The organism is Arthrobacter sp. 05L428 (assembly GCF_056397665.1).
The window spans coordinates 115,344-222,691 of sequence record NZ_JBFTNW010000007.1; the positions used below are offsets into that span (position 1 = coordinate 115,344).

Here is a 107,348-nt window from a genome sequence, read left to right on the forward strand (position 1 = left end):
TCCAGCAGCGGCTCGTCCACTTCGACAGTGTCACCGATGCTCTTGAGCCATCGGGTGACGGTGCCTTCGGTGACGCTCTCGCCCAGGGCGGGGAGCGTGACTTCGTGGCCTTCGCCGGCCGGCGCGGCCTCCGCGGCGGGTGCCGGAGCGGCAGCCTCGGCGGCCGGGGCGGGGGTTTCGGCTTCGGGGGCCGGGGCCTCGGCAGCGGACGGCGATTCGGCCGGCGCTTCCTCGGCGGCCGGGGCGGCAGCCTCGCCGGAGCCGGAGCCGGAGCCGTCGCCGATGCGGACGAGCGGAGCTCCGACTTCAGCGGTCTCGTCTTCGGCGACGAGGATTTCCTCGATCACGCCGGCGATCGGAGAGGGGATCTCGGTGTCTACTTTGTCGGTGGAAACTTCGAGCAGGGGCTCGTCCACCTCTACCCGGTCACCGACCTGCTTGAGCCAGCGGGTGACGGTTCCTTCGGTGACGCTCTCACCGAGGGCGGGCAAGTTAACGGATTCAGACATGTCGTCCCCGTTCTCCTTATTGATCTTTAGTGCGGATGGTTGCTGCCTTGTTCGAGCTTAGTGCACCCGGTTTTTCGGGCCGGGTGCACTAAACACGGAGTTCTTGCGGTGCTGCGGGCGGAACTGCTAGCCGTGCAGGGGCTTGCCGGCGAGGGCGAGGTGGGCTTCGCCCAGGGACTCGTTCTGCGTCGGGTGGGCGTGGACCAGCTGGGCCACGTCCTCCGGGTAGGCTTCCCAGTTCACGATCAGCTGGGCCTCGCCGATCTGCTCGCCCATACGGGCGCCGATCATGTGGACGCCGACGACGGGGCCGTCCTTCTGGCGGACCAGCTTGACCAGGCCGGACGTGCCCAGGATGGAGCTCTTGCCGTTGCCGGCGAGGTTGTATTCCTGGGTTTCGACCTGGTCGTCGCCGAACTTGGCCTTGGCGGCCTTCTCGGTGTAGCCGACGGTGGCGATCTCCGGCTCGGAGTAGGTGACCTTGGGGATGTTGACGTCCTCAACGACAACCGGCTTGAGGCCGGCGATTTCCTCGGCCACAAAGATGCCCTGCTGGTAGCCGCGGTGCGCGAGCTGGACGCCCGGGACGATGTCGCCCACGGCGTAGATGTTGCCGACGCCGGTGTGCAGGCGCTCGTTGGTGATGACGAAGCCGCGGTCGATCGTCAGACCGGCTTCTTCGTAACCAAGGTTGGCGGTGACCGGGCCGCGGCCGACGGCGACCAGCATGAGGTCCGCTTCGAAGGTCTTGCCGTCGACGAGGGTGACCTTGACGCCGTCGTCGTTCTGCTCGACGCCCTGGAAGAAGGTGCCGGTGGAGAACTTGATGCCGCGCTTCTTGAACGCACGCTCGAACGCCTTGACGATGGTCGCGTCCTCGTTCGGGACGAGGGAGGGCAGGCCTTCGATGATGGTGACGTCGACCCCGAAGGACTTCCAGACGGAAGCGAACTCGACGCCGATCACGCCGCCGCCGAGGATGATGGCGCTCTTGGGGATGAAGTCCATGGTGAGGGCTTCGTCGGAGGTGATGACCTTGCCGCCGATTTCGAGGCCGGGCAGCGTGCGGGAGTAGGAGCCGGTCGCGAGGACGATGTTCTTGCCCTTGTACGCGGTGCCGTTCACGACGACGGTGTCGGAGCCCTGGAGCTTGCCCTCACCCTCGATGACCGTGATGCCCTTCTTGCCCTTGATGAGGCCCTGGAGACCCTTGAACTTGCCGGCAATGATGCCGTCCTTGTAGGCGTTGACGGCGTTGATGTCGATGCCGTCCAGGGTCACGTTGACACCGTACTTGGCGGAGTCACGGGCGTGGTCGGCCAGTTCCGCGGAGTGCAGCAGGGCCTTGGTTGGGATGCAGCCGTTGTGCAGGCAGGTGCCGCCGAGCTTTCCCTTTTCGATGAGTCCGACGGTAAGGCCGAGCTGGACGGCGCGGAGCGCAGTTGCGTAGCCGCCGCTGCCGCCGCCGAGTACCAGGATGTCGAATTCTTGCGCAGTTGCCTGATCGGCCACTAAAACGCTCCCTCGCGTGAACGATGACACGAGAGTACGCATCATCTGGTCTTGGAACTGTCTGCCGTGATTATGCCAGCAGGCCGGTTCCCTTTCGTTTGGAATTGCTTCTATGAAGCTAATTGCTGTGAAACTACGGTTCACCTTAGCGAACCACTAATACATGCTCCACCTTGCCATGGCGTTTGTGGAGCGCTTGTGTCCAGTGTCACGCGGCCCTGTGGCCGGGGTATCAGCCCCGTGGCCGCAAGGCCGCGTGAACGGACAGTGCTTCAGGACCGGCGGTTCCGGACGCCCGCCGGCGGCCCCGCTCAGACGGCTTGGGCGAGGATGTCCTCGACGTAGGCCACCAGGGTACGCACGGTACTGCCGGTGCCCTGCTTGTGGTTGTAGCCGTAGGGGCTGCCGTTGTTGAAGGACGGTCCGGCGATGTCGATGTGGGCCCACGGGATCTGCTCGCCGTCCTTGCCCTTGCCGACGAACTCGCGCAGGAACACCGCGGCCGTCATCATGCCGCCGTGGCGTTCGCCGATGTTGGCGATGTCCGCGACCTGCGAGTCCAGGCTGGGACGCAGCTCTTCGGGCAGCGGCATCGGCCAGACCAGTTCGCCGGCGCGGTCCGCCGCGGCCTTGAGCGCGCCGGTGACGGAGTCCGAGCCCATAACGCCGGCGGTGCGGTCGCCGAGGGCGATCAGCTGGGCGCCGGTGAGGGTCGCGACGTCGATGATCGCGTCCGGGTACTCCTGGCTGGCGGCGACGATGCCGTCGGCCATGACCAGGCGGCCCTCGGCGTCGGTGTTCAGGACCTCGACGGTCTTGCCGCCGAAGATGGTCAGCACGTCGGCGGGACGCTGCGCGGCGCCGGAAGGCATGTTCTCCGCGATGCACAGCCAGGCGGTCGCCTTGACCGGCAGGCCCAGTTCCGCGAGGGCCAGAACGGTGTTCAGCACGACGGCGGCGCCGGCCATGTCGGACTTCATGTCGCCCATGCCGAGGTGCGGCTTGAGCGAGATTCCGCCGGTGTCGAAGGTGATGCCCTTGCCCACCAGCGCGATCTTGGCGGTGGCCTTGGCGGGGGCGTATTCGACCTTGACCAGGCGCGGCTGGCGGGTGGAACCCTTGCCGACGCCGAGGATGCCGCCGAATCCGTCCTTCTCCAGGCGCTTCTCGTCCCAGACGGTCACCTTGACCGGCAGGCCCTTGGCCAGTTCCTTGGCGGCGTCGGCAAACGTTTCGGGGTAGAGGTGGCTCGGCGGCTGGTTGACCAGCGAGCGGGTGGCGTTGACGGCCTTGCCGATCAGGGCGGCGCGCTCCAGCACCGGTGCCAGCGCCTTGTCCGCGGCGAAGTCGGTGAGGATGCGGACACTCTTGACCGGATCCTTGAGGCCGTCCTTGGTGGAGCGGTACTCGTTGAAGGAGTAGGCGCCCATCGCGGCACCTTCGGCGACAGCCGCGACGGCGGCAAGGTCCGGCGTCGGGAGCGCGAGGGTCACAGTGGCGACGCCGGCGAGCTGGCGGACGGCCGAGCCGGCCGCGCGGCGCAGTGCCTCCTCGGAGAGCGGGGTGCCCGCGGAAACCTTGCCGACGCCCGCGAGGACCAGGACGGAAGCTCCAGCTTCCGGCAGGCCGGGGAGGCGGTGCGCCTGGTCGGCGGCACCGGTAAGGCCAAGAACGCCCAGTGACTCGGCCAGCGCCTCGGCCGCCTTGGCCGTTAGCGGGTTGTCCAGCAGCACGGGGCCGTCGGTGCCCTGTCCCACGCCCACGACTAGGGCGTCGGACGGGGACTTCTTCAAGTCTCCGGCGATCGCACTGAGTTTGACTTCGGTATTCTTGACCACGAGGACAGTCCTCAATTCTCTGTGATTTTTCGGCAGGAACTGCATGTTCGGCGCCCTGCCATGGGTACCTGAGCCACCGTCGGCACTGCACGTAACCGGGTGTCTGCAAGGCCGTCTATAAGGCCAGTTCCGATCGTAGTCTCTCCCCGGCGCCGGAGTTCAATTTAATGAGAGCTGGCACACAGTCAGGGCAGGAATTCCCCCGGCCGACGGCGCGTTGTAGCTGGTATCGGCACTTCGGGAACCGTCTGCGCGCGGGTCTTGTCTGCGCATCGACCCGACGGTCCGCCACGGCGGCTGCTGCCGCCCACCTGCTACTGCGAAAGGAACATGTCGTGATGGAACGGATTTCCGGCTCCTTGCTGGACCCTGAAACGCTCTACGTCCGTGATGACGCGCTGTTCCGCAGCCCCGAACTGCACGGGCTGAACCTGCTTATGGGCTTCACCGGTTTCGCCGACGCCGGGCACGTGGTGAGCCAGATCACCACGGAACTGCTCGACACCCTCGACTCCGAACTCGTCGCCGAGTTCGACGCCGACCAGCTGATCGACTACCGCTCCCGGCGCCCGCAGGTGAGCTTCGTCGAGGACCACCTGCAGGACTACCAGGCGCCGCGCCTGGCCCTGTACCGGCTGATCGACGGGCTGGGGAACCCCTTCCTGCTGCTGGCCGGGTTCGAGCCGGACCTGCAGTGGGAACGGTTCGCCCGCGCCGTCGTGGGGATCGTGGAGGAACTGGACGTCAACCTGGCGGCCTGGATCCACTCCATCCCGATGCCGGTGCCGCACACCCGGCCGGTCGGTGTCACCGTGCACGGCAACCGGCCGGAGCTGATCGAGGGGATCTCGGTCTGGAAGCCCACCGTCGAGGTTCCTGCCGCCGTCGGCCACATCCTTGAACTGCGCCTCGTCGAGGCAGGCCGGAACATCGCCGGCTACGTGATCCATGTCCCGCACTACCTGGCCGAGGCCGAATACCCGACGGCCGCCGTCGCGGGACTGGAGTACCTGGGTGCGGCCACCTCGCTGATGCTTCCCACGGACCGCCTCCGCGAGGCGGGCCGGGAAGTCGGCCGGCAGATTGCCGAACAAATCAATGCCTCCGAAGAAGTCCAGCAGGTCGTCTCCCGGCTGGAGACACGGTACGACGAGAAGGCGGAGGGAACCGTGCGCCGGTCGCTGCTCGCCGACGAGAACGACCAGATCCCGAACGCCGACGCGCTGGGCGCCGCCGTCGAGGCTTACCTGGCCCGTAAAGAACCCGGCGAATAAATACTATTTATGACGTCCGGGGCATAATGGGGGAGTGACCTCCCCCCGCGCCTGGCTGATCTGGATTATCGGGATCTTCGCATACCTGGTGGCGGTCAGCCAGCGCACCTCCTTCGGTGTCGTCGGGCTGGAAGCCACGGCCCGTTTCCATGCCAGCGCCGCCGAAATCTCCTTCTTCACCGTGCTGCAGCTGCTGGTCTACGCGGGCCTGCAGATCCCGGTCGGCGTCCTGGTGGACCGCTTTGGCTCCCGGGCCATGATCGCCGGCGGCGCCCTGCTGATGGGCCTGGGCCAGCTCCAGCTCGCGTTCGCCGACAGCATCCCGGGCGGCGTCCTGGGCCGCGTGCTCGTGGGCGCGGGCGATGCCATGACCTTTATCTCCGTGATCCGGCTGATCCCGCTGTGGTTTGCCCCGTCCCGGGTGCCGCTGCTGACCCAGCTGACCGGCATGTCCGGCCAGCTCGGCCAGCTCTTTTCCGTGGTGCCGTTCGCGATGATCCTGCACTCGGCCGGCTGGACCCCGGCGTTCCTGACCCTGGCCGGCATGTCCGGGCTCGCCGTCGTGCTGACGGTGCTGCTGCTGCAGGACCTGCCGCCCGGACACCCCGCGCCGGAGCCGTCGCAGGGCCTGCGCGCCACCGGCGTTTCACTCTCCCGGGCGTGGAAGCAGCCGGGCACCCGGCTGGGGCTGTGGAGCCACTTCACCGTGCAGTTCAGCGGCACCGTTTTCGCCATGACCTGGGGCTACCCGTTCCTGATCTCGGCCCAGGGGCTGGAGGCCGGCACCGTATCAGCGCTGATGGCCCTCTACGTGGCAGCCGCGATCGCCGCCGGGCCGCTGATGGGCAGCTTCGTGGCCCGCCACCCGCTGCGCCGGTCCACCATGGTGCTGCTGATCTCCGGGGCCACGGCGGCAGCCTGGGCCGCGGTGCTGCTCCAGCCTGGCCGTTCGCCGCTGTGGCTGCTGGCCGGCCTGGTGGTGGTCCTGGCGATCGGCGGGCCCGGTTCGATGATCGGTTTCGACTTTGCCCGGACCTTCAACCCGGCGCACCGGATCGGGACGGCCACCGGAATTGTCAATGTCGGCGGCTTCATCGCCGCTCTGCTGTCCATCTACCTGATCGGGCTGGCCCTGGACGCGCTGCACCTGGCCGGCGCCTCACCGGGCGGGCTGTACAGCCTCGGCGCCTTCCGGATCGCGCTGAGCGTGCAGTTCCTGCTGCTGGCGGTGGGCGCCGCAGCCATCCTCATCACCCGGCGGAAGGTGCGCCGTCAGATGGCCGCGCAGGGCGTCATCGTGCCTCCGCTGCTCAAGGCCCTGGCCCAGCAGCGCCGGCTCGTCGCGGAACGCCGCCGTACGCCCTGACGGACTTGTCCACATAAGGAAACTCCCCGGCTGACGCCCGCCGCGGGCGCGGGCGAAGCTGGACTTATGACAGCTCCCGACCACCTGAAAATCACCGGCCCCGAGGACATCCTCGGGTTCATTCCGCATTCGCTGGGCTATTGGCCAGCCAACAGCCTCGTTGCCATGACCATGCAGGGAAAACGGCTTGGGGCGACGCTGCGAGTCGACCTCCCGGACGCTTCGCGCTGCCGCGGCCCCGGGCTGGCGGCCTTCGCCCGGACCGTCCGCGACTACCTGGAGTCCGACGACGCGGCCGACGGCACGCTGCTTGCCTTTTTCACCGGCGCGCCGGCGGACGCCGAGGCCGGCGATCCAGTCGACGATGCGACCGACGATGCGACCGACGATGCGACCGACAGCGCTGCGGGGGAGCCCGGTGCGGATCCCGCTGTTGATCCCGCCCCGGATCTTGCCTTGGATCCCGCCGTGCTGGCCCGGCTGCTGCGCGAACTGGAGCGCACCCTCGGCAGAGCCGGGCTGCCGGTGCGCGACGCGTGGCTGGTCGGGGAGCGGTACTGGCGCAACGCCTTCTGCGCAGACCCCTCGTGCTGCGCCCCGCCCGGCCGGCCGATCGAGGAGATCCGGAACAGCCGGCTCAATGCGGAGCTGGTCTTCCGCGGCAGCAGCGTCGGCGCGGCCCCGGGGAGGTCCGCGCCCGCCGCGCTGCCCGAGCTGGGCGAACCGGCCGTGCTGGAAGCCGAGGAGGGCTGGGCGCGGGAGTTCTCGGGCCGGTGGCGGGACCGGGCGCAGTTCGGTGCAGTGCTGGACGTGTGGCAGCGCGTGTTCGACGCCGGCGGTAGCCAGTCAGCAAGGGCGGCCAAGGCCCGCGAGGCCGTCCTGCCGGCCGGGCTCGCCGGCTACCTGCGCGCCTCGCTGCGCGTCGCGGCGTGGCGCGACGCGGTCCTCGTCATGGCCGCCGCCGGGCGCGACGCCGCCGAGGCCGGTGCCGAGGAGTTCGGCATGTTCGACGGCGGCCCGGGCAACCCGGCCGCGCTTCCCGGGCTCGACGGCCTCCCGGTTGCCGAGAGTGCCGGGAATCCAGAGGAAGCCGGTCCGGCCGGGGCAGCAGCCGCCGAGACCCCGGGCTACGGGGACGTCCTCCTTGGCCTCGCGCCGCCGGCGCCCGACTGGGGCCGGCTGGCCGAACTCGACCGGGTCCTCCGTCAGCTCGGCAACTGCGGCGGCGGCGAAGCGCGGGCTGCGGCCCTTACAGCGCGGGGCTGGATCGAATGGTGCCGGGGCCGGGGATCGTTCGCCGATGCGCTCTTCACCGCGGCCGGAGCGGAGCAGCCGGGCTACCGGCTGGCGGAGCTGCTGGCCGAGCTGGGCCGCCGCGGCACGCTGTGCGGCTGGGCCCGCCGGCGGGAGGCGGCCTGGCAGAAGTTCGATCCGGATGCGGCCTGAGCCTCGGCGCCCGGGCCGCAACATTGTGTCGACGCGTGCGCTCCGAGGTCCCGTTCCGGAAAATCGTGAGACAATGGTTGGCGAGACCCGGTTGGGTCCGTGTATCGAGTGCGTGTAGCGAACCTTGGAAACAGGGAACATTACGGTCGCCCCGGCAGTTCTACTAAGTGGCTCTGCTGGACGTGATTGCGCCTGATGTGAAACACGGACTTGACAGGGTCATAGTGGTGTTGCCCGTATGGTGATTCCACAGACCGCCGCTAGAAAGGTTTTCTGTGACCCCGTCTTCCGCGAAGAAGGAACCCGCCGACCAGGCCGTATTGTCCCCCGAGGAGAAGAAGGCGGCGGCAAACGCAAAGCGTGCCGCCACGCGTGCAGCCAACAAGGCCGCAAAAGACGCCGCCTCCGCAGCGGGTGATGACACCGCCTCGGCTGTCGCCAAGCCTGAGCCCAAGAAGCGCGGGCCCAAGCCCGGCGCCAAAGCCGCGGCCGAAGCCGCCAGTAAGTCCCGGGACGAGGACTCCGACGACGTCGAGGTCGAAGAGGACCTGGATGAAGTGACCCCGGATGCCGTCGAGCTCGGTGAAGACGGCGAAGAGGTAGCCGGCAAGGCAGCGGTAGCCGCCACCGGCTCAGGCTTCGTCTACTCCGACGCCGACGACGATGACGCCCCCGTGCAGCAGGTCATGTCAGCGGGCGCCACCGCCGACCCCGTCAAGGACTACCTGAAGCAGATCGGCAAGGTTGCCCTGCTGAACGCCGAGCAGGAAGTCGACCTGGCCCTGCGGATCGAGGCCGGGCTGTTCGCCGAGGAGAAGATCGCGGCGGACGACGGCTCCATGGACCCCAAGCTCAAGCGCGAGCTCGAGTACGTGATCCACGACGGCAAGCGCGCCAAGAACCACCTGTTGGAGGCCAACCTCCGCCTCGTGGTCTCGCTGGCTAAGCGCTACACCGGCCGCGGCATGCTGTTCCTGGACCTGATCCAGGAAGGAAACCTGGGCCTGATCCGTGCGGTCGAGAAGTTCGACTACACCAAGGGCTTCAAGTTCTCCACCTACGCCACCTGGTGGATCCGCCAGGCGATCACCCGCGCCATGGCCGACCAGGCCCGCACCATCCGTATTCCGGTGCACATGGTGGAAGTCATCAACAAGCTGGCCCGCGTCCAGCGCCAGATGCTGCAGGACCTCGGCCGCGAACCCACCCCGGAAGAGCTGGCCCTCGAGCTGGACATGACCCCCGAAAAGGTCGTCGAAGTCCAGAAGTACGGCCGCGAACCGATCTCGCTGCACACCCCGCTTGGCGAGGACGGCGACTCCGAATTCGGCGACCTGATCGAGGACTCCGAAGCCGTGGTTCCGGCCGACGCCGTCAGCTTCACCCTGCTGCAGGAACAGCTGCACTCGGTTCTGGATACCCTCTCCGAGCGTGAGGCCGGGGTCGTGGCGATGCGCTTCGGGCTGACCGACGGACAGCCGAAGACTTTAGACGAAATCGGAAAGGTCTACGGCGTGACGCGCGAACGCATCCGCCAGATCGAATCGAAGACGATGTCCAAGCTGCGCCATCCCTCCCGCTCGCAGGTCCTGCGCGACTATCTGGACTAAGCGGCTCGGAGCAAACGCCGGTTCCGGCAACGCGGGGCCACGTCCCGCCCGTGATCTACGAATCACGGGCGGGACGTGGCCCCGCGTTTCCTGCTTAAACAGCGGCTTGGGCCGTTGTCCCAGTCCAGGAAGTTAAAGCAGAAGGACCCCTCCGCGTGGGAGGGGTCCTTCGGGCGGATCCCAATCGGGATCACTGTGGGACGTCTAGTCGACCGGAACCGGTGCCTTCTCGTGGAGGCGGCCCGTCTCGTCGTGCCAGTCGGAGCTGAGCGGACGAAGGTTCGCTTCCACGGCACGGGCGTGGTGACCGCAGAAGAGCAGTTCACCGCCGGAGGCGCCGAGAACAACCCGGACGTATGCCTGAGCTCCGCAACGGTCACACCGGTCAACGGTGGTGAGTGTGCGGTCCGCTACTGCTGTTGTCATGTTCGGCCTCCTTGGTAGATCGATACATCTATATAACCAGCATTCGCTGCCGTTCCATGGCAAGGATGGGGCACTTTCGCTGTCCGCGTATCACGGCTCAGTAACAGCGGCAGGATCTTGACGGCCGTGTTGTCTCTTCGGGGAGTGGCAACCCTGAGTCCGGCGCCGGGCCGACTAACCTAGGAAGAGCGTCTCTGCGTTCCATCCCTGAAGGAGTTTCCGACCCGTGGCACCAAGTTCTGACTACACCGCCCGGCATCTGTCCGTGCTGGAAGGCCTCGAGGCCGTCCGCAAGCGCCCGGGTATGTACATCGGCTCCACGGACTCCCGCGGCCTCATGCACTGCCTCTGGGAGATCATTGACAACTCCGTCGACGAAGCCCTCGCCGGCTTCGGCCACGACATCAAGATCATCCTGCACGCCGACAACTCGGTGGAGATCCATGACGACGGCCGCGGCATCCCGATCGACGTCGAGCCCAAGACCGGGCTCACCGGCGTCGAGGTGGTCTTCACCAAGCTGCACGCCGGTGGCAAGTTCGGCGGCGGTTCCTACACGGCCTCAGGCGGCCTGCACGGCGTCGGCGCCTCGGTCGTGAACGCCCTGTCCTCCCGCCTGGACGTCGAAGTGGACCGCGGCGGCAAAACCTACAAGATGTCCTTCCGCCGCGGCGAGCCGGGCCGGTTCAAGGACCCGGGCACCAAGCCGGATCCGGCCGCCGTGTTCGAGCCCTTCGTCGATGGCTCCGTGCTCGACGTCGTTGGCAAGGCCAAACGCGGTGTCACCGGCACCCGGATCCGCTACTGGGCCGACCGCCAGATCTTCACCCCGGACGCGAAGTTCTCCTACGACGAGCTCGCCGCCCGCGCCCGGCAAACGTCCTTCCTGGTGCCCGGGCTGAAGCTCACCGTCCGGGACGAACGCAAGGTCGCCGGCACCCCCGGGGAGTTCGGCCCGCACGAGGAGATCTTCCACCACGACGGCGGCCTCTCCGAGTTCGTCGAATTCCTCGCCGCGGATCCGGCCGTCACCGACGTCTGGCGCCTGCACGGCGCCGGCAAGTTCAAGGAAACAGTCCCCGTCTTGGACGAGCGCGGCCACAGCCAGCTCGCCGAAGTGGAGCGCGACTGTGAGGTTGACGTCGCCCTGCGCTGGGGCATCGGCTACGACAGTACCGTGCGCAGCTTCGTGAACATCATCTCCACCCCCAAGGGCGGAACGCACCAGTCCGGCTTCGAACAGGCCCTGCTCAAGACGTTCCGCAAGGCCGTGGAAAGCAATGCCCGCAAGCTCAAGGCCGGCAACGACAAGATCGAAAAGGACGACATCTTCGCCGGGCTCACGGCCGTGCTGACGGTCCGCCTCGCCGAGCCTCAGTTCGAGGGCCAGACCAAGGAGATCCTCGGCACCTCGGCGGTCCGCGCCATCGTGGCCAAGGTGGTGGAGCAGGAGATCAACGCCAAGCTCACCTCGTCCAACCGCAACGACAAGGCCCAGTCGGCGCTGCTGCTGGAAAAGGTCGTCAGCGAGATGAAGTCGCGCATCTCGGCCCGCGTCCACAAGGAGACGCAGCGGCGCAAGAACGCGCTCGAGACCTCCTCGATGCCCACCAAGCTGGCGGACTGCCGGACGGACGACGTCGGACGCTCCGAACTGTTCATCGTCGAAGGTGACTCCGCCCTTGGCACCGCCAAGTTGGCGCGTTCGTCGGACTTCCAGGCGCTGCTGCCGATCCGCGGCAAGATCCTGAACGTGCAGAAGGCCTCGGTGGGGGACATGCTCTCCAACGCCGAATGCGCCGCCCTGATCCAGGTCGTCGGCGCCGGTTCCGGCCGCAGCTTCGATATCGGCGCCGCGCGTTACGGCAAGGTCATCCTGATGACCGATGCCGACGTCGACGGCGCCCACATCCGGACCCTGCTGCTGACGCTGTTCTTCCGCTACATGCGCCCGATGATCGATGAAGGCCGCGTCTTCGCCGCTGTCCCGCCGCTGCACCGGGTGGAAGTCATCAACGCCGGCCAGAAGGCCAACGAGATGATCTACACGTACTCGGAGACGGAGCTGCACGTGCTGCTCGCCCGCCTGGCCAAGGAAGGCAAGCGCTACAAGGAACCGATCCAGCGCTACAAGGGCCTGGGCGAAATGGACGCCGAGCAGCTCGCGGAGACCACGATGGACCCGCGGCACCGCACCCTGCGCAAGGTCGGGATCGAAAACGCGAAGCAGGCCGAGGAGACCTTCGACCTGCTGATGGGCTCCGACGTGGCGCCGCGCAAGGACTTCATCATCGCCGGGGCGGCGAGCCTGGACCGCGAACGCATCGACGCCTGAGCGGGCGCAACCCGTCCCGCGCGCCGGGCAACCCCGCGCCGCCAGGGAATCCGGTTCAGCCGAGCAAGCCCGGCACGATCAGCAGCGCCGTGGGCACCGCCAGCAGCAGCAGGCAGGCGCCCAGCACGGCGTAGCGAAGGACCTCCGGCAGCGGCGGCTGCGGGGAGAGCAGCCGGCTGACCCGCGAGGCCGTGGTCACCGCCGAACCGGCACCTCCGGTGGCTCCGGGCTGGCCGGCGTCGGCCTCGGTGCCGGCGTCGCCGAACGCCATCCGGGCCGCCGGCACCGCCGTCGCAGCGCCAGGGCCGGCGGAACCGCTCGCCACGATCGCGATCGCCTTGATCAGGGTGGCCTTGCTTTCGGTCTTCAGGGCAACGTCGTCGGCGAGCATCTCGATCAGCGAGTTGACGGCCTCCTGCGCGAGCCGGGTGGTCGGCAGCCAGGGCAGCGCCTGCCGCCAGGCCGCGAACGCCCACAGCAGCAGATGGTGTCGTTGGCTCAGGTGGGCGTTCTCGTGGATCAGGACCGCACGCAATTCGTCCGGCTCCAGTGCCGCCATCAGTCCATCGGAGAGCACCGTGACGGAGCGGGCGCCGCCCGGCAGGCAGTAGGCCACGGGGGAGTCATGGCTGATCACCATGGTCCGGGCGCCGTCGGCCGAGGGGGAGGCGAGCAGCGCGAGCAGCTCGCGGTGCCGCCGCCGCTGGCGCTGGATCTTGTAATAGGTGAGCAGCAGGGTGAAGACCAGGTGGGCGCTCAACAGGGCCGCTGCCGAGAGGGCGAAGATATGCCAGAAGCCCAGCGCCGTGGTCGGCTCGTTGCGCAGGACCATGCCGGCCAGCGAGCGGAGGCCGGCCAGCAGGTTGTCCCCGACCGGCTCCAGGCCGTAGACAAGCATGGCCCCGATCATCGACAGGCCGCCGGCGAGGGCGATTGCCTGCCAGAGCAGCATGGCCGTAAAAGGGGAGCGGGCCGGCCATTGGGCACGCGAAAGCAGGATAGGTACCGGCCACGCCAGAACTATCGCCAGGACCGCCAGAAAGTATGAGGTCCAGAACACCGGTGTTAGCTGTGGTCCAGCAGTTTGCGCAGCGTTTCAGCTTCGGTCGCGGACACGGAACCAATGAAGCGGGCCAGCACGGCCTCCCGGTCGGGGGCGGAGCCGAGCACCTCGTGCATCAGTTCCGCGGTGTGGTCCGCGCGGCTGGAGACGGCCTGGTAACGGTGCGGGCGGGTGCCGCGTTCCCGCTCCACCAGGCCCTTGCGCTCAAGCCGGGACAGGACGGTCAACACGGTGGTGACGGCCAGGTCCTTGCCCTCGTGACCGGCAGAGCCGCCCGCCGCCTGCGTGCTCTGCGCGAGCAGGTCCCGCAGGGTGTTCGCGGTCGCAGCCTCCTGGCCTGCCCAGAGCAGGTCCATCACTGCCCGTTCCAGTTCGCCGAGACTTGCCATTCCGTACGTCCTTCTTGAGTGCCGCCTTGGGCGGTGGTCCCGCCCGGGTGGTTTGCCGGATACTTCAGCTTTAAATTTACCGCGTTTTCCGCCCAGTTTCTACATGAGGTAGAACAGGGCCGCCGCGGCGTGTCGCCTGCGGCGCCGGGGCGGGGCGGCCCGGCGCCGGCTGCCCGCGCCGATCCATTGCGGGGCAGGGCACGCCGTGCCACGCTGGGGTGCGGGAGGGTGTGAACTTGTTCTACACTCTGTAGAAGTATCAGTTCTACACAACGTAGAAATCTCTCGGGAACCTAGCCAAAGGGACTGCCTTGGACGCCTTGGAAATCGCACGCTGGCAATTCGGCATCACCACCGTCTACCACTTCATGATGGTGCCGCTCACGATCGGCCTGGGGCTGGTGGTGGCGGTGATCCAGACCCTCTGGTACCGCACCGGCCGGCCCGAGTACCTCCGGATGACCAAGTTCTGGGGCAAGCTCTTCCTGATCAACTTCATCATGGGCGTGGCCACCGGCATCGTGCAGGAGTTCCAGTTCGGCATGGCGTGGAGCGAGTACAGCCGCTTCGTCGGGGACGTCTTCGGGGCGCCGCTCGCCATGGAGGCGCTGCTGGCCTTCTTCGTGGAATCCACTTTCCTGGGCCTCTGGATCTTCGGCTGGAAGCAGCTCAAGCGCGGCGTCCACCTGGCCTGCCTCTGGATCGCCGTCATCGGCTCGGTCTTCTCCGCCTACTTCATCATTGTGGCCAACAGCTGGATGCAGCACCCGGTGGGCGTCGAGATGATTGACGGGCGTCCGGTAATGACCGACGCCTGGGCCGTCTTCACCAACAACACGGCGCTCGTGGCCGTGCCGCACACCCTTTTCGGCGCCCTCGCCGTCGCCGGGGCCTTCCTCCTCGGCATCGCGTGGTACCACCTGTGGCGCCGCCGCCACGACGGCATCGACACCGTGGGAGCCAACGGCAAGGTGATCCCCGGGGAGTCGGCAATCCCGGGCCGGGACCGCGCGGACCACGCCGTCTGGATCCGCTCGCTGCGGATCGGCGCCGTCGTCGCGATGATCTCCTTCGCGGGCACCGCCATCACGGGCGACCTGCAGGGCAAGCTCATGTTTGAGCAGCAGCCCATGAAGATGGCCGCTGCCGAGGCCGCCTGCCACGACGGCACCGGCTTCTCCATCCTGAGCGTCGGCAATGTCGGCTCCAAGAACTGCGACGACGTCGTCGCCGTGATCGAGGTCCCCGGCATCCTGTCCTTCCTGGCCAAGGGCGACTTCATCACCGAGGTGAAGGGCGTCAACAGCCTGCTGGAGCAGTACAAGGCCGACTACGGCACACACCTGCCGGACAACCCGATCTACGGTGACCGCGCCGGCCAGGAAATCCAGTACGTCCCGGTCATGGAAGTCACCTACTGGGGGTTCCGGATGATGATCGGCTTCGGCGGCGTCGCAGCCCTCGCAGCCCTCGTGGCACTCTGGATCACCCGCAAGGGCACCGTCCCGGCCTCCCGCGGCCTGATGCGGCTCGCCGTGTTCGGCATCCTGGCCCCCTTCGGCGCCAACGCCGCCGGCTGGATCTTCACCGAAATGGGCCGCCAGCCCTTCGTGGTTGCCCCCAACCCGGATCCCAGCGGGATCGACCAGGTCTTCATGTTCACCGCCGCGGCGGTGTCCCCGGGCGTCTCCGCCGGCGAGCTGCTGACCTCCCTGGTGGTGCTGACGGCCGTGTACGCGGTGCTGCTGGTGGTGGAGGTGAAGCTATTGGTGAAGTACATCCGCGGCGGTGTGGTCTCCGCGATGCCCGAGCTGGCCCACGCCCTGGCGGATGAAAACGAGGACAAGACCCAGCCCGGCGGCACGCCCGGCAAACCCGGGGCCGACGACGTCCTGGCCTTCGCCTACTAACGCCCCCCGAACAAGAAGCAGAGGAAATTCAGCATGGAACTGCTACCCACCATCTGGTTCATTGCCATCGCGCTGCTGTGGACGGGCTATCTATTCCTGGAGGGCTTCGACCTCGGAGTCGGCATGCTCATGAAGGGCTTCGCCCGGAACAACACCGAACGCCGGGTGCTGCTCAACACCATCGGCCCGGTCTGGGACGGCAACGAGGTGTGGCTGCTCACCGCCGGCGGCGCCACCTTCGCGGCCTTTCCGCTTTGGTACGCCTCCCTCTTCTCCGCCCTGTACCTGCCGCTGCTGCTGGTCCTGGTAGCGCTGATCTTCCGCGCCGTGGCCTTCGAATACCGCGGCAAGGTGGACACCCCGCAGTGGCGTGCCCGCTGGGACTGGGCCATAGCGCTGGGTTCCCTGGTCGCCGCCTTCGGGGTCGGCGCAGCTCTGGCGCTGACCACCACAGGACTGCCGCTGAACGCCAACGGTGACCGCGAGGGCGGCCCGTTCGCCTGGTTCAGCGCTTACGCCGTGCTGGGCGGACTCGCCGTCGTCGGCTTCTCCCTGCTGCACGCGCTGGCGTTCCTGGCGTTGAAGACCGACGGCGACGTCCGGCACCGCGCACGGCAATGGTTCGTCCGGCTGCTGCCGGTGCTGCTCCTGCCGATCGCCGGCTGGGCGATCGTGCTGCAGTTCCAAAGCGGCAAGGCCTGGACCGTGGCCGCCGTCGTCGCCGCCGTCGTGGCGGCCGCCCTGGCCTGGAACTTCGCCCGTGGCGGCGCCGAAGGCAGGGCCTTCCTGTCGCTGGGCGTCTTCCTGCTGCTCGGCAGCGCCTCGATTTTCGGCGCTGCCTTCCCGGTGGTGCTGCCCTCGACCCTCAACCCGGACTTCAGCCTGACGGTCGCCAACGCCTCCTCCTCGGACTACACCCTGGGCCTGATGACCATCGTGGCCTGCATCGGGCTGCCGCTCGTCCTCGCCTACCAGGCCTGGACCTACTGGGTGTTCCGGCGCCGGGTGAGCGCCGCCCACATCCCGGAAGCGCACAGTTTCCTGCCCGCGATTGCCGCCAAGGCCCTGGCGCCGAAGGACTAGCCGCCGATGAGACCGCAGTTCCCCGCGGGCCCTGCCACTCGCTCCGCGCTCTACCTGCTGGGGCTGCTGGCTGCCCTCAAAGCGCTGTCGCTGGTGCTGGTGGGCCAGGCGGTCGCCGGCATGCTGTCCGGCCTGATGGCGCACAACCCCGCCTGGGCCGAGCAGCTCGGCTGGGGAATGGCCGGGGTAGTGCTGCGCTCGCTCACCGTTTGGGCGCAGGCGGTGGCAGCCCGCCGCGCCGCACTGGGGGTCAAAGAGGAGCTGCGCTCAGAGCTCCTGGACCGGGCCCTGCATACCGGCATCCGCAGCGCCGGGCCGGCCGACGGCGGACTCGCGGTCCTGGCGACGCGCGGACTGGACGCCCTGGACAACTACTACACCCAGTTCCTGCCCGCACTGGTGAACTGCGCCGCCATCCCGCTGCTGCTTGGGGCCAGGATCCTCTTCGCGGACTGGATCAGCGCCGTGGTGATCGTCCTGACCGTTCCGCTCGTGCCGCTGTTCATGGTCCTGATCGGCCGCTACACCGAGGACCGGGTGCGGGAAGCCCAGTCGGCCCTGTCCCGGCTCTCCGGCCACATGCTGGAACTCGCCAAGGGCCTGCCCGTGCTGGTGGGCCTGGGCCGCGCGGCCGCCCAGCGCAAGGCCCTCGAGGACATTTCGGAGGACTACCGCTCCAAGACCATGGGGACCTTGCGCACCGCCTTCCTCTCCGCCCTGGCGCTGGAGCTCATCGCCACGATCTCCGTCGCCGTGGTGGCCGTTTTCATCGGTGTCCGGCTGGTGCACGGGGACATGGCGCTCGAGGCCGGGCTGCTGGCCCTGATCCTGGCCCCCGACTGCTACCTTCCGCTGCGCGAACTCGGCACCGCCCACCACGCCAGCGACGAAGGACGCGCCGCGCTCGCCGACACCACGGAGGTCCTCGACGCCGTCCAGGCCGCACCGCTCGTCCCCGCCGCGGTCCGCCGGGACGGAGTCGCTCCCGTTCCGCCGGCCGTCACGGTCCGCGGGCTGACCGTGCGCTACGCCGGCCGCGCGGAGGCCGCCGTCGGACCGCTGAGCTTCACCGCCGCCCCCGGCGGGATCACGGCCCTCGACGGCCGCAGCGGCGCCGGAAAGAGCACCGTCCTGGGCGTCCTGGCCGGCACCATCGGCTCCGGCACCGGGTCTGAGGTCACCGGACGGCTGGAGGGGTTCGCGACGGCGGACCTCGCCTGGGTGCCGCAGCACCCCGTGATGGTGGAACCCACAGTCCTTGCGGAGGTCCTGCTATACCTCGGTGCCGGCCCGGACCGGTCCCCGGCGCAGGCCAGCACCGAAGACACTGCCGAAGCCAGGCGCTGCCTCGCCGCCTGCGCCGCCGAACACCTCGCCGCGAAGCATCCCGCCGAGCTCAGCCCGGGGGAGTTGCGCCGGGTGGCCGTGGCCCGCGGGCTGGCCCGGATCGCGGCCGGCGCCACGGTGCTGCTGCTGGACGAGCCCACCGCGCACCTGGACCGGGCGTCCGCCGATGCGGTCAGCCGCACCATTTCCGGACTGCGCGGGAAGGCCACGGTGCTGCTGGTGGCCCACGACCGGCAGACCCGCGAACTCGCGGACCGGCTGGTGGGCGTTGGGGGACCTGCCGGCGGCACCGGGACGGTCGCCGCGGCCGTCGCGCCGTCTTCCTCCAGCCGAGACCGCGCCCCGGACGGGCAAGACCTCCCGCCGGCATTAGCCGACGCGGCCGCCTTCGACGCCGGCAATCCCGGCGACGCCGGCACTCCTGCCGAGGCCGCAACGTCGGCCGCCGGAGCTGCGCGCTTTGGAACTGCTGCCGCCCAGCTGCGCCGGCTGCTTGCGCCGGTGGCCGGGAAGTTTACCGCCGCCGGCGCGGTCGGGGTCCTGGCCGCGCTGTTCGCCGTCGCCCTGTCCGGGCTCTCCGGCTGGCTCATCATCCGCGCCAGCGAGCAGCCGCCCATCCTGTACCTGCTCACCGCAATCGTGGGGGTGCGCTTCTTCGGCGTCGGCCGAGCCGCCCTGCGGTACACCGAACGGCTGCTCCTGCACGACGCGATCTTCAGGGCGCTGACGCGGCTCCGCGGCCGGCTGTGGGAGTCTCTGAGCCGTCGGGCGCTGTCGCTGCGGCGACTTCTGCAGGGCGGCAACGTCCTGGGGGCCGTGGTGGACGACGTCGACACCGTCCGCGAGCTGCTGCCGCGCGTCGTGCTGCCGCCGCTGACCGCCGTGGCCGTGGGCGCGGCCGCGGTCACGGGCGTCGGGCTGCTGCTCCCGGCAGCGCTCCCGGCCGTGGTTGCCGCCGCCGTCGTCAGTCTCGCGGCCTCGCCGGCCTTGGCACTGCTCGCGGACCGGATGTCCGCCGGAACCGAGCAGCAGCTGCGGTCCGGGGTGCTGCGGCGGGTTGCCGCGGCGCTGGATGCCCGCGCCGAACTCCATGCCAACGGTGTGGGCGCCCCGGTCCTTGCCGATATCCACCGTGCCGACCGGGAGGCGACTGCCGCGTCGCAGCGTTCGGCCCTGGCCGAGGGACTCGGGCAGGCGCTGACGGTGCTGGCCTGCGGGGCCGCCGCGCTGGCCAGCGCGGTGCTGGCCGCCCCGCTTGCCCTCAGCGGCGCCGCCGAGCCGGCGACCGTCGCCGTCGTCGTGCTGCTGCAGCTGGCCCTCGTGGAACCGTATTCGGCGATCACGACGGCGGTGCGGCAGTATCCTGCGCTGCGCTCGGTGCTGCAGCGCATCGCAGCGTCCGGAGTCCTGGCTGCGGAGACGCCCGAAGGATCCGGCGGACCAGTGCCGGTACCGGCGCGGCCCGGCGGACGTCCCGGCCTGGAACTGGACCACCTGGCGGCGGCGTGGCCGGGCGGCACGGAGGTCTTCACCGGGCTGACCGCCAGCGCCGAACCGGGCCGCTGGCTCGCCGTGACCGGCGCCTCCGGTTCCGGAAAGTCCACCCTGCTGGCCGTCATGCTCGGCTTCCTCCCGGCCGCGGACGGCCAGCTCTTCCTGACCGGACGCGCGGCCTGGTGCCCGCAGGAGGCGCACCTCTTCGACTCGACCATCCGCGGCAACCTGATGCTGGGGCTGCCCGAGGGCGATCGTCCCACGGACGGAGCAACAGGCGCGGCCACCGGGCTCGACCTGCAACTTTCCGCTGCGCTGTCCGCCGTCGGCCTGGAACCGCTGCTGCAGCGGCTCGACCGGGGTCTGGACGCGCCCATCGGGCCCGGCGGGGCGTTCCTCAGCGGCGGGGAGCGCCAACGCCTGGCGGTGGCCCGCACACTGCTGACCGGAGCCGATGTGATCCTGCTCGACGAACCCACGGCCCACCTGGACGCGGAAGCCGGCCGCGAAATGCTGGCCGAGCTGCGCCGCGGGCTGGCCGGCCGCACGGTTGTCCTGGTGACGCACAACCCGGAGGACATCAGCCCGGAGGACAACCGGCTGGACCTGGACGTGGCCGGGCTCCGGCAGAGCACGCCGGTGCTGGCGCGGGGGTAGGGCAGCCACTCGGGGACCTTGCTAACCATCAAGGCATCGGGGATCTGAGTGAATCTGCAACATCCGCGCGGTCGCCATCACTGTAGGGCAACTGGCCCTGAATGGCGCAGGCGCTGAGGTCTAGGATGCCCGTAAGGCGAGGGAAGGAAAGTCCAATGACCAATAACAGTTCATTCGTCATCGTGGTGGGTTTTGACGGTTCCGAGCATTCCCAGTGGGCGCTGGACTGGGCCGTCGACGAGGCCCGCATGCGCGACGGACAGCTCAGGCTGGTGACGGCCTGGAGCAAGCCGCTGATGGCCTGGTTCCCGGCTGTGCTGGAAACGGCGGCGGGTGAAATTGCCACCGAGGAGTCTCCGGAACAAATCGCGGCGGCGGTCCAGGCCCAGGCGTTGAAGTCCGTCTCCGGGGAGGGGATTGCCTCTAGCGGGAAGGTTGTGCACAGCGATTCGCCGGCATCAGCGATACTCGACGCTGCCTCGGAAGCCGATCTCGTCGTCGTTGGGTCCCGGGGGCACGGCGGATTCGCGGGTTTGAGTCTCGGCTCCGTCTCTACCCAGATCGTTAACCATGCACCATGTCCCGTCTTGGTCGTCAATTCCGCCGCGGGCCCGGGCGCCCGGCACGGGTCATAGGGCCTCGTCGGCAGCAGCCGAAGCCCGCGGCCCGGCGCGCGGCACGTTCCCGAACTGCCTGGCCACCAGGACGTCGGTCGACGAGTGGGCCAGGATGGACAGCAATATGACCAGCGCCACGAGGTGAAAGAGCTCATCTGAGCCCTGCACCCCCGATTCAAGGACAAGAAGCCCGTAGACCACGGAGGCAAACCCCTTCGGGCCGAACCACATGGCCGCCAGTTGTTCCTTGGCTGACAACCCCGTGCCGAGGAAAGAGATGAGCAAAGCCAACGGGCGGGCTGCCACGATGGCGAGGACAGCGAAGACCCAGCCCGTCCAGGCGATCTCTCCAAAGAGGAATGTCGGCGTGATCAAGGCCCCGAAGACCAGTATGGCCGCCAGCTTGAGCAGCTCGGAGACCAGTTCGCCGAATTGTTCGAACTCTTCCCGGAAGCCAGGTCCCGCGGTAGCGACTGTGATGCCGGCAGAAAACGCGGCGAGGAAGAGGTTGGCGCCCGTGACCAGGCAGATCGAAAGTACGAGCAGGCCAATGGAAACCGCAACCAGGGGCTGCAGGCCCTTTGTCGCCTTCAGGAACGGCAGGCGTTCCAGCCAGATGACCAGCAGCGGCACGAACACGCCGACGAGCAGGCCCAGGACGATTTCTTCGGCAAGAACCGTGACTCCAAGGTCCGTTTCGCCGCCAACTGCCAGCAACACGAGAACCAGGGGGAGCGCCAGCCCGTCATTGAGTCCTGATTCCACATTCAGCAGGTGACGCAGGCGCCCGGGGACTTCCTTACGCCCCACAATGGCTGCCGCGAACACCGGATCGGTCGGTGCAAGTACGGCTCCGATCAAGAAGCAGCCAGGGGAGCCCGGCAATATAGCGGGCCAGGAGGGCCGTGACGATGAGTGTCAGCGGCAGCCCGAGCACGAGCGCCCGGCCGGGTAGCCGCCAGGCGCTTCGCAGGTCGGACCAGCCCACTTTCATGCCGTCCGTGAACAGGACGGAGAACAGCGCCAGCTGCGCCAACACGGCAACGACCTGATCACGGGGGTGTAGGGGAACGAGACCGGTCACGCCTTGGCCGATGACAAATCCGCCGAGGAGAAACAGCACCGCCGTGGAGAGCACTGTCCGGCTGGCACGTTCGGAAATGAGCACACCCGCAAGCAGGAGCAGGCAAAAACGAGCGTCAGCATCGGGACCATCGCCATCACCCCATCGGTACGCGGGAGCCTGGCCGCAGTAGCGGAGCCGCGCAGGCCCAGTCTGGTCCCGTCCCTGGCGAGCGGTCAAGAACGGCTCACTTGGCGATCCGGCCCACGATCTGGCGGGCCACCAGCCGGTCGATACCGGGCAGATGGCTGGCTCGGATGATCCAGCGGCGCAGCAGGCGCTGGGTCCGGTTCGCGGGCAGGAACGAGGCGGCCGCACGCCTGCCAGCGGCCTGGCCCTCCTCGACTACCGGCCTCCAGCGTCGCTCGAAGCCGGCAAGGGCGGGGCTGATTCCCTCGGGTGCGGCCACAGGCCCCAGGACGTCCGCCAGCAACGCCGATCCGGCGATGGCGAGCGAACCGCCCTGGCCGGCCAGCAGCGACACCGCCCCGCAGGCATCTCCCACCAGGACGGTCCGCCCACGCGTCCAGCCCGGCATCACAATCTGTGCCACCACATCGTCGTACGGGTGTTCGGGGCAAAGTTCCAGCAGCCTCTCGACCGCTGTACCGAGTCCGACGAACTCACGGCGCAGCCGTTCCCTCGGCGCCTCGGATGGCAGCTGCCCCGCCGCCCCCGGGGCGTGCAGATAAACCAGGAATGCTGCCACCTCGTCCGAGCGAAGACTGTAGAGCCCGGCGAGCCGGCCGATGCTGTCGGTGAGGACGAACCGGTTCCGGAACCGGGCATTCAGGGCCGGGTCGGTCACGATGAAGGCGGCGGCGCGCATGCCTAGCGGGTGCAGGTACTCGTCTTCCGGCCCGAACATCAGGGCCCGGATGCTGGAGTGGATGCCGTCCGCCCCGATGAGGACGTCCGCGGTGAGGGTCTGCTCCGGCTGGCCCCCGACGACGACGCGCACGCCGCCGTCGTCGTCCTCCCACGCCCGGGAAACCGGCACCCCGTACCGCACCAGCACCCGGCCGGCGGGCACGTCGGCGAGCGCGGCGAGTGCAGCGCGCTCCATGTCGGGGCGCAGCAGGCTGAGGACTTTGCCGCCGGCAAGCCGGGCAAACTGGTCGAAGTCGAGGCTGGCCGCGGGGCGTCCCGCCACATCGACATACTCGGCCGCCTCGACGTGGTAGGCCACGGCGGCGAGGCGCGGGTAGAGGCCGATCCTCTCCGCGGCCTCCACGCCCGGACCGAAGAAGTCCATCATGTAGCCGTCGAGACGCGGAGCGGCCGATTTTTCGAGGATCTCGACGTGCCAGCCGGCCATACCCAGTTGGCGCGCCACGACGAGCCCCGCAATGCCAGCCCCTACAACCACAGCCTTCATGGCGCGCCTCCACCGCGGACCGGATCGGCCGGGCCCAGGAAGCGCCGTCGATTTCTGGAACCCGCTGGTTCATTCTTTGCTCCAAGGACCTCGCCTGGCAACCATCCGGGTCAAGCCGGGGCCGGGCAGGGGTTCCACCGCCGGGGCTAGACTCGGACGTCATGGCTGATGATTCCAAGAAGCTGTCCCTGGCCGGTTCCGTCTCCCTCGGGACGGGGGTGATGGTGGGCGCAGGGATTTTCGCCCTGGTCGGCCAGGTCGCCGGCCTTGCGGGCGGGCTGGTGCCGGCGGCGTTTCTTGCCGGAGCGGTTGTCGTCGCCTTCAGTTCCTACTCCTACGTGAAATACTCCGGAGCCAACCCGTCTTCCGGCGGCATCGCCATGCTGCTCAAGGCTGCGTACGGTCCCGGGGTCATTGCAGGGGCGTTCTCGCTGTTTATGTACGTGTCCATGGTGGTTGCGGAGAGTCTTCTGGCCCGGACCTTTGGCACCTACCTGCTCCGGCCCTTCGGCTTGCAGGGTTCCGCGCTGCTGGTGCCGGCCCTGGGTGTGGCGGCGATTGCCGCCGCCGCCCTGGTCAACATGTTCGGCAATACCTTGGTGGAGAGGTCGGCGACCGTCACGGCCGCGGGCAAGATCATCGGAATCGCGGCGCTGGCGATCGCGGGCCTGCTGGCCTCGGGCTGGTCCTCGCTGGGGACTGCGCTTACCGGCGGATCGGGTGAACCTCCGCAGCAGGGCATCCTCGGCTTCCTGGCCGGCACAACGCTCTGCATCCTGGCGTACAAGGGGTTCACCACCATCACCAATCAGGGCGGTGACATCAAAGAGCCCAAAAAGAACATCGGCCGGTCCATCATCATTTCCCTGGCGCTGTGCACCGTCATTTACCTGCTGCTCACGGTGTCGGTTACCGGCAGCCTGAGCGTCCCGGAAATCATGAAGGCCCGGGATTACGCCCTGGCACGGGCCGCGGAGCCGCTCTTCGGCACCTGGGGGGTTGGCCTGACCATCGCCCTGGCCGTTGTCGCCACGCTCTCCGGCCTGCTCGCCAGCCTCTATTCAGTGTCCAGGCTCTACGCGATGCTCCAGGAGATGAAGCAGGCTCCGGCGCTTCCGGGAAAGGTCAAACACCAGCCCCTGCTCATCACCGCCGGCCTGGCGATCCTGGTCACCGTCTTTTTCGACCTGAGCAAGATAGCCTCCCTCGGCGCCCTGCTGTATATCAGCATGGACATCGCCGTGCACCTGGGAGTTATCCGTCACCTGCACCGGGACATCGGGGCCGCGAGGTGGGTTCCCGCCGTCGCGATCATGCTGGACCTCGCCGTCCTGGGGGCGTTCGTTTTCGTCAAGGCGGGGCAGGACCTGCTCACCCTGGGTGTGGGCGCCGCCCTGGCCCTGGCCATCTTCCTGGCCCAGTGGTGGGCCGTCAAACGCCGCGACAACAGTGGCGACGCCGCCGACCGCCAGCAGTCAACAGTATGATCCGGCGAATCCGGGCCGCCTTCCGCGCCCGCCTGTGGCCGATCCCGGTCCTCGCCGTGGCCCTGGCCGTGGCGCTGGGCGTCGGGCTGCCGGCGCTCGACAACCTGCTGGACGAGCGCATGCCGGGGGCGCTGGAGAACTACCTCTTCAGCGGCGGACCCGAAGCCGCCCGCGCGGTACTGCAGGCCATCTCCGGATCCCTCATCACCGTCACCTCCCTGACGTTCTCCCTCACCGTCGTGACCCTCCAGTTGGCCAGCAGCCAGTTCTCCCCGCGGCTGCTCCGCACGTTCACCAGCGACAGCTTCGTGCATTGGACCCTGGCGCTGTTCCTGGGGACCTTCTCCTATTCGTTGACGGTTCTCCGCAGTGTTCGAAGCGCCGCTGAGAGCCGGGATGAGTTCGTCCCCGACATCGCGGTCACGGTGGCCTTCCTCCTGGCCCTGGCCAGCGTCATAGGCCTGGTCCTTTTCCTGGCACACCTGACCCGGGAGATCCGGGTCGAGACCATGATGAAGAACGTCCATGCCGAAACCGCCGCCACCATCGAGCGGGTGATTCCCAAGGACCCGGCCCCCGGATCAAACCAGCCCGCCGGGCCCGGAGCGGCACGCCTGGCGGCCGGTTCGTCCGGCTTCCTCAACTCGGTTGACGCAGCAGCAGTGGTCGACGTCGCCCGGGCTGCCGGCGCCATCATCCGGATCGACGCGTGGCCCGGGGAATCCCTGATTGCCGGCGTTCCCTTTGCCACCGTCTGGGCGGCAGGGGAGCGCAAAGAGTTCACCGCTGCCGAGCTCGAGGACCTCACCCGGCGTCTTGGCGACGCGGTGACCATAGGCTTTGAGCGCACGAACGATCAGGATCCCGCCTTCGGCTTCCGTCAGTTGGCCGACGTCGGGGCCCGTGCCCTGTCGCCCGGGACGAACGACCCCACGACGGCGGTGCACGTCATAGGCCACCTCTCCAGCCTGCTGTGCGTGCTGGCGGGCCGGGACCTGCGCGACGAGGCAGCCAAAGACGGCGACGGCGTAGTCCGTGCCATCTTCGCCAGGCCCGGCTTCGACCATTACCTCTCCCTTGCCGTCTCGCAGATCCGGCACTACGGCATGCAGGACGCCGACGTTGGAAACCGACTGCTGGCGCTCTTCGAAGAAGTCAGCTGGTGCGACCGCCTGGGTGCCCGGCGCGCAGCCCTCGAAACCCGGCTCTCGGAACTGCGGGAGAGCATCGAACACCACGAATACAGCAGCGCCGAAAAGCGGACGCTGGCCGAAAAGTATGAGCACGTCCGTTTAGCGGTCACGTCGGCGCCGCACTTTTCCTAATCCGCGTCACCATGTCCGCCGTCCGCGAATTATTCAGCCGGGCCGCGCCGGTGCTGGCGCGGAAGTAGTGCCGGCACTAGCCTGTAAGCCATGAACGGACGCACCGACCCGCAGGCCGGCCTGGACCGCCGCCTGACGTGGAGGCCCGCCGGCGCCGCCGAGCTTGACGACTGGGCCGCCCTGATTGCCCGGACGGCCGCCGTCGAGCGGCCCGTCTGGTTCGAGCGGCGCGCGGACCTGACCCAGATCCTGGACTCCCGGACGAACCCGGCGGCCACGAACAGCATCCTCGGCTTCGACGGCCAGGGGGTCGCACGGGCCTACGCCAGGCTCACGAAAAACGCCGACGGGGACAAGGCCGTCGGCTACGGCTGCGTGGAGCCCGGGTGGCAGGGCAGCGGCGTCGGAACCGGGCTGCTGGCCTGGCTGGAAGCGCGGACCCGGCAGCGGTTCGCCGAAGTTTCGAAAGAGATTGCGGACTCCGTGGACCCGGCGGCACGGCCGGCCGTGCCAAAACTGCGCCTCTACATGGAAGAACAGCATGCTCATCAGGCGGCGCTCTTCGGCAATCGCGGCTACCGGGTTGTCCGCTACTACAACGAAATGCACCGGCCGCTGGACCAGGCCATTCCCGAGGCTGTCCTGGACGGCGGCCTGGAACTGGTGGGTTTTGGGCCGGGGCTGCACGAGGCCGTGCGTCAGGCCCATAATGACGCCTTCAGGGACCACTGGGGCAGCGAACCCCGCGACGAAGAGGCTTGGGGTTTTGTGGTGAACGATCCGCAGGCCCGGCCGGACCTCAGCGCCGTCGTCGTGGAGACTTCCAGCGGGAGGGTGGCTGGCTACCAGCTCGCCAGCCACGATGCCGAGGGCGCGGCGGACCGCGGCTTCAAGGAGGGCTACACCGACCTGCTCGGAGTGCGCCGCGAGTTCCGCGGCCGGGGCGTCGCCCAGGCGCTGCTGGCCGACGCCATGCGCCGCTTTGCCGCGGCGGGAATGGACAAGGCCTCGCTCGATGTCGACTCGGAGAACCCCACGGGAGCCCTGGCGCTCTACACCAAGATGGGATACCGCACGGTCAACCGCAGCATGGCCTGGGACAAGGAACTCTAGACAGTCCCCGGCACGTCAGCCATCCACACGCTATCCATCCACATCGTGGAGGTGGTGCACGACGTCGTGCAGGAAATACTGCGCGAAGCTCAGCACCGTGAATTCCGAGCCGTTGCTGCGGGTGCCCTTGCGGCCCCAGTCCTGCTCCGGGACGCGGCCGAAGGACGCGGCGATTTGCTCGCCTTCGGCCGTCAGCTCGGCGCTCACCTCGGCGGGGTCGGCTCCCGCGTAGTCCTGCTCCACCGCGGTCCGGTCCTGGTCCCAGTCCTCGAAGCGGGCGTCGTCCTGGGTCAGCATCAGGTCGAGGCGGTGGTCGAAAAGGGTAAAGACGTCCCGGACGTGGCAGGCGTACTCCAGCGCCGACCAGGTGTTCCCGTATGGGCGGACGGCGGCATCCGGGCGCCGCAGCACGGCGCGCCAGCGCGGCAGCATGCTGGCGACCCGTCCCGGCGCCGTGGCGGGGGTGCAGGCGGAGATGTCGAAACCGCACTCGGGGCACGGCCGTGACAGCACCCAGGTCCAGTCTTTTTGATCGGGCACGATAGGCATGTCTGCAGTCTAGGCGAAGGAGTAGGATGCGTTCCGGGGGAAGGGCCTGGAAAGGAACATAGCCATGCTCAAAGACCACCCGGTCGGCGCCGTCCTGCCGGCCGCGGACCTCGCCCGTGCGCGGGGTTTCTACCGCGACAAACTCGGACTCGAACCGGATAACCCGGATGCCGAGGACAACCTGATGTACACGTGCGGCGCCGGCAGCAGATTCCTGGTGTACCAGACGCAAAACGCCGGTTCGGCCAAGAATACCCAGATGGGATGGATGGTCCCCGATGTGCCGGCCACCGTCGCCGAGCTCCGCGCGGCGGGGGTCGTCTTCGAGGACTACGACTTCCCGGGCCTGAAGACCGAAGACGGCATCGCCACGCTGCCGGACGGCAGCACCGCTGCATGGTTCCTGGACAGCGAAGGCAACATTCTAAACATCAACTCGGGGATGTAGGACCCGCCAGATGACCCCGGTTGGCCGCTCATGGCGGCGGCCCGGGGTCAGTCGCGGGGATCAGTCACCCGAACAGGGACACCCTGAGCAGCACAGCTAGCGTCCATCCATGCTCGGAGTTTTTTGTCGATGGAGCATCATGCACTTCACTGTGCCTAGGTCCGAGCTATGTCTGACTGCCGACCTGTGCTCTGCGTGGGTGGAGGTGAATCCAGGCGATTCGAGCGCCCCAAATCAAGGTTGCGGTCCCAGGGATGACCGCAAGAACCATCGGGTAGTACCTGACGTAAAAGGAGTCAGCTATCGTTCCATCGACCATGACGAAAGTGCACTCCACTCCGAGCGGGACGAACTCGTAAGTTCCTCCGGGCGCAGACGGGAATCCCTCGGGGTTGTGCACCGTGTCGGCAGGCAGATGCTCGGAATAGCAGTACTGCGAGAATGTCTGATGATCGTGAGACATGATAAGTCGGTCAAACGCGCCTACAGCTAAGTACCAAGCAACGGAAAGAATCACGCAGGTCAGAAACAAGATCATTTTCCGTGCCATTCGCCCCCCGGAATGTTGTTTTAGGGGAACACTATTGCACACTGCCCACAACTTGCCTCACGGGGTGGACTTGCCACACGCAATCGCCCGCGGGCCCCACGGTCCAGTACGGAATGCAGGGCGCAGCGTTCAATAGGGACATACTGACAAGTTGTCCCGTTGCCTCATCCAGTGTGTCCTTACGGTCGAATCCAGGCGGGGGTAGGATTCACGCAAGTGGAACCTGAAGGATATTAGCCTTCTGTTCCAGCCGTGGGCCAAACATCGATAGGGGTGTGCACCCTCGAACCGGGCACGACATAGAGCGTGCCGAGTTCGCCGCAATTCAGGACCTACACCAATGTCCGTTTGCTCGAAAATTCCCTATCCAACACTCGGGTCTGCGGAGCTGGCCCTTCGTGCCATCCAAAGAATCGCTTCGACGCGGGGACGAAAGTCGCCAACCGGTGCCTACTTTTGCAGCCACTGCCGGCAGTGGCACCTCACCTCGAAGTCGAGAACTCGGGTGCCACCATGGTCCCCGCGGGCTGGCTCCGCCACAATGCGGGTTCGCAACTGATTGCGCCCGGCCGTTTGCCAGAAATGGCCGCTAAGCCGGGCAAGTTAGCGGCCATTCGTGGCGAAAGAGTGGACCTGGAAGCTTGCGCCGGCCCGCACGGCACCGGACGCCCGGTCTGACGGCCCGCCTAGGCCTCCGGCGCCGCTTCTTCCTCGGCCCAGGCCATGCTCGGACCGATCGCGTCTATGGCCTGGGACAGCGGAATGCCGGAGCCGTCGCGGCGGCCGTGCTCGCCCGGAAGCGAGCGGGCCACCCCGGCCAGCGAGGATGCCTTCGCCGGGCCGTGACCGGCCCAGGCGAGGAGCAGGGTGTCCTCGCCCTTGAGGAAGCGGTGCGCGCGGACACCGGCCGTGCCGCGGCCCTTGGCCGGGTACTCCGCCAGCGCCGTGACCTTGGCGGCGCCCGGGGCGGTGCCCGGCAGCGCGCCCTCGGTGCCGGCGATGGTGACCACCACGGCGGCGTCGTCGTCTGGGCGCGCCGTGCCGAAGTGCAGCACCCGGTCACCGGCAGCCAGCTTGATCCCGGCCATACCGCCGGCGGTGCGGCCCTGCGGCCGGACCGCGGAGGCGCTGAAGTGCAACAGCTGGGCCTGGCGCGTCACGAAGACCAGCTCGACGTCGTCGGCGGCGGCGGGCTCGACGCCCACCACGGTGTCCTTGTCCTTGAGCGCGATCACTTCCCAGTCCTCGCGGTTCAACGGGTAGTCCGGCTGGACGCGTTTGACCACGCCCTGCGCGGTTCCGATCGCAAGGACCTGATCCAGCGGCGCGAAGGCCACGAGGGTTTCGCCCTTGAGCAGCGTGATGAAGTCCTTGGCGGGGACGCCGCCGGCCATGTTGGGGGTGCCCGAGGTGGGCGGCAGCACCGGCATGTCCATCACCTGGAGCCGCAGCATCCGGCCCTGCGACGTGACCGCGGCAATCTCGCCGCGAGCGGAGGTCCTGACCACGGAGCGGAACACGTCGTGCTTGGCCCGCGGGCCCGACTCGGCGAGGCTGTCCTGGTTGGCCGTGCGGGCGATCTGGCCGGAGGCCGTGAGGATGGCCCAGCAGGGGTCGTCCGCGATCTCCAGGGCCAGCGGCGCGGCCTTGCCCTTGGCGCCGGGTGCGGCGGCGACGGCGGCGGCCACCGTGGGGGAGACGGCCTCGGATTCGAGCAGCACGGTCCGTCGCGGCGTGCCGTACTTGTCGGCGAGTTCGCCGAGCTCGTCGGAAACCAGCCCGCGCAGCAGCTCGGGGGAGTCCAGAATGGCCTGGAGTTCCGCGATCTCGCGGCGCAGCTCCTCCTGTTCCTTCTCCAGCTCGATCCGGGAGTACTTGGTCAGCTGACGGAGCCGCAGCTCCAGGATGTAGTTGGCCTGGATCTCGGAGAGATCGTAGATGGACATCAGCCGGGTGCGGGCCGCGGCGGCCTCGTCCGAGGAGCGGATGATCTGGATGACCTCGTCGATGTCCACGATCGCGATGAGCATGCCCTCGACCAGGTGCAGGCGGTCCTTCTTCTTGCCCAAGCGGAAGGAGGTGCGGCGGCGGACCACGTTGATGCGGTGGTTCACGTAGACGGAGAGCAGCTCCAGCAGGCCCAGGGTCTGCGGCTGGCCGTCGACGAGCGTGACGTTGTTGATGCCGAAGGAATCCTCCATCGGCGTGAAGCGGTAAAGCTGCTGGAGCACCGCGTTCGGGTTGAAGCCGTTCTTCAGCTCGATCACGAGCCGCAGCCCGTGCTTGCGGTCGGTGAGGTCCACGATGTCGCTGATGCCGGTCAGCTTCTTGCCGTTGACCGCGTCCTTGATCTTCTCGATCACCTTCTCCGGGCCCACCATGTACGGCAGCTCCGTGACCACGAGGCCGGTGCGGCGCGCCGAGAGCTGTTCGACGTCGACCTTGGCCCGGGTCTTGAAGGAGCCGCGGCCGGTGGCGTAGGCGTCGCGGATGCCGTCCAGGCCTACGATCCGGCCGCCGGTGGGCAGGTCGGGGCCCGGGACGAACTTCATGATGTCCTCGAGCGAGGCGTCCGGATGCGCGATCAGGTGCCGCGCCGCCGCCACCACTTCACCCAGGTTGTGCGGGGCCATGTTGGTGGCCATGCCGACGGCGATGCCGGTGGCGCCGTTGACCAGAAGGTTCGGGAACGCGGCCGGGAGCACGTCGGGCTGGGTGAGCTGGTTGTCGTAGTTCGGGACGAAGTCCACCACGTCTTCGTCGAGGTGGTCCGTCATGGTCAGCGCCGCCGCCGCCAGCCGGGCCTCGGTGTAGCGCGGGGCGGCCGGGCCGTCGTCGAGCGAGCCGAAGTTGCCGTGGCCGTCGATCAGGGGCAGCCGCAGGGAGAAGTCCTGCGCCATCCGAACCATGGCGTCGTAGATCGCGGTGTCGCCGTGCGGGTGCAGCTTGCCCATCACTTCGCCTACCACGCGGGCGCTCTTGACGTGTCCGCGGTCGGGGCGCAGACCCATCTCGCTCATCATGTACAGGATGCGCCGCTGCACGGGTTTGAGGCCGTCGCGGGCGTCGGGCAGGGCCCGGGAGTAGATGACCGAATAGGCGTACTCCAGGAACGAGCCTTCCATTTCGGAAGTGACGTCGATGTCGACGATGTTCTCGATGAAGTCCGGGGATTCCCCTGCCGGGGGCGTGGTTTGGCGGCGTGCCATGAGGCTGGTGGGTCCTTCTACGGGTTACTCAGTTGATGGTGCGTTGGACTTGCGTGGCTGTTGAGGCGCGATGACGGCGGGCAGCTCAAGTTTATGGCTAGGCTAAGCCTATGGTGGATCAGCCCGCGGACGGCGTATATCCGGAACATTGGGAAGCCGATGTCGTGCTGCGCGACGGCGGGACAGCGCACCTGCGCCCCATCCACCCCGCCGACTCCGACGCGGTGCAGGCCTTCCATGTGGGCCAGTCGCAGAAGTCGATCTACATGCGCTTCTTCGCCTTCAAGTCCAAGCTGTCCGCCAAGGAACTCAAGCGCTTCACCGAGGTCGACTACAAGGACCGGGTGGCCCTGGTGATCACCATCGGCGGCGAAATCATGGGCATCGGCCGCTACGACCGGCTCGACGACCCGGAAGAGGCGGAGGTGGCGTTCAACATCGCCGACGCGCACCAGGGCCGCGGGATCGGCTCCATCCTGCTCGAACACCTCGCCGCCGCGGCCCGCGAAAACGGCATCCGCAAGTTCAGCGCCGAGGTGCTGCCGGAGAACCGCAAGATGCTGATGGTCTTCTCCGACGCCGGTTACGACGTCAAACGGCACTTCGACGACGGCGTCGTGAGCCTCGAGTTCAACATCGACCCCACGGACAAGTCCCGGGCCGTGATGGAGTCCCGCGAACACCGCGCCGAGGCCCGCAGCATCCAGGAACTGCTCGCCCCGTCCTCGGTGGCCGTCATCGGTGCCAGCCGCAAATGGGGCACCGTCGGCTACCAGCTGCTGGAACACATCATCGAGGGCGGCTTCACCGGCCCGGTCTACGCGATCAACCCCGAGGCCCTGGAACTGGCCGGCATGCTCTCCTTCGCCAAGCTCTCCGAGGTCCCCGGACCGGTCAAGCTCGCCATCATCGCGGTCCCGTATGACGAGGTGCCCAAGGTGGTCCAGGAGTGCGGGGAAGCCGGGGTCAAGGGGATCGTGGTGGCCACCGCCGGCTACGCGGACGACGGCGAACGCGGCCTCGCCCGGCAGCGCGACCTGGTCCGCCAGGCCCGCGCCAACGGCATGCGCGTGATCGGCCCGGCCTCGCTGGGCATCGTCAACACCAACCCCGCCGTGTCCCTCAACGCTTCGATGGCTCCCTCGCTGGCGCGCCGCGGCGGCCTCGGCCTGTTCAGCCAGTCCGCGGCGATCGGCGTCTCGCTCTACGCCGCCTCCAGCCGCCGCCGGGTGGGCATCTCCACCTTCCTCTCCGCCGGGAACCGCGCCGACGTGTCCGGCAACGACATGATGCAGTTCTGGGAGGACGACGCCGACACCACCGCCGTCGGGCTCTACCTCGAATCGATCGGCAACCCGCGCAAGTTCTCCCGGCTGGCCCGGCGGCTCGCGCGGACCAAGCCGGTGATCGTGGCCAAGTCCGATGCGATGGGCCTGAACCTGCCTCCCGGCCACGCCGTGCGCACCACGCAGGCGCCGCCCGAGGCCCTGGACGCCATGATGCGGCAGGCCGGCGTGATCCGGGTGGAGACCATTGAAGAGCTGATGGACGTCGCCCAGATCGTCTCCAGCCAGCCGCTGCCGAAGGGGCCCGGCGTGGCCGTGTTCAGCAACTCAAGCGCGCTCGGCAAGGTGGTGGCCGACCGGGCCACCGCGGCCGGTCTCGGCGTGGAGCGCATCGTGGCCGACGTCGACCTGGACGCCGGCATGTCCAAGTCGCTGCCGGCACTACGCCGCAGCCTGCAGGAGACCCTGACCGTCGACTCGGTGCACGCCGTCGTGGTCGCGCTGTTGCCGGCCCGGGGGCTGACCGTCGAAAAGATCGGCGCGGTGCTGGCCGAGTGCTCGGCGGCCGCCGGGAAGCCTGTGGTTGCCGCGTTCACCGGCCTTCTTGACCCGTCCATCTACGTCGAGGGCATGGTCGGCGCTCCCGCCGAAGCCGGCGCGGGATCCGCGGCCGCGGGAGCCGCCGCGGAAGCCACAGCTGCGGAACCGGCCGCCGGGGTGCCCTGCTACTCCAACCCCGGGGCCGCCGTCGCCGCCCTCGCCGCGGTGGTGCGCTACGCCCACTGGGTGGTCCGCGACCAAGGGCTGTTTGTGGAGCCCGAAGGCTGCGACCCGGAGGGCGCCCACGAGGACCTGGAGGAGCTGCTCCGGCCCGTGAGTGGCGAGCAGCTGGTCCGGTTGGACCCTCCGTCCGCCGCGAAGCTGCTGGGCCGCTACGGCATCCGGGTGCTGCCCTCGGAGGGCTTCGAGTCGGAAGACGACGCCGTCGCCGCGGCGGAGCGGCTCGGCTGGCCGGTGGCGCTGAAGACCACGGACCCGGCGCTGCGGCACCGCCTCGACCTTGGCGGGGTACGCCTGGACATCCAGGACGCCGACTCGCTGCGCCGCAACATCGCCCAGATGCGCAAATCACTGCAGCGCTACGGCTCACCGTCCCTCGAGGTCCAGTCGATGGCCCCGGTGGGGCAGGCCTGCACCTTCCGCGCCATCGAGGACCCGCTGCTGGGCCCGGTGGTGTCCTTCGGGCTGGCCGGCGACGCCGTGAACCTCCTCGATGACTGGGCCCACCGTGTGCCGCCGCTCTCCGGCTCCGACGTGCACGACTTCATCCGCGCGCCCCGCGCGTCGCGCAAACTCTTCGGCTACCAGGGCCTGCCCGCCGTCGACGCTGCCGCGCTCGAGGACCTGGCGGCCCGGCTGACCCGGCTCAAGGACAACCACCCCGAGATCGCCCTGGTGGAGTTCAACCCGGTGCTGGCCGGACCAGACGGCGCCGTGATCCTGGCCGCCGACGTCCGGATTGCCAACGCCGCCCAGCGCACGGACACGGCCAGGCGGGCCATGCGCAGTTAGCATGTCCCCAGCCGATCTGTGAAAATGGGAGTCATGAGTTCCCAGCCTCCAGCATCCCAGCCCCAGGCGTCCGTCTCCGGCCGCCACGGCTCCCCGCACCATGGCCTGCACGACCACAGCGCGCAGGGCCAAAGCCTGGACGGCGCCCTCCAGCAGGCAGGCTTCTACCCCCGCCTGGTCGCCGACGTCGTCGCCGACGCCCTGGACGGCCGCGACTGCGTGGCCCACCTGGTCCACCTCGAGACCCACTTTGACCGTGCCGAAGTGCGCCGGCACATCACCGTGCTCGTGCTGACCGAGGACATGCTGGTGATCACCCATGTGGACGACCAGCAGCTCGACGAGGCCGGCGAGCAGATCGTCGCCCAGGTTTCCACCGAGTCCGTCCCCGTCACGCAGATCCGCTCGGTGGTGCTCAGCTACGTCTACGCCCAGCCGCAGGACTACAAGCCCTCGGACCCGGTCCGTGAGCTGACCCTCTCGATCGCCTGGTCCGGCGGCCAGCGCCTCGACATGGGCCCCGCCAGCTGCGGTGACCCGCAGTGCGAAGCCGACCACGGCTACAGCGGCACCATCGCGCAGGAGGACATCGTGCTGCGGATCAGCGCCGAAGCCGACGGCCTGCAGGCTGTCCAGGACGCGAAGCTCTTCGCCCGCGCACTCCGGGCCGTGAACACCGGCTCCACGGCCCCCGCGCCGCACGGTGTCCCCACGCTTCCGCCGCGCCCCCGTACCGGCGTCTTCGGAAACCGCCTTAGCCGCGGCCACCAACGCTGAGATGGTGCCGGTCCGCGCCTCCGGGTCCCCGCTGCCTTCGCCGCAGGCGTCCGTCCGTGCTCCCGGCGGCCCCGCCGGGATGCCCGCGTCCCCGGCCTATGGGGAACGTTCCATCGCGGAGGTGCTCAGCAGCGCCGCGGCCAGCCTCGGCGTCCCCGGTTTCCAGAACCGGCTGAACCTCCCTTCGGCAAAGCACGTCTGCGTCGTCCTGGCCGATGGCCTCGGCCGGCAGCTGCTCAAGCAGAAGATCGCCCACACCCCGTTCCTGCGCTCGGTGCTGCAGGCCGGCCAGGGAGCCGTGCCGGTGTGGCTCGATGCGGCCTTCCCCTCCACCACGGCCGCGTCGCTGGCCAGTTTCGGGACCGGGCTGCCCGCCGGGCAGCATGGGATGGTCGGCTACGACGTGCTGGACCCGGACCAGGACCGGGTGGTCAACATGCTGGGCAACTGGGACGACGGCGTCGACCCTCAGCTATGGCAGCCCCTGCCCACTGTGTTCGAGCGGGCCGCCGGGCATGTCGACGTGAGCACTGTCGCCCTGCCGCGGTTCAGCGACTCTGCCATGACCCAGGCCGCGCTGCGGGGCGGGCGCTTCCTGGCCGGGACCACCTCGCACGCCCGGACCGCGGCCGCGGCGGAAGCCATGGCCGGGGCGAACAGCTCGCTGATGTACTTCTACGTCCACGAACTGGACAAGGCAGGGCACCGTTACGGCTGCCAGTCGCCGCAGTGGGAACACCAGCTCGAAGAGCTCGACGCGACCGTCCGCCGGCTCAATGCCACCCTCCCCGCCGGCACCACCGTACTGGTCACCGGTGACCACGGGATGCTCGACGTGCCGGAATCGCAGCGGATCGACTACTCCGCCGAGCCGGACCTCATCGCAGGCGTCCGGCACACGGCTGGGGAGCCGCGCATGGTCCACCTCTACCTGGAGGATGGAGCCGGCGACGCCGGCCGGCTGCGGCTACTGGAGGCCTGGCAGGCCCGTTTCGGTGACCGGATCTGGGCCTTCACCCGGGAAGAGGCCGTGGCTGCAGGACTCTTCGGCGAGGTCCGGGGCCCGGTCGGGCCGCGGATCGGCGACATCATGATCGCTGCCCGCGACGCGCTGGCGTTCTACGACACCCGCAGGGTCCAGGCCAGGGCGCTGGAGGTGGTGGGGCAGCACGGCTCGCTGACCAAAGCGGAGCGCGAAATACCGCTGCTGTGCTTCGCCGCGGAAGGAAAGCCGGGTGGGCCCAAGGCCGCCGGGAAGGCCGCCAACAAAGCTCCGCGCCGCTGATTTGGTCCCTGGCGGGGCGGAGACCCTAGTCGCTGCGGGTGCCGAAGACGATTTCGTCCCAGCTGGGCACACTGGAGCGCTTGGGCTTGGAGGGCTGGCGCTCCGGCGTTTCGGGCTCACGTTCGTTCCGGGAGGCTTCGTTCCGGGAGGCTTCGTTCCGGGAGGCTTCGGTCCGGGAGGCGTCGCTGCGGGATACCGCTGATGACTCGTTCTGCGCCCGCCGGGACGGTCCGCCGCCCAGGAGCTCATCCAGCCCGGGGCTGGACGTGGGGCCGGTGCGTACCGGGCGCAGCTGCGAGGCCGCGATGGTGATCTCGCGGGTCTCGGTGCTGACCCCGTCGTGAAGCTTCAGCGCGTCGTCTTCGCTATTGTCCTGGTGCCGTGGCGCCAGGCTCAAGCGGGAGAGCATGGACGGCCGGGCGTCCCGGCGTCGGGTCAGGGCGTCGGGGTTGGGAATCGAATGCGGTTCGGCTGACGCCGCGGGCGGGGTTGCTTCCTCTGCCGGCTCGTCCTCCCGGGGCGCCTCAACCTCCACCACGTCGTCTTCGGTCTCGTTCAGCGACGGAACCTCGGACGGCCGCGGGTGGGCGGCGGGAACACCGTTTGTCAGCAGCAGCGCCAGGGCGTCGTCGGCGTCTTCATCCAGGCCGAGACGCTGCCCGCGGCGGGAACGGAGCATGTCCAGCAGCCCGTCGGCGTCCTTCTCCTGCTGAACTCCGTGCTGCTGAACGATGCTGAGCTGCGCCGTGGCACTGCGTGCCGCGGCTTCCGCATCGGTCTCGAAATCAAAGGGCCGGTCCGAAACCGCCGAGAGGCGGCGGGCCGGGACAGGGCCGTCCATCGGCTCGAGTTCGCTGAGCTGCTGGGCCCAGCGGTTGGCGTTCTGCAACGACTTGCGCGCCGGGCTGAACGTCCACATGGCCGGCGGCTCTTCACCGATCGCGGCGTGGGCGCCGGGCTGTGCATCGAAACGGGCCACCACGTTCCAGCTGCCGTCCGGGCGTCGCCAGGAGTCCCATTCCACCGTTGAAGGCTCGATTCCATGGGCCCGCAGCCGGTGCATGACCATGTCGTCCAAGGTCGCTGGCTGGTCGCCGAAGAAGGAACGGTAGCTGTCGTGACCCGCGGAAGGGGAGGCCACTTCGATTTTGCGTGCCTGCTGGGCGACGTACTCGCGTTCGGCCAGCACGGGGCCCTCGTACCGCTGCACCTTGGCCAGCGGAATGCCGGAAAGAGCGGCCACCTCCGCGGCGGTCGCACCGCTGCGGATCCTGGCCTGGATATCGCGGGGGGACATGGCAATGGGCTCCGCGCCCCCGCCGGAAGCAGCCCTCGCCGGCGTCCGGCTCGCAGCCGCCCGAAGAGCCTCATCGATCGGCAGCTGGAACATCTCGCCGCCGGTGCCACTCAACAGGAGATGCTCCCCGTCGTCGTGGACGCCTACAAGCCGTAGATCCTGCATACAAATCCTCCACCCTGGCATTACTAACATTCGAAACTCTGCCACCGTTGGGTCCCAATTCGGGTTAGGAGGGAGGGCGCGCCGTGATTTTCCGCGACTTTCCGCCGGATGGGGGCCGTCCGGAGCGGACGGCGCCGCCGCCGGACCACTGGCCTCTGGCGCTCGGCAGGGGTTTGGGCAAAAATGACCCGACATCGGGCACAAAAAGCGATTGTCCGGCGTTGACATCGGTGAACCGAACCCGGACCGGGGCGGGGGCTACCAGCCCCGCCGGTGCGGCGGAGGCGGACCAACCCAACGAATGCGGAGTGTGAGCAACAACTAATGGCGACAGACTACGATGCGCCGCGCAAGACTGAGGAAGACCTCAACGAGGACTCCATCGAGGAACTGAAGTCGCGGCGTACGGACAAGCCTTCCGCGGTGGTCGATGAAGACGAAACCGACCTCGCCGAAGGCTACGAACTCCCGGGCGCCGACCTGTCCGGCGAGGAGCTGCTGGTCCGGGTGCTGCCCGCCCAGGCAGACGAATTCACCTGTGCCTCCTGCTTCCTGGTCCGCCACCGTTCGCAGATCGCCCGCGAAAAGGACGGCCTGAAGTACTGCAAGGACTGCGAGGGCTAAGGGCCGCCGCCCTCCTGCCGGCCTGGGACCGGCCCGGGCTGTTGTTAGCCGGGGTTGTTAGCGCGACAGCGCCGTGACGAGCTCGTCGGGGTGCCGCGTGGACGCCAGCCAATACGGGGTGCGGTCCGAGGGGTCGGTGATCTCGATGCGGACCACCGGGTCGATCCAGCCGCGGATGCACATGAAGGCGAGGCCGTTGAGCCGGGTGCCGCGCTCCGCCGTCGCCTCCGCGCCGCGGAAGGCCGTGGCCTCGCCGACGAAACGGCGTTCAATCGTCGCCCGGCCCACGCGCAGCGTTGCGGCCGTCACCGTGATGGACGGCGTGGACACGATCAGCAACACCGCCAGGATCGTGAAGAGCACGACGGCGGCGGTGATGCCGGCGGCCATACTGATCGGCGCGAACACCAGGATGCCGGCCGCGGCCAGCCCGGCAGCCACCAGCCAGATCCAGAAATTCGGCCAAAGCTTTTCGCTGAACAGGACGGTGGCGTCGTTGGGGGTGCTGTTGGAGGCCGGCATGGCTGCGCTGGATTCGGGCATGAGCCCAGCTTTCCACTTTTCCCGGGCCATTTCACCTTGGCCGCCAGGCCGCCGCCCGCGGACACCGGGGGCGGCGGCGCGGTAGGTCTATCCTCCCCGCGGGCGTTACAGTGGGGAACTGTGACTGAAGAAACCACTGCCGTGAATACCCCGGCGGCAGACCCCTCGGCCAGCGGCCTTCCGGCCTACGGAGCCCCCACCCTGACGGTGCAGCTGAAGATGCTCGACGACGGCCTGCAGCCGCCGTCGTACGCCCACCCGGGCGACGCCGGCGCGGACCTGCGTGCCCGCGAGGACGTCGTGCTCGGGCCGGGGGAGCGGCGGCTGGTGCCCACCGGGGTGTCCATCGCGCTTCCTGACGGCTTTGTCGCCTTGATCCACCCCCGTTCCGGCCTGGCCACCAAGCACGGCCTGACCGTGGTGAACGCACCCGGCACGGTGGACGCGGGCTACCGCGGGGAGATTGCCGTGACTCTGCTGAATACTGACCGCGACGAGGCGATTGAACTGCGCCGCGGCGATAGAATTGCACAAATGGTCATCCAGCGCGTGGAGTACGCGGAGTTCGTGCCCGTCCAGGAGCTCAGCGATTCGGTCCGCGGCGCCGGCGGCTTCGGCTCCACCGGCGGTTTCGGCGCCCCCGGGGCCTGAGCCCCGCCCGTTTGACGCATCTGTTCCCTGTCCCGAGGCCGAGCGCCTGGCACAGGATCACAACTAAGGAGACAACACCATGGTTTTTGGGCGTGGCAGGAAAGCCAAGCAGGAGCAGTTGACGGACACCGGCGACACCCGGGAGGACGCAGCTGTTGACGCCGGCGCGCCCGCCGAGGGCACGGCTGGCGCCCTGCGGAGCGCCGGTCCCCATGACGTCGCGGACATCGACAACCAGGACGGCTACGTCGACCTCGGCGCCCTGTTGATTGCCCCGCGCGAAGGGCTGCAGCTCCGCCTTGAGGTCGAGGAAGCCACCCAGCGCGTCGTGGCCGTCACCATGGACCTGGAAGGTTCGAGCCTGCAGCTGCAGGCCTTCGCCGCGCCCCGCTCCGAAGGCCTCTGGGACGAAATCCGTGAGCAGATCGGCCAGTCCGTGGGCAGCCAGGGCGGCCAGGTTGAGGAGATTGAGGGCCACTTCGGCATCGAGCTCGTCGCCAAGCTGCCTGCCGGCGACGGCAGCGAGGGCTATCGGGTGGCTCGGTTCATCGGCGTCGACGGCCCCCGCTGGTTCCTCCGCGGTGTCCTCGGCGGAGACGCCGCACTGGACCGCGACGCCGCCGCCGGACTCGAGGAACTGTTCCGCCAGATCGTCGTGGTGCGGGGCGAGAGCCCCATGCCGCCGCGCGAGCTGCTTCAGCTCCGCCTTCCCCGGGACTCCGGCGTCGCGGCACCGCAGGGTGCCCCGGAGTTCGAGCAACCCGAGCGCGGACCGGAGATTACCCAGATTGGTTGATGCCGCCGGCAAGAAAGCTGCCGCAGCTGTCCCCGTGCGGGGGCTGCCCGAGCGCGGACGTGTGCTGTGCCGCGGCTTCATTGAATCTGTGACCTATGCCCCGGCCAGCGAGGTGGCAGCTTTCACAGCCATCGTCACCGACCATGACGCCCCGCCGGCCAAGGCGCGGCCGGCCGCTTCTGGGGTCCAGGCCGCCCAAGCCGGCCAGCCCGGCGTCCGGCGCAAGCGGCCTGCCGCGGCCGCCGACCGGCTCCGCGTGATCTGGCTGGGACGGCGCCGCATCCCCGGCGTGAAGGCCGGCCTGGAGCTACGGCTCGAGGGCATGGTCACTGTCCGGGACGGGCTGCCCACCATGTTTAATCCGCGCTACGAAATACTTTCCCGCCTGGAGGAACAATGAGCACGCCCGAAGACCAGCAGCCCTCGGTGGCCCAGCTCGCCGAAGGCTACGCGGCGAAGGCGGGACTGCACCGCACCAGCAACGGCAACATCGACGTGCTCAAGAGCGCCGGCGGTGTCCAGGGCATCGCCGAAAGCATCCTTCCGGGGCTGGTGTTCCTGATCGCCTTCACCGTGACCCGTGAACTTCCGCTGGCCCTGATCGCCGCGCTGGCGGTGGCCGCGGCGTTTACCGTCGCCCGGCTGATCCAGCGCAAGCCGCTGACGCAGGCGCTGGCCGGCATTGTCGGCGTCGGGCTATCAGCCTGGCTGGCGAACTCGACGGGCAAGGCCGAGGACTTCTACGTCCTGGGCTTCTTCACCAACCTCGGCTACATCCTTGCGATGTCGATCTCCATCGCGGTGCGCTGGCCCTTCGCCGGGCTGCTGTTCGGTTTCATCCGGAACGAGGGCCTGGACTGGCGCAAGCATCCGGCCCGGGTGAAGGCCTACCGGATCGGCACCTGGGTGATCATTTCGGTCCTGGCCCTGCGCCTGATCGTGCAGGTCCCGCTGTACCTAATGGGGGAGCAGGGCCTCGCAGGCCTCGCCACCACCAGGCTCATCATGGGCGCGCCGCTGTACATCCTGGGCATGTGGGTCGCCTGGCTGCTCACCCGTCCCGCGCCGGCCCCGGCTGACCAGCCGAGCGAAGCCGACTAACCCGCAGTTGTTGTCGTTTTGAGCGGTCAAAACGACAACAACTGCGAGCCAGTTGGGCGGTTCAGCCGTCGAAGCCGTCGTCGCCGGCGGGCTGGGTCTCGCGGCCATGCAGGTCCGCGTTGACCGGGTGCTGGCCGGCGCTCGAAGGTTCACCGGCTGACTCGACCTCGGACTCCGGGGCCGAGAGCAGGGCCCGCAGCCCGTCCTCGGCAACGATGGTGGTGACGAAGAACAGCTCGTCGCCGCCGTCGATCACGTCGTCCCGGCTCGGCGTGATGGGCGCCTGGTCGCGCAGGATCGCCACCAGGGTCGCATCCTCCGGCCAGTCGATGTCGCCCACGGTCAGGCCAATCACGTGCGAATCATGCGGCACCGTGAACTCCACCAGCGAGGACACCCCGGTCTGCAGGGTGAGCAGGCGGACCAGGTCGCCGATCTCCACGGCCTCTTCCACGAGGGCTGTCATCAGCTGCGGGGTGTTCACCGCGACGTCGACGCCCCAGGAATCATCGAACATCCAGTCGTTCTTCGGGTTGTTCACCCGGCCGACGGTCCGTCCCACACCGAACTCCGTCTTGGCCAGCAGCGAGACCACAAGGTTCACCTTGTCGTCGCCCGTCGCGGAGACCACGACGTCGGCGTCCTCCAGCCGGGCGTCCTTGAGGGTGCTGAGCTCGCAGGCATCGCCGACCAGCCAGTGCGCGCCGCGCAGCCCGCTGCGGCCGATCACCTCGGGCTTGAGGTCGATCAGCAGGATCTCGTGCTTGTGGGCCAGCAATTCACGGGCGATCGAGGAACCGACGCTGCCCGCCCCGACGATGACAACTTTCACTTAGGACTCCTTGGCGGGGGACTTGGCAAGAATGTGGGCGACCTCGGAGGTGCGGTCCACGCTGAGCATGGCGTGGACGGTGTCGCCGTCCTGGTACGAGGTTCCGGGCCCGGGGAGGATGCCCTCGCCGAAGCGCGTGAGGTAGGCGACGCGGATGTCGGCGGCCTTCTCAAGCGCTGACACCGGGTGGCCGATCCAGCCGGAGTCCACGTCCACCTCGGCCAGCACCAGCCGGCCGGAGGGGTCGCGGAAATCACCGGCGAGGTGCTGTTCCGGAAGGATCCGCCGGAGCACCTGGTCCGCGCTCCAGCGCACCGCCGCGACCGTGGGGATGCCGAGGCGCTGGTAGATCTCCGCGCGGCCCGGATCGTAGATCCGCGCCACGACGTGCGGAACGTGGAACGTCTCGCGGGCCACCCGGGTGGCCAGGATGTTGGAGTTGTCGCCGCTGGACACGGCAGCGAAGGCGTAGGCCTCCTCGACCCCGGCCTGCTTGAGGGTTTCCCGGTCAAAGCCGACGCCGGTGACCTTGCGGCCGGAGAAACCGGTCCGGAGCCGGCGGAACGCACGGTCGTCCTGGTCGATGATCGCGACCGAATGGCCGGCGTCCTCCAGTGTGTGCGCCAGGGTTGCCCCGACACGGCCACAACCCATGATCACGAAGTGCGCCACACGTGCCTCCTCAAGCTTCTGTGTCTGTTGCTGCGTAAAACTCTACCGGCCACCGGGGCCCCGGAGCCGGTCCGACGGCGGTGCGGCCGGGCGCCTGCCCGCAGGCAGGCTTCGCCGTCATGACATCGCGTCCGAATCAGACTAGCTTTGTCTGGTGCTGACAATTTTCAATGCCGTGAAGCGGGTGCTGGTAGGCAGGCCCTTCCGGAACGACCGTCTGGCCCACACCCTGCTGCCGAAGCGGATCGCGCTCCCCATTTTCGCCTCCGACGCGCTGTCCTCGGTGGCCTACGCGCCGGACGAAATCCTGTTGACCCTGGCGTTGGCCGGCGTCAGCGCGGTGGCGTTTTCCCCCTGGGTGGGGCTCGCCGTCATGGTGGTGCTGCTCACAGTGGTGGCCTCCTACCGCCAGAACGTGCACGCTTACCCCTCCGGCGGCGGCGACTACGAGATCGCAAACGAAAACCTGGGCAAGTACGCCGGCCTCACCGTCGCCTCGGCCCTGCTGGTGGACTACGTGCTCACCGTCGCGGTGTCGATGTCCTCGGCCGCCGCCTACCTGACCACCGCCGTCCCCTCGCTGCACGGCCAGCAGGCAGCGATCGCCACGATCGGCGTCGTAATCCTGGCCCTCGTGAACCTGCGCGGCATCCGCGAAGCCGGCAGTGTCTTCGCGGTGCCCACCTACATCTTTATGTTCTCAATCCTCGGCATGACCGCCGTCGGCGTCTTCCAGGCCGCCACCGGCCAGCTCGGCCAGGCGCCGTCGGCCGAGTTCCAGATCGTCCCGGCCCCCGGCTTCGACGAGGGACTGGTCGGGCTCACCGGGGCGTTCCTGCTGCTCCGTGCGTTCTCCTCCGGCGCCGCGGCCCTCACCGGCGTGGAGGCCATCAGCAACGGCGTGCCGAACTTCCGGAAGCCCAAGAGCAAGAACGCAGCCACCACGCTGCTGCTGCTCGGCGTGATAGCGGCCTCCATGCTGGCCGGCATCATCTATCTGGCCAACGCCACCAAGGTCCACATCGTGCTGGACCCGGCGAAGGAGTTTTTGCTCAACGGCAAGCCGGTGGACGAGGACTACATCCAGAACCCGGCCATCAGCCAGATCGCTCAGACCGTCTTCGGCGCCGGTTCCATCCCCTTCTACATCGTGGTCGCCGCCACCGGCGTGATCCTGGTGTTCGCCTCCAATACCGCCTTCAATGGCTTCCCGGTCCTTGGCTCGATCCTTGCCCAGGACGGCTACCTGCCCCGCCAGCTCCGCACCCGCGGGGACCGGCTCGCGTTCAGCAACGGTGTGCTGGCGCTGGCCGCCGGCGCGCTGGTGCTGATCATCGCGTTCAACGCCGACGTCACCAAGCTGATCCAGCTCTACATCGTGGGCGTTTTCATCTCCTTCACGCTGAGCCAGCTCGGCATGATCCGGCACTGGGGACGCGAGCTGAAGCTCGCCAAGGACCCGGCCACCAAGCTGCGGATGGTCAAGTCCCGCACCATCAACACGATCGGCTTCGGCATGACCGGCCTGGTCCTGGTGATCGTGCTGATCACCAAGTTCGAGCAGGGCGCCTGGATAGCGCTGCTGGCCATGTTCATCCTGTTCCTGATCATGTGGAGCATCCGGGCCCACTACGACAACGTGGCCAAGGAACTCGCCGTGGACGAGGATTCCTCGCCCCGGGCGCTGCCCACCCGGGTGCATGCCGTGCTGCTCGTCTCGCACGTCCGCAAGCCCGTGCTCCGGGCGCTGGCCTACGCCCGTGCCTCGCGGCCCTCCCGGCTGGACGCCATCACGGTGGACATCAGCCCGGAGGAGACCGAACAGACCCTGGCGGATTGGGAGAAACTGGAAATCCCGGTGCCGCTGACGGTGCTGGCCAGCCCGTTCCGCGAAACGGTCACGCCGATCATGGAGTACATCAAGAACATGCGGCGCGACTCGCCGCGCGACCTGATCGTCGTCTACATCCCCGAATACGTCGTCGGCAAGTGGTGGGAGCAGCTGGTCCACAACCAGACGGCGCTGCGGATCAAGACGCGGCTGCACTTCGAGCCCGGCGTCATGGTTGCGAGCGTGCCGTGGCAGCTGAAATCGTCCGAGGAAGCCAAGAGACTGCAGGATATCCAATGAGCACCGACACCACGACGCCCGCCCGCACCGAGCTCGTCGTCGACGTCGGCCCCGTCGCGCACGGCGGCCACTGCGTGGCCCGGCACGAGGGCCGCGTGATCTTTGTCCGTCACGGCATCCCCGGCGAGAAAGTCCGGATCCGGCTCACCGACGAGGGCGAGTCCGCCAAGTTCTGGCGCGCCGACGTCGTTGAGGTGCTGGAGGCCTCCCCGGACCGGGTGGAGCACTTCTGGCACGCGGCCGACGCGCAGCGGTCCTGGTCCCACGGCCACCCTCCCGTCGGCGGCGCCGAGCTGGGCCACATCTCGCTGGACCGCCAGCGCAGCCTCAAATCCGAGGTGCTGGCCGAGCAGCTGCACCGCCTGGCCGGCGTCGACGTGCCCGTCACGGTCGAGGCTGTGGGGGAGGCGGCCACCGGCGCGGCGACCGGCCTGGCCTGGCGCACCCGCGCAGGTTTCGCCGTGACGCCGGGAGGCAAGCTCGGCATGCATGCGCACCGCTCCGACGCCGTGTTCCCGGTCCGTGAGATGCCGCTGGCCGTCGAGGGCATCAACGCCCTGAAACTCTGGGACATCGACCTGCAGGGGATTGAACGGATTGACGTCGCAGCTCCTGCCAACGGGTCGCGGCCGCTGGTGCTCCTGGTGCCCTCGGCCGGAACCCGGGCCAAGCGGCTCAGCGCCGTCCTGGCCCAACTGCCGGACGACGTCTCGGTGGCGCGGGTGGACCCGGGCACGGGCGAGGTGACGCAGTTGCGGGGCCGCACCTGGGTGCAGGAAACGGCGGCCGGCCACGAGTACCGGGTCACCGGCGACGGCTTCTGGCAGATCCACCGCGACGCCCCGGACACCCTGGTGGGGGCCGTCACCGGCTTCCTGCACGACGGCGGCTACCTGGCCGCCGGGGCAGTCGTGGCGGACCTTTACGCCGGCGCGGGGCTCTTCACCGCACCCCTCGCCGACGCCGTCGGCGTCACCGGCTCCGTGCTGTCCGTGGAAGGGGCGCCCGGCACCAGCCGGGATGCCCGCAAGAACCTGCACGGCGCATCCCAGGTCGAAATCGTGCAGGGGAAAGTGGAGCGCGTGCTGCGGCAGAAGCCGCGCAACTTCGACGCCCTGGTACTTGACCCGCCCCGGGCCGGCGCCGGCAAGGCCGTGGTCAACCAGCTGGTCGCGGCCGGCCCCCGGGCGATCGCCTACGTCTCCTGCGATCCGGCGTCATTTGCCCGCGACGTGGGCTACTTCCAGCAGGCCGGCTGGGCACTCGGGGAGCTGCGTGCCTTCGACCTGTACCCGCACACCCACCACATGGAGACTGTGGCGTTACTGACTCCCCGGGGCTAAGGCCACTAGGATGGGCGAAGTAGTCCGACCTCGCGCACTGCAGTCCCTGAAATGAGTTTCACTACACATGTCCTAGTTAGGCTGCCCTAACTAGCAAGGGGTCTGCGGCGCGACAAAGATGAAACTGTTGCGAGAGGAGTCCTGCGATGAGCATTGTGGACAGCTTCGGTTCAAAAGGCAAACTTAATGTAGCCGGTACCGAATACGAAATTTTCCGGTTGAACTCCGTTGAAGGTGCAGAAAACCTTCCGTTCAGCCTCAAGGTATTGCTTGAAAACCTGTTGAGGACCGAGGACGGCGCCAACATCACGGCCGATCACGTCCGAGCACTGGCCGGTTGGGACCCCAACGCCGAGCCCGACACTGAAATCCAGTTCACGCCGGCGCGCGTGATCATGCAGGACTTCACTGGCGTGCCCTGCGTTGTCGACCTCGCCACCATGCGCGAGGCTGTGAAGGAACTCGGCGGCGACCCCAAGCGGGTCAACCCGCTGGCGCCGGCGGAAATGGTCATCGACCACTCCGTCCAGATCGACGCCTTCGGCAACTCCGGCGCACTGGAGCGCAATATGGAGATCGAGTACCAGCGCAACGGTGAGCGGTACCAGTTCCTGCGTTGGGGCCAGACCGCGTTCGACGACTTCAAGGTCGTCCCGCCGGGAACCGGCATCGTGCACCAGGTCAACATCGAATACCTGGCCCGCACCGTCATGACCCGCGAAATCGACGGCGTCGTCCGTGCCTACCCGGACACCTGCGTCGGCACCGACTCGCACACCACCATGGTCAACGGCCTGGGCGTGCTCGGCTGGGGCGTCGGCGGCATCGAGGCCGAGGCTGCCATGCTCGGCCAGCCCGTCTCCATGCTGATTCCCCGCGTCGTCGGCTTCAAGCTGACCGGGTCCATCCCGGCCGGCGCCACCGCCACCGACGTCGTGCTCACCATCACCGAGCAGCTGCGCCAGCACGGCGTGGTCGGCAAGTTCGTGGAGTTCTACGGCGAAGGCGTCGCGGCTGTGCCGCTGGCCAACCGCGCCACCATCGGCAACATGAGCCCCGAGTTCGGCTCCACCGCCGCAATGTTCCCGATCGACGACGTCACGCTCGACTACCTGCGCCTCACCGGCCGCTCGGACGAGAACGTGGCCCTCGTGGAGTCCTACGCGAAGGAACAGGGCCTCTGGCACGATCCCTCCCGCGAGATCAAGTTCTCCGAGTACCTTGAGCTGGACCTGTCGACGGTTGTCCCGTCGATCTCCGGCCCGAAGCGCCCGCAGGACCGCATCATCCTCACCGAGTCCAAGGCACAGTTCCGCGAGGACCTGCGCAACTACGTGAAGGAAGAGCTCGCGGACGGCAGCCTGGACGAAGCGATCGACGAAAGCTTCCCGGCTTCCGACTCGCCGTCGTTCACCGCCTCGGCGACCCACCTCACGGACCAGGCGCCGCACGCGCACGGTCCGAAGTCCAACGGCCGCCCGTCCAAGACCGTGGCCGTCAAGACCGCCGACGGCCGCGAGTTCGAGCTGGACCACGGTGCGGTGTCGATCGCCTCGATCACCTCCTGCACCAACACGTCCAACCCGTCCGTGATGCTGGCCGCCGCCCTGCTGGCCCGCAACGCCGTGGACAAGGGCCTCACCTCGAAGCCCTGGGTCAAGACCTCCGTGGCCCCCGGGTCCAAGGTCGTCACCGACTACTACAACAAGTCGGGCCTGACCCCGTACCTGGAGAAGCTGGGCTTCTACATCGTCGGCTACGGCTGCGCGACCTGCATCGGTAACTCCGGTCCGCTCGACGCCGAAATCTCGGAGGCCATCCAGGCCAACGACCTTTCCGTCACCGCAGTCCTCTCCGGTAACCGCAACTTCGAAGGCCGGATCAACCCGGACGTCAAGATGAACTACCTGGCCTCCCCGCCGCTGGTCATCGCGTACGCCCTGGCCGGCACCATGGACTTCGACTTCGAGAACGACGCGCTGGGCCAGGACGAAGCCGGCAACGACATCTTCCTGAAGGACATCTGGCCGAACCCGGTCGAGGTCCAGCAGGTCATCGACTCCTCGATCGACAAGGGCATGTTCGCCCGTGGCTACGAGGGCGTCTTCGACGGCGACGACCGCTGGAAGGCACTCGACACCCCGGCCGGCGACACCTTCGCCTGGGATGAGAAGTCCACCTACGTCCGGAAGCCCCCGTACTTCGAGGGCATGAAGGCCAAGCCGGAGCCGGTCCAGGACATCACCGGAGCGCGCGTGCTGCTCAAGCTCGGCGACTCGGTCACCACGGACCACATCTCCCCGGCCGGTTCCTTCAAGTCGGACACCCCGGCCGGCCAGTACCTGCTGGCCAACGGCGTGGAGCGCAAGGACTTCAACTCCTACGGCTCACGCCGTGGCAACCACGAAGTCATGATCCGCGGCACCTTCGCCAACATCCGGATCAAGAACCAGCTCCTCGACGGCGTCGAGGGCGGCTTCACGCGCGACTTCACGCAGGCCGACGCCCCGCAGGCCTACGTCTACGACGCCGCGCAGAACTACCAGGCCGCCGGCACCCCGCTGGTCGTCCTGGCCGGCAAGGAATACGGCTCCGGCTCGTCCCGTGACTGGGCCGCCAAGGGCACCGCACTGCTGGGCGTCAAGGCTGTCATCGCCGAGAGCTACGAGCGCATCCACCGCTCGAACCTGATCGGCATGGGCGTCCTGCCGCTGCAGTACCCGGCCGGCCAGAACGCCGCCAGCCTGGGCCTGACCGGCACGGAGACCTTCGCGGTCTCCGGCGTCACCGCGCTCAACGAAGGCACCACGCCGAAGACCCTTACGGTCACCGCGACGGCCGAAGACGGCTCCACCACCTCCTTCGATGCGGTCCTGCGCATCGATACCCCGGGTGAAGCCGACTACTACCGCAACGGCGGCATCCTGCAGTACGTGCTGCGCCAGATCTCCGCTAGCTAGCGGCAGCCAGGCAACACCACCCGAAAGCCCCGGCCCGTCCCTGACGGACCGGGGCTTTCGCGTTCCCGGGACCACCGGCACCCGGCCCGGTTCCGAGGCGTTAGAGTTAAAAGGCATGTCTACTACCCGGAGGAGGGGCCGTTGGGAATTTTGGAGACCATCCGGAGTCCGCAGGACCTGAGCAAGTTGTCCCAGGCGCAGCTGGACCAGCTGGCCGCCGAGGTCAGGGAATTCCTGATCGGCAACGTCTCCCAGACGGGAGGCCACCTCGGGCCGAACCTTGGCGTCGTTGAACTCACCATCGCGGTGCACCGGATCTTCGATTCCCCCCGCGACAGCATCGTCTTCGACACCGGCCACCAGTCCTACGTGCACAAGCTCCTCACTGGGCGCCAGGACTTCAGCACGCTCCGCCAGCAGGGCGGCCTGTCCGGCTACCCGGACCGGGCAGAATCCGAGCACGACATCGTCGAAAGCTCGCACGCGTCCTCCTCGCTGTCCTGGGCCGACGGCATCTCCCGCGCCCGGCAGCTGACCGGCGACGGCGACCGCTACGTGATCGCCGTCGTCGGTGACGGCGCCCTGACCGGCGGCATGGCCTGGGAAGCGATCAACAACATCGCCGCGGACAAGAAGCGCCGCGTCGTGATCGTGGTGAACGACAACGGCCGCTCCTACGCCCCGACCGTCGGCGGCGTCGCCGACTACCTCGCCTCGCTGCGCCCCACCATCGATTCGCTCCGTGCCGCCCCCGCCTACGAGGGCGCCCTGGACTGGTGGAAGAAGCGGCTGCAGAGCGGCGGCCCGGCGGGCCAGTTCACCTACAAGAGCCTGCATGCCATGAAGAAGGGCATCAAGGACTGGTGGGCCCCACAGGGCATGTTCGAGGACCTCGGCATGAAGTACATCGGCCCGGTGGACGGTCACAACCTCCAAGCCATGGAGAACGCGCTGTCCACGGCCAAGAACTATGCCGGCCCCGTGATCGTCCACGCCATGACCGAAAAGGGCCACGGCTACGCCCCGGCCCGCGCGCACGAGGCGGACCAGTTCCACGCCGTCGGCATCATCGACCCGGAAACCGGTGAGCCAACCGAGGCCGGCGGGGCCAAGTCCTGGACGTCCGTCTTCGCCGACGAGATCGCCGACATCGCCGACGAACGCAAGGACATCGTCGGCATCACCGGCGCCATGCTGATCCCGGTCGGGCTGCACAAGTTCGCCGCCCGCCACCCGGAGCGCGTGTTCGACGTCGGCATCGCCGAACAGCACGCCCTCACCTCCGCCGCCGGCATGGCCTTCGGCGGGCTTCACCCCGTGGTGGCCGTCTACGCGACCTTCCTCAACCGCGCCTTCGACCAGCTGCTGATGGATGTCGCCCTGCACAAGGCCGGCGTCACGGTGGTGCTGGACCGGGCCGGCGTCACCGGCCCCGACGGCGCCAGCCACCACGGCATGTGGGACATGGCGATGGTCCAGATCGTCCCCGGCCTGCACCTCGCCGCGCCGCGTGACGCCTCCCGGCTGCGCGAGGAACTGCGCGAGGCCGTGGCCGTCGAAGACGCACCCACCGTCATCCGCTACTCCAAGGGCACCGTCGGCGCGGAAGTCGAAGCCCTCGAACGGCTCAGCGACGGCGTCGACGTGCTGGCCCGCCGCCCGGCCGGATCCAGCGACAACGACGTGCTGATTGTCAGCGTCGGCGCCATGTCCGAACTCGCGCTGGACGTGTCGAACCGGCTCGGCGCCCAGGGCATCAGCTCCACCGTGGTGGACCCGCGCTGGGTCCTTCCCGTGCCCCAGTCGGTCATCGCCCTCGCCTCGCACCACCGCCTCGTGATCTGCATCGAGGACGGCGTCCGGGCCGGCGGCGTCGGCTCCCGGATCCGCCAGGAAATGCGGGCCGCCGGCGTGGACACGGCCCTCAACGAGGTGGGCCTCCCGGTGGAGTTCCTGGACCACGGGAGCCGCAGCCAGGTGCTGGAGCGGGTCGGGCTGACCGCCCAGCAGATCACCCACGACGTCGTCGCGCAGGTCCTCGGGACCAAGGTGCCGTTCGCTCGGCCGCTGCCCGGCCAGGCGCACCCCAGCACCGGCAGCCTGCCGATCCTGTGAGGAATCCGGCGTCGGACCAGCCTTACCAAGCCGTCAAGGCACAGCAATCACCCTTCGACGGCACTGACCGCGGACGGTTTACGAAGGGACAGCCATGAGCGGCATTATCCGGGTCTACAAGCGCGACGAAGAGGGAGTCCTGCACTTCAGGGAAGCCTGGATTGACGAGGAGTACCACGAGTTCGTGATGAACCACGGCGTCGTCGGGCACCAGAGCAAGACCGAGGAGACGGCGGCCGCCGACGCCGCCGCGGGCGAGGGGCTCATGGAGGCCTTCGCGGCGCAGTGCGCCGAGGACGGCTACGCGGAGATCCCGGAGGAGGAGCAGTTCTGGGTGGTGGCGCAGTACGCGCTCAAGACCAAGGACGGCACCAGCCGCGACCGCTACCTCGAGGAAAAAGCCAAGGACGCCCTGATCAGCCACCTCGCCTGGCGCGGCCTCGGCGTCGTGGACCGGTCCGAGTTCTCCGACGCCAAGCTCAACATCTTCTGCCTCACCCCGGACGTCAACAAGACCGTCAACGCTATCAAGGTATGCATCCGGGGCGAAGACCTGGACTTCACCAAGCTGAGCATCGGCGCCGCCCCGTTCGGCAGCACTGACTTCAAGCTCAAGCACTCGGCCAAACCGGCCAACAGCTTCGCGCTCTAGGCACCACGCCTGGATATCCACCGGTAAGGAGCCAGCCACGGCTCACATCAGTTTGGGGGCAAGCGATTGGAAGGAAACGCAATGACGCGGAAATCCCCTCGACCAGGCAGCACTCCACTTCCCGCCGGGCTGGCGGCGCCGGCCCGCAGGTCCCTGGCCCATGCGGGGGTGGAAACCCTCGAGCACCTGGTGCTGCTGGGCCGGCGCCGGCTGGCAGGGATGCCGGGAGTCTGCCCGCGCACCCTTGCGCAACTACAGGACGCCATGGACGAGCAAGGGCTGGAGCTTCCCGCGGGGTAGCAGCGTCCGGGAGCCTGCCCGGGAGCCCGCCGCGGCCGTTATAGGCTGATTCCCATGACTGAATACCGCCGCGTAGGAAATTCCGGACTGACCGTCTCCGTCGTGGGACTTGGCTGCAACAACCTGGGCCGGGCCAACACCGCCACCGAGTCGCAGGAGGGGACCGACGCCGTCGTGCATGCGGCCCTGGACGCCGGCGTCACGTTCTTCGACGTCGCCGACGCCTACGGCCGGGAGCCCGGGCTCAGCGAAACCATGCTGGGCAAGGCCCTCGGTTCGCGCCGCGCCGACGCCGTGATCGGCACCAAGTTCGGCATGGACATGCGCGGGACCAACGGCAACGACTTCGACGCCCGCGGCTCCCGGCGCTACATCATCAAGGCAGCCGAGGCCTCGCTGCGCCGGCTCGGAACGGACTGGATCGACCTCTACCAGTTCCACACGCCGGACCCGCTGACACCCATCGACGAGACCCTCGCCGCCCTGGACGAGCTCGTGACCAGCGGCAAGGTCCGCTACATCGGCCACTCCAACCGGGCCGGCTGGCAGATCGCGGAGGCCGAATTCGTGGCCCGCGGCCGCGGCGGAGCCCGCTTCATCTCCAGCCAGAACCACTACAACCTGCTGGACCGCCGCGCCGAGCTGGAGGTCACCCCGGCCGCCGAGGCCTACGGCCTCGGCGTGCTCCCGTACTTCCCGCTGGCCAACGGCCTGCTGACCGGCAAGTACTCGCAAGGTAAGGCGCCGGAGGGGTCGCGCCTGAGCCACACCCGCACCAACCTCGTCCACGACGCCGACTGGAAACAGCTGGGTGCCTTCTCCGCCTTCGCCGCCGAGCGGGGGCTCAACGAGATCCAGGTCGCGTTCTCCTGGCTCGCCGCCCAGCCCTCCGTCAGCAGCGTGATCGCCGGTGCGACCCGGCCCGAGCAGGTCCGGCAGAACGCCGCCGCGGTCGCCTGGGTGCCGGACGCCACCGAGCTGGCAGAACTCGATGAGATCTTCCCGCGCACGCCGAAGGTCGCACTCTTCTGAGCCCGGAAATACCCGGCGCCCTGGACGCCGACCACGTGGTCCTGATGGACGTCGATACCGGGATCGACGACGCCCTCGCCATCGTGTACCTGCTGTCCCGGCCCGAGGTCCGGCTGCAGGCCATCACCTGCACCGCCGGCAACGTCGGGGCGCGCCAGGTGGCGCTGAACAGCCTGTCCCTGCTGGAGCTGTGCGGGCGGGAAGGGATCGAAGTCGCTGTCGGCGCCGAGGTCCCGCTGGAGATCCCGCTGGTCACCACCGAAGAGACCCACGGGCCGCAGGGGATCGGCTACGCCGAGCTGCCCGCCCCCGCCCAGCCGATCTCACAGCGCCACGCCGTGGACGTCTGGGTGGAGGAGGCCAGAGCGCATCCGGGGGAGATCACCGGCCTGATCACCGGACCGCTGACCAATTTCGCCCTGGCCTTGCGCCGCGAACCGGAACTGCCGCGGCTGCTCAAGGGCCTGGTGATCATGGGCGGTAGCTTCTATTACCAGGGCAACACGACGCCGACGGCGGAATGGAACACCGCGGTGGACCCGCACGCCGCCAAGGAGGTCTACGCGGCCTACCGCGGGATGCCCGAGGACCAGCTGCCGGTCGTCTGCGCGCTGGAGACCACGGAGCGGATCGAGATGTCACCGGAGCACCTGCGCCGGCTCGGCGAGGCCGCGGGGGCTGCCGAACCCGAGCTGGTGCTCCCGGAGCAGCCCGAAGGACTGCACAGCGGCTCCAGCAGCCCGCTGGTGGCGTGCCTGTCGGACGCGATCCGCTTCTACATGGAGTTCCACCGGCTCTATGACCAGGGCTACGTCGCCCACATGCACGACGCGTTCGCCGCCTGCGCCGCCGTCGGACGCACGCCCTTCAGCACGCGGCTGGCGACGGTCGACGTCGAGACGGAGTCCCCGCTGCTGGCCGGCACCACGGTGGCCGACTTCCGCGGCCTGTGGGGGCTGCCGCCGAACGCCAGGATCGTCAGCGGCAACGACCCCGGCCAGTGCTTCAACGAGCTGATTGCCTCCGTGGGCGCGCTGGCACGCTCCCTGGGCGCACGGTAGCCGCGGGCGCCGGCCGGGTCCGCGGCGCCGGTGTTCCCGGGAGGTCCGGCCGATCGCTAAGATGGTAGCTGCGCCGAGGTGACATGAGGCGGTTGTTGCAAACCCCAGCCGAAGGACTTTTCCCATGTCACCGCAGCCCCTGACCCTCCCCGACGCAGGCTCCCGCACCGGAGCCGGCACGGCACCCGGCCGCCGCCGGCTGCTCGAAATCGCAGGCGCCGCGGCCATCGCCGCCACCTACGTCTTCCTCGTCCTCACCCAGCCGGTCGAGATCGCCAACGGACCGGCAAGCTTCTCCGCCCTGGTTGCCCTCGGCGGCTTCCTGCTCGGCGCGGTGCTGCTGCTCGTCGCCGTGCTGCCCGTCCTGCCCACCTCCACCCTGGTCCTGATGCCGGTGGCGATTGTGCTGAACGTGGTCCTCGGCCAGCTGATGGGCAGCACCGGACTGCCGTTCTACCTGGACGCGATCGGCACGGTCCTGATCGCCGTCCTCGCCGGGCCGGCCGCCGGTGCCGCCACCGGAGTGCTCGGCAGCATTGTCTGGTCCTTCTTCAACCCCACCGTGCTGCCCTTCGCCGCCGGCGCGGCCCTGATCGGGTTCCTCGCCGGGCTGGCCGCCCGCGGGGGACTGTTCCGCCGCTTCTATCTCGCGCCCGTGGCCGGCTTCCTTACCGGCATCCTGGCCGGCGTCGTCTCCGCCCCGATCGCAGCCTTTGTCTACGGCGGAACCGCGGGTCTGGGCACCGGCGCCATCGTCAGCGCGTTCCGTGCCATGGGCGACACCCTGCTGGCAGCGATCACCAAGCAGGCACTCATCTCCGACCCGATGGACAAGGCAATTGTCTTCACGATCGCCGCGCTGCTGGCCTACGCCCTGCCGCGGCGCACGACGTTCCAGTTCGCCTTCGTCCGCCGCTTCCGGGTACTCGCGGGTAAGGTCCCGGCGGATCCCGCAGCCTAGGCCATGCGCCTGCACCCGCTCACAGCCCTGACCGCGGCGTGCTGCGCCGCGGTCATTACGACTGCGGCCGGCAGTTGGCGGCTGTCCGTCGCCGTGGCCGTGGCCGCCGTGCTGCTTGCCGCACGCGCGGGCGTCGCAGCGCGGGTGCTGCTGGCTGCCGGGGTCATCCTCGCACCGTTGTTCCTGTCCCTGCTGGTGCTGCACGGCTTGTTCTTCCCGGAGGGGCACACCGTGCTGGCGCAGTGGGGGCCGGCCCGGGTCACCGCCGAAGGACTCAGCTTCGCCCTGGAGCTGGCCTCGCGGACAGCCGCGTGCGTCCTGCTGCTGCTGTTGTTTTCCTTCACCGTCAGCGTCCCGGCTCTGCTGACCGCCCTCGCCGCGCGGCGCATCCCTCCGCAGTTCAGCTTCGTGCTCGCGTCCACGCTCACGCTGGTCCCTGCGATGGCCGAAAGGGTGGAGAAGATCCGTCAGGCCCAGGAAGCGCGCGGGCTGGTGGTCGGGCGCGGGCTGCTGTCCCGGCTGGCGGCGGCCAGGCTGCAGGCGGTGCCGCTGGTCCTGGGCCTGGTGGAGGATGCCGGGCTCCGGGCACAGGCCCTGGACGCGCGGGGTTTCGGCACCACCGGACCACGGACCAGCTACCGGCAACTGCAGGACCCTCCTGCGCAACGCATCGTCCGGGCCGCAGCGCTCCTGCTGGCCGCCGCCGCCGTGGTCCTGCGGCTCATCACGGCATGGCCCGCGGCGGTGCACTCGTGAACGGGGACGGACGCGCCAAGCCCGGGCAGCCCGCCACCGGGGCGCTGCCCGCGGCCGCTGCCCGGATCAGGAGCTTCAGCTTCCACGGGGATGCGGGCGATGCGCTGCGGGATGTGCAGCTCTCCGTCCTGCCGGGAACCCTGACCGCCGTGCTGGGAGGTTCCGGCAGTGGCAAGACCACCCTCGGCAAGCTCCTCGCCGGCTGGCTTCGGGGCGGCCATTCCGGTGTCCTGCGCGGCAGTCTGGCGCTGGGCGCGGACCGCCTCGAATTCCACGGCGGCAGCGGCGACCCCCGGATCAACCCCGCTGCCTGGTCCGGCCGGGTGGGTTACGTGCCGCAGGACGCCGCCGCCATGCTGTCCTCGGTGCGCTCTACGGTGGCGGATGAACTGGCCTTTGGCCTGGAAAATCGGGGTGTGCCCCGCCCCGAGATGATCCGGCAGGTGGCCCGAATCGCCGAACAAACCGGCCTGTCCGGGCTGCTGGAGCGGGACCCGGCAGAGCTCTCCGGCGGCGAGCTGCGCCGGCTGGCAGTCGCGTGCGCGGTCATCGCCGACCCGCAAGTGCTGGTGCTGGACGAACCACTCGGGTCCCTCGACGCCGACGGTGCCAGCCGGCTCCGCACCCTGGTGAGCCGGCTGCTCGAAGCCGGCACCGCTGTGGTGCTTCTGAGCCAGAGGGCCGACGCACTCGCCCGCAGCGCCGGGCACTGGATCGTCCTGAACGGCGGCACGGTAACGGCGGAAGGCCGGCCGGCCGAGCTGGGGAACGGGGCCGCGCTCCGCGATGCAGGCGTCGTGGCGGAGAGCCTGGACGCCGGGATGCCGAAAGACCTGACCTGGGCCGCCGCGTCGACCCCGGTCCTTGAACTGCGAGGCATCGGCTTCGGCTACGGGCCAGGCAAGACTCGCGCGGGGGGATCCGCGAGGGGACCGGCGGGGAACGTGCCCCGCGCGGCCCTGCTGCGCGACCTGGACCTGACCGTGCGCCCGGGGGAGATTGTCGCTATCACCGGCCCCAACGGCACCGGCAAGTCCACGCTGCTGCGCCACTTCAACGGCCTGCTGCGGCCGCAGGCCGGTGAGGTGCGTGTCGAAGGTCGAGGCATCGACCGGATCCCGACGGGCCGCATCGCCGCTTCGGTCGGGATGTTGTTCCAGCAGCCGCGCGACCAGCTTTTCGAACGGACGGCGCTGCGGGAGGTCGGCTTCGGGCTGCGCCGGCTTGCCGGTGCGGAGGCGGCCGGCCGGGCGCAGGAGGCACTGGCCGCCGTCGGGCTCTCCGGCGCCGCGCAGACCCACCCGGCCGAGCTGCCGTCTTCCAGCCAGCGGTTGCTTGCCCTGGCCACGGTCCTGGCCCGCAGGCCGGCCGTCATCGCGCTGGATGAGCCCACCGTGGGACTGGATCGACAGGGGCTCGAACGGCTGCAGCACACGGTCGCCGCCGCAGCGGCGCGGGGCGCCGGCGTCGTCCTGGTCACGCACGATCTCGCTTACGCCCGGGCCAGCGCCCACCGTGTCCTCGCGCTCGACGGCGGCAGCCTGCGGGACATCTGACGGGCGCCGGTTACGAACCAACTGGCGCCCGGCGCTGTATATTTCTTGGAGTTTTCCCGTGCCGGAGCAGGCCGTCGATTCACCAGGAGGAACCGTTGAAGAACCCCATCGCCCGCCAGATTGGAACGGTTTTCGTCCCGGTCAGCGACATTGCCAAGGCTCGGGACTGGTACTGCGGCCTGCTCGGTGTCCCGGCCGACGGCGAAATCCTCTTCGGCCATCTTTACGTGCTGCCGATGAACGGTGCGGGCCTGGTCCTGGACAGCAAGATCTACTCCTCCGAGGCGGTCTTCAGCGTGCCCGCGTTCCACCTCAACACGGCAGACATCCAGGCCGCGCACCTGCACGTGCAGGATACCGGGGCCGAGCTCGCGGAGATCCGGGACGGGCAGTGGTTCAACTTCAAGGACCCGGACGGCAATGTGCTGATGATCTGCGAGTGCTAGGAGCGGCCGCCGCGCCCGGGCCGAACGCACGAAGGCGCCGCCGCCCGCGCCGTGATGGCCGGGGCAGCGGCGCCTTCGTCTTTGGTTGCTAGGCTGCCGGTTCGGAGGCCACGCCGGGTGCCAGGAACTTCTTGCCGGTGACCCGCTCGGAGGCGCCCACCCGGTCCAGATACGGAGTGATGCCGCCCAGGAACATTGGCCAGCCCGCGCCGAGGATCATGCAGAGGTCGATGTCCTCAGGTCCGGCCACCACGCCTTCGGCCAGCATCAGGCCGATCTCCTCCGCGAGGGCGTCCTGCGTGCGGCGCAGCACTTCCTCTGCCGTCGAGGGCGAATCGCCGAAGGTCATCAGGGCCAGGGTCTCGGCCGGGATGACCGGACTGCCGGCCTTCACCGAGGCCGGGTCCCAGATGGACCTGACTCCGTGGTCGATCAGCGCCTGCAGGTTCCGGGACACGGTGAAGCGGTCCCCGAAGGCGTCGTGCAGGGATTCCTGCACGTGCTGGGCGACCGGCAGCCCCACCATTGCGCCGAGCGTGAACGGCGTCATGGGCAGGCCCATCGGGCGCAGTGCGTTGTCCGCGACCTCGGCGGGGGTTCCCTCATCGAAGGCCGCGGTCACTTCGCCCATCAGCCGCAACAGGAGCCGGTTGACCACGAAGGCGGCCGCATCCTTGACCAGCACCGCGGACTTCTTCAGTCCCTTGGCCAGTTCGAACGCGGTGGCCAGCACGGCGTCGTCGGTCTTCGGGGCGCGGACGATCTCCAGCAGCGGCATTACAGCCACCGGGTTGAAGAAGTGGAAGCCCACCAGGCGCTCGGGGTACTGCAGGTCCTCGGCCATGGCCGTGACGGACAGCGAGGAGGTGTTGGTGGCCAGGATGCACTCCGGCGAGACGATCGCCTCGACCTCCTTGAACACCTGCTTCTTGACGCTGAGTTCCTCGAACACTGCCTCGATGACGAAGTCGGCGTCGGCGAATGCCTCCTTGGAGACCGAGCCGCTGACCAGGGCCTTGGTCCGGTTGGCCGCGTCCGCGCTGATCCGCTTCTTCGCCAGCAGTTTGTCCACCTCGGCGTGCACGTAGTCCACGCCCTTGTCCACGCGCGCCTGGTCGATGTCCGTCATGACCACGGGCACCTTGAGCTGGCGGGCGAACAGCAGTGCGAGCTGGCTGGCCATCAGGCCTGCGCCGACGACGCCGATCTTCGTGACCGGGCAGGCGAGCTTGCGGTCCGGGGCACCCGCAGGGCGCTTGGAACGGCGCTGCACGAGGTCCAGGAAGGCGTACACCGTGGAGCGGAACTCGTCGGTCTGCATGAGGTCCGCGAGGGTCTGGCACTCCAGCTCCGCCGATTCGGCCTGCGTCAGGGTGCGGTTGGCCTCCAGCACGTCCAGCACCTTGGCCGGGGCCGGGGAGGCGTTGGAGGTCTTGGCCTCCACGAACGCGCGGCCCGCCGCGACGGCGCCGGCCCAGCGTTCGGCAACGTCCGGCGCGGAGGGGTCGACGGCGTTGGCGCGTTCCGGTACGACTGCGCCGGCGATCACCTGCGAGGCCCAGGCGACGGACTGTTCGACGAAGTCGGCCGGCTCGAAGATGGCGTCCGCCACGCCGAGGTCGTAGGCCTGCGGACCCGTCAGGGTGCGGTTGTTGCTCAGCGGGTTCTCGATCATCACCTTGACGGCGTTCTCGGGGCCGATCAGCCGCGGCAGGATGTAGACCCCGCCCCATCCCGGGATCAGCCCGATGAACGCCTCCGGCAGGGCCAGCGCGCCGGCTCCGGTGGAGACGGTGCGGTAGGTGGACTGCAGGGCGATCTCCAGCCCGCCGCCCAGGGCCAGGCCGTTGATGAACGCGAAGCTCGGGACGCCGAGGTTCGCCAGGGTGGCGTAGACGTCGTGGCCGAGCTGGGCCATCCAGAGGCCCTGTTCACGGCCGCTGACCGACTTGACCGTGGACAGGTCCGCGCCGGCGACCAGGAAGTACGGCTTGCCGGTCACGCCGACGCCGACGATCTCACCGCGCGCGGCACGGTCCCGCAGCCCCTCGAGCACCGTGCCGAGCTCGATCAGGGTGTTCGGGCCCAGCGTGGTGGGCTTCGAATGGTCCAGGCCGTTGTCCAGCGTGACCAGGGCGAAGGTGCCGGGGCTCGTGCCGTTGACGGCGGGAAGCTGAATGTCCTGGACGTAGGAATGCGTTACCGTCTCGTTCGGAAACAGCTCGGCAAGCTTGTGGAAATCTGCGGCGCTCATGCTGCGGCTCCAGTCTTGGTCGTGTAGTCGGTGCCGTAGTCGGCGTGGTGCGGGTTCTCCCAGATGACGGTGGCACCCATGCCCAGGCCAATGCACATGGTGGTCATGCCGAAGCGGACCCCGGGATCTTCCTCGAACTGGCGGGCCAGCTGGTTCATCAGCCGGACGCCGGACGAAGCGAGCGGGTGCCCGACGGCGATCGCGCCGCCGTAGCGGTTCACCCGGGGGTCGTCGTCGGCGATGCCGAAGTGGTCCAGGAAGCTGAGGACCTGGACGGCGAAGGCCTCGTTGATTTCGAACAGGCCGATGTCGTCGATGCCGAGCCCGGCGTTCTTCAACGCCTTTTCAGTGGCCGGGACCGGCCCGATGCCCATGACTTCCGGTTCGACGCCGGCGAAGGCGTAGCTGACCAGGCGCATCTTGACCGGCAGCCCAAGCTCCTCGGCGGCGTCGGCGGAGGCCAGCAGCGCCGCGGTGGCGCCGTCGTTGAGGCCGGCGGCGTTGCCGGCGGTGACGCGGCCGTGCGCGCGGAACGGGGTGCGCAGCGCGGCGAGGTCTTCCACCGAGGTGCCCGGGCGAGGCGGTTCGTCGACGGTGTTGACGGTCCAGCCCTGGCCGGGCTTCATCGTGGCCACGGGGACCAGGTCCGGCTGGATCTGTTCCTTGGCGTAGGCCGCGGCCAGCTTGTCCTGGGAGGCCACGGCGTAGGCGTCCGTGCGTTCCTTGGTGATGGCGGGGAAGCGGTCGTGCAGGTTCTCCGCGGTGTTGCCCATGTTCAGGGCGGCGGGGTCGACGATCCGTTCGGACATAAAGCGCGGGTTGGGGTCCGCGCCGGCACCCATCGGGTGGTTGCCCATGTGCTCCACGCCGCCGGCAATGACGACGTCGTAAGCGCCGAAGCCGATGCCGCTGGCGGTCGTCGTCACGGCGGTCATGGCGCCCGCGCACATCCGGTCGATCGCGAAACCGGGAACGGTCCGCGGCAACCCGGCCAGCAGGGCGGCGGCGCGGCCGATGGTCAGTCCCTGGTCACCGGTCTGCGTTGTAGCGGCGATGGCGACCTCGTCGATGCGCTCGGCCGGCAGTGCCGGGTTGCGGCGCATGAGTTCGCGGATGCACTTGACCACGAGGTCATCGGCGCGGGTTCCGGCGTAGATACCCTTCTCGCCGGCGCGGCCGAACGGGGTGCGGACGCCGTCAACAAAAACGACCTCGCGGATGGTCCTGCTTTGTCCGATTGTCGGCTTTGCGCTGCTGGCTTGGCTCACGTATTACTCCTCATTGAGACATGGGTGCCGGATTTCCGCCCCCGGGCGGTGGGCTCGGGAAACAGGAGTGATCCTGGCGGCATCCCTAGCTATGTTACTCATGAGTAACATAGCTGGCAAGGAGTGACGGGCGGCCCGTCAGGAAACGGCGTTGGGCGCTGCTTCGGCAGGGGAGGCCACGGAGGCCGCGGCAGGCTTGGCTTCCTTGGGCGGCAGCGGCTGCGGGTTCAGGAAAGCCTCGGCGATCAGCGGAGCAGTGAGCTGGATCTGCCACTGGCGGGCGCCGAGGTTCTGGAGCTCCTCGGCAATGCCTTCCTCGCTGATCTCCGCGGGAGGACGCCATGCCACGCGGCGGAGGTAGTCCGGGGTGAGCAGGTTTTCGACCGGCAGGTTCAGCTCCTCGGCCCGGGCCTGCAGCTTGGGCCGGGCGGTGGCGAGCCGTGCCGCGGCCTCCGGATCCCGGTCGGCCCAGACGCGTGGCGGCGGGGGAGCGTTGGTGGGCAGGTGCAGCGGCGGGAGTTCCTCAAGGCTGCGGGCCGTGCTGATGCAGCGCAGCCAGCGCGGAGCCTCGCGTTGCGCGGCCCTGCCGTGGAAGCCCTTGGTGCCGAGCAGTTGCGGCACGGTGCTGGGCATGGCCTTGGCGGCGGCCACGAGGGAGGAATCGGGGATAAGCCGGCCCGGGGCGACGTCGCGCTTCTGCGCCAGCGAGTCGCGCTCCAGCCAGAGTTCGCGCACGGCGGCGAGCTGGCGGCGGTCGCGGATCTGGTGCAGCCCGGAGGTCTTGCGCCACGGGTCGACGCGCGGCGGGGCCTGGCCGGCTTCGAGGATCGCGGCGAATTCCTGCTCGGCGTACTCCAGTTTGCCGTCGGCGGTGAGGAGTTCGATCAGCTCCTCGCGGAGCTCGGTGAGGACTTCGACGTCGAGCGCGGCGTAGCGCAGCCACGGCTCCGGCAGCGGCCGGGTGGACCAGTCGGCCGCCGAGTGTTCCTTGGCCAGGCCGAAGCCCAGCAGCTGTTCGATGACGGCGGCGAGGCCAACCCTCGGCAGTCCGGCCAGCCGTGCGGCGAGTTCGGTGTCAAAGAGTTTGTCCGGCCACATGCCGAGTTCGGACAGGCAGGGGAGGTCCTGGCTGGCCGCGTGCAGGATCCACTCGACGCCGCGCAGGGCCTCATTGATGATGCGCAGGTCACCAAAGGGCTCCGGGTCGATCAGCCAGGTGCCTGCGCCCTCGCGGCGGATCTGGACGAGGAAGGCGCGCTGGCCGTACCGGAATCCGGAGGCGCGTTCGGCGTCCACTCCCGCCGGGCCGTGGCCGGCGGCCAGGGCTGCGGCACAGCGTTCCAGTCCTGCTTGGGTCTCGATAACGAGCGGGACGCCGTCGCGGGGAGCGTCGAGGTCGATGACCTCGGGGACCAGGCTGTCGAAGCCTTCCACCGTGATGTGGGCCGGCGCGCCAGCCGCCTCTGCGGTGCTGGAGGCTGTGGTGGCGGCCGTGCTTGGGGCTGTGCCCGCGGTGGTGATTTCCGGATTATGAGGGGTCATGATGACTCCAGTTTACCGACATCGCCGTCGTTGCAGGCCGAGGCCGCGGCCGCCGGGGTCCGGTCATGGCTGCCGTGGGCGTCGGCGCGGCAGTGCGGAGACGCCGTCGGGCAGCGGCGGCAGGCCCGCAAAGGTGCAGACCATGTCCGACCACGCTTCCAGGTGGGCGGTGATGTCCCGGCCGGCCGGTGTCCAGGAAGCGCGGAGTTCAATGTCGATGGTGCCGGGCCGGCCAGCGAGCGTGCCGAAGCTTTCCGAGAGCACCCGGGTGGCGGTGCCGCCGGCCGATCGGTATGCCGCCTGGTGGTTTTCCAGCGCCTCCACGAGCCAGGTCCACGCGACGGAGCCGAGCATCTCGTCGTTGCCCATGTCCGGCTCAAGCTGGGCGCGGATGTAGGTGACGATCCGGAATTCGCCGTCCCAGACCGCGGAGCCGTCCGGGTCATGCAGGAGGATAAAACGGCCGGTGGCGAGTTCGACGTCGTCGCTGCCGGACGCCGGGGCCAGCGCGGCGGCCGCCGGGCCGTGGACCGCACCTGCTGCGGCGTCGCCGGGGACGACGACTTCCGCGCCGAGCGCCACCGCGTAGGGAGCGAGCCGGCCGGGGGCCGGGATCTCATCGAGGCGCAACTCGCTGCGGCACCGTGCTTTTCGAAGCGTCCCCAGGGCGAAGAGGAAATCCGCCGGAACCTGGTCGAGTGGGTTCACAGTGAAAGATTATGCACGGTGCCCGTCCCGGCCCGGCAGGCTCGCCGCCCGGCCGGGACCGGCTTGCACCTAGCCGGCCGCGAGCTCGCGCTTGATCGCGGCGATAAAGGAATCAACGTCTTCCTCGGTGGTGTCGAAGGAGCACATCCAGCGGACCTCGCGGGCCGCCTCGTTCCAGTCATAGAACCGGAAGGACTTCCGCAGCCGGTCCGCCACGCCGGCGGGCAGGACGGCGAAGACGCCGTTGGACTCGGTCTTCTGGCTCAGTTCGACGCCGGGGATCGACTCGACGCCGGCGCGCAGCCGGGCCGCCATCGCGTTGGCGTGCGAGGCCGAGCGCAGCCACAGGTCGCCCTCGAGCAGGGCGATGAACTGCGCGGACATGAACCGCATCTTGGAGGCCAGTTGCATGTTCATTTTGCGCAGGTAGACCAGGCCGTGGGCGGCGTCGGGGTTGAGCGCCACCACCACCTCGCCGAACAGCAGCCCGTTCTTGGTGCCGCCGAAGGAGAGGATGTCCACGCCCGCGTCGCGGGTGAAGGCGCGCAGCGGCACCCCGAGGTGGGCGGCGGCGTTGGCCAACCGGGCGCCGTCCATGTGGAGCTTCATGCCCTTGGAGTGGACATGCTCCGCGATGGCGCGGACCTCCTCGGGGGTGTAGCAGGTGCCCAGCTCGGTGGTCTGCGTGATCGAGACCGCCAGCGGCTGCGCGCGGTGCTCGTCGCCCCAGCCCCAGGCCTCCTGGTCGATCAGGGCGGGGGTGAGCTTGCCGTCCGGCGTCGGGACCTGCAGGAGCTTGATGCCGCCGATCCGTTCCGGCGCGCCGTTCTCGTCCATGTTGATGTGGGCCGTGGAGGCGCAAATGACGGCGCCCCAGCGCGGCAGCAGGGACTGGAGCGAGAGGACGTTCGCGCCGGTGCCGTTGAAGACCGGGAAGCACTCGATGCCCGAACCGAAGTGCCGCTCCATCAGCTGCTGCAGGCGGGCCGTGTAATCGTCCTCGCCGTAGGACACCTGGTGGCCTTCGTTGGCGGCGGCCAGGGCGGCGAGCACCTCGGGGTGCACACCGGAGTAGTTGTCCGAGGCGAAGCCCCGGACGGAGGGATCATGGAGCCGCAGCGCGGTGCTGGCCGGGGCAGTGTCAATGGTGTTGGTTTCGACCGTGCTGGTCATCTCGTTGCTCACGCTTTCAGTGTAGAGGTGCCGGCTTGCTGGCTAAGCGGCAGGCGCCGGGCGTTCAGTTCCGCGGCGGGGGTCCGGAAGAGCCCGACGGCGGCCGCCGCCAGCTCCTCGACGTCGGTGAAGCCCGGGAACTTGCGTTCCGGGGAGGCTGCGCGCATGGCCGCGTCGACGAGGGCCTTCACCACGAAGACGACGGCGGCGCTGCGCTGCTCCACCGGCTCGGCTGCGGTTCCGGAGGCCGCGGAGCTCCCGGAGTTCCCGGACTGGGCGCGCCGGAAGCCGTCGGCCACCGCGAGGGTCCAGGCCTCGGCGGCGGCCTTCGCCGCCCCGTAGCTGGCGCCGGCCGCCGTCGGGCTGGCCACCGCGGTGGACGAGACGATCGCCAGGCGCCCGGCATCCGAGGCGGCCAGGTCGTCGTAGAAGGTCCGGCTGACGTTGCGGAGCGTGGTGACGGCGTTGCGTTCCAGGAAGGCCCAGTCCTCGTCGCTCTGGTCGGTGATGCCCTTGGCGCCGCGCCAGCCGCCCACCAGGTGGATCACGCCGTCGACGCGTCCGGCCCGCTCCGTCAGCGACGCGTGGAGATCCCGGACCGCCGCCGGATCGGCCAGGTCGCAGGCCAGCGGCACCACGCCGTCGCCGGCTTCCGCGGCGGCGGCCTCGATCCGGGCGGCATCGGAACCAACGGTGAACACCGTGTGGCCGGCACCCCGGAGGGCGCGGGCCACGGCGATCCCGGACGGGCTGCTGCCGCCGGCTACCAGGACGTTGAGGGCGCGTCCGTCGCTCATCCGGCGTTCATGGCCCGGCTGGTGGAGCCGGCGGCAGCGTTGGTGTCTGCGTTGGCGTCCGTCGACCCCGTGATGCCGGCGGTCGATTCGATCACGTTCCGCATCTTCTTCTCCAGCGCCTCGTAGAACATGGAGAGCGGGAACTCGTCGTCGAGCACCTGGTCGGTCAGGCCGCGCGGCGGCCCGTCCAGCGGCAGGGCGTCCGGTCCCTTGGCCCAGACCGAGGCCGGGTTGGGCGTGACGGTGCCGGAGATCAGCTCATAGGCGGCCAGCCAGTGGGCCATCTTGGGGCGGTCGATCGAGCGCCAGTACAGTTCCTCGATCCGGGCGCCGAGTTCCACTACGACGTCGGCCGCTTCGTCCCAGTCGATGCTGAGCTTGCTGTCGGTCCAGTGCAGCACGTGGTGCTGGTGCATCCAGGCGAAGAGCAGCTGGCCGCCGAGGCCGTCATAGTTGCGGACCCGGCTGCCCGTGATGGCGAAGCGGAAAATGCGGTCGAAGATGACGGCGTACTGGACCAGCTTGGCGTGACGGCGGGCTTCCGGATCCGCCTCCTCGTCCTTTTCGATCTTCACGGACTCGCGGAAGGCGGTGAGGTCGCAGCGGAGTTCCTCAAGTGAGTACAGGAAGAACGGCATGCGCTGCTTGATCATGAACGGGTCGAACGGCAGGTCACCGCGCATGTGGGTGCGGTCGTGGATGAGGTCCCACATGACAAAGGTTTCCTGGGTCAGCTGCTGGTCTTCGAGCAGGCCCGCGGCGTCCTCCGGGAGCTGCAGCGAGGTGATCTCGGCGGCGGCGCGCAGCACGCGGCGGAAGCGAGCGGCCTCGCGGTCGGCGAAGATGGCGCCCCAGGTGAAGGTGGGGGTCTCACGGACGGCCACGGTCTCGGGGAACAGTACTGCCGAGTTGGTGTCGTAGCCGGGGGTGAAGTCAAGGAAGCGGATCGGCACGAAGAGTTTGTTGGAGTACTCGCCCGCTTCCAGGCCGGCAATGAACTCGGGCCAGATGACCTCGATCAGCACGGCCTCGACCAGGCGGTTGCTGCTGCCGTTCTGGGTGTACATCGGGAAGACCACGAGGTGCTGCAGGCCGTTGACCCGGTGCTGCTGAGGCTGGAAGGCCTGCAGCGAGTCGAGGAAGTCGGGTACGCCGAAGCCGCCGTCGGCCCAGCGCTTGAAGTCTACGGCCAGCAGTTCCAGGTACCGCGCGTCGTGCGGGAAGGCCGGGGCCAGGGCGGAGACGGCGTCCGTGATGGCGGCGACGTGTCCAGCCGCCGCCTGATGGTCGGCGGCATCGGGCACGGAGCCGTCCTGGCTCTGGAGGGCCTGCAGGGCGGTGGCGGCAGCCTTGAGCCGCTGCCATTCCGGGGAGCCGGCAGTGATCGGGGCAGGGGCGGTGAGGGCGGTCATGGTCATCGTCAGTCGCCTTTCTGGTTGCTGGGAACGTCTACGGCGAGCGTAGCAAGCAAACAGAAGCTCTAACTCAAAAATGGGCTGAGCATAAGGAACTCTGAGGCATGGTGGCTGCGCCCAGCGTTCCAGCTCCAGCGGGACCGGGGCTGGCTCAGGCGTCCGTGCCGGAGGCGGCGGACTCTGCCGCGGGGACGAGCTTCAGGGAGACGGAGTTGATGCAGTAGCGCTGGTCCGTGGGCGTGCCGTAGCCCTCGCCCTCGAACACGTGGCCCAGGTGCGAATCGCAGGCGGCGCACCGCACCTCGATCCGCTCCATCCCCAGGGTCCGGTCGTGGATGTAGCGCACCGTGCCATCCGCAAGCGGGGCCCAGAAGGACGGCCAGCCGCAGTGCGAATCGAACTTTTCCCGGCTGGTAAAGAGTTCGGTGCCGCACGCCCGGCACTGGTACACGCCCGCGGTGTGGGTGTCCCAGTACTCTCCGGTGTAGGGCCGCTCCGTTCCGGCCTGGCGGAGGACCCGGTATTCCTCAGGGCTCAGTTCCTCGCGCCACTGCTGGTCGGACTTTTCCACCGGCGCCTGGCCGGCCCGCACCTGTTCCGCCGGCGCGCCGGCGGAACCGGCGTCGTCATGGGCGGGGGAGGTGACGGGCGCGACTTTGGGCTTGTTGCTGAAGATGCTCATGACCTCAATAACGCTCAGGAGTCCCCGATAAATCCCGATCCGGCGTACAAATGCAGCACCGGCAGGCCGAGCTTGTCCTGCGCCTCGTTGGCCCAGTCGGTGTGGAAGGTGTCCGCGACGGCGTGCGGCCTGGTGATCACCACGGCCTGCCCGGCGTTCAGCTCCTTGACCTTGGCGACCAGGGCGTCAACGGCCCGGCCCTCGACGACTTCGCCGGTCACGCCTCCGCCGATTCCGCCCAGCGCGGCGAGCGACGCGGCGAGCGTTTCGGCCGCCGCCGTCCGTTCCACGGCCGGATCGGGATGCTTGGCAGTCAACTCCCGGAACGCCTTGGCGACCTCCAGCATGGAGAGGTTCTCCAGGAAGTCCACCAGCAGGTGGCGCTCCGTGTTCGCCGGGACCAGGACGACCAGCGGCGAATCACCGTCCGCCACGAGGGTTTCGATGTTGACACGGTCGTCCGCGCCGAGGGGCTCTTCTGTCAGGATGACGATTGGGTCGCTCATGCCCCCAGCCTAGCCGCATTGCGCCGGGGCCGGCCCCCGCACCGGCGGCGGTATTCGTGCGCCGGATGCCGGGGTTGGCCCGGAGTTCGGTAAGAATGGTGCCATGGCATCCACCCCGCGCCTCGCCCCGCCAACGCCCCGGACCCTGATTGCCCGATCCAGTTCCCGCGCTCTGCCCGCGGGAAACCCGGACACCGGCGTGCTGGACACCGGGCTGAAGGGGAACGCCAGGTGGGCGGTGGGCGGCATCATCGGCGGAAGCGCCGCAGCCGGACTGCTCGCCGCCGGGTCCTCGGCGCTGGCCCTCTACTTCGCCCGGCGTGTCATCACCCCGGTCCGGGTTCGCGAGGAGGACCAGGAGGTGCTGGCCGTAATCCGAGAGGGCCGAGGCCTGCAGGTCATCCTCAAGGCGACCCCCGATTCCACCGTGGAGGGCGTCTACGGTTTCTTTTTCGACGGCGGCCGCGGCCATGCCCGCCTCGGCCGCATCCTGTCCTACTCGCCCGCGGAGCAGACCGTGCTGCGCGAAGTCGAGGCGGTCTACAGCGGGGACCTGACCACGGCGCGCCGCGGCTACTGGAGCGGTGCCGTGCACCCCGACCCCGCGGCGATCGGACTGCCGTTCGAAGAGGTGCAGATTGAGGTCGACGGCGGGACGGCACCAGCGTGGCAGGTCAGGGCCGCCCCGGCGGCCGGGACGCCGACCTCGGACACCTGGGCGATCATGGTGCACGGGCGCGGCGCCTCGCGGCAGGAGGGCCTGCGCGCCGTCCGGGTGGCCCGCGAGCTGGGCCTCTCCAGCCTGCTGATCTCCTACCGCAATGACGGCCTGGCCCCGTCGGCCGCGGACGGCCGTTACGGCCTGGGCTCCACCGAGTGGCGGGACGTCGAAGCCGCGATCGGATATGCGCTGGAGCAGGGGGCGCACGAGGTGGTGCTCTTCGGCTGGTCCATGGGCGGCGCGATTTGCCTGCAGACCGCGGATTTGTCCCGGTACCACCACCTGATCCGGGCCATGGTGCTGGACGCCCCGGTGATTAACTGGGTGAATGTCCTGGCGCACCATGCCGAGCTGAACCGGATCCCCTCCGCCGTCGGACGCTACGGGCAGTTAATGATGAGCCACCCGCTGGGCCGCCGCCTGACCGGCCTGGCCGCCCCCGTGGACCTCAAGGCGATGGACTGGGTCTCCCGTGCCGTGGAGCTACGGACACCGACGCTGATCCTGCACTCCGTCGACGACGAATACGTTCCCTACGGCCCGTCCGCGGACCTGGCGGAGAAGAATCCGGAGATGGTGACCTTCGAAGCGTTCAGCACGGCACGGCACACGAAGGAATGGAACGTCGACCCGGAGCGCTGGGAGTCGCTGGTCACGGCCTGGCTCCGGCAGCAGCTCGCGCCCCGGCCGTCACCCGCGGGCTAAGGCTCCCACCGCCGGAGCCGTTAGCGGTGGTTGGAGGTGCCGATCCGGGCCGTGCTCGCGCCGGTCAGCCGGATCAGTTCGGCCGGGCTGAGCTCCAGGTCCAGGCCGCGGCGGCCACCCGAGACCAGGATGGTTTCCAGCTCCAACGCGCTCTCGTCGACCACGGTGGGGGAGGGCTGGCGCTGTCCCAGCGGGGAGATGCCGCCCAGGACGTAGCCGGTGCGGCGCTCCGCCGTCGCCGGGTCCGCCATCGCGGCCTTCTTGCCGCCCAGGGCCGCCGCCATCGCCTTCAGGTCCAGGTTGCCGCTGACCGGCACGACGCCGACGGCGAGGCGCCCGTCGACGTCGACCACCAGGGTTTTGAACACCCGGGCGGGGTCGATCCCCAGTACCTCGGCGGCCTCCAGTCCGTAGCTGGCCGCGGCGGGGTCATGGCTGTAGGGGTGCGCAACGAAGGAAACCCCGGCCGCCGCGAGTGCCGCGGTGGCAGGGGTTCCCTGGGATGCCTGTTTGCGGGCCACGGGACCGGCTCAGCCCTGCTGCGGCAGGGCGGCGACTTTGCGCTTGATCCGGCCGAGCATCGCCGTCATACCGCGCATCCGCAGGGGAGTGATGGCGCGCGTGAGGCCGAGGAGTTCGGGCATATCGTCCGGGACGGCCAGGATCTCCGCCGGGCTAAGCCCGTCGAGGCCCTCGTGCAGCACGCCGGCGAAACCGCGCGTCGTGGGGGCCTCCGGCGGAGCCTTGAAGAACAAGCGCACGCGCTCCGGTGCGCCGCCGGACTGGCGGTCGACGCCGGGTTCCGTCTCGATCGTCAGGAACAGCGGCGACTGGCATTCCACCACCTGCTCCATCAGCTCCGGGTGGTCCTGGAGGCGCGCCGGAGGATCCGGCAGCTCCCGGGAAAACTCGAGCAGCAGCTGGAGCCGCTCGGCTTCTTCGAGGGCTTGGAAGTCGTCAACAATTTCCGCGAGGGCGGCCGGGAGGGCAGAAGTATTCATCAGTCCCAGCTTACGCACGGGCGGCGATTGTGTCCCGGTCGGATCCGGTGACTGCCCCTAGAATCCGGCCGGAACGGTGCCACGGTCGGTGCCCTTGACGATCGGGACACGCACGGCGTTTCCCCACTCGGTCCAGGACCCGTCGTAGTTGCGGACGGTATCAAAGCCCAGGAGGTACTTCAGCGCGAACCAGGTGTGGCTGGAACGCTCACCGATCCGGCAGTAGGCAACGACGTCGTCCCCTTCCTTGAGCCCGGCCTCGCCCAGGTAGAGGGCCTCGAGTTCGGGGCGGCTGCGGTAGGTGCCGTCCTCCGCTGCGGCGCGGGCCCAGGGGATGGACGCGGCGGTGGGGATGTGGCCGCCGCGCAGGGCGCCCTCTTCCGGGTAAGCCGGCATGTGGGTGCGCTGGCCGGTGTACTCCTCGGCCGAGCGGACGTCGATCAGCGGCTTGCCGAAGTGCGCCAGCACGTCCTCCTTGAAGGCGCGGATCGGGGCGTCGTTGCGCTCGACCACGGGGTAGTCGCCCGTCGCGGGCACTGTCCGGTCCGTGGTGATCGGGCGTCCCTCGGCGATCCACTTGTCGCGGCCGCCGTCGAGCAGCCGGACATCCTCGTGGCCGAAGAGGGTGAAGACCCACAGCGCGTAGGCGGCCCACCAGTTGGACTTGTCGCCGTAGATCACCACGGTGCTGTCCCGGGAGATTCCCTTCGCGGCGGCCAGGGCGGCAAAGGCTTCACCGTCCACGTAGTCGCGGGTGACCTCGTCGTTCAGGTCGGTGTGCCAGTCGATCTTGACCGCGCCGGGGATGTGGCCGGTTTCGTACAGCAGCACGTCCTCGTCCGACTCGACGACCACCAGTTTGCCGCCGTCGAGCGCACCGCCTTCAAGTGCCGCCGCGAGCCACTCGGTGGAAACCAGGCGTTCGGGGTGGGCGTAGGCGCTGAATTTCTCGTTCTGCTCAACCGGGTAGGGCATGAAGTGGGCCTTTCACTGGGGCTTTTGGGAGGCCGGGCCAGGGGTGGTACACGGCGCCGGGTCTGCCTCCACACTAACCACGCCCCGGCGGGATTGCTTCCCGGGCCTACATACGCGGAAATATGGCCTTGGTCACGTCCGTTCCCGCGCCCGGAAGGGAACCCGGCCTTTGCCGGTATTCTTTCTGGGGACACGAGACCAGCAGAACGGACCACCTTGGTACAGATCGAACAGCTCGCCGCCAGAACCCCGGCGGTTTCCGTCGATGAACTCCTCAACGGGTTTTATCCGTCGCCGCGCTTCGGCGGGGTGTCCTTCGCCAGCTACCGGCCGGATCCGGCCCAGCCCAGCCAGGCGCACGCGGTGCATGCCCTGCAAAGCTTTGCCGCCGGTGTCGGTTCCCGGGACGGCGACGGCCTGTTCAAGCGGCTCTTCGGCAAGAAGGACACCTCGCGGGCGGGCATCTACCTCGACGGCGGCTTCGGCGTCGGCAAGACCCACCTGCTGGCCTCGCTCTGGCACGCGGCCCCGGGCCCCAAGGCCTTCGGCACCTTCGTGGAGTACACCAACCTGGTGGGGGCGCTGTCGTTCCGCAAGACCGTGGAGGCGCTCAGCCACTACAAGCTGGTCTGCATCGATGAGTTCGAGCTTGATGATCCGGGTGACACGGTGCTGATGTCCCGGCTGATGCGCGAGCTCGCCGACGCCGGAGTCAAGCTCGCCGCAACGTCCAATACCCTGCCCGGCTCCCTCGGTGACGGCCGCTTCGCCGCCGTCGACTTCCAGCGCGAGATCCAAGTCCTGGCGGACCAGTTCGACGTCGTCCGGATCGACGGCGAGGACTACCGCCACCGCGGCCTGCCGAAGGCGCCAGCGCCGCTGCGCAACGACGAGCTTACGCACCATATGCAGGCGGAGTTCGACGGCCAGACGGTGGCCAAGGATGAATTCAGCACCCTGATCAACCACTTGGCGGGGGTGCACCCGAGCCGCTACCGGCAGCTGATCGACGGGATCGACGGCGTGGTGTGGCGCAACGTCGAGACCATCACCGAACAGGCCGTGGCGCTGCGCTTCGTTGTCCTGGCGGACCGGCTGTACGACAAGGACGTGCCGATCCTGGCCAGCGGCGTGCCGTTCGACCAGCTCTTCACCGAGGAAATGATGACCGGCGGGTACATGAAGAAGTACTTCCGTGCCGTGTCCCGGCTCACCGCCCTCGCCCGTGAGGGCCAGAACCACGAGCCGTCCTAGCCCCGGCCGCGGTAGGAACCCAACTAACTCGCAGTAGTTGTCGTTTTGAGGGCTCAAAACGACAACTACTGCGAGCCAGTTGGGGCTGACCCCGCGTCGGTCGTTAAACGACAAAGGTGCCGGCGCCGCCTCGCGGCGGGACCGGCACCTCGCTGACGTACCTGGGTCAGAGGCCCTGCTGCCGGGGTTCCCCGGCGACTGGTGGCTCACCCGCGACGTGCGGCTCTGCGACGGGGGCCGTTGCCGGCCGGCCGTCCGCGTTGTCCACGAAGTCGGAGGCGCCTCGCTGGGCGGAATCTACTTTGTCGGCGTATTTTCCGCCGGTCTTCGAATCGACGAAATCACCCGCCTTTTCGATGCCGTCCTTGATGGCCTGTTCGTTGCCACCAATCAGATGCTGAGCCTTGCCCTTTAGATCGTCAAGTAAACCCACGGGCACCTCCCTTCAGTCGCGGAGCCAGATCGCTCCTAGCGCTTCCGATCCTAACCGCCGGGTGGGGACGTGCCAAGGGTGTACGCCCAGAGGAGAAAGACTCTGTGCGGGGCCGTGGGAAGGGGAACGAAAAAAGCAGCCCCAAGGGAGCTGCTTTTACGGTGGGCGATACTGGGATCGAACCAGTGACCTCTTCCGTGTCAGGGAAGCGCGCTACCGCTGCGCCAATCGCCCGCAACCGGAAGGATCCGGAGTGGAGTTGTGTGAATCTGGTGAAACGACAGAGCGGACGACGAGATTCGAACTCGCGACATCCACCTTGGCAAGGTGGTGCTCTACCAGCTGAGCTACGTCCGCATTTTTAGTCCATTCCGGCAGGCCGGTGGTACTGGATCAAGCAAGTTGCCTTGCTTTGGTGGGCGATACTGGGATCGAACCAGTGACCTCTTCCGTGTCAGGGAAGCGCGCTACCGCTGCGCCAATCGCCCCTTTCGCATCCAGCCGGAACCGGAAACCAGGGTTTTCACCGAGGTGGGTACGGGATTCGAACCCGTGTATACGGCTTTGCAGGCCGCTGCCTCGCCTCTCGGCCAACCCACCGTGTAGACACAGTTCCGAAGAACCGTTGCCGTGACAGTGTCCTGCGAGCGGACGACGAGATTCGAACTCGCGACATCCACCTTGGCAAGGTGGTGCTCTACCAGCTGAGCTACGTCCGCATTGTTGCCTGCGATTCCCTGCCGTATTCGGCATTTCCTCGCGTTCCAACGAGTAAGAACTCTATAGGAGGTTCAGGGAATCTACAAATCGGGCCGCGTCCGGCACCACCGTACCCCCCTTCTTCCCTGCAATCTAGGGGATTTTGCTAATTACAGGGGTGTAATTCGCCCCCGTTCTCACGTCGCCTGGGCGGGGCGGCGGACATGGTGTCCGACGACGACGGCGGAGGCAGACGCGTTCAGCGAAGGAGCGGTGCCGGGGGAAGGCCTGCGGATCGTTGGGGCGAGCCGGATCCGCCGATTGCCGCAGACGGCCGCTAAGTCGACCCGTATTGCGGCCATCTTCGTCAAGCGGGGCGCGGTCCGGGCCGGCACCGACCTGCCCTCCGCCCCGCCCCACCGAGTCGCCAATCGTGGCCGCCAAACGACCCCGGAAAGCGGCCGTCTTCGTCCAACGGGCGCAGCCAGGCCGGATCGCCGAGGGGGTCCGCCCGGCATCCGGAGCGCCGATTTCTATATTCCGCCGGGGTGGGCTAGCATTCAATGGCACCGGGGCGATTGGCGCAGTGGTAGCGCGCTTCGTTCACACCGAAGAGGTCACTGGTTCGAACCCAGTATCGCCCACCTGGAAAATGGTCCGTTCCGCTCACAGAGCGGGGCGGGCCATTTTGTTTTCCCTAGAGCGTCCGACCCCTGTGAAAGAGTCTTTTTATGACCGCCCCGCTTCTCGCCCACGCCACCGACTACGGCCGGATGTATGCACGTTCCACGTCCGAGCAGTTCTCCGTACCCTCCATCACCACCGTGATCGGCCAGCAGCCCCACGGCCTGGACGGCTGGTTCGGCTACATGGGTGCGAGCAGCCTCGCGGCGGATCCCTCGCTGCCGGCGATCCTGGGGAGCCCGGCCAAGGTGCGGCAGGCGGTAAGCCGGGCGGCGAAGGCAGCCGAAACGCACCGGGACGACGCCGCCAAGCGTGGCGACCGCGTGCACAACTACTGCGAGCAGGTGGCCCTGCGGGCGCTTGGCCGGCCGCACCAGATGAAGGAAACCCGTGAGGCCCTCGCGGCCAACGGCGAGGAAGCCTTCGCCGCGCGCTTCGACGAGTGGTGGGAACTGTTCCAGGTGGAGCCGATAGCCCCGGAGATCACGGTCTGGAACAAGACCGTGGGCTACGCCGGAACCCTTGACCTGGTGGCCAAGATCAATGGCCGCACCTGCCTCATCGACTACAAGACCAAGGGCACCAGCCGGGACGGCACGGTCAAACCGCTCGACGACAAGGTCGTCATGCAGCTGGTGGCCGGCATGAAGGCGGAGGAAAGCCTCGTGGACCCGGTGGCAGGGGAGTGGGAAGCCTGGCAGCACGGCGATTCCCCGATCCTCCTCGCGGTGGCCATCGGCGAGACCGAGGTCCGGCCGCAGCGGGCCAACCCGGAGGTGCTCAAGCATCACTGGTGGAAGTTCTGCGCGCTGCGCCGCGTCTGGGAGATGTCCGCCGACACCTCGGCCGCCGGAGCAGCCCTGCTGCCGATCGCGCCGCCGGTGGCCCGCTGAGCCGGAAACCCGAGGCTGCCACTAAACTGGATGGGATCCCAAGCAGCCCACCGTGAGGACAGATTGCCCATGGCCATTTTGAATATCCGCATCATTGGGGACCCGGTGCTGCGCACAGTTGCCGATCCCGTGACGGAATTCGGGCCTGAGCTGGAAAAGCTCGTTGCCGACATGACCGAAACCATGGAGGACGTGGAGGGCGCCGGCCTGGCCGCACCCCAGGTCGGCATCAGCCAGCGGGTCTTCACCTACCGCATCCGCGGGGTGGAGGGCCACATCATCAACCCGGTGCTGGAGAACAGCGAAGACTTCCAGCCGGACGAGGTGGAAGGCTGCCTCTCCATTCCCGGACTGGGGTTCCCAGTCCGCCGGCGCCGCAGCACCCGCGTCACCGGCGTCGACGTGCACGGCAACCCGGTGGTGCTTGAAGGTGAGGGCATGCTCGCACGGGTCTTCCAGCACGAAACGGACCACCTGGACGGGATCCTCTTCACCGACCGGCTCGAAGGCGAGGACCGCAAAGCGGCCCTGCGCGCCATCCGCAACGCCAACTACGACTCCATCACCGAGCAGACGACGTCGAAGCGCGCCAAGACCGTCGGCTCGAGCTTCGGCGCGGGTTCCTCCTTCGGAACCGGCCAGTGAGGGTCCTCTTCGCGGGAACCCCGGCCGTCGCCGTCCCCTCGCTGGACGCCCTCGTCGCGGCCGGCTTCGACGTCGTCGCCGTCCTGACCCGGCCGGACGCACCGCTGGGCCGCAAACGCGTCCTGACGCCCTCGCCGGTCGCCGCCCGCGCCGCGGAGCTCGGCATCGAGGTCATCCATGCCGCCAAGGTCGATGCGGCAGTGACGGCCAGGATCGAGGCGGCCGCGCCCGACGTTGCCGCAATCGTCGCCTACGGCGGACTCATTCCGCGGGCGGCCCTGGACGTTCCCCGGCACGGCTGGATCAACCTGCACTTTTCGCTCCTGCCGGCCTGGCGCGGGGCTGCGCCTGTTCAGCGGGCACTCATCGCCGGGGACGACATCACCGGCGCCGTGACTTTCCGGCTCGAAGAGGGCCTGGACACCGGACCCGTGTTTGGCACCCTGACCGAGGCGGTGCGGCCCACGGACACCGCGGGGGAGTTGCTGGACCGACTCTCGCACAGCGGCGCCGTGCTGCTGACCCAGACACTCTCCGCCGTCGACGCCGGCAAGGCCACCGCCGTGCCGCAGCAGGGCGACATCAGCCTGGCCCCGAAACTCACCCTCGAGGACGGCCGGCTCGACTGGCAGCAGCCGGCACTCGCGATCGGACGCCGCGCCCGCGGAGTGACGCCGGAACCCGGGGCCTGGACCACGCTGGACGGACAGCGCATCAAGCTCGAACCGGTACTGCTCCGGCCCGGGGCTCCGGCCCTGCGCCCGGGACACCTGGCCCTCGACGGGAAAGCCGTCCTGGTCGGGACCGGCTCGCACCCCGTTGAGCTCACCCGGGTCCAGCCTTCGGGCAAGAAAATGATGACCGCCGCCGACTGGGCGCGCGGACAGGCAACACTGGAAAGCGTGGTCTTCGAATGAGCGAATCCGGATCAAATGGCAGCGGCCGGGCCAGGGGCCCCCAATCCGGCGGACAAGGGTCCGGTGGCCAGGGGTCCGGCGGCCGCGGCGGCCAGGGCCCCCGGGGCGGCGTGAAGCGGAACGCGCAGGGACGCGAACGGAACCGCGGACCGCAGCGCAGCTACACCGAAAACGCCCCCTCCCAGCGCAGCCGTCGAGCCGACCCGGCGCGGCTGGTCGCCTTTGAGGTGCTGCGTGCGGTGGCCGCCGAGGACGCCTACGCGAACCTCGTGCTGCCGGCCCGGATCCGGCATCACGGATTGGACAAGCGCGACGCCGGTTTCGCCACCGAGCTCAGCTACGGCGCCCTCCGCGGCCAGGGCACCTATGATGCGATCCTTGCCCGCTGCGTGGACCGCCCGCTGGACCAGCTGGACCCGGCCATCCTCGACGCCCTGCGGATCGGCGCGCACCAGCTGCTGGCCATGCGGGTCCCGGCGCACGCCGCGCTCGACGAGACCGTCGGCCTGGCCCGCGCCGTGATCGGCGCCGGCCCCTCCGGCCTGATCAACGCCGTGCTCCGCAAGGTCTCCGCGCACACGCTGGACGAGTGGCTGGAGCTGCTGCTTCGCGACGAGCCGGACGAGACGAAGGTGGCGTCGGTCCGCTACGCCCACCCCGAGTGGATCGTGCGCGCCTTCCGGCAGTCCCTGGTGGCGCATGGCCGCCCGGTGACCGAAATCAACGACCTCCTTGAGGCAGACAACGCCGCGCCCGTGGTGAACCTCGTGGCGCTGCCCGGTCTCGGCAGCCTCGACGAAGCCCTCGAAAGCGGCGCCACACCCGGCGAGCTCGTGGAAGGTTCGGCGCTCTCCAGCGGCGGCGACCTTGGCCGGCTCGCCTCGGTGCGGGATGGCAGCACCCGGGTCCAGGACGTCGGCTCGCAGCTGGTGGCGCGCGCCCTGGCCTCCGTGGACCTTGCTGCGGGAACCGGCGCGGGCGGCGCCGAAAGCGCCGTCGGCGGCCCTGGCAGCCAGGCCGGCGGCGAACGCTGGCTTGATCTTTGCGCCGGACCCGGCGGCAAGGCAGCCCTGCTCGGCGCCCTGGCCCGGCAGCACGGCGCCACCCTGCTCGCCAACGAGCCGGCGCCGCACCGCGCGAAACTTGTCCGTCAGGCCCTCGCCGCCGTCCCGCACGAGGTCTGGCATGTCCGCACCGGCGACGGCCGCGAGGTCGGGTCCGAGATGGCGGAAAGCTTCGACCGGGTGCTTGTGGACGTACCCTGTACCGGACTGGGCGCACTGCGCCGCCGCCCGGAATCGCGCTGGCGGCGCACCCCCAAGGACCTTGTCGATCTCGGCCCGCTGCAGCGGGAACTGCTTAAGTCGGCCCTGGATGCGGTCAAGCCCGGTGGTGTGGTGGCCTACGTGACCTGTTCCCCGCACCCGGCCGAGACCACCGCCGTCGTCAGCGACGCGCTGCGCAAGCGCGACGACCTCGAGTTGCTCGACGCCGGCGCGGCCCTCGACGCGGTGAGCCTCACCGGCCACCTCGAGGCCGGCCACGACCTCACTGCCCAGCTCTGGCCGCACCGGCACCGGACGGACGCCATGTTCCTGGCGCTGATCCACAAGAAAGCCTGAGCTTCGGCCATACTGGCACCAGTTACCTGACCTTCCGACCAGCGCAACGACAAGGAAATCCATGGCCCATTGCTGCATCCACCCGAGCATCCTTTCGGCGGACTTCGCGAACCTCCAGTCCGAGCTCCACAAGATCAGGACCGCTGACGCCGTGCACGTGGACGTGATGGACAACCATTTTGTGCCCAATCTCTCGCTCGGGCTTCCGGTGGTCCAGCGGCTGCAGGAAGTCAGCCCGATCCCGTTGGACGCGCACCTCATGATCGAGCACGCCGACCGCTGGGCGCCTGCCTACGCCGACGCCGGGTTGGCTTCCGTGACGTTCCACGCCGAAGCATCCATCGCGCCGGTGAAACTGGCCCGCGAGCTGCGCGCCCGCGGCGCCAAGGCCGGCCTGGCGCTGCGGCCCGGCAGCGGCGTGGAGCCGTTCCTGGACATGCTCGGCGAGCTGGACATGATCCTCATCATGACGGTGGAACCCGGCTTCGGCGGCCAGGAATTCCTGGACCTCACGCTGCCCAAGATCCGCCGGGCCAGGGCGGCAATCGACGCCTCCGGCCTGGATATCAAGATCCAGGTGGACGGCGGAATCACGGAGAAGACCATCTGGCGTGCCGCCGAGGCCGGGGCGGACGTCTTTGTGGCCGGCTCCGCTGTCTACGGCGCAGACGACCCGGCGGATGCGATCGGGCGGTTGCGGGCCGCGGGCAGCCGCTAGCCCGCCGGAACATGACGAACGTTGTACCGTCCGTTCCGCGGGAATAGCCGGGCCGTCCGCCCGGTTGTGTCAGAATAGCTACACACATACGTGCTCCGGGGTCGGTGTAAGTCCGAACCGGCGGTTATAGTCCGCGACCCGCGAGCCGGCACTCTTCCCTTGGGGAAGGATGACGGCGGACGGTTGAACCGGTGGAACTCCGGTACCGACAGTTAAAGTCTGGATGAGAGAAGCACGTACAGCTGTTACTGCGGAGCCCTCACGGCGCCGCGGAATTGCGCTGTCGTATACCCCCGGAGCCATCGCGGTTCTTGAGGGAAGGAACGACAGACATGAACCCCTTGCGATGGCTCTTCGCCGACTCCGCGGTCCTACGGGACCGGGCGGGCGGCAAATGAGCGTTCAGCAGGCGGCCGCCGGGCCGCAGGAACAACCGGACAAGGAAGGCTTCGCCGCCGCCGGCTTCAGCGCCGCCGAGACGGCCGCCATGGATGCCGCCCTCGCCGCCGCGGCGCAGGGCCCGCGGGGTGCGAACCCGCTGGTGGGCGCCGTCATTATCGGGCCCGACGGCACACCCCTCGTGACCGGCCACCACCGCGGCGCCGGCACCCCCCACGCCGAGGCCGACGCGATCTCGCAGGCCGCGGCGGCCGGGCTGGACCTGACCGGCACCACCATGGTGGTCACGCTCGAGCCGTGCAACCACTGCGGCCGCACCGGCCCCTGCGCCCAGGCCATCATCGACGCCGGCGTGGCCGACGTCGTCTACGCCATCGACGACCCGCATGATCCCGCCGCCGGGGGAGCGGCCACCCTGCGCGCCGCCGGTGTCAGGGTCCGGTCGGGCCTGGGCGCCGTCGCAGCCCTCGAGCTCAACCGGCGCTGGTTCGACGCCGTCGCCGCCAAACGGCCCTTCGTCACCTTGCACATCGCCCAGACCCTGGACAGCCGGATCGCGGCCAGCGACGGCACCAGCCAGTGGATCTCCAGCCCCGAGTCGCTCGCCGACAACCACGCGCTGCGGGGCCGGATCGATGCGATCCTGGTCGGCACGCAGACGGTCCTGGTCGACAACCCGCGGCTCACGGCCCGCACCCCCGACGGCGCAGCCGCGGAAAAGCAGCCGCTGCGGGCCGTCATGGGCCTGCGCGGGATTCCCGACGGCGCCGCCGTCAACGGCGGCGACGGCAAGGCGCTGCACCTGCCGACCCGGGACCCCCGCGAGGCCCTGGACCAACTGTTCGACGCCGGCGTCCGGCACCTCATGGTCGAAGGCGGCTCGCGGATCCTGAGCGCTTTCCTCGCCGCGGGCCTCGTCGACGAGCTGATCGTCTATCTGGCCCCGACGCTGCTTGGCTCGGGCACACCGGCCCTGGAGGACCTCGGCATCGGCACCCTCGCCGATGCCCAGCACTGGGACTGGGACCAGGCCTCCGGCGGCGCCGTCCGGATGCTGGGCCGCGACCTGCGGCTGCACCTGCGCCCCGCCACTGACACTTCATCCGATTCCACCCCGCGCAGCGACGCGGACACCGCCGCAGGAGGCTACTGATGTTTACCGGAATTATCGCCGAGCAGGGGAAGGTGCTCTCCGTCGAGCGCGACGGCGAAACCAGCGCCACGCTGCGCCTGCACGCCCCCGGCAGCACCGAGGGACTGGCCCACGGCGGCTCGATTGCCGTCAACGGCGTCTGCCTGACCGCCACGGACATCGACGGCGCGGACTTCAGCGTCGACGTCATGGGCGAGACCCTGGTCCGCAGCACCATCGGCGGGCTGGCAGCCGGGGATCCGGTCAACCTCGAGCGCTGCGTCCAGGCCGGCGGCCGGCTCGACGGCCACGTCGTGCAGGGGCACGTCGACGGCGTCGGCGAACTGCTGGAACGCGAGCCGCTCGGCAACTGGGACCGGCTGCGCTTCGGTGTGCCGGCCGGGCTGGCCCGCTACATCGCGGAGAAGGGCTCGATCGCCGTCGACGGCGTCTCCCTGACCGTTACGGCCGTGAGCCCGGCGCCGGAGCCGGCGCCGTGGTTCGAAGTCGGCCTGATCCCGACGACCCTGGCCGAAACCGGCCTGGGCGCCAAGTCCATCGGCGCCCGCGTGAACCTTGAAGTGGACGTGCTGGCCAAGTACACCGAACGGCTGCTCGCCTTCGCCCCCGCCACGCCCCGCCCGGAGGCTGCGCACCGCCAGGCGGCCGCATCATGAGCCGGCTGCAGGAGAACCGCGGACTCGCCGTGGACGCGCCCGCCGCGCTGGACCCGATCGAAGACGCGATCCGCGCCATGGCCGCCGGCCGGCCGGTGCTGGTGGTCGACAACGAGGACCGCGAAAACGAAGGCGACATCATCTTCGCCGCGCAGCACGCGACCCCGGCGCTGATGGGCTGGACCATCCGCTACAGCTCCGGCGTCATCTGCGTACCGCTGACCAGTGAACGGGCGGACGAACTGGCGTTGCCGCCGATGGTGGCGATCAACCAGGACTCCAAAGGCACCGCGTACACGGTTTCGTGCGACGCGGCGGTGGGCGTGAGCACCGGAATCTCGGCCACCGACCGGGCCCTGACGGCCCGGATCCTGGCCGATCCGACCAGCCAGCCAAATTCGCTGACCCGTCCCGGGCATGTTTTCCCGCTCCGCGCCGTTAAGGGGGGTGTGCGGGAGCGTCCCGGCCACACCGAGGCGGCTGTTGAGCTGTGCCGGCTGGCCGGCCTGGAGCCCGTGGGCGTAATTGCAGAGCTGGTGCACGACGACGGAGAAATGATGCGGCTGGACGGACTTCGCGGTTTCGCGATCGAACATGGCTGCCCGCTGATCTCGATTGCCGACCTGGTGGCTTACCTTGAGGCCGGTAACCCCGGCAGCCACGCAGCGGCATCCGCCTGACACCTGGATTGAGGAGAGACAATGACGACTTCTGAAGCGCAGCCGGCCACCCCGGGACAGCAGCCGCATCCGGTCAGCGGCGGGCCAATCGTCCAGCTGCCCACCGCGTACGGCGACTTCGTGGCGCAGGCCTGGACCGATCTGGACACCGGCGCCGAACACCTCGCCGTCAGCTCCCCGCTGCCGGCCACGGACGGCCAGGCCCCCCTGGTCCGGCTGCACTCCGAATGCCTCACCGGGGACGTGTTTGGGTCCTACCGGTGCGACTGCGGCGAACAGCTGGCCTATGCCCTGGAGATGATCCACGAATTCGGCGGCACGCTGCTCTACCTGCGCGGCCAGGAAGGCCGCGGCATCGGCCTGGCCAACAAGATCAAGGCTTATGCCCTGCAGGAGGCCGGCTTCGACACGGTCGAGGCCAACGAGCAGCTGGGCCTGCCGGTGGACGCCCGCTGCTACAAGGCAGCGGCCCAGATCCTCGCCGAGATGGGCCTGCACGAGATCCGCCTGCTGAGCAACAACCCGGACAAGCAGGACAGGCTGGCCCAGGCCGGCGTCCGGGTGGTCGAGATGGTCCCCACAGAGGTGCCCTCCCGGGAACAGAACCTCCGCTACCTGCAGACCAAGAAGGACCGGATGGACCACCGGCTGGTCCTCGACATGGAGCCCGCCGCGCCCGCCGCCGGACAGCTCGGCTTCGAGCACGAACAGGGCTGAGCCCTCCCGCAGCACCCCCAAGCAAGCACCCCCAGACACCTCCCACAGCAAGGAGCTCCCATGAGCGGCCACGGCGCACCCCAGATTGACCTGACCACCTTCCAGCCCGACGAAACCTCACGGCTGAAACTGGCCATCGTGGCCGCCAGCTGGCACACCAAGATCATGGACGGCCTGCTCGACGGCGCGCTGCGCGCCGCCAAGGACGCCGGCATCACCGAACCGACCGTGCTGCGCGTCCCCGGAACCTTTGAACTGCCGGTCGCGGCAGCCCGGCTGGCGCCGCACTTCGACGCCGTCGTGGCGCTCGGCGTCGTGATCCGGGGCGGCACCCCGCACTTCGAGTACGTCTGCGAAGCCGCCACCCTCGGCCTGACCGAGGTCAGCGTCCGCACCGGCGTGCCGGTCGGCTTCGGCGTGCTGACCTGTGACACCGAGCAGCAGGGCATCGACCGCGCCGGCCTCCCCGGCTCCACCGAGGACAAAGGCCACGAGGCCGTCACCGCCGCGCTGGCCACCGCCGTCACGCTCAAGCAGTACTCCTAAGCTGTGTATTCGCTCACATCCGGGCCGTCATGCAAGGGCCCGGCAGGCGTGCTCCGGCCGTGAACAAGTAGGCTGGAGGGTGTGAAGAATTTCGAGTCGCTGTTCGCAGAACTGAGTGAGAAGGCAGCCACCCGCCCGGAGGGCTCCCGCACCGTCGCCGAACTGGAGTCCGGAATCCACGGCATCGGCAAGAAAGTCGTGGAGGAAGCAGCGGAGGTCTGGATGGCTGCCGAGTACGAATCCGATGAGGCCGCCGCGGAAGAAATTTCGCAGCTGCTCTATCACCTGCAGGTTCTGATGCTCGCCAAAGGACTCAGCCTGGAAGACGTCTACAAGCATCTCTAGCCACGTCGCGCCTTCCCCCGGACCTTTGTCCGGGGGACCGGCGCACCGCGTGGCCCGCTGTGCCTGCACCGATGACTTCCTAACCAGAAAGAACTTCCCATGCTGAGAGTTGCCGTCCCGAACAAGGGATCCCTGTCCGAAGCCGCCTCCGCCATGCTTGCCGAGGCAGGCTACCGCCAGCGCCGCGACAGCCGCGAATTGGTCATGGTGGACCCGGACAACGACATTGAATTCTTCTTCCTCCGCCCCCGTGACATCGCCGTGTACGTCGGCCAAGGCACCCTGGACGTCGGCATCACGGGCCGCGACCTGCTGCTCGACGCCGAGGTTGAAGCCGAAGAGCTGCTGCCGCTGGGCTTTGCGGCCTCCACCTTCCGCTTCGCCGGCCCGGTGGGGGATTTCACCGCCATCGACCAGCTCGAAGGCAAGCGCCTTGCCACCAGCTACGACGGGCTGCTCCGCGGCTACCTCGCCCAGCGCGGCATCAACGCCAAGGTCGTCCGGCTCGACGGCGCCGTCGAATCCTCCGTCCGGCTCGGCGTCGCGGACGCGATCGCCGACGTCGTCGAAACCGGCACCACGCTCAAAGCCGCCGGCATGGAAATCTTCGGCGAGCCGATCCTGAACTCCGAGTCGGTCCTGATCGGCCGCAAGGGCGAGCAGAACCCGGCCACCGAAGTGCTGATCCGCCGCCTCCAGGGTGTGCTCGTGGCCCGGCAGTACGTGCTGATGGACTACGACATCCGCAAGGAACTCGTGGAGCAGGCCGCGGCCTTGACGCCCGGACTGGAATCGCCCACCGTCTCGCCGCTGCGCGACTCGGAGTGGGTGGCCGTCCGCTCGATGGTGCCGAAGAAGGACACCAACCGGATCATGGACGAACTCTATGACCTCGGGGCCCGCGCCATCCTGGTCAGCAGCATCCACGCCTGCCGGATCTAGCGCGGCCCGTCCGTGAAGCCATCATCCGTGAGCCCATCATTTGTGAGCCCAGTTCAGGAGCAGCCATGTCCGTAGCCGTCCGTGTCATCCCGTGCCTGGACGTCGACGCCGGCCGGGTGGTTAAGGGGATCAATTTCGAGGGCCTGCGCGACGCCGGCGACCCGGTGGAGCTCGCGCACCGCTACGACAACGGCGGCGCCGACGAGCTGACCTTCCTGGACGTCACCGCGTCCTCCGGCAACCGCGAAACCACCTTCGACGTCGTCCGGCGCACCGCGGAGGAAGTCTTCATCCCGCTGACCGTAGGCGGCGGCGTCCGCGGCGTGGCCGAGGTGGACAAGTTGCTGCGCTACGGGGCGGACAAGGCGGCCATCAACACCGCGGCCGTGGCCCGGCCCGGGGTGATCGACGAGATTACCCGGCACTTCGGCTCGCAGGTGCTGGTGCTTTCCCTCGACGCGCGGCGCACCCGTCCCGGCTCGCAGCCGACACCGTCCGGGTTCGAGGTCACCACGCACGGCGGCCGCCAGGGCACCGGCATCGATGCCCTGGCCTGGGCCCGCGAGGCCGCCGACCGCGGCGCCGGCGAGATCCTGCTCAACTCGATCGACGCCGACGGCACCAAGGACGGCTTCGACCTGGAACTGATCCGCCTGGCCCGCGCCAGCGTGAAGGTGCCGTTGATCGCCTCGGGCGGCGCCGGCAGGCCCGAGCACTTCCCGCCGGCCGTAGCTGCGGGCGCGGACGCCGTGCTCGCTGCCTCGGTGTTCCACTTCGGGCCGCTCGACATGATCGCCCAGGTCAAAGCCGCCATCCGCGAGGCAGGCTTCGAAGTCCGCTAACCCCCAGCCTGATAAAGCAACGCGGGGTCACATTGCGCCCATCCCGAAGGGGGAAATGGGCGCGATGTGACCCCGCGTTGCTTGGTTAAGCGCGAGCTTAGAGTCCGACTTCGGCGGACTGCAGCAGCGCGACGGCGTCCGGCTGGCCCTCGAAGGTCACCAGCGCGTGCCGGGTCCGGCCATGCGCGTGCATCAGGAGCTCACCCGGTTCGCCCACGATCGCGACCGAGACGGGGGCCCGCTTGGCAACATGCCGCGGCCCGGATGGGCGCACCAGCACGATGCCGAGGTCCACGCCGCGGTACAGGATGGCGGCGCGCTTGATCAGTTCATCCCAGAGTGCGTCCGAGTAAGCCTCGTCCAGGGCCCGGGGCGCCCAGCGGTCCACCGCCCGGCGGACATCCTCCGTGTGCACGAAGTACTCGATCAGGTTGGAGCTTTCGTCCAGGGCCTTGATCCGCATGGGGGATAGGGCGGGCGGCCCGGCGCGGAAGGTGTTGACCAGCTTCGCGTAGGCTTCCGGGGTCCGGACCGTGGCGGCGAGCTCGGCCGTGGCCTCATCCGAGGCCTTGGACAGCCGTTTGATCAGGAGCCCCAGGCCAACACGGGCTTTGCGCTCCCGCAGGTAGAGGTGGGCTGCAAGATCACGGGTTTGCCAGCCCTTGCAGAGCGTGGGGGAGTCAGGACCGGCCGCCAGCAGGGTTTCGGCCAGAACTTCTCGGGACGGTTCGACGAAATGCATCACTTGTGAAACTAGCACGAGAGGCGCGCCTCTGGGCACAGGAAGCGCCGTGGTTTCGGCCGCAACGCGCTTTCGGCGGCGATGTTAAGCGCGGTGCCCGCAACGCCGGGCAGCGGCGGGCGCGGAGGCACTAGACTTGAGCTGATGTCTGAGCAGCCCGCCCCCGCCCCCGTCCCGGTCGACGACCAGCTAAACGCCCCGGAAAATTCCGTCCCGGTTTCCGCCGCGCCGGGTTCTGCCGTCCCCGATTCGGCGCACGACGCCGGCCCGCTCCCCGCGGGTCTCGCGGCGTCTCTCAAGCGGGACAGCGCCGGCCTGGTGGCCGCGATCGTCCAGCAGTTCGACACCAGCGAGGTGCTCATGCTGGGCTGGATGGACGACGAGGCGCTGCACCGCACGATGACCAGCGGGCGGGTCACCTTCTACTCCCGCTCCCGGCAGGAGTACTGGCGCAAGGGCGACACTTCCGGCCACGTGCAGTGGGTCAAGTCGCTCGCTCTGGACTGCGACGGCGACGCCCTGCTGGTCCGGGTCGACCAGGTCGGCGCCGCCTGCCACACCGGGACCCGGACCTGCTTCGACGGACGGGCGCTGGACGCCGTCGTCGGCCAGGCCGACTGACCGGCGCACCGCGGCGCAGGCCGCGGGCACCTCGCAAGCTTTAGACCAAGAGAACAGGCGGAAAAACGCAGCCATGCAGGACCTTGGAATCATCAGCCCCAGCCTGGACGAGTTCCGGGAACTCGCCGGCCACAGCCGTGTCATCCCCGTCCGGCTCAAGGTGCTGGCTGACGCCGAAACGCCGATCGGGCTGTACCGCAAGCTCGCCCAGGGCCAGCCCGGGACGTTCCTGCTGGAGTCCGCCGCAGTGGGCGGCGCCTGGTCCCGTTACTCCTTCATCGGCGCGCGGTCCCGTGCCACGCTGACCACCAAGGACGGGCAGGCGCACTGGCTCGGCGAGCCGCCCGTCGGCGTGCCGCTGGACGGCAGCCCGGTCGATGCCATCCGGGACACCGTCCGTGCCCTGCACACCGAACGTTTCGAAGGACTGCCGCCCTTTACCTCCGGCCTCGTCGGCTTCCTCGGCTGGGAAACCGTCCGGCACTGGGAAAAGCTCACCAGCCCGCCGGAAGACGACCTGCAGCTTCCGGAAATGGCGCTGAACCTCGTGACGGACATGGCCGTGCACGACAACATGGACGGCACGGTGCTGCTGATCGCCAACGCGATCAATTTCGACAACAGCTCCGAACGCGTCGACGAGGCCTGGCACGACGCCGTCGCCCGGGTGAAGGACCTGCTGGCAAAGATCAGCACCCCGACGGAGCAGCCCGTCTCCGTACTCCAGCCCGCAGCCCTGGACTTCGCCTCGAGCGTGCAGGAGCGCTGGGATGAAAACGATTACCTGGCCGCCCTGGACCGTGGCAAGGAAGCGATCGTCGACGGCGAAGTGTTCCAGGTGGTGATTTCGCGCCGCTTCGAAATGGAGTGCGGAGCCGATCCGCTGGACGTCTACCGGGTCCTGCGCAACACCAACCCCAGCCCGTACATGTACATCTTCAGCCTCGAGGACGCCGCCGGCCGCCAGTACTCGATCGTGGGCTCCTCCCCGGAGGCCCTCGTGACAGTCACCGGGGAGGAAGTCATCACGCACCCGATCGCCGGGTCCCGGCCGCGTGGCAAGACGGTTGAAGCGGACAAGGCCTTCGCCGAGGAGCTGCTCGCGGACCAGAAGGAACGCGCCGAACACCTCATGCTGGTGGACCTGTCCCGCAACGACCTCTCCAAGGTCTGCGTGGCCGGAACCGTGGACGTCACGCAGTTCATGGAGGTGGAGCGGTTCAGCCACATCATGCACCTGGTGTCCACTGTGGTGGGCAGGCTCGCCCCGACCGCGACGGCCTACGACGTGCTGAAGGCCACCTTCCCGGCCGGCACCCTGTCCGGAGCGCCCAAACCCCGTGCGCTGCGGCTCCTGGACGAGCTGGAGCCGCACCGCCGCGGCATCTACGGCGGTGTGGTGGGCTACCTCGACTTCGCCGGCGACATGGACATGGCGATCGCCATCCGTTCCGCCCTGCTCCGCGAAGGCCGCGCCTACGTGCAGGCCGGCGGCGGGATCGTGGCCGATTCAGTCAACGCCACCGAGGCGATCGAAACCATCAACAAGGCCGCCGCCCCGATGCGGGCCGTCCACACGGCCCAGTCGCTGCGCAACATCACGGCCGACACCGTGCCCAGTGCCGGGACGGAGCAGCCATGACCGGCCCCGCCATGGTCAAGAGCACCAGCCCGGCCGTCCCGCGCTGGGCCCGGAAATCCACCCTGGTGCTGGTGATTGCCGCACTTGCGCTGGCGGTCTTCGGCACCACCACGCAGACCTGGCTGACCGTGCAGCTGGACCCCAGCCAGCTGGGTCAGGGCGTTAGCAGCCAGAACGGCCTGCAGGTCCAGGGCAGCAAGGCCGCCACCACGGTGACGGCCCTCGCCCTCGTCGCCCTCGCGGGAGGCCTCGCCGCCTCCATTGCCGGGCGCATCGCCCGCTGGGTCATCACGGCAATCATCCTGCTCGCCGCCGCAGGGATCGTTGCCGCGGCGGCAACCGTGCTGGCCGACCCGCTGGCCGCGGCGCAGGGTTCCATCGCCGCCGCCACCGGCATCAGCGGCAGCAACGTCCAGGTGGCCCTCACCGCATTCCCCGTCCTCGCCGTCGTCGCCGGGTCGCTGCTGGGCCTCGGCGCCCTCGCCATCGTCCCTGCCGGACGGTACTGGAAGAGCCGCACGAAGTACGACGCCGCCGCCAGCGCAGGCGCTTCGGACCCCGCGCAGCCGGCCGATGAGATCGACAGCTGGGACCGGCTCTCCCGCGGCGACGACCCCACCTGAGCCCGCACCCCGCAGCGCGGCCGGTAACGCGGCAAACACCACTGTCAATAAATGGCAGAATGTAAGCAGTATTGATCCTGAGGAGATTTCCATGAGCAAAGCCCCTGTTTCCGCATCCCAGCCCGCTGCCGGCACCGGCATCTACGACGGCGTCGACCACAGCGAGCCGACCGGCCACGGCAACAGCCCGGCGGCCTGGACCACCGTGATCATCATGCTGGTCGGCGCCCTCATCGCGGCCATCGCGTTCGTCATCGCCAACACCCCGATCTTCGTCGCCGGTGCGGTCGTCATGCTGATCGGCCTCGTGGTGGGCTTCGTGATGCGCAAAGCCGGTTATGGCGTCGGCGGCAGCAAGCTGAAGAACTCCGGCCACTAAGAGTGACTGTTCTCGATGACATCAATGCCGGTGTCAGGGAGGATATGGAGGCCCGCCAGCGCCTCGTCACGCTCGCCGAGCTGAAGGAGCGTGCCGCGGCGGCCGCCCCGGCGCGTGACGCCTGGGCCGCCCTGGGCGGGCCCTCGGACCGGACCCAGCTCAAGGTGATTGCCGAGATCAAGCGGCGCAGCCCCTCCAAGGGCGATCTCGCGAGCATTGCGGACCCGGCCTCGCTCGCCGTGCAGTACGCCGACGGCGGCGCCGCCGTGATCAGCGTCCTCACCGAACAGCGGCGCTTCAACGGCTCCCTCGCCGACCTGGACGCCGTCCGGGCGGCCGTGGACATCCCGTTGCTGCGCAAGGACTTCATGGTCGACGAGTACCAGATCTGGGAGGCCCGTGCCCACGGAGCCGACCTGATCCTGCTGATCGTCGCCGCGCTGACCGATGCGCAGCTGGGCGAGTACAGTGCGCTCAGCCGTGAGCTGGGCATGAACGTGCTCGTGGAGACCCACACGCCCGGCGAAGTTGAACGAGCCGTTGCCGCGGGCGCGAGAATCATCGGAGTCAACGTCCGCAATCTCAAGACGCTCGACGTCGACCGCTCCGTCTTTGCGGATCTCGCCGCCGGCATCCCCGCCGGCGCGCTCGTGGTCGGCGAATCCGGTGTCCGCGGCGTGGATGACGTCCGGCACTACGCGGCAAACGGCGCCAATGCGGTCCTGGTGGGCGAGGCGCTGGTCAGCCATGCGACCCCGCGCGAGCGGATCGCCGAATTCATGGCCGCCGGCGCCGAAGAAATCGCCGCACGCTCCTGACCCGCGGTCCGGCCCGGCCCCCGGCCGGACCCCGCGGTGCTTCCGTGCGGCACCGAAGATCTAGTTAGCAGTGGAACAGGATGGTGAGACTGATGGTCGATGCGCCAACAGCCGGCTCAGATGAAAGCCCCGTGGATGCGTTCCTGGAGGGCAAGCGCCCGGACGAGGACGGACCGCAGGGTGCACCCTCCCTGCGCCACGCCCCCGGACCCTACTTCGGCTCGTACGGCGGCCGCTGGATGCCCGAATCCCTCATCGCCGCCCTGGACGAACTCGAGGATACCTTCGAGAAGGCCAAGGCTGATCCGGAGTTCACCGCCCAGATCGCGGAGCTGAACAAGAACTACTCCGGCCGTCCCTCGCTGCTCACCGAAGCCAAGCGCTTCGCCGAGCACGCCGGGGGAGTCCGCATCTTCCTCAAGCGCGAGGACCTGAACCACACCGGCTCGCACAAGATCAACAACGTGCTGGGCCAGGCGCTGTTGGCCAAGCGGATGGGCAAGACCCGTGTGATCGCCGAGACCGGAGCCGGCCAGCACGGCGTGGCCAGTGCCACCGCCGCCGCCCTGCTGGGCCTGGAGTGCGTGGTCTACATGGGCGCCGAGGACTGCCGCCGGCAGGCCCTCAACGTGGCCCGGATGGAGCTGCTCGGGGCCACCGTCATCCCGGTGACCAACGGATCGCAGACGCTCAAGGACGCCATCAACGAGGCCCTCCGCGACTGGGTCGCGAACGTGGACAATACGCACTACCTGCTCGGAACCGCGGCCGGGGCGCACCCGTTCCCGGCCATGGTCCGGTACTTCCACGAGGTCATCGGCGAGGAGGCCCGCGCCCAGATCCTGGAACAGACCGGCCGGCTGCCGGACGCCGTCTGCGCCTGCATCGGCGGCGGCTCCAACGCCATCGGCATCTTCCACGGCTTCCTGGATGACCCCTCGGTGAAGATCTACGGCTTCGAAGCCGGCGGCGAAGGCGTCGAAACGGGTCGCCACGCGGCCACCATCACGCTGGGCAAGCCCGGCGTGCTGCATGGCGCCCGGTCCTACCTCATGCAGGACGACGACGGCCAGACCATCGAGTCGCACTCCATCTCGGCTGGCCTGGACTACCCGGGCGTCGGACCCGAGCACTCCTACCTCGCCGACATCGGCCGGGTCAGCTACGAGCCCATCACGGACAGCGAAGCCATGGAGGCCTTCCGGCTGCTTTGCCGGACCGAGGGCATCATCCCGGCCATCGAGTCCGCGCACGCCCTGGCCGGCGCGATCAAGATCGGCCAGCGGCTCGCCGCGGAGGCTGGCGATGCGTCAGAAAAGATCGTCCTCGTGAATCTCTCCGGCCGCGGCGACAAGGACGTGGCCACCGCCGCGGAATGGTTCGACCTGCTGGACAAGGATTCACCCGAACACGAGATCGCCCAGGAGGGGGAGCAGCTGTGAGCACCGCCGAAAACAGCGCAGAAGGCAAGCAGCAGCCCGCCAGCAAGTCCGCGGCGGCCATCGAACGCGCCCGGGCCCAGGGCCGTGCCGCCCTCATCGGCTACCTGCCCGCTGGCTACCCGAGCGTCGAGGACACCATCGCCGCGGGCATCGCCCTGGCCGAAAACGGCGCCGACCTGATCGAAATCGGCATCCCGTATTCGGATCCGGTGATGGACGGCCAGGTCATCCAGGCCGCCACCACGGAGGCCCTCGCCAAGGGCTTCCACGTCGGCCAGGTGTTCGACGTCGTGCGCGGCATCACGAGCAAGACCGACGCGGCCGTCCTGGTCATGACCTACTGGAACCCCGTGGTCCGGATGGGCGTGGACGAGTTCTCCCGCCGCCTGGCGGACGCCGGGGGAGCCGGGCTGATCACGCCGGACCTGATCCCGGACGAGGCGGCGGAATGGATGGCCGCCTCGGACAGGTACGGCCTGGACCGGGTGTTCCTCGTGGCGCCGTCCTCCTCGCCGGAACGGATGAAGCGCACGGTCGACGCAAGCCGCGGCTTCGTCTACGCCGTCTCCATCATGGGCGTCACCGGCGCCCGCACCTCGGTCAGCTCCGCTGCCAAGGACGTCGTCGCCGCAGCGCGCGCGGCGGGCGCCGAGCGCGTCTGCGTCGGCCTGGGCGTCTCCAACGCGGGCCACGTCCGCGAAATCGCCGCCTACGCGGACGGAGTAATCGTCGGCACGGCCCTCGTCGCGGCGATCGGTGAGGGCGGCGTCGATGCTGTAGCGTCCTTGACGAAAGAGCTCAGCACCGGCCTCACCAAGGAAGAAGCGTAAGCAATGCAGTCAGTCCTCCACGCGGCAGCGATGGTTCCCGCGAGCATTCCGAGCCCGGACTGGTCCGGCTTCGATATCCCGCTGCCCTGGGGGTCCCTGCGCATCCACGCCTACGCGCTGTGCATCCTGGCCGGCATCATCGCCGGCCTCTGGCTGACGTCGGTGCGCTGGGCGCGCCGCGGTGCGCCCGAGGGCAGCGTCTGGGACATTGCCATCTGGGCGATCCCCTTCGGCATCATCGGCGGCCGGCTCTATCACGTGGTGTCCTCGCCGGACGCCTATTTCGGCCCGGGCTTCGACGGCACCGGCGACCTGTCCCTGATCCCGCAGATCCAGCGCGGCGGACTCGGCATCTGGGGTGCCGTGGTGCTGGGTGCCGTCGGCGCCTGGATCGGCTGCCGCCGGGCCGGAGTCAAGCTCAGCGCCTTCGTTGACGCCGCGGCGCCCGGCCTGCTGCTCGCCCAGGCGATCGGCCGCTGGGGCAACTACTTCAACCAGGAGCTCTTCGGCGGCCCGACCACCCTGCCGTGGGGCCTCCAGGTCGACGCCGACAGCCCCAACTTCCCGGCCGGGATGCCCGCCGACACGCTGTTCCACCCGACCTTCCTCTACGAATCCGTGTGGAACCTCGTCGGAGTGGCGCTGCTGCTCGCGTTGGACCGCAAGTTCGCGTTCCGCCGCGGCCGGCTGTTCTGGCTCTACGCCATCTACTACACGCTGGGCCGCGTCTGGATCGAGGCCATGCGGATCGACGACGCCGAACAGATCAACCTCTTCGGCATCACCACCCGGCTCAATGTCTGGACCAGCATCTTCGTCCTGCTCGCCGCCCTGGTGGTCTTCATCGTCCTCGGACTGCGCAAGCGCGACGTGCCGGACACCCCGTACCTGCCGGGACGCGAGCCCGAGTCCGCGGCGCTTGCCGGGGACGCCGAGGACGAGACGGCCGGCGTCGAGACGACAGACCACGAGACGACAGACCACGAGACGACAGGCCACGAGAGGGACGCCGCCGACGAAGAAGCCGACAAGACGGCTGACGACGACACCGCCGACGCCGCCGTCGGGCCCGAGCCGGCGGCGGAACCCGGCGAACCCCGGGAGCCGGCGACGGTCCCGGCCGACCGCGGAACCATCCGCCATTCGGACTCTGCTGTCTCAGATACTGAATCGCGTGATAATCTCCGGGAGAACCAGAGCGGTCCGGACCGCGCCTCAGCCTCAGCTGCGGCGGCCGGAGAATCCACCGGCGGCACCATGCCCGCCACCGGAGAACCGGCAACCGGAGTATCCGGCCGCCGGGCCACCGGGACCGCACCGGACGCTGACAGCACCAAGTAACTCAGCTCCGGCAATCGGGCTGCAGGGCGATCGCCGGCTGGGTCCGAGTCCACAGCGTCGTGGCGACAGGGTTTGTACGATTGAGCAGGCAGCAGACAGCTGCGCGCTATGCAAACCCAGGTCGGCGGCCCGCGTAACTGTTCGTACAGCAAGCGGCGCTGGCCTACAATTCGAGTAGGAAAATCACGTTGTTGTGCCCGTCACACCGGCGCACCGATTCGGGCCAATGTTGTCCCTCCCATACGCACGATCAGGAGGAAGGACGTCTCCCATGACCCAAACCCTGCATAGCCCCAGCTGGTCCGGTCCGGAACAGCCCACTACGGCGGTCTCACCGTTCAAGCGTTTTGCGGCGCTGCCCGAAGCTGCCGGGCTTTACAACCCGGAGCAGGAGAAGGACGCCTGCGGGCTGGCCATCATCGCCACCCTGCGCGGCGAGCCTGGCTACGACATCGTCGATGCCGCCCTGACCGCCCTGCGCAACCTTGAGCACCGCGGTGCCGTCGGCGCCGATGAAGGAACCGGCGACGGCGCCGGCCTCCTCATGCAGGTCCCGGACGAGTTCTTCCGTGCAGTTACCGACTTCGAACTCCCCGCCGCCGGGCAGTACGTTGTGGGCACCGCGTTCCTGCCGGCCGAACAGCGCGAATCCGATGCCGCCAAGGCAGGCATTGAGGGTCTCGCGGCCGACGAAGGCCTCACCGTCCTGGGCTGGCGTGAAGTCCCGATCGTGGCCGACCTCGTCGGAGCCATGGCCCGGGCCTGCATGCCGTACTTCGCGCAGCCCTTCTTCGCTTCCAGCACCGGCGAGACGCTCTCCCGCAACGAACTCGACTCCCGGGCCTGGCGGATCCGCAAGCGCGCCCAAAACAAGTACGGCGTGTACTTCCCCTCGCTGTCCTCCCGGACCATCGTCTACAAGGGCATGCTCACCACCGCCCAGCTGGAGCCGTTCTACCCGGACCTCTCGGACAAGCGCTTCAAGACCAAGCTTGCGATCGTCCACTCGCGCTTCTCCACCAACACCTTCCCGTCCTGGCCGCTGGCCCAGCCGTTCCGCACCATCGCCCACAACGGCGAGATCAACACGGTCAAGGGCAACCGGAACTGGATGCGCGCCCGCCAGTCGCAGCTTGCCAATCCGCTGCTGGGGGACAGCCCGGAAGAGCTGTACCCGATCTGCACCCCGGGCGCCTCGGATTCGGCCTCCTTCGACGAGGTCGCCGAACTGCTCTGGCTCTCCGGCCGGCCCATCACGCACTCGATCATGATGATGATCCCCGAGGCCTGGGAAAACCACGCCACGATGGATCCCGCCCGGCGCGCGTTCTACGAGTACCACTCGCTGCTGATGGAGCCGTGGGACGGTCCCGCCGCCGTGTCCTTCACCGACGGCAACCTCGTCGGCGCCACCCTGGACCGCAACGGGCTGCGCCCGGGACGGTACTGGATCACCGAGGACGGCCTCGTCGTCTTCGCCTCCGAGGTCGGCGTGATCGACGTCGAACCCTCCAAGGTGGTCAAGAAGGGCCGCGTTTCGCCGGGCAAGATGTTCCTCGTGGACACCGAAGCCGGCCGGATCATCGACGACGCCGAGGTCAAGGCCGAGGTCGCCGCGGCCAACCCCTGGGCCGAGTGGCTCAAGGACAACCTGATCGACCTCAAGGACCTGCCCGAACGCGAGCACGTGGTGCACACCGCCGCCTCGGTCAACATCCGCCAGCGCACCTTCGGCTACACCACCGAGGAACTGAAGATCCTGCTCGGCCCGATGGCCCGGACCGGCGCCGAACCCCTCGGCGCCATGGGGTCGGACACCCCGGTGGCCGTGCTCTCCAAGCGGCCCCGGCTGCTCTTCGACTACTTCGTGCAGTCCTTCGCGCAGGTCACCAACCCGCCGCTGGACGCCATCCGCGAGGAACTGGTCACGTCCCTGACCTGCGCGATCGGCCCCAACGGCAACCTGCTGGACACCAAGCAGGTCCGCCAGCCGCAGGTCTCGCTGCCGTTCCCCGTGATCAACAACGACCAGCTCGCCAAGATCGCGAACATCGAGAACGCCGACGGCGACCGGGTCGCCATGAAGGTGCGCGGCCTCTACCGCCCCGACGGCGGCGAGAACGCCCTGCGCGCCCGGCTGACCGAAATCTGCGAGCAGGTCTCCGGCGCCATCAACCGCGGCGTCCAGTACGTCGTGCTCTCGGACCGCGACTCCAACGCCCAGTGGGCGCCGATCCCGTCCCTGCTGCTGGTCAGCGCCGTGCACCACCACCTGCTGCGCAGCGCCAACCGCACCAAGACGGCGCTCGTGGTCGAGGCCGGCGACGTCCGCGAAACACACCACGTCGCCGTGCTGATCGGCTACGGCGCCTCCGCGGTGAACCCGTACCTGGCGATGGAATCCGTGGAGCAGCTCATCAGTTCCGGAGACGTCACCGGCGTCACCCCGCAGGACGGCGTCTACAACCTGATCAAGGGCCTCGGCAAGGGCGTCCTGAAGATCATGTCCAAGATGGGCATCTCCACGGTCGCGTCCTACACCGGCGCCCAGACCTTTGAAGCCCTCGGCCTCGGCCAGGACCTGGTGGACGAATACTTCTCCGGCACCCACTCCCAGCTCGGCGGCGTCGGCCTCGACGTCATCGCCGCGGAGGTCGCTGCGCGGCACCGGATGGCGTACCCGGAAAACGGCATCGAACAGCCGCACCAGCCCCTGCTGGGCGGCGGCGAGTACCAGTGGCGCCGCGACGGCGAACCGCACCTGTTCAACCCCGAGACGGTGTTCCGGCTGCAGCACGCCACGCGTGAACGCCGCTACGACATCTTCAAGGCCTACACCCGCGGCGTAGACGACCAGTCCGAGAACCTGATGACGCTGCGCGGGCTGCTGAAGTTCAAGGCCGGCCTGCGCCCCGCGGTCCCGCTCGAGGAAGTGGAGTCCGTCTCCAGCATCGTCAAGCGGTTCTCCACCGGCGCCATGAGCTACGGCTCCATCTCGCAGGAAGCCCACGAGACGCTGGCCATCGCGATGAACCGGCTCGGCGGCAAGTCCAACACCGGGGAAGGCGGCGAGGACGTGGACCGGCTCCTGGATCCGACCCGGCGCTCGGCCGTCAAGCAGATCGCCTCGGGCCGCTTCGGCGTCACCAGCCTCTACCTGACCAACGCCGACGACATCCAGATCAAGATGGCACAGGGTGCAAAGCCCGGCGAAGGCGGCCAGCTGATGGCCCAGAAGGTCTACCCCTGGGTGGCCCGGACCCGGCACTCCACACCCGGCGTCGGGCTCATCTCGCCGCCGCCGCACCACGACATCTACTCGATCGAGGACCTCGCGCAGCTGATCTACGATGCCAAGCGCGCCAACCCCTCGGCGCGGGTGCACGTCAAGTTGGTCTCCGAGGTCGGCATCGGCACGGTCGCGGCCGGCGTCACCAAGGCCAAGGCCGACGTCGTGCTGGTTTCCGGCCACGACGGCGGCACCGGCGCCTCGCCGCTGAACTCGCTTAAGCACGCCGGCGTGCCGTGGGAACTCGGCCTCGCCGAGACCCAGCAGACCCTGATGCTCAACGGCCTGCGCGACCGCGTGGTGGTGCAGGTGGACGGTCAGCTCAAGACCGGCCGCGACGTCGTTATCGCCGCGCTGCTCGGCGGCGAGGAGTTCGGTTTCGCCACCGCGCCGCTGGTGGTCTCCGGCTGCATCATGATGCGCGTCTGCCACCTGGACACCTGTCCGGTGGGCGTCGCGACGCAGAACCCCGAGCTGCGCTCACGCTTCACCGGCAAGCCCGAATTCGTGGTCAACTTCTTCGAATTCCTCGCCGAGGAAGTCCGCGAGATTCTGGCCGAACTCGGCTTCCGGAGCCTCGAGGAAGCGATCGGCCACGCCGAAATGCTCGACACCCGCGAGGCGATCAGCCACTGGAAGGCCGAAGGGCTGGACCTGGACCCCATCCTGCACGGACTGGAGTTCGACGACGATGCGCCGCTGCGCAACCTCACGGGCCAGAACCACGAGCTGGACAAGCACTTCGACCAGCGACTGATCGCGATGGCCGCCGAGGCCCTCAGCGACCGGACACCGGTGAAAATCGCCGTCGACGTGATCAACACGGACCGGTCCGTGGGCACCATGCTCGGCCACGTGGTCACCAAGACCTTCAGCACCGACGTGCTCGCCACCGACACGATCGACATCACGCTGACCGGCACCGCCGGACAGTCGCTCGGCGCGTTCCTGCCGGCCGGCATCACGCTCCGGATGTTCGGCGACTCCAACGACTACGTCGGCAAGGGTCTTTCCGGCGGCCGCATCATCGTCCGCCCGGACCGCACCAACGTGTTCCCGGCGGAGCGGAACGTGATCGCCGGCAACGTGATCGGATACGGCGCCACGAGCGGCGAGTTGTTCCTGCGCGGGCAGGTGGGGGAGCGCTTCATGGTGCGCAACTCCGGCGCCACCGCGGTGGTCGAAGGCATCGGCGACCACGGCTGCGAGTACATGACCGGCGGCCAGGCGCTTATCATCGGCCGCACCGGCCGCAACTTCGGCGCCGGCATGTCCGGCGGCACCGCCTACGTCCTGGACCTGCAGACCGAAAGGGTCAACAAGCAGGCCCTCGACGCCGGCGAGCTGCAGCTGCGCGAACTCGACGCCGAAGACCGCGAAATCGTCCACGGACTGCTGGTCAAGCACCTCGAGGAGACCGAGTCGCAGCACGCGGCCCGGCTGCTCGAGAACTTCGACGACACCGCGGCCCGCATTACCAAGGTGCTGCCGCGCGACTACGCGGCCGTGCTGCAAACCCGTCTTGACGCCATCGAAGAGGGCCTGGACCCCGACGGCGAAGAAGTTTGGTCTCGAATCCTGGAGGTGACCGGTGGCTGATCCACGCGGATTTCTGAAAGTACGCCAGCGTGAAACACAGCCGCGCCGTCCCGTCCCGGTCCGCATCATGGACTGGAAAGAGGTTTACGAAGCCCAGGAGAAGGGCGTCCTGAAGAGCCAGGCCGGCCGCTGCATGGACTGCGGTGTCCCGTTCTGCCACCAGGGCTGCCCGCTGGGCAACCTCATCCCGGAGTGGAACGACCTCATCTGGCGGGACAAGGGCGAGGAAGCGATGGAGCGGCTGCACGCCACCAACAACTTCCCCGAGTTCACCGGCCGGCTCTGCCCGGCACCCTGCGAGGCCTCCTGCGTGCTGGGCATCAACCAGCCCGCCGTGACCATCAAGCAGGTCGAGGTTTCCATCGTGGACCAGGCCTTCGACAAGGGCTGGGTCAACCCGCTGCCGCCGGCACGCCTCTCCGGCAAGACGGTCGCCGTCGTCGGTTCCGGCCCCGCCGGGCTCGCCGTCGCGCAGCAGCTGACCCGGGTGGGCCACACCGTCGCCGTTTATGAGCGCGACGACAAGATCGGCGGCCTGCTCCGCTACGGCATCCCCGACTTCAAGATGGAAAAAGAGCACGTGGACCGCCGCCTGGACCAGATGAAGGCCGAAGGCACCCGCTTCCGGACCGGCGTCGCCGTCGGCACCGATGTGACCTGGGAACAGCTGCGCCGGCGCTACGACGCCGTCGTGGTCGCCACCGGCGCAACCGTGCCGCGGGACCTGCCCATCCCGGGCCGGGACCTTGAGGGCGTGCACTTCGCGATGGATTACCTCGTCCCGGCCAACCGCGTGGTGGCCGGCGAGACGGTGGAAAACCAGATCAACGCCGCCGGCAAGCACGTTGTGATCCTCGGCGGCGGCGACACCGGCGCGGACTGCCTCGGCACCGCACACCGGCACCAGGCAGCGTCCGTGACCACGCTGGCGATCGGCAAGCAGCCGTCCGCCGAGCGGGCCGCGCACCAGCCCTGGCCGACGTTCCCCACCCTGTTCGAGGTGGCCAGCGCGCACGAGGAGGGCGGCGAACGCACCTACCTCGCCTCCACCGTGGAATTTGTCGGCGAGAACGGCAAGCTGACCGGCGTGAAGGTGGCCGAGACTGAATTCGTCGGGGGCTTGCGCCTGCCGAAGGCCGGCACCGAACGGATCATCCCGGCGGACCTCGTCTTCCTGTCCCTGGGCTTCACCGGCGCCGAACCCGCCGGGATCACCGAGCAGGTGCACGCCGAGTTCGACGGCCGCGGGAACGTGGCCCGGGACGGTTACTACATGACCAACACGGAAGGGGTCTTCGTCGCCGGAGACGCCGGCCGCGGTCAGTCCCTGATCGTCTGGGCAATCGCCGAGGGCCGCGCCTGCGCCGCCGCGGTGGACAAATTCCTGATGGGCAGCACCATTCTCCCGGCGCCAGTTGCGCCGACCGACCGGGCGATCGCCGTCCTGTAACCCGGTCCGGACCCTGCCGGGTCCGGACCGGGCACCGGCCGTTCATCACCGCGACAACTTAAAACAACCAAGAGACAACTAGGGTAGGTATATGAGACGCGCTAAAATTGTGGCCACCTTCGGACCGGCGATCGCGAGCTTCGAGAACACGCTTGCCGTGCTGGAAGCCGGCGTCGACGTGGCCCGCATGAACATGAGCCACGGAGATTACTCCGTGCACGACAACACCTACGAGAACGTCCGCAAGGCCGCCGGCCAGCTCGGCAAGGCCGTCGCCATCATGGCCGACCTGCAGGGCCCGAAGATCCGCCTCGGCCGCTTCGTTGACGGACCGCACCTGCTGGCCGTCGGTGACACCTTCACGATCACCACCGAGGACGTCCCGGGCACCAAGGACATCTGCTCCACGACGCTGAAGAGCCTCACCGAGGACGTAAACCCCGGCGACTCGCTGCTGATCGACGACGGCAAGGTGGCGCTGCGCGCCATCGAGGTGGACGACGTCAAAGTCGTCGCCCAGGTGGTTGTCGGCGGCTACGTGTCCAACAACAAGGGCATCAACCTGCCCGGCGTGGCCGTCAACGTGCCCGCGCTGAGCGAAAAGGACGAGGACGACCTCCGCTGGGCCATGCGCCGCGGCGTGGACATGGTGGCCCTCTCCTTCGTCCGCGACGCCTCGGACATCAAGCGCGTCCACGAAATCATGGACGAAGAAGGCCGCCGCGTGCCGGTGATCGCCAAGATCGAAAAGCCGCAGGCCGTGGACCAGCTCCCGGAGATCATCGACGCCTTCGATGCCATCATGGTGGCCCGTGGCGACCTCGGTGTGGAGCTGCCGCTCGAGGAAGTGCCGATCGTGCAGAAGCGCGCCGTCGAACTGGCCCGCCGCTGGGCCAAGCCCGTCATCGTGGCCACCCAGGTGCTCGAATCCATGATCGACAACCCGCGCCCGACCCGCGCCGAGGCCTCCGACTGCGCCAACGCCGTGCTCGACGGCGCGGACGCCGTCATGCTCTCGGGCGAGACCAGCGTGGGCAAGTTCCCGATCGAGACCGTCAAGACCATGGCCCGGATCATCGAATCCACCGAGGTCCACGGCCTGGAACGCGTCCCCCCGCTGGGCACCAAGCCCAAGACCCGCGGCGGCGCCATCACCCGTGCCGCCGTCGAGATCGCCGACCAGCTGGAAGCAAAGTACATCTGTACCTTCACCCAGTCCGGCGACTCCGCACGACGCCTGTCGCGGCTGCGGCCGATCCGCCCGGTCTTTGCCTTCACCCCGGTGGAGCACGTCTGGAACCAGCTCGCGCTGACCTGGGGCATCCAGCCGGTACTGGTCCCGATGGTGGGCCACACCGACGAGATGACCGCCCAGGTGGACCGCAACCTGCTCGAGATGGATCTCGTCGAGGACGGCGACATGGTGGTCATTGCGGCCGGTTCGCCTCCCGGAAAGGCCGGTTCCACGAACATGCTGAAGGTCCACAAGGTAGGCGACCTGGCCGACGCCGGCAGCCACGGCGAGAACGCCGTCACCAAGGACAAGCTCGGCCCCTGGCCGGAAAAGAAGAAGAAGAACACCAAGATCTAGTTCTTCTCCAGATACACCAAAGGGAGGGCCCCGCCGCTGGCATTCAGCGGCGGGGCCCTCCCTTGGTTTTCCTGCGTGCCGGCTGTGGGCTAGTTGACCTGGTTGATGATGGTCTCGGCGACCTCGCGCATGCTGAGGCGGCGGTCCATGGAGGTCTTCTGGATCCAGCGGAACGCTTCCGGCTCCGTCAGGCCCATCTTGGTGGTCAGCAGGCTCTTGGCGCGCTCCACGAGCTTGCGCGTGGCGAACTGCTCCTGCAGGTCGCTCACCTCGCTTTCGAGGGCCTTGATCTCCTCGTGCCGGGACAGCGCGATCTCCAGGGCCGGGATCAGATCGGCCGGGGTGAAGGGCTTCACCACGTAGGCCATGGCACCGGCGTCGCGGGCCCGCTCGACCAGTTCCTTCTGGCTGAACGCGGTCAGCAGCACCACGGGGGCGATCCGGGCCTTGACGATCTTCTCGGCCGCGGAGATGCCGTCCATGACGGGCATCTTGACGTCCATCAGGACGAGGTCGGGCTTGAGCTCTTCCGCGAGCTGGACGGCCTTCTCGCCGTTGTCCGCCTCGCCTACGACGTCGTAGCCTTCGCCGCGCAGGATCTCGATGATGTCCAGCCGGATGAGGGTCTCATCCTCGGCGACGACGACGCGGCGCGCCGGCTGGGAGGTGGGGGTTGACTCCGTCTGTTCTGACACGGGTACTCCTTGGAAAGGTACGGCGGGATCTGGACCATCTGAGGCACGTCCGCGGGTGTACTGGGGGCCGGTAGGGATCGATGCGGCGTCACTGGCGCGATTCTGGAATTCAGCCTATCTGCATGTAGAGTAATTTCGCGCACCGGAACCGATCGCGTTGCTCACAGCACCATGGAGCAAGCGAATATGACAGCCGGTGTACTCCGCGCCCGAGTGGCGGAATTGGCAGACGCGCCGCACTCAAAATGCGGTATCGAAAGGTGTGTGGGTTCGAGTCCCACCTCGGGCACTTGTTTTCCCTAGGCAGGGGCTGTGGGGCCTCTGCGTGTGGACAAACTGTTGACTTATGGACCCCCTCGGGGGCCTTTTTTGTTGGTGGCTGTGCCTTCTCCTGGGTTTGGGCAGCGGTGTCGCTGGTTATCTGTTCATGGCGGGGAGGGTCTTGAACTGCATGACCTGATGCTGGCTGGGCGAGCGGAGTCGCCTCGGCTAGTTTGCACTAATTCCGGTCACGACTGTTCATGGCAAGATTTCCGGATCTGTCTTTGTCGTACCGGGTCGTGTTGAGAGTGGGCAGATGCGGCTCGAACGGTTTCTTGCCTGTTGTGTCGAATATTTCTGGCCCTGCACGGGAAGCTGAAACTGGCTCCACGCTGTGACGATGGTGAGCGACAAAAACCGAGCCACGGCGTCCGTACCGCACACCCATCTTCAGCCGTGGATAGTCCGAATTGATCCAGCTGTGGGAGCTTAAGAGCGCGCAGACGATCAGAGTCTTTGGGTGTTTTCGTGGCGCCCCGTTGGCGGAGCCTCTCACACACCCGATGCTTGACTTGGGTCGGGTCACAAACCCTGTTGGTCTGTGGGTGGGTGTTCGGCCACGCAGAAGAGGTTCCCCTCCCGGTCAGCAAGAGTGGTCCACTGCACGTGTGGGAATTCGTCAAGGACGTCCCACTGGTAAGTGGCACCCAGGTCGAGGAGGCGTCTGACCTCGGCCTGTCGCGACCCCCAGGGCACGGTCAGATCTAGGTGGAACGTTTGGTGCTCGGGGCGAGGACGGGTCATGGGTTGGAAGAACATTGCGAACCCTCCGGGACCCGCAGATGGCAGGTAGACGCTGTCGCCGCCCGGTGAGGGCAAGGCGCCGGTCACGGACGCCCAAAAATCGGCAAGCGTGGCTGGATTCTGAGCCTCCAGGTTGATCGCACCAAGGGTGATCTGATATGTCGTCATGGTTGCAACGCTAACAGGATCCTCGGACAGCCTCTCGTTAGTGCACGGCGGCGTCGATGACTCCCGAGACTGGGGCATCATCCCCAGCCGTCGCAGGTTCCACCTTTCGGAAGCCAACTCAAACGTAATGGCTCCGCCCCGGCGCTCAGCCGCAGCTCAGGCGGTGCTATCGAGGATCAGGCGCGCCGCTTCCGTTGGTTGGTCCCAGTGCGGGAAGTGACCGCAGTTTTCGAACCAGTGGAGCGTTGCATCCGGGAACAGCTCCATGGCCCGCGCCGCCTCACTGGGAGCGGTGACCTTGTCCTTCCGCCCCCATCCAATGACCACTTTTCCCTTGAGTGAACCGGCCGGTGCGCCTTCCTGGCGGGGTCCGTGAATCAGCGCGTTGAGGGCAGGGTCCAGACTGGTCGATGTCTTGAACCCGCGAAGTTCATGCAGGACCAGATCCTGCGGCAGCTTCCATGGGTGGGCGGAGAACTGAGCCAACAGGGCCGTGCGGCCAACGGGGTTGCCCGTGAGGAAGGGGAGCGCCGGTTGGATACGGCGCACCAGTGCGACGGATGCCTTGATGCTTGCTCCAAAGATCGCTGCCTGGCGGTCATTCCAGAATCCACCAGGGTCCAGTGCGATCGTGGTGCCAGCGTGCCCTCGCCGTGCCATTTCCAACACCATCCGGGCGCCCATGGAGCTGCCTACCAGATCAAGGTCACCCAGTTCCCCGTCGCGGATAAAGGCTTCGACGGCATCGGTCAGCGTGGCAATGGTGGTTTCTCCGGTTAGCGGCGCGGATTCGCCGCAACCGGGGAGGTCGACGGCGATGACATCGCGTTCAGCGGCCAGCGCCGGGATTATCGGGTTCCAGTTACCAATACTGGAACCGAGCCCATGGATCAGGAGGAGTGGCTTACCGGAGCCTTGCCGGGTTGAGTGCAGCATGACTTCACTGTAAGGGGCGGTGCAACATATCAGGCCAGAGGTCATCTGGCGAAAGGCTCGACGGCACAGCGATACGCGGTTGGGCAGCGCATCCAACACGCCTCAGGTCGAACACATCTCAGGCAGGGGCGAAGAGTTCATGCGCCACGTTGTCGGGGCCCTGAATTCCAGGATGTTACCGGCGCCGATGCCCTTGGACCACCGTGGTGGAGAGCGCCGGATACGACGGCGACAGTGAGAACGTCCGGGTGTCCTCGGGCCAAACCCGCGTAGGTCGTTTTCTGTCCAGTCCGTGCCGGAGGGGGCGGTGATGTCGAAAAGGAGGAACCCGCCGCCGTGATCTTCATTGATTTCCAGCATGAGGGCCGCGCCGTAGTGCTGTGCTTGTTCGAGCCCGGTCCGGTTCCGGTGGCCTACTCTTCAAATCGGAGCGAAATCGCGTTCAAGCCACAACTGCCCCGCGCGGACTGCCGCTTTAGCAGCCTGGTTGCGCTGAAGTGGGCAAAAGAGGGGGTGTGCACAATGTGCACATCCTGGGCTTCGGATCGGGTCGTACTGCTGCCGGACTGGGCCGAATTGCGGAGGATTTCGGGGCAGCGACAGAAACTCAGGTGCTGGAACCCGGTTCGAGTCCCACCTCGGGCACTTGTTTTCCCTGTTCAGGGGCTTGTGGGCCGCTGAATGCGTAAAAATCTCCTTTTATGGGCCCGCGCGGGCCCATTTTTGTTGGTCGGCCTGTTGCCGGTTGTGACTCCTCCACTTGATTTCCGGCAGCACTGGCGCTGCTTACCCCTCCATGGCCGGCCACGCCGCAAACGGCATGACTGGACGCTGGTGGGCTGCATTCGGCGTGGGGGCATCCGGCCCGTGGGCTCCGGGTCGGTCAACATGGCGGTGCCGACGGTGGGGATCATCAACGTCGGTGCACCCGTTGTGTAACGGGTTGGTGTCGGTTCGGTGGGGACCCATCCGGGAGGGCGGGTGTTGCCGAAGTACTCCTGACAGACCAAGCCGGACCCGCAGGAAAAAGTCAGCCCCTACCAGGGCGGCGGGGACGGGACACCCATTGAGCTATTTCCAAGGAGCACTCCCATGCGTACATCCATCAAGACTTTCCTCGGCGTTGCCGCTGCCGGTTCGCTCATGTTTTCCCTGGCTGCCTGCAGCCCGGCGAACAACGCTTCCTCCGCTCCGGCCACCTCGGCGTCTTCCTCGGCTGCGGCTGAAAAGCCCGAGCCGCTCGCCTCGATCCC

The 107,348-nt window shown here is 68.5% G+C and carries 91 protein-coding genes, 7 tRNA genes and 1 riboswitch (1 of these 99 only partly in view); of the genes, 61 read left to right on the forward strand and 37 right to left on the reverse strand.

Annotated features, from left to right (window positions below):
* The 3 genes from sucB to AC1DH3_RS13460 form a co-directional block, all read right to left on the reverse strand.
* Positions 1-509, reverse strand: the beginning of a protein-coding gene (gene sucB, locus AC1DH3_RS13450; protein WP_476909518.1) for a 2-oxoglutarate dehydrogenase, E2 component, dihydrolipoamide succinyltransferase. 1,237 nt of this gene lie to the left of the window's left edge; the window shows 509 of its 1,746 coding nt (coding positions 1-509); it begins with the start codon at positions 507-509; its stop codon lies beyond the left edge, outside the window.
* A 126-nt stretch (positions 510-635) separates the two neighbouring features.
* Positions 636-2,021, reverse strand: coding sequence for a dihydrolipoyl dehydrogenase (gene lpdA / locus AC1DH3_RS13455; protein WP_441418851.1), 1,386 nt, complete (start codon positions 2,019-2,021; stop codon positions 636-638).
* Between the two features lie 311 nt (positions 2,022-2,332).
* Positions 2,333-3,859: a leucyl aminopeptidase gene (locus AC1DH3_RS13460; protein ID WP_476892737.1), complete on the reverse strand. Its 1,527-nt coding sequence runs from the start codon at positions 3,857-3,859 to the stop codon at positions 2,333-2,335.
* 335 nt (positions 3,860-4,194) lie between these two features.
* On the opposite strand from AC1DH3_RS13460, the gene AC1DH3_RS13465 reads away from it, so the two are divergent.
* The 4 genes from AC1DH3_RS13465 (at position 4,195) to AC1DH3_RS13480 (ending at position 9,555) form a co-directional block, all read left to right on the forward strand.
* The gene (locus tag AC1DH3_RS13465; protein ID WP_441418849.1) at positions 4,195-5,133 is read left to right on the forward strand and encodes a proteasome assembly chaperone family protein; all 939 of its coding nucleotides are present in this window, start codon (positions 4,195-4,197) and stop codon (positions 5,131-5,133) included.
* A 34-nt stretch (positions 5,134-5,167) separates the two neighbouring features.
* Positions 5,168-6,499 carry an MFS transporter gene (locus AC1DH3_RS13470; RefSeq protein WP_441418848.1) on the forward strand — a complete coding sequence of 444 codons (1,332 nt, stop codon included), beginning with the start codon at positions 5,168-5,170 and terminating at the stop codon, positions 6,497-6,499.
* Positions 6,500-6,565: 66 nt separating this feature from the next.
* A complete protein-coding gene (locus AC1DH3_RS13475; protein ID WP_441418847.1) occupies positions 6,566-7,945 on the forward strand; it encodes a DUF4192 family protein in 1,380 nt (459 codons plus the stop codon).
* Between the two features lie 275 nt (positions 7,946-8,220).
* On the forward strand, positions 8,221-9,555 hold the full coding sequence (locus AC1DH3_RS13480) for an RNA polymerase sigma factor (RefSeq protein ID WP_441418846.1): 1,335 nt from the start codon (positions 8,221-8,223) through the stop codon (positions 9,553-9,555).
* Positions 9,556-9,759: 204 nt separating this feature from the next.
* On the opposite strand, the gene AC1DH3_RS13485 is transcribed toward AC1DH3_RS13480, so the two are convergent.
* Positions 9,760-9,981 (reverse strand): DUF7455 domain-containing protein, encoded by a 222-nt coding sequence (locus AC1DH3_RS13485; RefSeq protein ID WP_441418845.1) that lies wholly within the window; start codon positions 9,979-9,981, stop codon positions 9,760-9,762.
* A 226-nt stretch (positions 9,982-10,207) separates the two neighbouring features.
* Here AC1DH3_RS13485 and AC1DH3_RS13490 point away from each other — a divergent pair, with 226 nt between their 5' ends.
* Positions 10,208-12,316, forward strand: a complete 2,109-nt coding sequence (locus AC1DH3_RS13490; protein ID WP_476909519.1) for a DNA gyrase/topoisomerase IV subunit B — start codon at positions 10,208-10,210, stop codon at positions 12,314-12,316.
* A gap of 55 nt (positions 12,317-12,371) precedes the next feature.
* On the opposite strand, the gene AC1DH3_RS13495 is transcribed toward AC1DH3_RS13490, so the two are convergent.
* On the reverse strand, positions 12,372-13,376 hold the full coding sequence (locus AC1DH3_RS13495) for a M56 family metallopeptidase (RefSeq protein WP_476909520.1): 1,005 nt from the start codon (positions 13,374-13,376) through the stop codon (positions 12,372-12,374).
* Between the two features lie 5 nt (positions 13,377-13,381).
* Positions 13,382-13,768 (reverse strand): BlaI/MecI/CopY family transcriptional regulator, encoded by a 387-nt coding sequence (locus AC1DH3_RS13500; RefSeq protein WP_441418842.1) that lies wholly within the window; start codon positions 13,766-13,768, stop codon positions 13,382-13,384.
* Between the two features lie 311 nt (positions 13,769-14,079).
* Between AC1DH3_RS13500 and AC1DH3_RS13505 the strand changes: the two genes are divergently transcribed.
* The 4 genes from AC1DH3_RS13505 (at position 14,080) to AC1DH3_RS13520 (ending at position 20,894) form a co-directional block, all read left to right on the forward strand.
* Positions 14,080-15,678 carry a cytochrome ubiquinol oxidase subunit I gene (locus AC1DH3_RS13505; RefSeq protein ID WP_476909521.1) on the forward strand — a complete coding sequence of 533 codons (1,599 nt, stop codon included), beginning with the start codon at positions 14,080-14,082 and terminating at the stop codon, positions 15,676-15,678.
* A gap of 33 nt (positions 15,679-15,711) precedes the next feature.
* Complete coding sequence (cydB, locus tag AC1DH3_RS13510; RefSeq protein ID WP_441418840.1) at positions 15,712-16,761, forward strand: cytochrome d ubiquinol oxidase subunit II; 1,050 nt, start codon at positions 15,712-15,714, stop codon at positions 16,759-16,761.
* A gap of 6 nt (positions 16,762-16,767) precedes the next feature.
* Positions 16,768-20,259: a thiol reductant ABC exporter subunit CydD gene (gene cydD, locus AC1DH3_RS13515; protein WP_476909522.1), complete on the forward strand. Its 3,492-nt coding sequence runs from the start codon at positions 16,768-16,770 to the stop codon at positions 20,257-20,259.
* Between the two features lie 155 nt (positions 20,260-20,414).
* Positions 20,415-20,894, forward strand: a complete 480-nt coding sequence (locus AC1DH3_RS13520; RefSeq protein ID WP_476909523.1) for a universal stress protein — start codon at positions 20,415-20,417, stop codon at positions 20,892-20,894.
* On the opposite strand, the gene AC1DH3_RS13525 is transcribed toward AC1DH3_RS13520, so the two are convergent.
* From AC1DH3_RS13525 to AC1DH3_RS13535, 3 genes are all read right to left on the reverse strand, one after another.
* Positions 20,889-21,704 carry a cation:proton antiporter domain-containing protein gene (locus AC1DH3_RS13525; protein ID WP_476909558.1) on the reverse strand — a complete coding sequence of 272 codons (816 nt, stop codon included), beginning with the start codon at positions 21,702-21,704 and terminating at the stop codon, positions 20,889-20,891. The genes AC1DH3_RS13520 and AC1DH3_RS13525 overlap by 6 nt on opposite strands.
* Complete coding sequence (locus AC1DH3_RS13530; RefSeq protein ID WP_476909524.1) at positions 21,676-22,044, reverse strand: cation:proton antiporter domain-containing protein; 369 nt, start codon at positions 22,042-22,044, stop codon at positions 21,676-21,678. Before AC1DH3_RS13530 ends, AC1DH3_RS13525 begins: the two co-directional genes overlap by 29 nt.
* A 142-nt stretch (positions 22,045-22,186) precedes the next feature.
* Positions 22,187-23,377, reverse strand: a complete 1,191-nt coding sequence (locus AC1DH3_RS13535) for an FAD-dependent monooxygenase (RefSeq protein ID WP_476909525.1) — start codon at positions 23,375-23,377, stop codon at positions 22,187-22,189.
* Positions 23,378-23,538: 161 nt separating this feature from the next.
* On the opposite strand from AC1DH3_RS13535, the gene AC1DH3_RS13540 reads away from it, so the two are divergent.
* From AC1DH3_RS13540 to AC1DH3_RS13550, 3 genes are all read left to right on the forward strand, one after another.
* Positions 23,539-24,864: an APC family permease gene (locus AC1DH3_RS13540; RefSeq protein WP_476909526.1), complete on the forward strand. Its 1,326-nt coding sequence runs from the start codon at positions 23,539-23,541 to the stop codon at positions 24,862-24,864.
* Positions 24,861-26,189 (forward strand): DUF2254 domain-containing protein, encoded by a 1,329-nt coding sequence (locus AC1DH3_RS13545; protein ID WP_476909527.1) that lies wholly within the window; start codon positions 24,861-24,863, stop codon positions 26,187-26,189. The genes AC1DH3_RS13540 and AC1DH3_RS13545 overlap by 4 nt, the downstream gene beginning before the upstream one ends.
* 90 nt (positions 26,190-26,279) lie before the next feature.
* A complete protein-coding gene (locus tag AC1DH3_RS13550) occupies positions 26,280-27,302 on the forward strand; it encodes a GNAT family N-acetyltransferase (RefSeq protein ID WP_476909528.1) in 1,023 nt (340 codons plus the stop codon).
* Positions 27,303-27,332: 30 nt separating this feature from the next.
* On the opposite strand, the gene AC1DH3_RS13555 is transcribed toward AC1DH3_RS13550, so the two are convergent.
* On the reverse strand, positions 27,333-27,851 hold the full coding sequence (locus AC1DH3_RS13555; RefSeq protein ID WP_476909529.1) for a DinB family protein: 519 nt from the start codon (positions 27,849-27,851) through the stop codon (positions 27,333-27,335).
* Positions 27,852-27,915: 64 nt separating this feature from the next.
* On the opposite strand from AC1DH3_RS13555, the gene AC1DH3_RS13560 reads away from it, so the two are divergent.
* The gene (locus AC1DH3_RS13560; protein ID WP_441418836.1) at positions 27,916-28,299 is read left to right on the forward strand and encodes a VOC family protein; all 384 of its coding nucleotides are present in this window, start codon (positions 27,916-27,918) and stop codon (positions 28,297-28,299) included.
* A gap of 1,236 nt (positions 28,300-29,535) precedes the next feature.
* Here the strand turns inward: AC1DH3_RS13560 and AC1DH3_RS13565 are convergent.
* Complete coding sequence (locus AC1DH3_RS13565; protein ID WP_476909530.1) at positions 29,536-32,058, reverse strand: DNA gyrase/topoisomerase IV subunit A; 2,523 nt, start codon at positions 32,056-32,058, stop codon at positions 29,536-29,538.
* Positions 32,059-32,168: 110 nt separating this feature from the next.
* Between AC1DH3_RS13565 and AC1DH3_RS13570 the strand changes: the two genes are divergently transcribed.
* From AC1DH3_RS13570 to AC1DH3_RS13580, 3 genes are all read left to right on the forward strand, one after another.
* Entirely contained in the window at positions 32,169-34,916 is a 2,748-nt protein-coding gene (locus tag AC1DH3_RS13570) for a bifunctional acetate--CoA ligase family protein/GNAT family N-acetyltransferase (RefSeq protein ID WP_476909531.1), read from the forward strand.
* 33 nt (positions 34,917-34,949) lie between these two features.
* On the forward strand, positions 34,950-35,693 hold the full coding sequence (locus tag AC1DH3_RS13575) for a DUF5998 family protein (RefSeq protein WP_476892726.1): 744 nt from the start codon (positions 34,950-34,952) through the stop codon (positions 35,691-35,693).
* A gap of 79 nt (positions 35,694-35,772) precedes the next feature.
* Entirely contained in the window at positions 35,773-36,978 is a 1,206-nt protein-coding gene (locus AC1DH3_RS13580) for an alkaline phosphatase family protein (protein WP_476909559.1), read from the forward strand.
* Between the two features lie 25 nt (positions 36,979-37,003).
* Here AC1DH3_RS13580 and sepH read toward each other — a convergent pair whose 3' ends face one another.
* The gene (sepH, locus tag AC1DH3_RS13585) at positions 37,004-38,440 is read right to left on the reverse strand and encodes a septation protein SepH (RefSeq protein WP_476909532.1); all 1,437 of its coding nucleotides are present in this window, start codon (positions 38,438-38,440) and stop codon (positions 37,004-37,006) included.
* Positions 38,441-38,764: 324 nt separating this feature from the next.
* Between sepH and AC1DH3_RS13590 the strand changes: the two genes are divergently transcribed.
* On the forward strand, positions 38,765-39,064 hold the full coding sequence (locus AC1DH3_RS13590; RefSeq protein WP_138769577.1) for a DUF4193 domain-containing protein: 300 nt from the start codon (positions 38,765-38,767) through the stop codon (positions 39,062-39,064).
* 57 nt (positions 39,065-39,121) lie between these two features.
* Here the strand turns inward: AC1DH3_RS13590 and AC1DH3_RS13595 are convergent, their stop codons facing one another.
* The gene (locus AC1DH3_RS13595; protein WP_476892724.1) at positions 39,122-39,607 is read right to left on the reverse strand and encodes a DUF3093 domain-containing protein; all 486 of its coding nucleotides are present in this window, start codon (positions 39,605-39,607) and stop codon (positions 39,122-39,124) included.
* Positions 39,608-39,727: 120 nt separating this feature from the next.
* Between AC1DH3_RS13595 and dut the strand changes: the two genes are divergently transcribed.
* The 4 genes from dut to AC1DH3_RS13615 all read left to right on the forward strand — a co-directional run bounded on the left by dut (position 39,728) and on the right by AC1DH3_RS13615 (position 42,155).
* Positions 39,728-40,258 (forward strand): dUTP diphosphatase, encoded by a 531-nt coding sequence (dut, locus tag AC1DH3_RS13600; protein ID WP_476892723.1) that lies wholly within the window; start codon positions 39,728-39,730, stop codon positions 40,256-40,258.
* 79 nt (positions 40,259-40,337) lie between these two features.
* Positions 40,338-41,054, forward strand: a complete 717-nt coding sequence (locus AC1DH3_RS13605) for a DUF3710 domain-containing protein (protein ID WP_476892722.1) — start codon at positions 40,338-40,340, stop codon at positions 41,052-41,054.
* Entirely contained in the window at positions 41,047-41,454 is a 408-nt protein-coding gene (locus AC1DH3_RS13610) for a hypothetical protein (protein WP_476892721.1), read from the forward strand. The genes AC1DH3_RS13605 and AC1DH3_RS13610 overlap by 8 nt, the downstream gene beginning before the upstream one ends.
* Positions 41,451-42,155 carry a DUF3159 domain-containing protein gene (locus AC1DH3_RS13615; protein WP_441418827.1) on the forward strand — a complete coding sequence of 235 codons (705 nt, stop codon included), beginning with the start codon at positions 41,451-41,453 and terminating at the stop codon, positions 42,153-42,155. The genes AC1DH3_RS13610 and AC1DH3_RS13615 overlap by 4 nt, the downstream gene beginning before the upstream one ends.
* A 61-nt stretch (positions 42,156-42,216) precedes the next feature.
* Here the strand turns inward: AC1DH3_RS13615 and AC1DH3_RS13620 are convergent, their stop codons facing one another.
* Together AC1DH3_RS13620 and AC1DH3_RS13625 are read right to left on the reverse strand one after the other, a co-directional pair.
* Positions 42,217-42,987 carry a potassium channel family protein gene (locus tag AC1DH3_RS13620; protein ID WP_441418826.1) on the reverse strand — a complete coding sequence of 257 codons (771 nt, stop codon included), beginning with the start codon at positions 42,985-42,987 and terminating at the stop codon, positions 42,217-42,219.
* Entirely contained in the window at positions 42,988-43,659 is a 672-nt protein-coding gene (locus AC1DH3_RS13625) for a potassium channel family protein (protein ID WP_441418825.1), read from the reverse strand. It lies immediately after the preceding gene.
* A 154-nt stretch (positions 43,660-43,813) separates the two neighbouring features.
* On the opposite strand from AC1DH3_RS13625, the gene AC1DH3_RS13630 reads away from it, so the two are divergent.
* The 12 genes from AC1DH3_RS13630 to AC1DH3_RS13685 all read left to right on the forward strand — a co-directional run bounded on the left by AC1DH3_RS13630 (position 43,814) and on the right by AC1DH3_RS13685 (position 58,972).
* Positions 43,814-45,790, forward strand: coding sequence for an APC family permease (locus AC1DH3_RS13630; RefSeq protein ID WP_441418824.1), 1,977 nt, complete (start codon positions 43,814-43,816; stop codon positions 45,788-45,790).
* Positions 45,787-47,133, forward strand: a complete 1,347-nt coding sequence (locus AC1DH3_RS13635; RefSeq protein ID WP_476909533.1) for a class I SAM-dependent RNA methyltransferase — start codon at positions 45,787-45,789, stop codon at positions 47,131-47,133. The genes AC1DH3_RS13630 and AC1DH3_RS13635 overlap by 4 nt, the downstream gene beginning before the upstream one ends.
* A gap of 146 nt (positions 47,134-47,279) precedes the next feature.
* Complete coding sequence (locus AC1DH3_RS13640) at positions 47,280-50,093, forward strand: aconitate hydratase (RefSeq protein ID WP_441418822.1); 2,814 nt, start codon at positions 47,280-47,282, stop codon at positions 50,091-50,093.
* A 141-nt stretch (positions 50,094-50,234) separates the two neighbouring features.
* The gene (gene dxs, locus AC1DH3_RS13645) at positions 50,235-52,208 is read left to right on the forward strand and encodes a 1-deoxy-D-xylulose-5-phosphate synthase (protein WP_476892719.1); all 1,974 of its coding nucleotides are present in this window, start codon (positions 50,235-50,237) and stop codon (positions 52,206-52,208) included.
* A gap of 94 nt (positions 52,209-52,302) precedes the next feature.
* A complete protein-coding gene (locus AC1DH3_RS13650; RefSeq protein WP_441418820.1) occupies positions 52,303-52,860 on the forward strand; it encodes a hypothetical protein in 558 nt (185 codons plus the stop codon).
* A gap of 81 nt (positions 52,861-52,941) precedes the next feature.
* Complete coding sequence (locus tag AC1DH3_RS13655; RefSeq protein WP_441418819.1) at positions 52,942-53,160, forward strand: helix-hairpin-helix domain-containing protein; 219 nt, start codon at positions 52,942-52,944, stop codon at positions 53,158-53,160.
* Positions 53,161-53,214: 54 nt separating this feature from the next.
* The gene (locus tag AC1DH3_RS13660) at positions 53,215-54,192 is read left to right on the forward strand and encodes an aldo/keto reductase (protein ID WP_476909534.1); all 978 of its coding nucleotides are present in this window, start codon (positions 53,215-53,217) and stop codon (positions 54,190-54,192) included.
* A gap of 44 nt (positions 54,193-54,236) precedes the next feature.
* Complete coding sequence (locus AC1DH3_RS13665) at positions 54,237-55,253, forward strand: nucleoside hydrolase (RefSeq protein ID WP_476909535.1); 1,017 nt, start codon at positions 54,237-54,239, stop codon at positions 55,251-55,253.
* A gap of 124 nt (positions 55,254-55,377) precedes the next feature.
* On the forward strand, positions 55,378-56,214 hold the full coding sequence (locus AC1DH3_RS13670) for an ECF transporter S component (protein ID WP_441418816.1): 837 nt from the start codon (positions 55,378-55,380) through the stop codon (positions 56,212-56,214).
* Between the two features lie 3 nt (positions 56,215-56,217).
* A complete protein-coding gene (locus tag AC1DH3_RS13675) occupies positions 56,218-56,970 on the forward strand; it encodes an energy-coupling factor transporter transmembrane component T (RefSeq protein ID WP_476909536.1) in 753 nt (250 codons plus the stop codon).
* A complete protein-coding gene (locus AC1DH3_RS13680; RefSeq protein WP_476909537.1) occupies positions 56,946-58,526 on the forward strand; it encodes an ABC transporter ATP-binding protein in 1,581 nt (526 codons plus the stop codon). The genes AC1DH3_RS13675 and AC1DH3_RS13680 overlap by 25 nt, the downstream gene beginning before the upstream one ends.
* Positions 58,527-58,621: 95 nt before the next feature.
* On the forward strand, positions 58,622-58,972 hold the full coding sequence (locus AC1DH3_RS13685; protein WP_441418813.1) for a VOC family protein: 351 nt from the start codon (positions 58,622-58,624) through the stop codon (positions 58,970-58,972).
* An 88-nt stretch (positions 58,973-59,060) separates the two neighbouring features.
* On the opposite strand, the gene AC1DH3_RS13690 is transcribed toward AC1DH3_RS13685, so the two are convergent.
* The 9 genes from AC1DH3_RS13690 to AC1DH3_RS13730 form a co-directional block, all read right to left on the reverse strand.
* Entirely contained in the window at positions 59,061-61,226 is a 2,166-nt protein-coding gene (locus tag AC1DH3_RS13690; protein ID WP_441418812.1) for a 3-hydroxyacyl-CoA dehydrogenase NAD-binding domain-containing protein, read from the reverse strand.
* Positions 61,223-62,494 (reverse strand): thiolase family protein, encoded by a 1,272-nt coding sequence (locus AC1DH3_RS13695; RefSeq protein WP_476909538.1) that lies wholly within the window; start codon positions 62,492-62,494, stop codon positions 61,223-61,225. Before AC1DH3_RS13695 ends, AC1DH3_RS13690 begins: the two co-directional genes overlap by 4 nt.
* A 138-nt stretch (positions 62,495-62,632) precedes the next feature.
* Positions 62,633-64,036 (reverse strand): HRDC domain-containing protein, encoded by a 1,404-nt coding sequence (locus tag AC1DH3_RS13700; RefSeq protein WP_476909539.1) that lies wholly within the window; start codon positions 64,034-64,036, stop codon positions 62,633-62,635.
* A gap of 63 nt (positions 64,037-64,099) precedes the next feature.
* Positions 64,100-64,744, reverse strand: coding sequence for a DUF3000 domain-containing protein (locus AC1DH3_RS13705; RefSeq protein WP_441418809.1), 645 nt, complete (start codon positions 64,742-64,744; stop codon positions 64,100-64,102).
* 69 nt (positions 64,745-64,813) lie between these two features.
* A complete protein-coding gene (locus AC1DH3_RS13710) occupies positions 64,814-65,917 on the reverse strand; it encodes a threonine aldolase family protein (protein WP_476909560.1) in 1,104 nt (367 codons plus the stop codon).
* A gap of 8 nt (positions 65,918-65,925) precedes the next feature.
* Positions 65,926-66,714 carry an SDR family NAD(P)-dependent oxidoreductase gene (locus tag AC1DH3_RS13715; RefSeq protein WP_476909540.1) on the reverse strand — a complete coding sequence of 263 codons (789 nt, stop codon included), beginning with the start codon at positions 66,712-66,714 and terminating at the stop codon, positions 65,926-65,928.
* Positions 66,711-68,132, reverse strand: a complete 1,422-nt coding sequence (locus AC1DH3_RS13720) for a DUF6421 family protein (protein WP_476909541.1) — start codon at positions 68,130-68,132, stop codon at positions 66,711-66,713. Before AC1DH3_RS13720 ends, AC1DH3_RS13715 begins: the two co-directional genes overlap by 4 nt.
* Positions 68,133-68,280: 148 nt before the next feature.
* Positions 68,281-68,811 carry a peptide-methionine (R)-S-oxide reductase MsrB gene (gene msrB, locus AC1DH3_RS13725; protein ID WP_476909542.1) on the reverse strand — a complete coding sequence of 177 codons (531 nt, stop codon included), beginning with the start codon at positions 68,809-68,811 and terminating at the stop codon, positions 68,281-68,283.
* A 14-nt stretch (positions 68,812-68,825) separates the two neighbouring features.
* On the reverse strand, positions 68,826-69,317 hold the full coding sequence (locus AC1DH3_RS13730) for a hypothetical protein (protein ID WP_441418805.1): 492 nt from the start codon (positions 69,315-69,317) through the stop codon (positions 68,826-68,828).
* Positions 69,318-69,420: 103 nt separating this feature from the next.
* On the opposite strand from AC1DH3_RS13730, the gene AC1DH3_RS13735 reads away from it, so the two are divergent.
* On the forward strand, positions 69,421-70,743 hold the full coding sequence (locus AC1DH3_RS13735) for an alpha/beta hydrolase family protein (protein WP_476909543.1): 1,323 nt from the start codon (positions 69,421-69,423) through the stop codon (positions 70,741-70,743).
* Positions 70,744-70,763: 20 nt separating this feature from the next.
* Here the strand turns inward: AC1DH3_RS13735 and ybaK are convergent, their stop codons facing one another.
* Genes ybaK through AC1DH3_RS13750 form a run of 3 tightly spaced genes read right to left on the reverse strand, consistent with a single transcriptional unit; the run spans position 70,764 to position 72,719 of the window.
* The gene (ybaK, locus tag AC1DH3_RS13740) at positions 70,764-71,264 is read right to left on the reverse strand and encodes a Cys-tRNA(Pro) deacylase (RefSeq protein WP_476909544.1); all 501 of its coding nucleotides are present in this window, start codon (positions 71,262-71,264) and stop codon (positions 70,764-70,766) included.
* A gap of 9 nt (positions 71,265-71,273) precedes the next feature.
* Positions 71,274-71,744 carry a SufE family protein gene (locus AC1DH3_RS13745; RefSeq protein ID WP_441418802.1) on the reverse strand — a complete coding sequence of 157 codons (471 nt, stop codon included), beginning with the start codon at positions 71,742-71,744 and terminating at the stop codon, positions 71,274-71,276.
* A 57-nt stretch (positions 71,745-71,801) separates the two neighbouring features.
* Positions 71,802-72,719, reverse strand: coding sequence for a sulfurtransferase (locus AC1DH3_RS13750; RefSeq protein WP_476892702.1), 918 nt, complete (start codon positions 72,717-72,719; stop codon positions 71,802-71,804).
* Between the two features lie 216 nt (positions 72,720-72,935).
* Here AC1DH3_RS13750 and zapE point away from each other — a divergent pair, with 216 nt between their 5' ends.
* Positions 72,936-73,973 (forward strand): cell division protein ZapE, encoded by a 1,038-nt coding sequence (zapE, locus tag AC1DH3_RS13755; RefSeq protein ID WP_441418800.1) that lies wholly within the window; start codon positions 72,936-72,938, stop codon positions 73,971-73,973.
* A 166-nt stretch (positions 73,974-74,139) separates the two neighbouring features.
* Here the strand turns inward: zapE and AC1DH3_RS13760 are convergent, their stop codons facing one another.
* The 6 genes from AC1DH3_RS13760 to AC1DH3_RS13785 form a co-directional block, all read right to left on the reverse strand.
* Positions 74,140-74,406, reverse strand: a complete 267-nt coding sequence (locus AC1DH3_RS13760) for an antitoxin (RefSeq protein ID WP_175321703.1) — start codon at positions 74,404-74,406, stop codon at positions 74,140-74,142.
* A 162-nt stretch (positions 74,407-74,568) separates the two neighbouring features.
* Positions 74,569-74,640, reverse strand: a tRNA-Val gene (locus AC1DH3_RS13765).
* 50 nt (positions 74,641-74,690) lie between these two features.
* Positions 74,691-74,763 (reverse strand) — tRNA-Gly (locus tag AC1DH3_RS13770).
* 56 nt (positions 74,764-74,819) lie between these two features.
* Positions 74,820-74,894 (reverse strand) — tRNA-Val (locus AC1DH3_RS13775).
* A gap of 41 nt (positions 74,895-74,935) precedes the next feature.
* Positions 74,936-75,006: transfer RNA gene (locus AC1DH3_RS13780), tRNA-Cys, on the reverse strand.
* A gap of 46 nt (positions 75,007-75,052) precedes the next feature.
* A tRNA-Gly gene (locus AC1DH3_RS13785) sits at positions 75,053-75,125 on the reverse strand.
* Between the two features lie 552 nt (positions 75,126-75,677).
* Here AC1DH3_RS13785 and AC1DH3_RS13790 point away from each other — a divergent pair.
* The 14 genes from AC1DH3_RS13790 (at position 75,678) to hisF (ending at position 86,864) form a co-directional block, all read left to right on the forward strand.
* Positions 75,678-75,749: transfer RNA gene (locus tag AC1DH3_RS13790), tRNA-Val, on the forward strand.
* Positions 75,750-75,836: 87 nt separating this feature from the next.
* On the forward strand, positions 75,837-76,682 hold the full coding sequence (locus AC1DH3_RS13795) for a cytochrome (protein WP_476892701.1): 846 nt from the start codon (positions 75,837-75,839) through the stop codon (positions 76,680-76,682).
* 69 nt (positions 76,683-76,751) lie between these two features.
* The gene (def, locus tag AC1DH3_RS13800) at positions 76,752-77,327 is read left to right on the forward strand and encodes a peptide deformylase (protein ID WP_441418798.1); all 576 of its coding nucleotides are present in this window, start codon (positions 76,752-76,754) and stop codon (positions 77,325-77,327) included.
* On the forward strand, positions 77,324-78,244 hold the full coding sequence (gene fmt / locus AC1DH3_RS13805; RefSeq protein WP_476909545.1) for a methionyl-tRNA formyltransferase: 921 nt from the start codon (positions 77,324-77,326) through the stop codon (positions 78,242-78,244). The genes def and fmt overlap by 4 nt, the downstream gene beginning before the upstream one ends.
* Positions 78,241-79,866 carry an RsmB/NOP family class I SAM-dependent RNA methyltransferase gene (locus tag AC1DH3_RS13810; protein ID WP_441418796.1) on the forward strand — a complete coding sequence of 542 codons (1,626 nt, stop codon included), beginning with the start codon at positions 78,241-78,243 and terminating at the stop codon, positions 79,864-79,866. The genes fmt and AC1DH3_RS13810 overlap by 4 nt, the downstream gene beginning before the upstream one ends.
* Positions 79,867-79,927: 61 nt before the next feature.
* Positions 79,928-80,584, forward strand: coding sequence for a ribulose-phosphate 3-epimerase (gene rpe, locus AC1DH3_RS13815; protein WP_441418795.1), 657 nt, complete (start codon positions 79,928-79,930; stop codon positions 80,582-80,584).
* An 86-nt stretch (positions 80,585-80,670) separates the two neighbouring features.
* A riboswitch (FMN riboswitch) is annotated at positions 80,671-80,824 on the forward strand.
* Between the two features lie 154 nt (positions 80,825-80,978).
* Positions 80,979-82,136 carry a bifunctional diaminohydroxyphosphoribosylaminopyrimidine deaminase/5-amino-6-(5-phosphoribosylamino)uracil reductase RibD gene (gene ribD, locus AC1DH3_RS13820; RefSeq protein ID WP_476909546.1) on the forward strand — a complete coding sequence of 386 codons (1,158 nt, stop codon included), beginning with the start codon at positions 80,979-80,981 and terminating at the stop codon, positions 82,134-82,136.
* A complete protein-coding gene (locus AC1DH3_RS13825; RefSeq protein WP_441418794.1) occupies positions 82,136-82,792 on the forward strand; it encodes a riboflavin synthase in 657 nt (218 codons plus the stop codon). The genes ribD and AC1DH3_RS13825 overlap by 1 nt, the downstream gene beginning before the upstream one ends.
* On the forward strand, positions 82,789-83,472 hold the full coding sequence (gene ribB, locus AC1DH3_RS13830) for a 3,4-dihydroxy-2-butanone-4-phosphate synthase (RefSeq protein WP_476892696.1): 684 nt from the start codon (positions 82,789-82,791) through the stop codon (positions 83,470-83,472). The genes AC1DH3_RS13825 and ribB overlap by 4 nt, the downstream gene beginning before the upstream one ends.
* A 21-nt stretch (positions 83,473-83,493) precedes the next feature.
* A complete protein-coding gene (ribA, locus tag AC1DH3_RS13835; protein ID WP_476909547.1) occupies positions 83,494-84,189 on the forward strand; it encodes a GTP cyclohydrolase II in 696 nt (231 codons plus the stop codon).
* 60 nt (positions 84,190-84,249) lie between these two features.
* Positions 84,250-84,735 (forward strand): 6,7-dimethyl-8-ribityllumazine synthase, encoded by a 486-nt coding sequence (ribH, locus tag AC1DH3_RS13840; protein WP_441418791.1) that lies wholly within the window; start codon positions 84,250-84,252, stop codon positions 84,733-84,735.
* Positions 84,736-84,816: 81 nt separating this feature from the next.
* A complete protein-coding gene (locus AC1DH3_RS13845) occupies positions 84,817-85,080 on the forward strand; it encodes a phosphoribosyl-ATP diphosphatase (RefSeq protein ID WP_175321714.1) in 264 nt (87 codons plus the stop codon).
* A gap of 99 nt (positions 85,081-85,179) precedes the next feature.
* Positions 85,180-86,022 carry an ATP phosphoribosyltransferase gene (hisG, locus tag AC1DH3_RS13850; protein WP_476909548.1) on the forward strand — a complete coding sequence of 281 codons (843 nt, stop codon included), beginning with the start codon at positions 85,180-85,182 and terminating at the stop codon, positions 86,020-86,022.
* Positions 86,023-86,087: 65 nt separating this feature from the next.
* Entirely contained in the window at positions 86,088-86,864 is a 777-nt protein-coding gene (gene hisF / locus AC1DH3_RS13855) for an imidazole glycerol phosphate synthase subunit HisF (RefSeq protein WP_476892694.1), read from the forward strand.
* Between the two features lie 97 nt (positions 86,865-86,961).
* On the opposite strand, the gene AC1DH3_RS13860 is transcribed toward hisF, so the two are convergent.
* Positions 86,962-87,606 (reverse strand): TIGR03085 family metal-binding protein, encoded by a 645-nt coding sequence (locus tag AC1DH3_RS13860; protein ID WP_175321717.1) that lies wholly within the window; start codon positions 87,604-87,606, stop codon positions 86,962-86,964.
* A 144-nt stretch (positions 87,607-87,750) separates the two neighbouring features.
* On the opposite strand from AC1DH3_RS13860, the gene hisI reads away from it, so the two are divergent.
* The 11 genes from hisI to pyk all read left to right on the forward strand — a co-directional run bounded on the left by hisI (position 87,751) and on the right by pyk (position 103,231).
* Positions 87,751-88,227: a phosphoribosyl-AMP cyclohydrolase gene (hisI, locus tag AC1DH3_RS13865; RefSeq protein WP_476909549.1), complete on the forward strand. Its 477-nt coding sequence runs from the start codon at positions 87,751-87,753 to the stop codon at positions 88,225-88,227.
* A 73-nt stretch (positions 88,228-88,300) separates the two neighbouring features.
* Positions 88,301-89,869 carry an anthranilate synthase component I gene (locus AC1DH3_RS13870; protein WP_476892692.1) on the forward strand — a complete coding sequence of 523 codons (1,569 nt, stop codon included), beginning with the start codon at positions 88,301-88,303 and terminating at the stop codon, positions 89,867-89,869.
* Positions 89,866-90,492, forward strand: coding sequence for a Trp biosynthesis-associated membrane protein (locus AC1DH3_RS13875; RefSeq protein ID WP_476909550.1), 627 nt, complete (start codon positions 89,866-89,868; stop codon positions 90,490-90,492). Before AC1DH3_RS13870 ends, AC1DH3_RS13875 begins: the two co-directional genes overlap by 4 nt.
* 91 nt (positions 90,493-90,583) lie before the next feature.
* On the forward strand, positions 90,584-90,871 hold the full coding sequence (locus AC1DH3_RS13880) for an HGxxPAAW family protein (RefSeq protein WP_441418784.1): 288 nt from the start codon (positions 90,584-90,586) through the stop codon (positions 90,869-90,871).
* A 2-nt stretch (positions 90,872-90,873) separates the two neighbouring features.
* Positions 90,874-91,689: an indole-3-glycerol phosphate synthase TrpC gene (trpC, locus tag AC1DH3_RS13885; RefSeq protein ID WP_476892690.1), complete on the forward strand. Its 816-nt coding sequence runs from the start codon at positions 90,874-90,876 to the stop codon at positions 91,687-91,689.
* Between the two features lie 92 nt (positions 91,690-91,781).
* On the forward strand, positions 91,782-93,131 hold the full coding sequence (gene trpB, locus AC1DH3_RS13890) for a tryptophan synthase subunit beta (protein WP_441418782.1): 1,350 nt from the start codon (positions 91,782-91,784) through the stop codon (positions 93,129-93,131).
* Positions 93,128-93,961: a tryptophan synthase subunit alpha gene (gene trpA, locus AC1DH3_RS13895; protein ID WP_476909551.1), complete on the forward strand. Its 834-nt coding sequence runs from the start codon at positions 93,128-93,130 to the stop codon at positions 93,959-93,961. The genes trpB and trpA overlap by 4 nt, the downstream gene beginning before the upstream one ends.
* A 3-nt stretch (positions 93,962-93,964) precedes the next feature.
* Positions 93,965-95,302, forward strand: a complete 1,338-nt coding sequence (gene lgt, locus AC1DH3_RS13900; protein WP_476892688.1) for a prolipoprotein diacylglyceryl transferase — start codon at positions 93,965-93,967, stop codon at positions 95,300-95,302.
* Between the two features lie 271 nt (positions 95,303-95,573).
* Positions 95,574-100,190 (forward strand): glutamate synthase large subunit, encoded by a 4,617-nt coding sequence (gene gltB, locus AC1DH3_RS13905; RefSeq protein ID WP_476909552.1) that lies wholly within the window; start codon positions 95,574-95,576, stop codon positions 100,188-100,190.
* Positions 100,183-101,640 carry a glutamate synthase subunit beta gene (locus AC1DH3_RS13910; protein WP_476909553.1) on the forward strand — a complete coding sequence of 486 codons (1,458 nt, stop codon included), beginning with the start codon at positions 100,183-100,185 and terminating at the stop codon, positions 101,638-101,640. The genes gltB and AC1DH3_RS13910 overlap by 8 nt, the downstream gene beginning before the upstream one ends.
* A gap of 91 nt (positions 101,641-101,731) precedes the next feature.
* Positions 101,732-103,231 carry a pyruvate kinase gene (gene pyk / locus AC1DH3_RS13915; protein WP_476892686.1) on the forward strand — a complete coding sequence of 500 codons (1,500 nt, stop codon included), beginning with the start codon at positions 101,732-101,734 and terminating at the stop codon, positions 103,229-103,231.
* Between the two features lie 89 nt (positions 103,232-103,320).
* Here the strand turns inward: pyk and AC1DH3_RS13920 are convergent, their stop codons facing one another.
* The gene (locus AC1DH3_RS13920) at positions 103,321-103,926 is read right to left on the reverse strand and encodes an ANTAR domain-containing response regulator (protein WP_056739732.1); all 606 of its coding nucleotides are present in this window, start codon (positions 103,924-103,926) and stop codon (positions 103,321-103,323) included.
* 207 nt (positions 103,927-104,133) lie between these two features.
* Here AC1DH3_RS13920 and AC1DH3_RS13925 point away from each other — a divergent pair.
* Positions 104,134-104,215 (forward strand) — tRNA-Leu (locus AC1DH3_RS13925).
* A 554-nt stretch (positions 104,216-104,769) separates the two neighbouring features.
* Here the strand turns inward: AC1DH3_RS13925 and AC1DH3_RS13930 are convergent.
* Together AC1DH3_RS13930 and AC1DH3_RS13935 are read right to left on the reverse strand one after the other, a co-directional pair.
* Positions 104,770-105,240 carry a VOC family protein gene (locus AC1DH3_RS13930; RefSeq protein WP_476909554.1) on the reverse strand — a complete coding sequence of 157 codons (471 nt, stop codon included), beginning with the start codon at positions 105,238-105,240 and terminating at the stop codon, positions 104,770-104,772.
* Between the two features lie 75 nt (positions 105,241-105,315).
* Complete coding sequence (locus AC1DH3_RS13935; RefSeq protein ID WP_476892685.1) at positions 105,316-106,095, reverse strand: alpha/beta fold hydrolase; 780 nt, start codon at positions 106,093-106,095, stop codon at positions 105,316-105,318.
* Positions 106,096-107,348 lie beyond the last annotated feature (1,253 nt).

Coding starts and splice junctions, on each gene's coding strand:
- AC1DH3_RS13475 (WP_441418847.1), top strand. CDS start 6,566: ATGACAGCTCCCGACCACCTGAAAATCACCGGCCCCGAGGACATCCTC.
- AC1DH3_RS13485 (WP_441418845.1), bottom strand. CDS start 9,981: ATGACAACAGCAGTAGCGGACCGCACACTCACCACCGTTGACCGGTGT.
- AC1DH3_RS13500 (WP_441418842.1), bottom strand. CDS start 13,768: ATGGCAAGTCTCGGCGAACTGGAACGGGCAGTGATGGACCTGCTCTGG.
- cydB (WP_441418840.1), top strand. CDS start 15,712: ATGGAACTGCTACCCACCATCTGGTTCATTGCCATCGCGCTGCTGTGG.
- cydD (WP_476909522.1), top strand. CDS start 16,768: ATGAGACCGCAGTTCCCCGCGGGCCCTGCCACTCGCTCCGCGCTCTAC.
- AC1DH3_RS13520 (WP_476909523.1), top strand. CDS start 20,415: ATGACCAATAACAGTTCATTCGTCATCGTGGTGGGTTTTGACGGTTCC.
- AC1DH3_RS13535 (WP_476909525.1), bottom strand. CDS start 23,377: ATGAAGGCTGTGGTTGTAGGGGCTGGCATTGCGGGGCTCGTCGTGGCG.
- AC1DH3_RS13540 (WP_476909526.1), top strand. CDS start 23,539: ATGGCTGATGATTCCAAGAAGCTGTCCCTGGCCGGTTCCGTCTCCCTC.
- AC1DH3_RS13545 (WP_476909527.1), top strand. CDS start 24,861: ATGATCCGGCGAATCCGGGCCGCCTTCCGCGCCCGCCTGTGGCCGATC.
- AC1DH3_RS13550 (WP_476909528.1), top strand. CDS start 26,280: ATGAACGGACGCACCGACCCGCAGGCCGGCCTGGACCGCCGCCTGACG.
- AC1DH3_RS13555 (WP_476909529.1), bottom strand. CDS start 27,851: ATGCCTATCGTGCCCGATCAAAAAGACTGGACCTGGGTGCTGTCACGG.
- AC1DH3_RS13560 (WP_441418836.1), top strand. CDS start 27,916: ATGCTCAAAGACCACCCGGTCGGCGCCGTCCTGCCGGCCGCGGACCTC.
- AC1DH3_RS13565 (WP_476909530.1), bottom strand. CDS start 32,058: ATGGCACGCCGCCAAACCACGCCCCCGGCAGGGGAATCCCCGGACTTC.
- AC1DH3_RS13570 (WP_476909531.1), top strand. CDS start 32,169: ATGGTGGATCAGCCCGCGGACGGCGTATATCCGGAACATTGGGAAGCC.
- AC1DH3_RS13575 (WP_476892726.1), top strand. CDS start 34,950: ATGAGTTCCCAGCCTCCAGCATCCCAGCCCCAGGCGTCCGTCTCCGGC.
- AC1DH3_RS13580 (WP_476909559.1), top strand. CDS start 35,773: ATGCCCGCGTCCCCGGCCTATGGGGAACGTTCCATCGCGGAGGTGCTC.
- sepH (WP_476909532.1), bottom strand. CDS start 38,440: ATGCAGGATCTACGGCTTGTAGGCGTCCACGACGACGGGGAGCATCTC.
- AC1DH3_RS13590 (WP_138769577.1), top strand. CDS start 38,765: ATGGCGACAGACTACGATGCGCCGCGCAAGACTGAGGAAGACCTCAAC.
- AC1DH3_RS13595 (WP_476892724.1), bottom strand. CDS start 39,607: ATGCCCGAATCCAGCGCAGCCATGCCGGCCTCCAACAGCACCCCCAAC.
- AC1DH3_RS13605 (WP_476892722.1), top strand. CDS start 40,338: ATGGTTTTTGGGCGTGGCAGGAAAGCCAAGCAGGAGCAGTTGACGGAC.
- AC1DH3_RS13615 (WP_441418827.1), top strand. CDS start 41,451: ATGAGCACGCCCGAAGACCAGCAGCCCTCGGTGGCCCAGCTCGCCGAA.
- AC1DH3_RS13635 (WP_476909533.1), top strand. CDS start 45,787: ATGAGCACCGACACCACGACGCCCGCCCGCACCGAGCTCGTCGTCGAC.
- AC1DH3_RS13640 (WP_441418822.1), top strand. CDS start 47,280: ATGAGCATTGTGGACAGCTTCGGTTCAAAAGGCAAACTTAATGTAGCC.
- AC1DH3_RS13650 (WP_441418820.1), top strand. CDS start 52,303: ATGAGCGGCATTATCCGGGTCTACAAGCGCGACGAAGAGGGAGTCCTG.
- AC1DH3_RS13655 (WP_441418819.1), top strand. CDS start 52,942: ATGACGCGGAAATCCCCTCGACCAGGCAGCACTCCACTTCCCGCCGGG.
- AC1DH3_RS13660 (WP_476909534.1), top strand. CDS start 53,215: ATGACTGAATACCGCCGCGTAGGAAATTCCGGACTGACCGTCTCCGTC.
- AC1DH3_RS13665 (WP_476909535.1), top strand. CDS start 54,237: ATGGACGTCGATACCGGGATCGACGACGCCCTCGCCATCGTGTACCTG.
- AC1DH3_RS13670 (WP_441418816.1), top strand. CDS start 55,378: ATGTCACCGCAGCCCCTGACCCTCCCCGACGCAGGCTCCCGCACCGGA.
- AC1DH3_RS13675 (WP_476909536.1), top strand. CDS start 56,218: ATGCGCCTGCACCCGCTCACAGCCCTGACCGCGGCGTGCTGCGCCGCG.
- AC1DH3_RS13680 (WP_476909537.1), top strand. CDS start 56,946: ATGGCCCGCGGCGGTGCACTCGTGAACGGGGACGGACGCGCCAAGCCC.
- AC1DH3_RS13690 (WP_441418812.1), bottom strand. CDS start 61,226: ATGAGCGCCGCAGATTTCCACAAGCTTGCCGAGCTGTTTCCGAACGAG.
- AC1DH3_RS13700 (WP_476909539.1), bottom strand. CDS start 64,036: ATGACCCCTCATAATCCGGAAATCACCACCGCGGGCACAGCCCCAAGC.
- AC1DH3_RS13710 (WP_476909560.1), bottom strand. CDS start 65,917: ATGACCAGCACGGTCGAAACCAACACCATTGACACTGCCCCGGCCAGC.
- AC1DH3_RS13715 (WP_476909540.1), bottom strand. CDS start 66,714: ATGAGCGACGGACGCGCCCTCAACGTCCTGGTAGCCGGCGGCAGCAGC.
- AC1DH3_RS13720 (WP_476909541.1), bottom strand. CDS start 68,132: ATGACCATGACCGCCCTCACCGCCCCTGCCCCGATCACTGCCGGCTCC.
- msrB (WP_476909542.1), bottom strand. CDS start 68,811: ATGAGCATCTTCAGCAACAAGCCCAAAGTCGCGCCCGTCACCTCCCCC.
- AC1DH3_RS13730 (WP_441418805.1), bottom strand. CDS start 69,317: ATGAGCGACCCAATCGTCATCCTGACAGAAGAGCCCCTCGGCGCGGAC.
- AC1DH3_RS13735 (WP_476909543.1), top strand. CDS start 69,421: ATGGCATCCACCCCGCGCCTCGCCCCGCCAACGCCCCGGACCCTGATT.
- AC1DH3_RS13745 (WP_441418802.1), bottom strand. CDS start 71,744: ATGAATACTTCTGCCCTCCCGGCCGCCCTCGCGGAAATTGTTGACGAC.
- AC1DH3_RS13750 (WP_476892702.1), bottom strand. CDS start 72,719: ATGCCCTACCCGGTTGAGCAGAACGAGAAATTCAGCGCCTACGCCCAC.
- AC1DH3_RS13795 (WP_476892701.1), top strand. CDS start 75,837: ATGACCGCCCCGCTTCTCGCCCACGCCACCGACTACGGCCGGATGTAT.
- def (WP_441418798.1), top strand. CDS start 76,752: ATGGCCATTTTGAATATCCGCATCATTGGGGACCCGGTGCTGCGCACA.
- AC1DH3_RS13810 (WP_441418796.1), top strand. CDS start 78,241: ATGAGCGAATCCGGATCAAATGGCAGCGGCCGGGCCAGGGGCCCCCAA.
- rpe (WP_441418795.1), top strand. CDS start 79,928: ATGGCCCATTGCTGCATCCACCCGAGCATCCTTTCGGCGGACTTCGCG.
- ribD (WP_476909546.1), top strand. CDS start 80,979: ATGAGCGTTCAGCAGGCGGCCGCCGGGCCGCAGGAACAACCGGACAAG.
- AC1DH3_RS13825 (WP_441418794.1), top strand. CDS start 82,136: ATGTTTACCGGAATTATCGCCGAGCAGGGGAAGGTGCTCTCCGTCGAG.
- ribB (WP_476892696.1), top strand. CDS start 82,789: ATGAGCCGGCTGCAGGAGAACCGCGGACTCGCCGTGGACGCGCCCGCC.
- ribA (WP_476909547.1), top strand. CDS start 83,494: ATGACGACTTCTGAAGCGCAGCCGGCCACCCCGGGACAGCAGCCGCAT.
- ribH (WP_441418791.1), top strand. CDS start 84,250: ATGAGCGGCCACGGCGCACCCCAGATTGACCTGACCACCTTCCAGCCC.
- hisG (WP_476909548.1), top strand. CDS start 85,180: ATGCTGAGAGTTGCCGTCCCGAACAAGGGATCCCTGTCCGAAGCCGCC.
- hisF (WP_476892694.1), top strand. CDS start 86,088: ATGTCCGTAGCCGTCCGTGTCATCCCGTGCCTGGACGTCGACGCCGGC.
- AC1DH3_RS13860 (WP_175321717.1), bottom strand. CDS start 87,606: ATGCATTTCGTCGAACCGTCCCGAGAAGTTCTGGCCGAAACCCTGCTG.
- hisI (WP_476909549.1), top strand. CDS start 87,751: ATGTCTGAGCAGCCCGCCCCCGCCCCCGTCCCGGTCGACGACCAGCTA.
- AC1DH3_RS13870 (WP_476892692.1), top strand. CDS start 88,301: ATGCAGGACCTTGGAATCATCAGCCCCAGCCTGGACGAGTTCCGGGAA.
- AC1DH3_RS13875 (WP_476909550.1), top strand. CDS start 89,866: ATGACCGGCCCCGCCATGGTCAAGAGCACCAGCCCGGCCGTCCCGCGC.
- AC1DH3_RS13880 (WP_441418784.1), top strand. CDS start 90,584: ATGAGCAAAGCCCCTGTTTCCGCATCCCAGCCCGCTGCCGGCACCGGC.
- trpB (WP_441418782.1), top strand. CDS start 91,782: ATGGTCGATGCGCCAACAGCCGGCTCAGATGAAAGCCCCGTGGATGCG.
- lgt (WP_476892688.1), top strand. CDS start 93,965: ATGCAGTCAGTCCTCCACGCGGCAGCGATGGTTCCCGCGAGCATTCCG.
- gltB (WP_476909552.1), top strand. CDS start 95,574: ATGACCCAAACCCTGCATAGCCCCAGCTGGTCCGGTCCGGAACAGCCC.
- pyk (WP_476892686.1), top strand. CDS start 101,732: ATGAGACGCGCTAAAATTGTGGCCACCTTCGGACCGGCGATCGCGAGC.
- AC1DH3_RS13930 (WP_476909554.1), bottom strand. CDS start 105,240: ATGATGCCCCAGTCTCGGGAGTCATCGACGCCGCCGTGCACTAACGAG.
- AC1DH3_RS13935 (WP_476892685.1), bottom strand. CDS start 106,095: ATGCTGCACTCAACCCGGCAAGGCTCCGGTAAGCCACTCCTCCTGATC.